This is a genomic window from Flavobacterium sp. 123 (assembly GCF_003634825.1).
Lineage (GTDB): Bacteria > Bacteroidota > Bacteroidia > Flavobacteriales > Flavobacteriaceae > Flavobacterium.
The window spans coordinates 678,529-793,871 of the sequence record NZ_RBXD01000001.1; the positions used below are offsets into that span (position 1 = coordinate 678,529).

General features: G+C 33.0%; 115 protein-coding genes, 3 tRNA genes and 1 pseudogene (2 of these 119 only partly in view). 51 read left to right on the forward strand and 68 right to left on the reverse strand.

The window, feature by feature from the left end; genetic code table 11:
- Both C8C88_RS03045 and C8C88_RS03050 read right to left on the reverse strand, forming a co-directional pair.
- Nucleotides 1-391: the beginning of an acyl-CoA dehydrogenase family protein gene (locus C8C88_RS03045; protein ID WP_121336714.1), read on the reverse strand. Its footprint begins 752 nt before the window's first position; the window shows 391 of its 1,143 coding nt (coding positions 1-391); the start codon lies at nucleotides 389-391; its stop codon lies off the left edge, out of view.
- A gap of 16 nt (nucleotides 392-407) precedes the next feature.
- Nucleotides 408-1,199, reverse strand: coding sequence for a ComEA family DNA-binding protein (locus C8C88_RS03050; protein WP_370453776.1), 792 nt, complete (start codon nucleotides 1,197-1,199; stop codon nucleotides 408-410).
- 353 nt (nucleotides 1,200-1,552) lie between these two features.
- Between C8C88_RS03050 and C8C88_RS03055 the strand changes: the two genes are divergently transcribed.
- Entirely contained in the window at nucleotides 1,553-3,031 is a 1,479-nt protein-coding gene (locus tag C8C88_RS03055) for an amino acid permease (protein WP_121336716.1), read from the forward strand.
- Nucleotides 3,032-3,110: 79 nt separating this feature from the next.
- Here the strand turns inward: C8C88_RS03055 and C8C88_RS03060 are convergent, their stop codons facing one another.
- The 4 genes from C8C88_RS03060 to C8C88_RS03075 form a co-directional block, all read right to left on the reverse strand.
- Nucleotides 3,111-3,338, reverse strand: coding sequence for a PspC domain-containing protein (locus tag C8C88_RS03060; RefSeq protein WP_121336717.1), 228 nt, complete (start codon nucleotides 3,336-3,338; stop codon nucleotides 3,111-3,113).
- An 82-nt stretch (nucleotides 3,339-3,420) separates the two neighbouring features.
- Entirely contained in the window at nucleotides 3,421-4,695 is a 1,275-nt protein-coding gene (locus tag C8C88_RS03065) for a DUF2851 family protein (protein ID WP_121336718.1), read from the reverse strand.
- Nucleotides 4,696-4,763: 68 nt separating this feature from the next.
- The gene (locus tag C8C88_RS03070) at nucleotides 4,764-5,246 is read right to left on the reverse strand and encodes a 3'-5' exonuclease (protein WP_121336719.1); all 483 of its coding nucleotides are present in this window, start codon (nucleotides 5,244-5,246) and stop codon (nucleotides 4,764-4,766) included.
- A 90-nt stretch (nucleotides 5,247-5,336) separates the two neighbouring features.
- A complete protein-coding gene (locus C8C88_RS03075; RefSeq protein ID WP_121336720.1) occupies nucleotides 5,337-7,298 on the reverse strand; it encodes a putative porin in 1,962 nt (653 codons plus the stop codon).
- 172 nt (nucleotides 7,299-7,470) lie between these two features.
- Between C8C88_RS03075 and C8C88_RS03080 the strand changes: the two genes are divergently transcribed.
- From C8C88_RS03080 to C8C88_RS03090, 3 genes are all read left to right on the forward strand, one after another.
- Nucleotides 7,471-8,070: a ribonuclease HII gene (locus tag C8C88_RS03080; protein ID WP_121336721.1), complete on the forward strand. Its 600-nt coding sequence runs from the start codon at nucleotides 7,471-7,473 to the stop codon at nucleotides 8,068-8,070.
- Between the two features lie 206 nt (nucleotides 8,071-8,276).
- Nucleotides 8,277-8,858 (forward strand): hypothetical protein, encoded by a 582-nt coding sequence (locus C8C88_RS03085; RefSeq protein ID WP_121336722.1) that lies wholly within the window; start codon nucleotides 8,277-8,279, stop codon nucleotides 8,856-8,858.
- 212 nt (nucleotides 8,859-9,070) lie between these two features.
- The gene (locus tag C8C88_RS03090) at nucleotides 9,071-9,574 is read left to right on the forward strand and encodes a hypothetical protein (RefSeq protein WP_147403438.1); all 504 of its coding nucleotides are present in this window, start codon (nucleotides 9,071-9,073) and stop codon (nucleotides 9,572-9,574) included.
- A 143-nt stretch (nucleotides 9,575-9,717) separates the two neighbouring features.
- Here the strand turns inward: C8C88_RS03090 and lipB are convergent, their stop codons facing one another.
- Complete coding sequence (lipB, locus tag C8C88_RS03095) at nucleotides 9,718-10,425, reverse strand: lipoyl(octanoyl) transferase LipB (protein WP_121338542.1); 708 nt, start codon at nucleotides 10,423-10,425, stop codon at nucleotides 9,718-9,720.
- A gap of 209 nt (nucleotides 10,426-10,634) precedes the next feature.
- Nucleotides 10,635-11,360, reverse strand: coding sequence for a hypothetical protein (locus C8C88_RS03100; protein ID WP_121336724.1), 726 nt, complete (start codon nucleotides 11,358-11,360; stop codon nucleotides 10,635-10,637).
- A gap of 270 nt (nucleotides 11,361-11,630) precedes the next feature.
- On the opposite strand from C8C88_RS03100, the gene lysS reads away from it, so the two are divergent.
- On the forward strand, nucleotides 11,631-13,340 hold the full coding sequence (gene lysS, locus C8C88_RS03105) for a lysine--tRNA ligase (RefSeq protein ID WP_121336725.1): 1,710 nt from the start codon (nucleotides 11,631-11,633) through the stop codon (nucleotides 13,338-13,340).
- Nucleotides 13,341-13,401: 61 nt separating this feature from the next.
- Here the strand turns inward: lysS and C8C88_RS03110 are convergent, their stop codons facing one another.
- From C8C88_RS03110 to C8C88_RS03160, 11 genes are all read right to left on the reverse strand, one after another.
- The gene (locus C8C88_RS03110) at nucleotides 13,402-15,399 is read right to left on the reverse strand and encodes a TonB-dependent receptor plug domain-containing protein (RefSeq protein ID WP_121336726.1); all 1,998 of its coding nucleotides are present in this window, start codon (nucleotides 15,397-15,399) and stop codon (nucleotides 13,402-13,404) included.
- A gap of 88 nt (nucleotides 15,400-15,487) precedes the next feature.
- A complete protein-coding gene (locus C8C88_RS03115; RefSeq protein WP_121336727.1) occupies nucleotides 15,488-16,336 on the reverse strand; it encodes a hypothetical protein in 849 nt (282 codons plus the stop codon).
- A gap of 136 nt (nucleotides 16,337-16,472) precedes the next feature.
- Complete coding sequence (locus C8C88_RS03120; protein ID WP_233549307.1) at nucleotides 16,473-16,724, reverse strand: hypothetical protein; 252 nt, start codon at nucleotides 16,722-16,724, stop codon at nucleotides 16,473-16,475.
- A gap of 207 nt (nucleotides 16,725-16,931) precedes the next feature.
- A complete protein-coding gene (moaA, locus tag C8C88_RS03125) occupies nucleotides 16,932-17,939 on the reverse strand; it encodes a GTP 3',8-cyclase MoaA (RefSeq protein WP_121338544.1) in 1,008 nt (335 codons plus the stop codon).
- Nucleotides 17,929-18,843: a bifunctional molybdenum cofactor biosynthesis protein MoaC/MoaB gene (gene moaCB / locus C8C88_RS03130; protein WP_121338545.1), complete on the reverse strand. Its 915-nt coding sequence runs from the start codon at nucleotides 18,841-18,843 to the stop codon at nucleotides 17,929-17,931. The genes moaA and moaCB overlap by 11 nt, the downstream gene beginning before the upstream one ends.
- Nucleotide 18,844: 1 nt before the next feature.
- A complete protein-coding gene (locus C8C88_RS03135; RefSeq protein WP_121336728.1) occupies nucleotides 18,845-19,291 on the reverse strand; it encodes a molybdenum cofactor biosynthesis protein MoaE in 447 nt (148 codons plus the stop codon).
- A gap of 86 nt (nucleotides 19,292-19,377) precedes the next feature.
- A complete protein-coding gene (locus C8C88_RS03140; protein ID WP_158588979.1) occupies nucleotides 19,378-20,436 on the reverse strand; it encodes a HesA/MoeB/ThiF family protein in 1,059 nt (352 codons plus the stop codon).
- Between the two features lie 12 nt (nucleotides 20,437-20,448).
- On the reverse strand, nucleotides 20,449-20,691 hold the full coding sequence (locus tag C8C88_RS03145) for a MoaD/ThiS family protein (protein ID WP_121336730.1): 243 nt from the start codon (nucleotides 20,689-20,691) through the stop codon (nucleotides 20,449-20,451).
- Nucleotides 20,692-20,696: 5 nt separating this feature from the next.
- On the reverse strand, nucleotides 20,697-21,260 hold the full coding sequence (locus C8C88_RS03150; protein WP_121336731.1) for a molybdenum cofactor guanylyltransferase: 564 nt from the start codon (nucleotides 21,258-21,260) through the stop codon (nucleotides 20,697-20,699).
- Nucleotides 21,260-22,009, reverse strand: coding sequence for a sulfite exporter TauE/SafE family protein (locus tag C8C88_RS03155; protein WP_121336732.1), 750 nt, complete (start codon nucleotides 22,007-22,009; stop codon nucleotides 21,260-21,262). The genes C8C88_RS03150 and C8C88_RS03155 overlap by 1 nt, the downstream gene beginning before the upstream one ends.
- Nucleotides 22,006-22,335 (reverse strand): winged helix-turn-helix domain-containing protein, encoded by a 330-nt coding sequence (locus C8C88_RS03160; protein WP_233549308.1) that lies wholly within the window; start codon nucleotides 22,333-22,335, stop codon nucleotides 22,006-22,008. The genes C8C88_RS03155 and C8C88_RS03160 overlap by 4 nt, the downstream gene beginning before the upstream one ends.
- A gap of 190 nt (nucleotides 22,336-22,525) precedes the next feature.
- Between C8C88_RS03160 and C8C88_RS03165 the strand changes: the two genes are divergently transcribed.
- The gene (locus C8C88_RS03165) at nucleotides 22,526-23,122 is read left to right on the forward strand and encodes a hypothetical protein (protein WP_121336734.1); all 597 of its coding nucleotides are present in this window, start codon (nucleotides 22,526-22,528) and stop codon (nucleotides 23,120-23,122) included.
- Nucleotides 23,123-23,181: 59 nt separating this feature from the next.
- On the opposite strand, the gene glp is transcribed toward C8C88_RS03165, so the two are convergent.
- The gene (glp, locus tag C8C88_RS03170) at nucleotides 23,182-24,351 is read right to left on the reverse strand and encodes a gephyrin-like molybdotransferase Glp (RefSeq protein ID WP_121336735.1); all 1,170 of its coding nucleotides are present in this window, start codon (nucleotides 24,349-24,351) and stop codon (nucleotides 23,182-23,184) included.
- Nucleotides 24,352-24,581: 230 nt separating this feature from the next.
- Here glp and C8C88_RS03175 point away from each other — a divergent pair, with 230 nt between their 5' ends.
- The gene (locus C8C88_RS03175) at nucleotides 24,582-25,202 is read left to right on the forward strand and encodes a murein L,D-transpeptidase catalytic domain-containing protein (RefSeq protein WP_121336736.1); all 621 of its coding nucleotides are present in this window, start codon (nucleotides 24,582-24,584) and stop codon (nucleotides 25,200-25,202) included.
- Nucleotides 25,203-25,306: 104 nt separating this feature from the next.
- Here C8C88_RS03175 and C8C88_RS03180 read toward each other — a convergent pair whose 3' ends face one another.
- The 4 genes and pseudogenes from C8C88_RS03180 to nirK form a co-directional block, all read right to left on the reverse strand.
- Nucleotides 25,307-25,948 (reverse strand): SCO family protein, encoded by a 642-nt coding sequence (locus C8C88_RS03180; RefSeq protein ID WP_370453777.1) that lies wholly within the window; start codon nucleotides 25,946-25,948, stop codon nucleotides 25,307-25,309.
- A 7-nt stretch (nucleotides 25,949-25,955) separates the two neighbouring features.
- Complete coding sequence (locus C8C88_RS03185) at nucleotides 25,956-26,678, reverse strand: formylglycine-generating enzyme family protein (protein ID WP_370453805.1); 723 nt, start codon at nucleotides 26,676-26,678, stop codon at nucleotides 25,956-25,958.
- A gap of 99 nt (nucleotides 26,679-26,777) precedes the next feature.
- Nucleotides 26,778-27,104: pseudogene (locus C8C88_RS03190) on the reverse strand (cytochrome c); the annotation flags it as partial.
- Between the two features lie 81 nt (nucleotides 27,105-27,185).
- A complete protein-coding gene (gene nirK / locus C8C88_RS03195; RefSeq protein WP_121336739.1) occupies nucleotides 27,186-28,643 on the reverse strand; it encodes a copper-containing nitrite reductase in 1,458 nt (485 codons plus the stop codon).
- 509 nt (nucleotides 28,644-29,152) lie between these two features.
- Between nirK and ric the strand changes: the two genes are divergently transcribed.
- The 8 genes from ric (at nucleotide 29,153) to C8C88_RS03235 (ending at nucleotide 36,823) form a co-directional block, all read left to right on the forward strand.
- Nucleotides 29,153-29,884: an iron-sulfur cluster repair di-iron protein gene (ric, locus tag C8C88_RS03200; RefSeq protein WP_121336740.1), complete on the forward strand. Its 732-nt coding sequence runs from the start codon at nucleotides 29,153-29,155 to the stop codon at nucleotides 29,882-29,884.
- Nucleotides 29,885-29,913: 29 nt separating this feature from the next.
- A complete protein-coding gene (locus C8C88_RS03205) occupies nucleotides 29,914-32,025 on the forward strand; it encodes a ribonucleoside triphosphate reductase (protein ID WP_121336741.1) in 2,112 nt (703 codons plus the stop codon).
- A gap of 25 nt (nucleotides 32,026-32,050) precedes the next feature.
- On the forward strand, nucleotides 32,051-32,215 hold the full coding sequence (gene nrdD, locus C8C88_RS13000; RefSeq protein ID WP_121336742.1) for an anaerobic ribonucleoside-triphosphate reductase: 165 nt from the start codon (nucleotides 32,051-32,053) through the stop codon (nucleotides 32,213-32,215).
- Nucleotides 32,199-32,888, forward strand: coding sequence for an anaerobic ribonucleoside-triphosphate reductase activating protein (locus tag C8C88_RS03215; RefSeq protein ID WP_121336743.1), 690 nt, complete (start codon nucleotides 32,199-32,201; stop codon nucleotides 32,886-32,888). Before nrdD ends, C8C88_RS03215 begins: the two co-directional genes overlap by 17 nt.
- 191 nt (nucleotides 32,889-33,079) lie before the next feature.
- On the forward strand, nucleotides 33,080-33,514 hold the full coding sequence (locus tag C8C88_RS03220; RefSeq protein ID WP_121336744.1) for an Rrf2 family transcriptional regulator: 435 nt from the start codon (nucleotides 33,080-33,082) through the stop codon (nucleotides 33,512-33,514).
- A 331-nt stretch (nucleotides 33,515-33,845) separates the two neighbouring features.
- Nucleotides 33,846-34,775: a quinolinate synthase NadA gene (gene nadA / locus C8C88_RS03225; RefSeq protein WP_121338547.1), complete on the forward strand. Its 930-nt coding sequence runs from the start codon at nucleotides 33,846-33,848 to the stop codon at nucleotides 34,773-34,775.
- Complete coding sequence (gene nadB / locus C8C88_RS03230) at nucleotides 34,775-36,307, forward strand: L-aspartate oxidase (RefSeq protein WP_121336745.1); 1,533 nt, start codon at nucleotides 34,775-34,777, stop codon at nucleotides 36,305-36,307. Before nadA ends, nadB begins: the two co-directional genes overlap by 1 nt.
- A gap of 72 nt (nucleotides 36,308-36,379) precedes the next feature.
- Nucleotides 36,380-36,823 (forward strand): hypothetical protein, encoded by a 444-nt coding sequence (locus C8C88_RS03235; RefSeq protein ID WP_199711388.1) that lies wholly within the window; start codon nucleotides 36,380-36,382, stop codon nucleotides 36,821-36,823.
- 43 nt (nucleotides 36,824-36,866) lie between these two features.
- Here the strand turns inward: C8C88_RS03235 and hemL are convergent, their stop codons facing one another.
- Genes hemL through C8C88_RS03255 form a run of 4 tightly spaced genes read right to left on the reverse strand, consistent with a single transcriptional unit; the run spans nucleotide 36,867 to nucleotide 40,200 of the window.
- Nucleotides 36,867-38,153, reverse strand: a complete 1,287-nt coding sequence (gene hemL / locus C8C88_RS03240) for a glutamate-1-semialdehyde 2,1-aminomutase (protein WP_121336746.1) — start codon at nucleotides 38,151-38,153, stop codon at nucleotides 36,867-36,869.
- Between the two features lie 10 nt (nucleotides 38,154-38,163).
- Complete coding sequence (locus C8C88_RS03245) at nucleotides 38,164-38,967, reverse strand: glucosaminidase domain-containing protein (protein WP_121336747.1); 804 nt, start codon at nucleotides 38,965-38,967, stop codon at nucleotides 38,164-38,166.
- On the reverse strand, nucleotides 38,960-39,856 hold the full coding sequence (locus C8C88_RS03250) for a 1-aminocyclopropane-1-carboxylate deaminase/D-cysteine desulfhydrase (RefSeq protein ID WP_121336748.1): 897 nt from the start codon (nucleotides 39,854-39,856) through the stop codon (nucleotides 38,960-38,962). Before C8C88_RS03250 ends, C8C88_RS03245 begins: the two co-directional genes overlap by 8 nt.
- Nucleotides 39,857-39,861: 5 nt before the next feature.
- Nucleotides 39,862-40,200, reverse strand: a complete 339-nt coding sequence (locus C8C88_RS03255; RefSeq protein ID WP_121336749.1) for a hypothetical protein — start codon at nucleotides 40,198-40,200, stop codon at nucleotides 39,862-39,864.
- 122 nt (nucleotides 40,201-40,322) lie between these two features.
- Here C8C88_RS03255 and C8C88_RS12865 point away from each other — a divergent pair, with 122 nt between their 5' ends.
- From C8C88_RS12865 to C8C88_RS03270, 4 genes are all read left to right on the forward strand, one after another.
- Nucleotides 40,323-40,499, forward strand: a complete 177-nt coding sequence (locus C8C88_RS12865) for a DUF5522 domain-containing protein (protein ID WP_158588980.1) — start codon at nucleotides 40,323-40,325, stop codon at nucleotides 40,497-40,499.
- 165 nt (nucleotides 40,500-40,664) lie between these two features.
- Complete coding sequence (locus C8C88_RS03260; protein WP_121336750.1) at nucleotides 40,665-42,641, forward strand: urocanate hydratase; 1,977 nt, start codon at nucleotides 40,665-40,667, stop codon at nucleotides 42,639-42,641.
- A 40-nt stretch (nucleotides 42,642-42,681) separates the two neighbouring features.
- Nucleotides 42,682-43,218 (forward strand): DUF4136 domain-containing protein, encoded by a 537-nt coding sequence (locus tag C8C88_RS03265; protein WP_121336751.1) that lies wholly within the window; start codon nucleotides 42,682-42,684, stop codon nucleotides 43,216-43,218.
- 53 nt (nucleotides 43,219-43,271) lie between these two features.
- A complete protein-coding gene (locus C8C88_RS03270) occupies nucleotides 43,272-43,661 on the forward strand; it encodes a group III truncated hemoglobin (protein WP_121336752.1) in 390 nt (129 codons plus the stop codon).
- A gap of 19 nt (nucleotides 43,662-43,680) precedes the next feature.
- On the opposite strand, the gene C8C88_RS03275 is transcribed toward C8C88_RS03270, so the two are convergent.
- The 4 genes from C8C88_RS03275 to alaS all read right to left on the reverse strand — a co-directional run bounded on the left by C8C88_RS03275 (nucleotide 43,681) and on the right by alaS (nucleotide 48,928).
- Entirely contained in the window at nucleotides 43,681-44,301 is a 621-nt protein-coding gene (locus C8C88_RS03275; protein WP_121336753.1) for a DUF4230 domain-containing protein, read from the reverse strand.
- Between the two features lie 2 nt (nucleotides 44,302-44,303).
- On the reverse strand, nucleotides 44,304-45,245 hold the full coding sequence (locus C8C88_RS03280; RefSeq protein WP_121336754.1) for a GSCFA domain-containing protein: 942 nt from the start codon (nucleotides 45,243-45,245) through the stop codon (nucleotides 44,304-44,306).
- Between the two features lie 28 nt (nucleotides 45,246-45,273).
- The gene (locus C8C88_RS03285) at nucleotides 45,274-46,056 is read right to left on the reverse strand and encodes a hypothetical protein (RefSeq protein ID WP_121336755.1); all 783 of its coding nucleotides are present in this window, start codon (nucleotides 46,054-46,056) and stop codon (nucleotides 45,274-45,276) included.
- 235 nt (nucleotides 46,057-46,291) lie between these two features.
- Entirely contained in the window at nucleotides 46,292-48,928 is a 2,637-nt protein-coding gene (gene alaS, locus C8C88_RS03290) for an alanine--tRNA ligase (RefSeq protein ID WP_121336756.1), read from the reverse strand.
- Nucleotides 48,929-49,112: 184 nt separating this feature from the next.
- Between alaS and C8C88_RS03295 the strand changes: the two genes are divergently transcribed.
- The 12 genes from C8C88_RS03295 to pstB all read left to right on the forward strand — a co-directional run bounded on the left by C8C88_RS03295 (nucleotide 49,113) and on the right by pstB (nucleotide 58,593).
- On the forward strand, nucleotides 49,113-50,090 hold the full coding sequence (locus tag C8C88_RS03295) for a M23 family metallopeptidase (RefSeq protein WP_121336757.1): 978 nt from the start codon (nucleotides 49,113-49,115) through the stop codon (nucleotides 50,088-50,090).
- Nucleotides 50,090-50,422 carry a MerR family transcriptional regulator gene (locus C8C88_RS03300; RefSeq protein ID WP_121336758.1) on the forward strand — a complete coding sequence of 111 codons (333 nt, stop codon included), beginning with the start codon at nucleotides 50,090-50,092 and terminating at the stop codon, nucleotides 50,420-50,422. The genes C8C88_RS03295 and C8C88_RS03300 overlap by 1 nt, the downstream gene beginning before the upstream one ends.
- A gap of 12 nt (nucleotides 50,423-50,434) precedes the next feature.
- The gene (locus C8C88_RS03305) at nucleotides 50,435-51,022 is read left to right on the forward strand and encodes a LemA family protein (RefSeq protein WP_121336759.1); all 588 of its coding nucleotides are present in this window, start codon (nucleotides 50,435-50,437) and stop codon (nucleotides 51,020-51,022) included.
- Between the two features lie 10 nt (nucleotides 51,023-51,032).
- Nucleotides 51,033-51,470, forward strand: a complete 438-nt coding sequence (locus C8C88_RS03310) for a TPM domain-containing protein (protein ID WP_121336760.1) — start codon at nucleotides 51,033-51,035, stop codon at nucleotides 51,468-51,470.
- On the forward strand, nucleotides 51,470-52,270 hold the full coding sequence (locus C8C88_RS03315) for a YgcG family protein (protein ID WP_121336761.1): 801 nt from the start codon (nucleotides 51,470-51,472) through the stop codon (nucleotides 52,268-52,270). The genes C8C88_RS03310 and C8C88_RS03315 overlap by 1 nt, the downstream gene beginning before the upstream one ends.
- Nucleotides 52,271-52,326: 56 nt before the next feature.
- Entirely contained in the window at nucleotides 52,327-53,103 is a 777-nt protein-coding gene (locus C8C88_RS03320; protein ID WP_121336762.1) for a tetratricopeptide repeat protein, read from the forward strand.
- Nucleotides 53,104-53,106: 3 nt separating this feature from the next.
- Nucleotides 53,107-53,520 (forward strand): Rrf2 family transcriptional regulator, encoded by a 414-nt coding sequence (locus C8C88_RS03325; RefSeq protein WP_121336763.1) that lies wholly within the window; start codon nucleotides 53,107-53,109, stop codon nucleotides 53,518-53,520.
- 392 nt (nucleotides 53,521-53,912) lie between these two features.
- Nucleotides 53,913-55,061 carry a porin gene (locus tag C8C88_RS03330; RefSeq protein ID WP_121336764.1) on the forward strand — a complete coding sequence of 383 codons (1,149 nt, stop codon included), beginning with the start codon at nucleotides 53,913-53,915 and terminating at the stop codon, nucleotides 55,059-55,061.
- Between the two features lie 13 nt (nucleotides 55,062-55,074).
- Complete coding sequence (locus tag C8C88_RS03335; protein ID WP_121336765.1) at nucleotides 55,075-56,022, forward strand: PstS family phosphate ABC transporter substrate-binding protein; 948 nt, start codon at nucleotides 55,075-55,077, stop codon at nucleotides 56,020-56,022.
- A 68-nt stretch (nucleotides 56,023-56,090) separates the two neighbouring features.
- Nucleotides 56,091-56,984: a phosphate ABC transporter permease subunit PstC gene (gene pstC / locus C8C88_RS03340; RefSeq protein ID WP_121336766.1), complete on the forward strand. Its 894-nt coding sequence runs from the start codon at nucleotides 56,091-56,093 to the stop codon at nucleotides 56,982-56,984.
- A gap of 11 nt (nucleotides 56,985-56,995) precedes the next feature.
- Nucleotides 56,996-57,835 carry a phosphate ABC transporter permease PstA gene (gene pstA, locus C8C88_RS03345; protein ID WP_121336767.1) on the forward strand — a complete coding sequence of 280 codons (840 nt, stop codon included), beginning with the start codon at nucleotides 56,996-56,998 and terminating at the stop codon, nucleotides 57,833-57,835.
- Nucleotides 57,832-58,593, forward strand: a complete 762-nt coding sequence (gene pstB, locus C8C88_RS03350) for a phosphate ABC transporter ATP-binding protein PstB (RefSeq protein WP_121336768.1) — start codon at nucleotides 57,832-57,834, stop codon at nucleotides 58,591-58,593. The genes pstA and pstB overlap by 4 nt, the downstream gene beginning before the upstream one ends.
- 42 nt (nucleotides 58,594-58,635) lie before the next feature.
- Here the strand turns inward: pstB and der are convergent, their stop codons facing one another.
- Entirely contained in the window at nucleotides 58,636-59,946 is a 1,311-nt protein-coding gene (der, locus tag C8C88_RS03355; RefSeq protein ID WP_121336769.1) for a ribosome biogenesis GTPase Der, read from the reverse strand.
- A gap of 139 nt (nucleotides 59,947-60,085) precedes the next feature.
- On the opposite strand from der, the gene C8C88_RS03360 reads away from it, so the two are divergent.
- Complete coding sequence (locus C8C88_RS03360) at nucleotides 60,086-60,583, forward strand: hypothetical protein (protein ID WP_121336770.1); 498 nt, start codon at nucleotides 60,086-60,088, stop codon at nucleotides 60,581-60,583.
- Between the two features lie 253 nt (nucleotides 60,584-60,836).
- Here C8C88_RS03360 and era read toward each other — a convergent pair whose 3' ends face one another.
- The gene (gene era / locus C8C88_RS03365; protein WP_121336771.1) at nucleotides 60,837-61,718 is read right to left on the reverse strand and encodes a GTPase Era; all 882 of its coding nucleotides are present in this window, start codon (nucleotides 61,716-61,718) and stop codon (nucleotides 60,837-60,839) included.
- 117 nt (nucleotides 61,719-61,835) lie between these two features.
- Here era and C8C88_RS03370 point away from each other — a divergent pair.
- Together C8C88_RS03370 and C8C88_RS03375 are read left to right on the forward strand one after the other, a co-directional pair.
- A tRNA-Met gene (locus tag C8C88_RS03370) sits at nucleotides 61,836-61,908 on the forward strand.
- Between the two features lie 32 nt (nucleotides 61,909-61,940).
- A tRNA-Met gene (locus tag C8C88_RS03375) sits at nucleotides 61,941-62,013 on the forward strand.
- 226 nt (nucleotides 62,014-62,239) lie between these two features.
- On the opposite strand, the gene C8C88_RS03380 is transcribed toward C8C88_RS03375, so the two are convergent.
- Nucleotides 62,240-63,091, reverse strand: a complete 852-nt coding sequence (locus C8C88_RS03380; protein WP_121336772.1) for a leucine-rich repeat domain-containing protein — start codon at nucleotides 63,089-63,091, stop codon at nucleotides 62,240-62,242.
- A gap of 177 nt (nucleotides 63,092-63,268) precedes the next feature.
- Here C8C88_RS03380 and C8C88_RS03385 point away from each other — a divergent pair, with 177 nt between their 5' ends.
- Entirely contained in the window at nucleotides 63,269-63,751 is a 483-nt protein-coding gene (locus C8C88_RS03385; protein WP_121336773.1) for a DUF1761 domain-containing protein, read from the forward strand.
- A 43-nt stretch (nucleotides 63,752-63,794) separates the two neighbouring features.
- Here the strand turns inward: C8C88_RS03385 and C8C88_RS03390 are convergent, their stop codons facing one another.
- Entirely contained in the window at nucleotides 63,795-64,073 is a 279-nt protein-coding gene (locus C8C88_RS03390; protein ID WP_121336774.1) for a 4a-hydroxytetrahydrobiopterin dehydratase, read from the reverse strand.
- Nucleotides 64,074-64,171: 98 nt separating this feature from the next.
- On the opposite strand from C8C88_RS03390, the gene C8C88_RS03395 reads away from it, so the two are divergent.
- Complete coding sequence (locus C8C88_RS03395) at nucleotides 64,172-65,320, forward strand: 8-amino-7-oxononanoate synthase (protein WP_121336775.1); 1,149 nt, start codon at nucleotides 64,172-64,174, stop codon at nucleotides 65,318-65,320.
- Nucleotides 65,321-65,332: 12 nt separating this feature from the next.
- Here C8C88_RS03395 and C8C88_RS03400 read toward each other — a convergent pair whose 3' ends face one another.
- Nucleotides 65,333-66,202 (reverse strand): diacylglycerol kinase family protein, encoded by an 870-nt coding sequence (locus C8C88_RS03400; protein WP_121338548.1) that lies wholly within the window; start codon nucleotides 66,200-66,202, stop codon nucleotides 65,333-65,335.
- Nucleotides 66,203-66,267: 65 nt separating this feature from the next.
- Between C8C88_RS03400 and C8C88_RS03405 the strand changes: the two genes are divergently transcribed.
- Nucleotides 66,268-67,233: an App1 family protein gene (locus C8C88_RS03405; RefSeq protein ID WP_121336776.1), complete on the forward strand. Its 966-nt coding sequence runs from the start codon at nucleotides 66,268-66,270 to the stop codon at nucleotides 67,231-67,233.
- 29 nt (nucleotides 67,234-67,262) lie between these two features.
- On the opposite strand, the gene C8C88_RS03410 is transcribed toward C8C88_RS03405, so the two are convergent.
- The gene (locus C8C88_RS03410) at nucleotides 67,263-69,170 is read right to left on the reverse strand and encodes an ABC-F family ATP-binding cassette domain-containing protein (protein WP_121336777.1); all 1,908 of its coding nucleotides are present in this window, start codon (nucleotides 69,168-69,170) and stop codon (nucleotides 67,263-67,265) included.
- A gap of 64 nt (nucleotides 69,171-69,234) precedes the next feature.
- Between C8C88_RS03410 and C8C88_RS03415 the strand changes: the two genes are divergently transcribed.
- On the forward strand, nucleotides 69,235-69,624 hold the full coding sequence (locus C8C88_RS03415; RefSeq protein ID WP_121336778.1) for a DUF983 domain-containing protein: 390 nt from the start codon (nucleotides 69,235-69,237) through the stop codon (nucleotides 69,622-69,624).
- A gap of 2 nt (nucleotides 69,625-69,626) precedes the next feature.
- Here the strand turns inward: C8C88_RS03415 and C8C88_RS03420 are convergent, their stop codons facing one another.
- The 7 genes from C8C88_RS03420 to topA form a co-directional block, all read right to left on the reverse strand.
- The gene (locus C8C88_RS03420) at nucleotides 69,627-70,679 is read right to left on the reverse strand and encodes an FAD-binding oxidoreductase (protein WP_121336779.1); all 1,053 of its coding nucleotides are present in this window, start codon (nucleotides 70,677-70,679) and stop codon (nucleotides 69,627-69,629) included.
- A 90-nt stretch (nucleotides 70,680-70,769) separates the two neighbouring features.
- Complete coding sequence (gldN, locus tag C8C88_RS03425; RefSeq protein ID WP_121338549.1) at nucleotides 70,770-71,660, reverse strand: gliding motility protein GldN; 891 nt, start codon at nucleotides 71,658-71,660, stop codon at nucleotides 70,770-70,772.
- Nucleotides 71,661-71,709: 49 nt separating this feature from the next.
- Nucleotides 71,710-73,257 carry a gliding motility protein GldM gene (gldM, locus tag C8C88_RS03430; RefSeq protein WP_121336780.1) on the reverse strand — a complete coding sequence of 516 codons (1,548 nt, stop codon included), beginning with the start codon at nucleotides 73,255-73,257 and terminating at the stop codon, nucleotides 71,710-71,712.
- A 50-nt stretch (nucleotides 73,258-73,307) separates the two neighbouring features.
- The gene (gene gldL / locus C8C88_RS03435; RefSeq protein WP_121336781.1) at nucleotides 73,308-73,955 is read right to left on the reverse strand and encodes a gliding motility protein GldL; all 648 of its coding nucleotides are present in this window, start codon (nucleotides 73,953-73,955) and stop codon (nucleotides 73,308-73,310) included.
- Nucleotides 73,956-73,994: 39 nt separating this feature from the next.
- Nucleotides 73,995-75,413 carry a gliding motility lipoprotein GldK gene (gene gldK / locus C8C88_RS03440; protein ID WP_121336782.1) on the reverse strand — a complete coding sequence of 473 codons (1,419 nt, stop codon included), beginning with the start codon at nucleotides 75,411-75,413 and terminating at the stop codon, nucleotides 73,995-73,997.
- Nucleotides 75,414-75,674: 261 nt separating this feature from the next.
- Nucleotides 75,675-76,826 (reverse strand): formimidoylglutamase, encoded by a 1,152-nt coding sequence (locus tag C8C88_RS03445; RefSeq protein WP_121336783.1) that lies wholly within the window; start codon nucleotides 76,824-76,826, stop codon nucleotides 75,675-75,677.
- A gap of 69 nt (nucleotides 76,827-76,895) precedes the next feature.
- On the reverse strand, nucleotides 76,896-79,415 hold the full coding sequence (gene topA / locus C8C88_RS03450) for a type I DNA topoisomerase (RefSeq protein ID WP_121336784.1): 2,520 nt from the start codon (nucleotides 79,413-79,415) through the stop codon (nucleotides 76,896-76,898).
- 316 nt (nucleotides 79,416-79,731) lie between these two features.
- Between topA and miaB the strand changes: the two genes are divergently transcribed.
- The 8 genes from miaB (at nucleotide 79,732) to groL (ending at nucleotide 86,555) form a co-directional block, all read left to right on the forward strand.
- Nucleotides 79,732-81,177: a tRNA (N6-isopentenyl adenosine(37)-C2)-methylthiotransferase MiaB gene (gene miaB, locus C8C88_RS03455; protein WP_121336785.1), complete on the forward strand. Its 1,446-nt coding sequence runs from the start codon at nucleotides 79,732-79,734 to the stop codon at nucleotides 81,175-81,177.
- A 12-nt stretch (nucleotides 81,178-81,189) separates the two neighbouring features.
- Nucleotides 81,190-81,336: a hypothetical protein gene (locus C8C88_RS12870; protein ID WP_158588981.1), complete on the forward strand. Its 147-nt coding sequence runs from the start codon at nucleotides 81,190-81,192 to the stop codon at nucleotides 81,334-81,336.
- 33 nt (nucleotides 81,337-81,369) lie between these two features.
- Nucleotides 81,370-82,629 (forward strand): sigma-54-dependent Fis family transcriptional regulator, encoded by a 1,260-nt coding sequence (locus tag C8C88_RS03460; protein WP_121336786.1) that lies wholly within the window; start codon nucleotides 81,370-81,372, stop codon nucleotides 82,627-82,629.
- A gap of 45 nt (nucleotides 82,630-82,674) precedes the next feature.
- Nucleotides 82,675-83,178, forward strand: coding sequence for an LptE family protein (locus tag C8C88_RS03465; RefSeq protein WP_121336787.1), 504 nt, complete (start codon nucleotides 82,675-82,677; stop codon nucleotides 83,176-83,178).
- 13 nt (nucleotides 83,179-83,191) lie between these two features.
- Nucleotides 83,192-84,043 carry a tetratricopeptide repeat protein gene (locus C8C88_RS03470; protein WP_121336788.1) on the forward strand — a complete coding sequence of 284 codons (852 nt, stop codon included), beginning with the start codon at nucleotides 83,192-83,194 and terminating at the stop codon, nucleotides 84,041-84,043.
- Between the two features lie 3 nt (nucleotides 84,044-84,046).
- Nucleotides 84,047-84,391: a preprotein translocase subunit SecG gene (gene secG / locus C8C88_RS03475; protein WP_121336789.1), complete on the forward strand. Its 345-nt coding sequence runs from the start codon at nucleotides 84,047-84,049 to the stop codon at nucleotides 84,389-84,391.
- Between the two features lie 136 nt (nucleotides 84,392-84,527).
- Entirely contained in the window at nucleotides 84,528-84,803 is a 276-nt protein-coding gene (gene groES / locus C8C88_RS03480; RefSeq protein ID WP_121336790.1) for a co-chaperone GroES, read from the forward strand.
- Between the two features lie 123 nt (nucleotides 84,804-84,926).
- The gene (groL, locus tag C8C88_RS03485; RefSeq protein WP_121336791.1) at nucleotides 84,927-86,555 is read left to right on the forward strand and encodes a chaperonin GroEL; all 1,629 of its coding nucleotides are present in this window, start codon (nucleotides 84,927-84,929) and stop codon (nucleotides 86,553-86,555) included.
- An 82-nt stretch (nucleotides 86,556-86,637) separates the two neighbouring features.
- Here the strand turns inward: groL and C8C88_RS03490 are convergent, their stop codons facing one another.
- From C8C88_RS03490 to xrtF, 8 genes are all read right to left on the reverse strand, one after another.
- Nucleotides 86,638-87,315, reverse strand: coding sequence for a DedA family protein (locus tag C8C88_RS03490; RefSeq protein ID WP_121336792.1), 678 nt, complete (start codon nucleotides 87,313-87,315; stop codon nucleotides 86,638-86,640).
- A 158-nt stretch (nucleotides 87,316-87,473) separates the two neighbouring features.
- A complete protein-coding gene (locus C8C88_RS03495; RefSeq protein ID WP_315186063.1) occupies nucleotides 87,474-87,848 on the reverse strand; it encodes a heavy-metal-associated domain-containing protein in 375 nt (124 codons plus the stop codon).
- A 25-nt stretch (nucleotides 87,849-87,873) separates the two neighbouring features.
- A complete protein-coding gene (locus tag C8C88_RS03500; RefSeq protein WP_121336793.1) occupies nucleotides 87,874-89,898 on the reverse strand; it encodes a TonB-dependent siderophore receptor in 2,025 nt (674 codons plus the stop codon).
- A gap of 72 nt (nucleotides 89,899-89,970) precedes the next feature.
- A complete protein-coding gene (locus C8C88_RS03505) occupies nucleotides 89,971-90,375 on the reverse strand; it encodes a hypothetical protein (protein WP_121336794.1) in 405 nt (134 codons plus the stop codon).
- A 52-nt stretch (nucleotides 90,376-90,427) separates the two neighbouring features.
- Nucleotides 90,428-91,783, reverse strand: a complete 1,356-nt coding sequence (locus C8C88_RS03510; RefSeq protein WP_121336795.1) for an MBL fold metallo-hydrolase — start codon at nucleotides 91,781-91,783, stop codon at nucleotides 90,428-90,430.
- 41 nt (nucleotides 91,784-91,824) lie between these two features.
- On the reverse strand, nucleotides 91,825-92,655 hold the full coding sequence (locus tag C8C88_RS03515; RefSeq protein WP_121336796.1) for an ATP cone domain-containing protein: 831 nt from the start codon (nucleotides 92,653-92,655) through the stop codon (nucleotides 91,825-91,827).
- A gap of 60 nt (nucleotides 92,656-92,715) precedes the next feature.
- On the reverse strand, nucleotides 92,716-93,159 hold the full coding sequence (locus C8C88_RS03520) for an exosortase F system-associated protein (RefSeq protein ID WP_121336797.1): 444 nt from the start codon (nucleotides 93,157-93,159) through the stop codon (nucleotides 92,716-92,718).
- Nucleotides 93,149-93,685, reverse strand: coding sequence for an exosortase family protein XrtF (xrtF, locus tag C8C88_RS03525; protein ID WP_121336798.1), 537 nt, complete (start codon nucleotides 93,683-93,685; stop codon nucleotides 93,149-93,151). Before xrtF ends, C8C88_RS03520 begins: the two co-directional genes overlap by 11 nt.
- A 68-nt stretch (nucleotides 93,686-93,753) precedes the next feature.
- On the opposite strand from xrtF, the gene C8C88_RS03530 reads away from it, so the two are divergent.
- The 5 genes from C8C88_RS03530 (at nucleotide 93,754) to rpe (ending at nucleotide 99,107) form a co-directional block, all read left to right on the forward strand.
- Nucleotides 93,754-94,209 (forward strand): GAF domain-containing protein, encoded by a 456-nt coding sequence (locus tag C8C88_RS03530; RefSeq protein WP_121336799.1) that lies wholly within the window; start codon nucleotides 93,754-93,756, stop codon nucleotides 94,207-94,209.
- 165 nt (nucleotides 94,210-94,374) lie between these two features.
- Nucleotides 94,375-94,644 (forward strand): 30S ribosomal protein S15, encoded by a 270-nt coding sequence (rpsO, locus tag C8C88_RS03535; protein WP_121336800.1) that lies wholly within the window; start codon nucleotides 94,375-94,377, stop codon nucleotides 94,642-94,644.
- 151 nt (nucleotides 94,645-94,795) lie between these two features.
- The gene (locus tag C8C88_RS03540; RefSeq protein WP_121336801.1) at nucleotides 94,796-96,931 is read left to right on the forward strand and encodes a polyribonucleotide nucleotidyltransferase; all 2,136 of its coding nucleotides are present in this window, start codon (nucleotides 94,796-94,798) and stop codon (nucleotides 96,929-96,931) included.
- 164 nt (nucleotides 96,932-97,095) lie between these two features.
- Nucleotides 97,096-97,959, forward strand: coding sequence for an RNA polymerase sigma factor RpoD/SigA (locus C8C88_RS03545; RefSeq protein WP_026707723.1), 864 nt, complete (start codon nucleotides 97,096-97,098; stop codon nucleotides 97,957-97,959).
- 485 nt (nucleotides 97,960-98,444) lie between these two features.
- On the forward strand, nucleotides 98,445-99,107 hold the full coding sequence (gene rpe, locus C8C88_RS03550; RefSeq protein WP_121336802.1) for a ribulose-phosphate 3-epimerase: 663 nt from the start codon (nucleotides 98,445-98,447) through the stop codon (nucleotides 99,105-99,107).
- A gap of 35 nt (nucleotides 99,108-99,142) precedes the next feature.
- On the opposite strand, the gene C8C88_RS03555 is transcribed toward rpe, so the two are convergent.
- The 15 genes from C8C88_RS03555 to rsmH form a co-directional block, all read right to left on the reverse strand.
- A complete protein-coding gene (locus C8C88_RS03555; RefSeq protein WP_121336803.1) occupies nucleotides 99,143-99,568 on the reverse strand; it encodes a CBS domain-containing protein in 426 nt (141 codons plus the stop codon).
- Nucleotides 99,569-99,734: 166 nt separating this feature from the next.
- Nucleotides 99,735-99,808 (reverse strand) — tRNA-Arg (locus C8C88_RS03560).
- Between the two features lie 43 nt (nucleotides 99,809-99,851).
- Entirely contained in the window at nucleotides 99,852-100,301 is a 450-nt protein-coding gene (locus C8C88_RS03565; RefSeq protein ID WP_121336804.1) for a GatB/YqeY domain-containing protein, read from the reverse strand.
- A gap of 271 nt (nucleotides 100,302-100,572) precedes the next feature.
- Nucleotides 100,573-102,567 carry a cell division protein FtsZ gene (gene ftsZ, locus C8C88_RS03570; RefSeq protein ID WP_121336805.1) on the reverse strand — a complete coding sequence of 665 codons (1,995 nt, stop codon included), beginning with the start codon at nucleotides 102,565-102,567 and terminating at the stop codon, nucleotides 100,573-100,575.
- A 52-nt stretch (nucleotides 102,568-102,619) separates the two neighbouring features.
- Nucleotides 102,620-104,005: a cell division protein FtsA gene (gene ftsA, locus C8C88_RS03575; RefSeq protein ID WP_121336806.1), complete on the reverse strand. Its 1,386-nt coding sequence runs from the start codon at nucleotides 104,003-104,005 to the stop codon at nucleotides 102,620-102,622.
- A 6-nt stretch (nucleotides 104,006-104,011) separates the two neighbouring features.
- A complete protein-coding gene (locus C8C88_RS03580; RefSeq protein ID WP_121336807.1) occupies nucleotides 104,012-104,734 on the reverse strand; it encodes a cell division protein FtsQ/DivIB in 723 nt (240 codons plus the stop codon).
- Complete coding sequence (murC, locus tag C8C88_RS03585) at nucleotides 104,721-106,070, reverse strand: UDP-N-acetylmuramate--L-alanine ligase (protein WP_121336808.1); 1,350 nt, start codon at nucleotides 106,068-106,070, stop codon at nucleotides 104,721-104,723. The genes C8C88_RS03580 and murC overlap by 14 nt, the downstream gene beginning before the upstream one ends.
- A gap of 111 nt (nucleotides 106,071-106,181) precedes the next feature.
- Nucleotides 106,182-107,270 (reverse strand): undecaprenyldiphospho-muramoylpentapeptide beta-N-acetylglucosaminyltransferase, encoded by a 1,089-nt coding sequence (murG, locus tag C8C88_RS03590; RefSeq protein WP_121336809.1) that lies wholly within the window; start codon nucleotides 107,268-107,270, stop codon nucleotides 106,182-106,184.
- A 46-nt stretch (nucleotides 107,271-107,316) separates the two neighbouring features.
- Nucleotides 107,317-108,603, reverse strand: a complete 1,287-nt coding sequence (locus C8C88_RS03595; RefSeq protein ID WP_121336810.1) for an FtsW/RodA/SpoVE family cell cycle protein — start codon at nucleotides 108,601-108,603, stop codon at nucleotides 107,317-107,319.
- Nucleotides 108,604-108,649: 46 nt separating this feature from the next.
- Nucleotides 108,650-109,981, reverse strand: a complete 1,332-nt coding sequence (murD, locus tag C8C88_RS03600; protein ID WP_121336811.1) for a UDP-N-acetylmuramoyl-L-alanine--D-glutamate ligase — start codon at nucleotides 109,979-109,981, stop codon at nucleotides 108,650-108,652.
- 1 nt (nucleotide 109,982) lies between these two features.
- Entirely contained in the window at nucleotides 109,983-111,212 is a 1,230-nt protein-coding gene (mraY, locus tag C8C88_RS03605) for a phospho-N-acetylmuramoyl-pentapeptide-transferase (RefSeq protein ID WP_121336812.1), read from the reverse strand.
- Nucleotides 111,213-111,218: 6 nt separating this feature from the next.
- Nucleotides 111,219-112,682, reverse strand: coding sequence for a UDP-N-acetylmuramoyl-L-alanyl-D-glutamate--2,6-diaminopimelate ligase (locus C8C88_RS03610; protein WP_121336813.1), 1,464 nt, complete (start codon nucleotides 112,680-112,682; stop codon nucleotides 111,219-111,221).
- On the reverse strand, nucleotides 112,679-114,682 hold the full coding sequence (locus C8C88_RS03615) for a penicillin-binding protein (protein WP_121336814.1): 2,004 nt from the start codon (nucleotides 114,680-114,682) through the stop codon (nucleotides 112,679-112,681). The genes C8C88_RS03610 and C8C88_RS03615 overlap by 4 nt, the downstream gene beginning before the upstream one ends.
- Nucleotides 114,673-115,020: an FtsL-like putative cell division protein gene (locus tag C8C88_RS03620; RefSeq protein WP_121336815.1), complete on the reverse strand. Its 348-nt coding sequence runs from the start codon at nucleotides 115,018-115,020 to the stop codon at nucleotides 114,673-114,675. Before C8C88_RS03620 ends, C8C88_RS03615 begins: the two co-directional genes overlap by 10 nt.
- Nucleotides 115,021-115,032: 12 nt before the next feature.
- Nucleotides 115,033-115,343: the end of a 16S rRNA (cytosine(1402)-N(4))-methyltransferase RsmH gene (gene rsmH / locus C8C88_RS03625; RefSeq protein ID WP_199711389.1), read on the reverse strand. 598 nt of this gene lie beyond the right edge of the window; only the last 311 of its 909 coding nucleotides appear in the window; the start codon falls outside the window, past its right edge — the gene reads right to left on this strand; its stop codon occupies nucleotides 115,033-115,035.

A 115,343-nucleotide genomic window follows, 5' to 3' on the forward strand; every position in this document is an offset into this window, starting at 1 on the left:
CAGTTCCATGTTCTGTCAATCCCCAAGCTCCAATGTGTTCTCCCGTTGCTAATTTAGGAATCCATTTTTTCTTTTGTTCTTCATTACCAAATGTCAAAATATGATTGGTGCATAATGAATTATGAGCTGCTACTGATAATCCAATGGATGGATCAACTTTCGAAATTTCTTCAATTATAGTTACATATTCATGATATCCTAATCCTGAACCTCCAAGTTCTTGAGGCACCAAAATTCCCATAAACCCCATTTCACCTAATTTTTTGAATAAAGAAACAGGAAAAACCTGCGCCTCATCCCATTCCATTATATGCGGTCTGATGTTTTGTTCTGCGAAATCACGTATTGATTGTGCAATCATAGATTGCGTTTCGTTATAATCAAAGTTCATTGTATTCAGCTTTATTTTAAAAGCTCAAATATAAGCCAATTATTTTTGCTTTATCAACAGGAAAACCCTTAATTTTTATCAAATCCTCAATATTCTTAATATCTCCATTCATGCTTCTAAAAGTTACAATTTGTTTTGCAAGTGGATATTTAAAATACGGAAACTGAGCAAGTTCTTTCATTGACGCATCATTTATAGCTATCTTTTTAAAATCAGGAAGTACTGTAACTCTAAAACTTATATTCAATTTTTCAATTACTTCTGGCGAAAGTCCCCAAACATCATTCATCTGATCCATTGATACAAATCCACCCAAACTTTCTTTTTGTTTTAAAATCCGAAGAGAAATAGCTTCTCCTATTCCGTAAATTTTCATCAGCTCTTCCTGAGTTGCTTTATTTATATCAATTGGAATAATTTTTTCTTTTTTGGCGAAAGCCTTATCTGTATATTTAGGGAAAGATTTGAATTTAGTTTTGTTAGTAACCCAATCTGGAAATTTAAAATACGGCGCAATAGCATTTAATAACGAATCCGAAACTTTTGTAATGTTTTGAAATTCTTCTGCGGAATTCACATATTTATCTTTTTTTCTAAAAGCAAGCAACCGATCTATTTCTTGAACTGACATTCCTAATTTATACCCTTTGTAATCAGAAATAAAATTAGGATTGAAAGGATATACTTTTGGCAAGTATGCTTTTCTTTCTCGTTTTGCAACATCTATTTCAGACTGCAACGAAAGCCACTTTTGTTTTTCGGGATAAACTTTTACAAGGGTACTAAAATCGAAGTAGAAATAAATCATCTGCAAAAAAAGTATAACTGCAAATAATAAAAATAATCCTGTTCGTTGTTCCCGCGAAAAATTAAAATATGTTTTTATCGTTTTAAAAGTCATTTCTGAAAAGGGAATTATTTTTTGTTTTCTAAAATTATAAATAATTTACTACAAAATAGCTTGCCGAACTAAAATTTTAGCTAAAAAAAATAATTCTAAAAAAACAGATACTAATAAAGCATAATAAATTCAACATCAAGAACAGCTCAACCATTAAACACAACGATTAATTAATTTTTATAACTTAAAACTCGAATTTTGTTTTTATTTTTTACAAAAAACAATACATTTGGAACTTAATAACAATAAAAACAATATTTATGTCAATTTGGAAAAGAAAACCATTAGCCCAGCTTTTAGCAGAGGCCGCTGATTCCGAAAAAGGATTAAAAAGAACACTAACCGCTTGGTCATTAATTGCGTTAGGAATTGGCGCTATTATTGGTGCAGGATTGTTTGTAAGAACTGCAATGGCAGCATCACAAAACGCCGGACCATCTGTAACAATAGCTTTTATTGTTGCTGCTATCGGTTGTGCTTTAGCAGGATTATGCTATGCAGAACTTTCTTCTTCAATTCCAATTTCAGGAAGCGCCTATACGTATACATACGCAACTATGGGTGAATTTTTAGCTTGGATTATCGGTTGGGATTTAATACTTGAATACGCCGTAGGTGCAGCGACAGTAGGAATTGCATGGAGCGAGTACCTTAACAATTTACTAATTAATGTGCTTCACGTAAGCCCTATTCCATATTCATTATCCCATTCCCCTTTTCAATCCAATTTGGAAACTGGCGAGCAAGGATTGATAAATTTACCGGCTTTGTTTATTGTAGGTGTGATAAGTTTATTATTGATTAAAGGTATTCAAGAATCTGCTTTTGTAAACGGAATTATTGTTGTTGTAAAAGTTGTTATTGTTGTTTTAATAATTATTGTAGGATGGAATTTCATTAATCCTGCTAACCATACGCCTTATATCCCGCCAAGTTCAATTTTTACTGACGAACATGGAATTGACCATCACTTTGGAGGTTTTTGGGGTATAATAGGAGCTGCTGGAACCGTTTTCTTCGCTTTTATTGGTTTTGATGCCGTAAGTACTGCTGCACAAGAAACTAAAAACCCTAAACGTAATATGCCAATAGGTATATTAGGATCATTAGCTGTTTGTACTTTATTGTACATCCTTTTTGCGCATGTATTGACAGGTGTTGCAACTATTGAAGATTTTAGAACTGGTGGAAAAGAAGCTTCTGTAGCATTTGCAATAAATAAATACATGATAGGTTATGCTTGGTTAGGTCAACTAGTAACTATAGCTATATTAGCAGGATTCTCTTCTGTAATCTTAGTAATGTTATTAGGACAATCAAGAGTGTTTTATGCAATGGGTAAAGATGGTTTATTACCAAAATCATTCAGTGATTTGCACTCAAAATATCAAACTCCTTACAAAGCTAATATTGTTATTTTAATAATTGTAGGTGCATTTGCTGCTTTTATTCCTGGAGATATTGTAGGTGACATGACTAGTATTGGAACCTTATTTGCGTTCTCACTTGTGTGCGTTTCAGTTATCATTCTTAGAAAAAAAGAACCTAATATGGTACGTGAATTCAAGACTCCTTTTGTTCCATTAATTCCTATTTTAGGGGTTATTACATGTGTCTTAATGATGGCAGGTTTAGGTTGGACAAACTGGTTAAGACTTTTTGCTTGGATGGCAATTGGAGTAATTATTTATTTTGCTTACAGCAAAAAAAATAGTGTTCTAAACAACCCTAAGGAATAAATCCTAACTCACAAAACATAAAAAAAGTCCAATAAAGTATAAATACTTTATTGGACTTTTTTTTTGATAAAAATATAATTTACAAATCAAAAACAGAAGTTCTTTTCGCTCGTATCAAATCTTTCAAACGAATCCAAAAAGCTAAAGTCAAATAAACTCCAAACCATAATCCAGCTGTAACAAAGGATATATAAATAAAAAACAAACGTACGCTAGTTACTCGCATTCCTAATTTATCAGCCAAACGGGAAGATACATGGAAACCATGTTTTTCAAAAAAAAATTTAAGCCTAATTACTGCGGACATCTTTTGGGAGTTTATTTATAATTCATTCGGAAGCAAATTTACAACATTATACTATTTCCTTGTAAATAAATCCGAGATTAACTTACGCTTCTTTTTTCAGCAATTCCATTCCAATTCCACATTTCAAACAGTTGCTTTTATTACAATACTCATTTTTTAGTTGCAACAAAGACTGTGTCTCAAATGCATTTGTTGATTTTATTCCAAAAGAATTAAATTTATCTATAATTGCATTTTTCTCTGGAGCAACCTCATGAAGCAATTGCATTAGTTCTTCCAAAACATCTTTCCCTTGGCTTTTGGCATATGCGAACTGTAATGGAATAATTGTATTTATAATAATCAAATCAACGAAAGATTTTGACAGCCCTTTCTTTTTCTTTGGACTTTCTCTATCAAATTGATAATGATTTTGCCAATATAAAGAAGCCGATACCACAAGTATATGATAGATGTTTGCAACCGAATTAAAACCAATAATTTTCGAAAATAAATTGTGCTGACTATGATACAATCCTGCTAATTGAGAAAGACGAATAGTAGGAAAGTTATCTGGACGATGTTTAAAAAAATGAACGGGTTCTATTATTGGTTTTTCTATTTGGTACTTATGCAACAAATAAAAATACCTGAATTGTAAGTCTTTGAAATAAGCATCTTCTTTTTCTGAAGCCAATAATCCCGCTGTACCAAAGATTAAAGCTTCTAAGTTCTGCAATTCAAAATTCTCTTTTCTAATTATTGAAAAAGGAATTGATTTAGCGATTTTAAGAAAAATTTCACCATTGGTATTTAAACCGAAATTTTTGGCTAAAAGCCAAAACAAAACAGCTTCCCAATCCTGATTTGTTTCTTCCAATAAATCATAAATGGGTTGTGATTTTCTCTCTAAACGTTCTAAAAACAAACGTTCTTGCCAATTTTTAAAAACAAAGGAGTCTATTTTACTTAATTCTTTTTCACAAAAAATCCATGATTTTGGAGCAATCAATGCTTGATAATTTGTAATCGTTACGGCATCAACGTATTTTTTGAGTTCTAAAACGGGAATTTCAGAATTGTCACTCCTAAAAATCGTTGTATCGTTTTCCCAAACTACATGTAAAATCACGTTTTCATAAGCAGCATCTCTTTCATGATGATGGACATACCAATCCGAAGATTTAATATGGATTTCAACATTTCCTGCCCATTTTTGATTTCCAATTGTTATTTGAGCATTAAAAAAATCTGGTCCTGCCAATTCTAAATATTGACCAACATGAATGATAGTAATTTCCTCTCCTGTGAAAGTTCTGAGATTTAGCAAGTCAAATTTTTTGAACTTCCAGAGGTAATGAAGAAAATCTTCTTTCATGTTTCAGTCTTTAAATTAAAATAGATTAAAGACTAAAGTAACCAAAAAAACATAAAAATGAAAGAAATTTACCTCAATAAATACAATTTAGCACAAGCGCGCGCATCTGATAACGCTTCATGATGCTGGAGTTGAATATTCATTTCTCGACAACAATCACTCAGTTTTGTAGGTTTTAATCCTTTAGCCTTATAAATTTTTACCGTGCATTCCCATCGTGAAGCTATGTTTAACTCAGCATAATCTAAATTACAACTTGCCATCGATTTGGCTAAAACATTTCGATCAAAACTCTCATTATGAGCTACAACTACTTTATTTTGAAGTCGTTTTTTTATTTCAGGGTAAACTTGTGCGAATGATTTTGCATTCACCGTATCCTTTGGATAAATACCGTGAACTTGAATCGTAAAGGGTGAATACAAATTATTCGGTGGCTTAATTAAACTGACGAATTCATCTACAATTATTCCGTTTTCTACGGTTACAATTCCTACAGAGCAAGGATGGAATGCTGTAGCAGTTTCAAAATCTATTGCGGTAAAAGTCATTTATTTGTATTTATAAAAACTAAAAACCACAAATCTAACGAATTTAATTCGGTAAACTTATGGCTCAAAATTTAATGTTTTAATAGAATTCTATTCAAAAAAATTCCAAACCAATCCAAAACGGATTGTAAAATCACGATACGGATTATTAGGGGATGCGTAAAAATTATTGCCTGTCAAAGAAGAATTAAAATGCTCTGCTTTAAAATAAATTCTAGTTCTTTGAATTCTAGCATTAACGAAAAAATCAAGATTTGGGAAATTTCCAATTTCTTTTTCTTTTTGAACAAAGAACTCTCCAATTACAGGATTATAATCATTCGCATAGTATTTTGTAAAATAATTAAATACTATACCTGTTTGCAAATACAAGGCTTTCTTGAAAAAATAATTAGTGAAATAAATCGTATTCCTAGTTACAATTTCAGGCACATTCAGAATGGATTCTTGCTGAGATGTTTTTTGATATAAAAGGGTGTTGTCTAAAGCGAACTTCCCAAATTTGAATTCTTTGCCCACTTTGACCGAAAGGTAATTTATAGTTCCATCATATTGTGCAGGCGCAACAATTTGCGTCATACTCAACGCTTGAGTTGGGGTGGAAACATCTGCAAAATACAAATGATCATTCAAAACCGAAAACTGAAATGAAGCATTAATCCAAGGCGTAGTTGCATTAGCAATTAAGGAATTAATTTTTTCGTTCTTAAAATCATTCGACCAATTGTATGCTACGTAACTACTTTGGTACAAATTATAATTGTTATTCGGCAATTTATTAATGTTTTGATACTGAAAAGTAAGTTGATTATCCTCGTTAATATCATATTGCAGTTTAGCATCTAAATTAGATAACGACTGATTTGTAATAGATCGAGAGTACAAAAAGGTACCATTCCATTTGTTTTTTCGATATTGATATTGCCCACCGACATTATTTATATTTTGGCTTAAAGAACTTGGAACTATTTTCGTGTCGAAAATCAAAATTTGATTGTAATAATAGTTCGATCTAAAGTCATCAACAAAAAATTGAAACTTTCCTAAAGTAGTGTTCTCGTATGCAAGCCCTACTCTATTATACATTTTATTATAATGCGTCTGGTCATTTATACCACTGCTTTTATAAGAATCTCCAAATCTATATACCGTTCTTCCATTAGCGGATGATGTAACAGTAGCTTGATTGAATTCGAAAAACTTATTTTCGTAATTAAATTGATGCGCGATGTATAAATTATTAGCTCCTTTGGTTGGATTTATTCTAAAAGAATGGTCTAAAAATAGTCTTTTCCCTTTCAAAAAAGATTTGGCATCCGTCAAATAAACTTCTAATCGTTGGCGGTTTTTATAATCTATATTTTCACTTTCAAAATCTTCAACAGTTGTAATTCCGCCGTTTTCCTCGTTTAAAATATCTTGGTAGGTATAATGTGTGTTTGCAAAATAACGCTTGTTTTTAGAATTATAACTTAACGTAAATCTGAAATTCCCAGTACTTGACATTTGGTTAATATACTTCCCTTCTGAACGCAAACCTCTGTAAGCCAATGAAAAATTAAGGTTTTCAGATGTATTTAAAGTAACAAAAGAATCAACGGATTGTCCTTTCATTTGTGTAGTTTTAAAATACAATTCCGTTACTGGCGTAGCAACTGAAGCATATCTAATTTGATTTGCTTCCAAGAAATTAAAATGTTTCGCTTTGAATCCAAATTCAGGATACGGAGAAAAATTAGTCAAACTATATTGCAATGTATTGTAAGTCTGACCGTCATTTGCGAAAGGCAAAAGCCCAAAATTATCCTTACGCAAATAATTATGGCTATACTCTTTTTGGATGGTTAGCGAGGTGTCAATATAAGTTGTATCGCGTTCCAATGTAATTATTCGATACATATCTAAAGTCGCTACTTTTTTCGGAATTACATTTTTGGTTGAATCCGTAACACTGGTATATTTACTATTAAAATCTAACTCTTTACCACTCTTTATTTGAGAAAACAGTAACGTAGGTAATGCTAAAAAAATTAAAGAAGTAAGAATTCTCATTTGGAAAAAGATATAATTAGGCAATCGTTTTTTACAATTTTTATTCCCGCAAAGGTAAATGATAAAAACATATAAATAAAAAAACCATTTAATTTATGATTTGCTATAGTAAATGGTGTTAGAACGAAATTTTATAAAGAAAATTTTATAATATTTGTCTTCAAAAAAAATTATGCTGCAACTTAATTATTCTGAATTCATTCTAGAAACGGGCACTGACGAGGCTGGTCGTGGCTGCCTTGCCGGCCCTGTTACTGCTGCAGCTGTTATTCTTCCAGCTAATTTTGAGAATAAAATTTTAAATGACAGCAAGCAATTATCCGAAAAAGTACGCGAGCAATTAAAACCTATCATTGAACAACAAGCGCTTTGTTTTGCAGTAACGCATTTAGAACCATTGGTTATAGACGAAATAAATATTCTAAATGCTTCTATAAAAGCCATGCAAGAAAGTATTTTGAAACTTAACCCAAAACCCGAATATATTATTGTAGACGGAAACCGTTTCAAACCTGTTCTTGATATTCCGCATACTTGTATTGTAAAAGGCGACGCTAAGTTTATGAGTATTGCTGCGGCTTCAGTACTGGCAAAAACGTATCGTGACGAATACATGAATCGAATTCACGAAGAATTTCCTATGTACAATTGGAAACAAAATAAAGGGTATCCAACCAAAGAACACCGGGAAGCAATTCGAAAATATGGCACAACTAAATACCACCGAATGAGTTTTAGACTCTTACCCGAACAATTGAAATTAAATATCTAGATTGTTAGATATCTCGAAAGTTCATTAGATAATTTGTAAAGAATTATTTATATATTTGAGAAACAAATAAGTCTGCTATTTGTCAGACAAATCCACCCGATTTAGGGGTGATAAGTCTGATTCTGTCAGACCTATATACAAGTTGGCGGTCAGTTTAGCCGAACGAAACGAAAAACCGAAAATAGAAAAACAAATCCACGAAAATAATGAGTTTAGATTTAAATGTTTACGTTGAAAAATTATCAGACGAATTAATTCCTAAAATTGTTAAAAGACTAAATGATTTTGATATGAATGTAGAAATTCATCCAGATTTTTCATTTGAAACTCAAGAAGGTTTTTTACCGTTTAAGTTTATTTTAAAAAATCCACACTTAGAAATTTTAACAGAAAAGAAACTTATAAGTGGCTTTGAAATTTATATTGACAATTATGATTTTAATGCAGAAAAGGAAAGTCTAAAACCAAAATTAAACTTCTTTGAAAAAATACTTGGAAAAAAGCAAGTTAGTGTTGAAATCGCAGAACCCGAAATAGAAAATCGTTTACAGAAGTGCAAGAAAGTTGTTAATTTTGTCTGGCATTCAGGCGATAGCTTTGAATTAAGATTTGCGAGTTTAACTAGTGCCATTTTAACCGAACTAACTAATGGAGTTTGTTGTTATCCAGCAGATGATATTTGGTACGAAAATAAAAATATTGTAGAAGAAGCATATAAAGAAATTAAAGAATTCGAATCAACAATAAAAGAAAAAAATCTTCAATATCACGAATTTACAGAATGGTAAAAAAACCGAACCGCCAACACACGCTACAAGCAATTTGGGTTTTAGGCTTAATTTAAAATTGGTTTTGTATTTGGAAGATTTGGCAAATCCGAAGAATGGGCTTAATTTAGTCCCAAACTGCTTGTAGCGCGAGAACGTTATGGGTTACTTGTGCAGAAATGACGCTGAAGAAAACAATCAATAAGTTGTGTTCACTTTAAAAAACTATCTAAATGAAGAATTACGTTTGTCTATTGTTATTCATATTTCCATTAATAATGAATGGACAGGATTTGTCAAATAAAATTGAAAACTCTACTTTAAAATTTAGAGAATTGTTTTTAGAAAAAAATTTCGAAACGCTTTCAGATTTCGCAACACCAAAACTAATCGAATATTTGAAAACAAAACAGGATTTAGTTTTCTTATTAACGGAAATGAGTAAAAACGCTGAATCAAAAGGAGCTAAAGTAACAAACATTACATTCGGGAAGAACTCTGAAATAATTAGCTATAAAAACCAACTACAATGTAGTATTCCTTTCAGCTTGGAAATGGAAGACGCTAAAAAGAAAGTAAAATTCACATCTGGTTTAGCATTGATTTCGTTCGACAAAGGAGAAACTTGGTTTTATACTTTTAAAGTCGAAAAAGAACCAAAAACAAATAATGAAATTCTAGATTTAGATGCCCGAATAGTTATTGCCGAAAGAAATCAAATCGTCGTTAACAAATAAAAAAGGTTGGATATGGAAGAATCTAAATACAATTTCGACTAAAACAAACAACCCATAACAAACGCTACAAGCAATTTGGTCAATTAACTTAATGAAAAGTTGGTTTTGTATTTGGAATGATTTGATTCGCTGAAATTAAATATCTAGATTTTTGAAACAATCGAACAGCCAAACAATGCGGTAAAATATTTTAGGATTTTTGCTTTAACTTCTTCTTCATCAACTCTTTCAACTCCAAGTTCTACATTCAAAGAGGTTACTGCTTTACCACGAATACCACACGGTATAATATTATCAAAATAACCCAAATCTGCATTTACGTTTAAAGCAAATCCGTGCATGGTTACCCAGCGGGAAGCACGAACACCCATAGCACAAATTTTACGGGCAAATGGTGTTCCTACACCTAACCAAACGCCTGTTTCGCCTTCGCTTCTGCCGCAAGTTAATCCGTAATCCTGAAGCGTTAGAATAATAGCTTCTTCTAGAAAACGCAAGTATTTATGTATGTCCGTGAAAAAATTTTCCAAATCAATAATTGGGTAACCTACTATTTGGCCAGGTCCGTGATAGGTAATATCTCCGCCTCGATTGATTTTGTAAAACCTTGCTCCTTTGGCCTCCAATTGCTTTTCGGATAAAAGTAAATTACTCAAATCACCGCTTTTCCCTAAGGTGTAAACATGAGGATGTTCTACAAAAAGAAAATAATTAGCTGTCGGAATGTTCGTTTCTTCTCTTCTGTTCTTGATTTTCAAATCAACAATTCCTTTGAACAATTCTTCTTGGTATTCCCAAGTTGCTTTGTAATCTTTATTTCCTAAATCTTGAAGTTGGATTGTTTTGTTCATAGTCATTGCGATGAGTTACGAGGTACGAAGCAAAGCCATCTTACTTCATTCTTTTATTTGTGAATTGCAAAGGTACAAAGTTTGAATGACGAATAATAAAGTTGTTCATTATTCATTATGTTGTCAAGTCGAGCGCAGTCGAGACTCAACTTAAGTCTCGACTGCGCTCGACTTGACAACGAAAGAGCTGATATAAACTGTTCCTAAACCTAATCCAAAATCACCTCAAGGTTTGTGCTTTCTGGATTTTGCAAACAATCAGAGAGGAGAAATTCTAGTGTCAAGGACTTTTTGTCTTCACTGATTTTTGCATTAGTGTTTGAAACTGACTTTATTTTTTGAGGAAAATGATATTTTAAAACATACGGCTGATTGATTTTAAAATGAGCCGCTCGGTTTTTTAATCCTGAGATTTTGTCTTGCTGTTTTTTTAATTCTAATGAATCTGTAATTTTTACAATTCTTTTGAAAATGTTTTTTTCAAAAGTATAACTTACATTATAGTAATGCTCTTCGGCACTCAAGGCATAATTGTGTTTCAAATCATCCTCATATTCTTGGGTTTTATATAGATCAGGAACTGCTGAAATTGTATTGAAATTTTGAGTGATTGTGGTTCGGAATTCTTTCTCATAAGAACTTTTTTTAATATGAACATTCACATTTTCAAACTTTTGAAAAATAGCTTGTTCTGATGCTGGAAGTCGCAAGAATGTCTCCGAATATTTTGTGATAATATCTTTGAACACATAGGTTGTATCTTGAAAAATATCTTCTTTTGAATAATTTTCTGCTGCTAATTGCATATATGTTTGCTCATCCCGATGCAATTCGGTTTGTATTTTTCCGCTTCCATCTTCGTTTAAGTAAATGGTTTCCGTTATTTGGCAACTTGAGGCAAAAATCGATAGTAGCAAGAAGATGTATTTTCTCATCAAGTAATTTAAATTAAAAAATTAGTCTCAAATATACACTTTTTGTGTTATTTTTCTCTCTATTTTGAAAAACAAAAAGCTGTAGAATAGCCCCGATAGCAGCGGCATCCTTTTTATCTTGTTTTTTTTTGAACAAGATAAAAAGATAGAGCGGATAGCGGGACTGGTGGTCTTAAAAAAACAAAATCTTCTGCTTCAAAAAACCTTAAACTTTAAACTTTAAACTTTAAAACTTATATAGTATCTTTGCGCTCTTAAAATCAGAATATAATGGCATTATCCGAACAAGAAATATTACGTAGAGAAGCTCTAACTGAATTGCGCAATTTAGGTATCGAACCTTATCCTGCTGCCGAATTTATCACAACTGCTTATTCAAGCGAAATCCTTGCTGATTTCGAGAAATTTGAAGGTAAAGAAGTGGTTCTTGCTGGTCGTTTGATGGGAAAACGTATCATGGGGAAAGCATCCTTTGCAGAATTGAAAGATGCTGAAGGACGCATTCAAGTGTATGTTTCAAGAGATGATATTTCGGATGATGAGGAGAAAACAATGTACAATGTAGTTTTCAAAAAACTATTGGATATTGGGGATTTTATTGGAATTCGTGGAACAGTTTTCAAAACGCAAGTTGGCGAAATCTCGGTTCATGTATACGGGTTGACCGTTTTGGCGAAATCTCTGAAACCGCTTCCTGTGGTTAAAACTGATGCTGACGGAAAAACACACGATGCATTTGCAGATCCAGAACAAAGATACCGTCGCCGTTATGTGGATTTAACCGTGAATGACCACGTAAAAGATACGTTTATCAAGAGAACAAAATTGTTTAATTCGATGCGTTCTTTCTTTAATGACAAAGGATATCTTGAGGTTGAAACTCCAGTTTTACAACCCATTCCTGGTGGTGCTGCTGCAAGACCTTTTATCACGCACCACAACTCGCTTGACATTCCGTTGTACATGCGTATTGCAAACGAATTGTATTTAAAAAGATTAATTGTTGGTGGATTTGATGGCGTGTATGAGTTTTCAAAAAACTTCCGTAACGAAGGTATGGACCGTACACACAACCCAGAATTTACTGCAATGGAAATATATGTAGCCTACAAAGACTACAACTGGATGATGAAATTCACCGAAAACTTATTGGAACATTGCGCTATTGGCGTAAACGGAACCAGTGAAGCTACTTTTGGTGAACATACCGTGAACTTTAAAGCTCCTTATGCTCGCGTTACAATGACGGATTCTATCAAACATTTTACTGGTTTTGATATTTCTGGAAAAAATGAAGCGGAATTATTCGAGGCTGCTAAAGGAATGGGAATTGAGGTAGATGCTACCATGGGGAAAGGTAAATTGATTGATGAGATTTTTGGCGCAAAATGCGAAGGAAATTATATTCAACCAACATTCATTACGGATTATCCAAAAGAAATGTCGCCTTTGTGCAAACAACACCGCGACAATCCAGAATTGACGGAGCGTTTTGAATTAATGGTTTGTGGTAAAGAAGTAGCCAATGCTTATTCGGAACTAAACGACCCAATTGACCAAAGAGAGCGTTTTGAAGACCAAATGCGTTTGGCTGAAAAAGGTGATGACGAAGCTAACGGAACGATTGACGAAGATTTCTTGAGAGCTTTAGAGTATGGAATGCCTCCTACTTCTGGATTAGGAATTGGAATGGACCGTTTGATGATGTTCTTAACAAACAACGCTTCTATTCAAGAAGTATTATTGTTTCCACAAATGCGCCCTGAGAAAAAACAAGTTCAAGTTGAATTAACGGAAGAAGAAAAATTAATCCTTGATTTATTGAAAACCAATGAAAACCAAATGGATTTGGGATTATTAAAAATCAAATCTGATTTGAGTGGAAAAAAATGGGATGCTGCAACCAAAGGTTTAGCAAAACACAACTTGATTAAAGTGAGTCTTGTTGGCGAAAGCAAAATAGTAGAATTAGTAGGTTAAACTAATTTCTTTGTAATAAAAAAAGGAGCTTCAACTGAGGCTCCTTTTTTGTTTTTATGAATTAAAATCCAACGGTAACGTTCAAAAAGAAATTCCTTCCTTTTCGGGGAATGTTGTTCCAATCTGAAAAGGTGGAATAATTTGTATCTAGAATATTCTCAATACCGGAACGCAAACTCCATTTTGTTTTTTCAAAAGCAAAAGAATAGCCTGAACTCATATTCAAAATCGCATAATCAGGCGTTCGATCTTCACCGTAAAATGGACTGTATTGTGTTTGAACTGCATTTCCTTGAACTGCTAGCTCCAACGAGATTTTATTTTTTTTGTAATGCAACATAGCTGAATAACGCAACGGACTTATAAATGGCAGATTCTCTTTTGTATTGTCTTTCCCGTAGCTGTACACTAATTGCCCAGACCACTTGAAACTGTCACTAAACTGATATGCTACATTCAAATCTGTGTTAAAAATAGTGGCAAAATCTAGTGCTGTATATACTTTTATTCCGCTGGCGCCAATAGTCATCGGAATCAAAGTGGCATCTGGTTTACCAACAATATAATCTGAAATATGAAAATATGACGCAGCAATCTTGGCGCTCATTTTATTGTTTTTATATCCAAAAAAAGCATTTCCCTCTGCTGATTTTTCATTCTTCAATTCTGGGTTCCCAATATAATCATACCGATCAAAACTATTGAACAAATAGAATCCATATCCTTCAGAAACCGATGGTGCTCGCTCTCCATATCCAAGACCAAAACCGTACTCAAACCCATTTAATTCATAGGAGTAATTTGATGAAAAACTCTTTAGAATTCGACTTTTGGTATCACTCATATTCGGATAAAAAATCTGTAAACTTTCTAATCCAAATTGGTCTGAAACTGTATTAACATGATTTGCAATACTTGCAGAAAACCTCAAACTCGAATGATAATTCAAAGCAACGGCATCTTCTAAAAACAAAGAACTATAAAACGTTCGCACATCTGGCCAAGTAAACATAAACATCAAACTTTCGTTTGGATCAGTAGGATACATGGTCATTTCAGCTTTGGAACGGTTGTAAAAAGAATTCAAATCAACTGTGAAATGATGTTTATTAACCAATCCTTTAAGTTTTGAATAAAAGCCATACGTATCACTCCAACCTGGCATATCCATATGAATGGGCACTGATGGTCGCTTGGTATCATCCATCCTATGCGTGATAGTATTGTAATACATTTTAGTCTCCCAATTCTCCACTATTGAAGATTCAGGAACATATTTATATTGGACAGAAGTGATTAATGCTTCCGCCAATGAAACATCCATTGGTAAAGCAGGATAGCCCACATTAGTTGCTTTATCGTAAATTAATGAAGCTTCAATTACTTTATTTTCATCGAAAGAAAAACCAGAAGTAGTTGAAAAATTAAACTTTCTAAACTGAGAAAACAAAACCTCTTGATTGTTTCCCGCAGAATAATTTCCCGCATCACGATACATAAAATCCGTGTCCACGTAAAACAGATTATCTGAAAAATTAACTGCAGCGCCTATGATTTTTTGCATACTATTAGTTTCAAAACCCGTATTTAAAGAAGCATCCCAACCGGTATTAGCAAATCCGCTTCGGTTTCTTTTTAAATCAATTCCTCCGCCAATAGTTGCGCCGTGACAACTAGCTTGCTGCCCTGATTTTACAGTTGCTTCTGATAGATTAGAAACCTCAACATAAGACGTTATAGGATCCATTTTATCGGTACAAGCGCCAAAAATCCGCATTCCGTCGATAGTGATTAATGTTCTTTCGGTTGCCATTCCGTTGATGATTGGTTCCCAGGCGTAACCTCCTCTTTTAATCATTCCTACCTTGCCTGACTGTTGCAAATAATCATCAACTGTTGCCAAAGGCTTGGTTTGCTTTTCATACAATTCCTTTTTTTGGCCAATGACTATGACTTCTTGAAGTTTTTTTGGTGCAATCGTATCTGTTGCTTTCTCTTGTGCAAAAAGCGACAATGAACTTACAATCAGCAATAAAAACAAATAGTATTTCTTTTTCATACTAGAAAAATTCAAAAAAGGCTGAAAGTTTATTCTGAAATTCCTCCTAATAACTTCAGCCTTTTTTAGTTAAGAAAATGAAATCCGATTAAAACTCAATTTCAAAGTAGATGCTACTCGCTGGAACAGCATCCGTAACGGTTTCTCCTTTTAAAACAACATCCGATGCGTTTAAAAGTTGCAAGTTGATTTTCCATAAACCTGTCATGGTCAATGATAATTTTCCGTGATATAATTGATCCACAACCGATTGGGTTAAGTCAACATTGTTTGGAGATCCATGATTTCCCATACTTGGCATTCTTGGATCAATTTTGACTTTATAATTATCAACAATAGGAAATGACATCATAGATTCCATTTTATAAACTGCCACTGTAATGTCGTTTAATGCCACTTTTGGATGGTGTGGTTCAACATAAGCCAGAATATATTTTACATCATCTGAACCTGTAAAAGTTGTCACTCGCTGCTTAGCCGAAGCGGGAACATCTATCACAGATGTTGCAGTATAATTTGTACCATTAATTGTATAATCTATTTTCAAATCCCAATATTCGGTAGCATTTTGTGCCATTTGAAAAACAATATTCCCTTCATAAAGTGTCCCTGCAGTAGTCACTTTTTCTACTTCTGATTTAGGACAAGAATGTGTCATCATCGTCATGTGCATTAATGGCAACCAACTAACAGAAGCATTTTTAACATATTCTCCCGTCGTATTATCTTTTATTCTCAAACTGATTTCATTAAATCCTTGTTCCAGATATCCCATATGCGCATACAATTCGATCGTATGTGTTGCATTTACAATTTCTTTGAATTTTGTAATACCGTCTAATTCATTAACAGTAGTTGTGTCTTCAGTGTTAGAACACGAGGCAAATGCAAAAGTTATAGCCAAAATGGCTATTGTATTTTTTAGTTGAAATTTCATTTCTTAATGTATTAATTTGGAATATAATTATGATTTTGTATGCCATTTTCAGAAAAAAATTATTCTAAAAAACAGCATACAGCGATTTATCCGTAGAAAGAAACGGACAAAAAAAAAGCACGATAGCGCTTAAAATTTAAGAGATGAAAGTAGGTGGATGAAAAACAGAATCTCTATTCAAATAAAAATACAGATTAGAATAGAATTGGTTTATTTTTTCTTTGGCACCAAAACAAATTGGAGTGATGGTAAAAGATTTTATTTTTTCAAAAAACAAAACTTCAAATACTTGAGAAGTCGATTTTTTATCCGAAGAAATTGGTTTTTCGGCTTCAGAAGCCTTAGCCAATTCTTTCATTAAATGACATTTCCCGTTACAATGCATCATCGGTTTTGCTTTGTTAACACAAAGTACCTTTGAAATGTATTCATAATTAAGTACGTAATCTATAACCGGGAAAACTGGTTTTAGGAACAGCGCAAGTATTATTATGAATAGGATGTTTTTCACAGGGCAAAAATACACAATATACTTTTTGTATTCAAATGATTTAAGTCATGCTTTCAAAAATAATAACTTTTTTTATGGATTCATTTACCCACCAATCTTAATCATACTTCTGTTTTGAGAAAACAGTTCTGGATTTTGAAATTTAGCATCATCATCCATTCCGCCTCGCATGGCGTGCTTGGATTTTATATTTTGGAATATAAGCGGTTCAATTGCTTCACCAGCTCTCAATGTGTCTAATAAAGAGGTTTCAGAATTTGAAAAAAGACAGTTTTTTAATTTACCGTCTGCGGTTAGTCTGATGCGATTGCACGTACTACAAAACGGGTTTGTTACGGAACTAATAACCGAAAAACTTCCTGTGTAAGTTCCTATTTTATGATTTTTGGCTGTATCATTAGGTTTGTCCTCAATACGATTTACATTTTCTGGTAAATAAAAAGCATTCACTTGCGACATAATTTCGGCATAGGAAACTAATTTTTCTTTATTCCATTGATTGCCATCAAAAGGCATAAACTCAATAAACCGAATCTGAATGTTTCGATCTTTGGTCATTTCAATAAAATCGATAATTTCATTCTCATTAAAGCCTTTTATTACCACAACATTCAGCTTCACCTGAAACCCATTGGCGTCAAGCAAATCAAGATTTTCCCATAGTTTTTCAAAATAATTTCTACGGGTAATTGTATTAAATTTTTCTTTTTGCAAACTATCAATACTCACATTCAAAGCTTTAATTCCAGCTTCTTTGAAGGTATCTATAAATTCATGAGCCAGAATTCCGTTAGTAGTTAGCGTCAATTCAACTCCTAGTTTCCCTAATCGCTGAATAATATCTTTGGCATCTTTACGGACTAAAGGCTCCCCTCCTGTCAATCTGATTTTAGTAACCCCAAGATTAACAAAAGTCTGGGCAATCGTCACAATTTCATCTGCAGTCATCAGATGCGCTCTTGGTGTGAGCGCAATTCCTTCGGCTGGCATACAATACGTACATCTCAAATTACAGTGTTCCGTAATTGAAATGCGCAAATAATTGTGCCCTCTGCCGTGTGTATCCTGCATTGAAATGGTGTTATTTTCCATGGTTAAACCCATTTAAAATTTTGAATAAATGCAATACCGATGGAAAAACAGCATCCATCGATTCACTTGCTCCTGCAGTTGAACCTGGCAAGGCCATAATCAAAGTATTCCCTTTGAATCCAACCACACTTCTGGACAACATAGCATAAGGCGTTCTGTCCTGACCATAGGAACGGATTGCTTCTTCAATTCCAGGAATTCGGCGGTCTAACATAGGAATTACAGCTTCAGGAGTAACATCTCTGTTGGATAATCCCGTGCCTCCTGTAATGACTACCAAATCCATTTTTTTATCACAAAAGTTAGTTATACTCGCTTGAATATCTAAAATCTCATCTGGAATAACTGAATAATTTGAAACACGTAATCCTAAGTTTTGGATTTTCTCCGAAATTACTTTACCCGCTTTATCTTCTTTCGTTCCGCTTGAAACGCTATCAGAACAAACCATAACAGCTACCGAAAGATTAAGAGCTTCTTTTACTCCATAATCTGATTTTCCGCCTTTTTTATGTAATAATTTAATGGTTGAAATCTCTACTTTTTTATCAATTGGTTTCAACATATCATACATGGTCAAAGCCACAATTGATGCGCCGTGCATGGCTTCAACCTCAACTCCTGTTTTATAAATTGTTTTTACAGTTACTTCAATTAAAACAGAATCTTCTAAACATTCAAATGTTATTCCGGTATATTCAATCGGCATTGGATGACAATCCGGAATAGAACTTGAAGTATTTTTTACAGCAAATAAACCCGCCGTTCTTGACACTTCCAAAACATCTCCTTTAGGCACCGTTTTGTTCAAAATAGCCTGCATCGTTTCTGGTGAGCCAACTTTGACAATCGCTTGGGCAGTTGCTGTTCTTTTTGTTACTATTTTATGCGTAATATCTACCATTTTATGTGTTTTTTTTCCAAGTATAGGATTCATCATCCATTATTTCTTTCCCGAAAACGGGTGCTTTTTCTTTTATTTCTTCTACCAAAAATTCTAATGCTTCATAAACCACTTTTCGTCTAGGCGCCGATACAAAAACAAACAAACAAATTTCTCCTGTTTTTACAATTCCTAAACTGTGATAAATATGCAAACAAGACAATTCATATTTGGCGAAAGCCGCTTCTCTTATTTCATAAAAACGTTGCTCAGCCATTTCTTCATAAGCCGTATATTCAATTGCAGCTACGGTTTTTCCATCAATAACATCAGCACGAACCTGACCTAAAAAAATATTATGGGCACCAATGGTCGTTTTACTTTGATGTTTTGCAATTGAATTTCCTATGAAATCTGATGTTATCTGTCCTTGAATGAAGGAACTTTTCTTTGGTTTATCTGTTGACATAGTTACTATATTTATTCACATTCCTACCTACTTCAAAGGATTGGGAACCGAGTCTTGAAAATTTCAAGTTAATTATTATTCTTTTTTTATTGTAATTGGTTTTTCAAAGATTCAACACCTTTTCCCAAATGAAAAACCCCTACAAATCCTGATTTTTTGAGGTAATTCAAAGCGACTTGACTGCGCTGACCTGTTTGACAAAACAAAACAATCTCTTGATTTTTATCTAATTTTTTACTGTATTCTTCTAATTCACTCAACGGAATCTGAACTACATTTTCACCTTTAAATTCTGGAATTTCATTCAATTCCCGAACATCGATAACAACTATTCCCAACTGATTGCATTTTTCTAAAAACGCTTCGGGAGTTAGACTTTCGTTTGTTTTTTTTTTATTCAAAAGTTGGCTTCCGTTTATGAATCCTTTTTCAACCGCTTTTGCATTTTTGGAAAAATCAATGATTTGTGTTTGAAAATGCAATCCATCATATACCAATAACTTTCCAGACAACACTGTTCCTATTTCCAAAATAATTTTGAGTACTTCAGTAGCTTGAAGGGCTCCGAGCGTATTCGGCAAAACACCTAAAACACCTGACACCGCACAATTTGGAATCGCATTCAAATTCTCTGTTTCGGGAAATAAGCAGCGGTATGTAGGTCCATTTTTATAATTAAATACAGAAACCTGTCCTTCAAACTTATGAATCGAGGCGTAAACTACTGGTATTCTTTTGGCGACTGCCACATCATTAATTAAATATCGTGCTGCAATCGTATCGGTACAATCTACTATGATTTGGTAATCCTGAACTATTTCTAAAGCATTTTCTTGCTCAAAAAACTCCGAGAAAAAAGCCACTTTTACTTCTGGATTCTGTTTAGAAATCGCTTGAGCAGCAGTAGCCGCTTTCTCCTTTCCGCAATCTTGCAAAGTGTATAACAATTGACGATGCAAATTCGTTTCATCTACCAAATCGCCATCAACAATCCCGATAGAACCAACTCCAGCAGCAGCCAAGTTTTGTAAAACTGGACAGCCCAAACCGCCTGCGCCAATTACCAAAACACGAGCATTCTGCAATTTTTGCTGGCCTAATATACCTATTTCGGCAAGAGCTATTTGTCTCGAATAACGATTCATCTTCATTTAATTTTATCCGCCCGCAAAAGGAGGAAGAAAAGCAATTACATCTTGATCTTTAATTGTATAATCCAAGCTACACATGGATTGATTTACCGCAATGTTATAATTCGCATTTTTTAATTCCTCGTAAGCAGCTTCCATTTTTGATTTCAAAAAAGTAAGGGAAATTTTACTCTCTTCTAGCAGAAAGAATTCCTCTTTTTTTTGAGTAATATCAACTAGAGAACCAAAATATTTAAGGGTTACAGTCATTATTATTATCGTATTTTTTTATAATCTTCTTCTGTGTTGATGTTTTGTACTTGTTTGCTCCATTTACTTGGAACTTCTAATGTTTGATGATTCACTTCAGCAATTACATCGCGTAATTTTAATTGATTTCCAGCCAAATGTTCTCCCAAAAGAATTCGTATCGAACGATCATACACTGCAATCAAAGGACTTGCTTTGTCCTGAACTTGAACCTGTGTCACCATAAAAGAATCCTCATGTTTAGCAACCAACCATTGCAATAATTCAGTTGAAACCAAAGGCACATCCACACTCAACACCAAATTAAACTTAGTTTTTGACTGTTTCAAAGCCGTATACAAACCTCCAACAGGACCTTTGTCAGCAATCATATCTTCTATGCGATTGTATCCTAATGCATCATAATCTGCATTGGATGAAACCAGAACAATATTATCTCCAACAATTGGTTTTAAAGCCTCATAAATATGAGTTACAAAAGGCTTCCCTTTTAAGAGCAACAAACCTTTATCGGTTCCCATGCGTTGGCTTTTTCCGCCTGCTAAAATGATTCCTGTCAAATTTTCCATTATGCCGTAGTATATAATTTAAGAATAGCTATTCCAATGACTCCCGACAAAACATAACGCAAAGCCTTCGAATTAAATTTTGTACTTCCGTAATAAGCCCCAAACAATCCACCGATAAAAACAACACCTACTAAAAGCCATGATGATTCAGGCAAAGTACCACCTTGAGAAACAAAACCAAAAAGTCCCGATATGGAGTTCACTAAAATAAACAAAGCGGAAACTGCCGCAGTTTGTTTCATTGTAGCCCAACCGAACAACAGTAAAACAGGGCTTAAAATAATACCTCCACCAATGCCCAACAAACCCGATAAAAATCCTATCAAAGCTCCAAATCCTAATGCTAATGGTAAGTTAATGGCTTTAATTGTATTTTTTTCTTTACCAAAAATGCCTAACAACCGCATCACTGCAAAAACTAAAACTGTAGCTAAAATAATTTTATAATAGAAAGCATCAATTTTTAGATAACCCCCTAAAAATGAAAACGGAATTGAACTTAACGCAAAAGGATAAAACAAATTCCACTTGAAGTTTTTCTCTCTATAATAAAAATAAAAAGAAACAGCCGAAACTAAAATATTAAGTACCAAAGCCGTAGGTTTCATAAACGTCATCGGAAACGAAAAAGCACTCATTAAGGCTAAATATCCACTTGCTCCACCATGCCCAACACTAGCGTACAAAAACGCAACTATGGGTAACAATAATAATAACAAAGGGGTATTTAATAAATCAGCTATAGTCATAGTTTGTGTTTTTTTAATTCAATATCTAAAAACTCCCAACAAGCAACATTAATTGCCTCAAAAGATGCAATGAGCTGTTTTCCGTAAGGAGTTAAAACTGTTCCTCCGCCTTTATTTCCGCCCACTTGGGTTTCAATCAACGGCATTTCAGAAGCTTTATTAGAAGCATCTACTAGCTTCCAGGCTTTCTGATAGGATATATTCATTGCCTTGGCCGCCTTATTGAGCGAACCCATTTCGGCAATCAATTTCAACAATTGAATACGGCCTTCACTAATTAGGATGCCTTCCTCAGTTTCAATCCAGATTTTGCTTTTGATTTTCAATAAAAAAATGTTTCGTTATACTTTTACAAATATAACGAAAATGATTTTGACGTAAAAGAGAAAAAAATATTTTTTGCGGTATCGATTTCGTGAAACTAATCAATCTAAATACTTGAAGAATTTAACAAATAAATAATGTAAGATATATTTTATATATTTGAAAGAAAACTAGTAATCAATTGCTTAACTAATGAAGAATCTATTTTTATTATTATTTTTTATTTTGGTACAAAATATTTATTCACAGAATATAATTTTAAAACAATCATATGAAGTCTCTTTTTGCGGAAGACCTCAAACCGTAAAATTAATTGAATATCAAAATGGGAAAGTGGAGGGATTTTTAAAAACAGAACTTACAAAAGAGAAATCAATTGGGAAAGAAAAACAAATATTTAAAAAATTGAGTATTAGTGATACACTTGCAAAAAAAATAATTGAAAGTTTAAAAAATGCAGGAATTGAATCCCTAAAAGAATGCAATGAAGATATTGAATGCAAAGAACAAGGTTTTCTTGACGGAGACATTATAGCTTTTAAAATCCAAACTAATGAAAATATCAAAATTTTTAATTTTTCAGAAATATATCCTGAATCACAGACTAATGGAAAACTGGAAGCAATTAAAGTAAGAAGAAAAGCTCAAATTTTAGCTACAATTATTGATAAAGAAATCGATTTGAAAAAACAATTTTCATCATTAATTAAGAGCCTAAGATCTGGGACATATTGTTATTGGTCAGGTATTACAAAAGTTTGCATCAAACACAAATTACAATTAGAATAAAATATCTAAAAGTGATTTTTATAAATAACCAACTTTAAAAAGTTTGAATTTGGCTTCAATTACAACAAATACACATCGACTGAATCGCCTTGCTTCAATTCATAACTTCCGTTAGGAACAAAAACCAAACCATTAGCTACCGAGAAAGAATTCAACATTGATGAAGCCTGATGCGATAAGATGATTGCTTCACCGTTTATAATATGTGATTTCAAAAATTGAGAACGTGTATTATGCACTTTATAATCATGCGCTATTGCAATTGATTTTGCTTGATTATAATTAGTCGCTTTTCCGGAAAGTATGGAAAGCGTAGGCAAAACATATACATAAAAACAAGTCAACGCAGCTGCCGGATTACCTGGTAATGCAAAAACCATTTTGTCTTTTAATTTACCTGCAAAAAGTGGTTTTCCAGGTTTTTGATTCACTTTATAAAAAAGCGTTTCAACTTCCAGTTCCTTTAAGGCTGCAGCAACAAAATCATAATCACCTACCGAAATTCCTCCCGAAACCAAAACTACATCATTTTCCAAGAAAGCTTCTTGGAGTTTATTTCTTGTGTTTTCATAATTATCATTAACTTCATACAAATTAACAGCCTCAAAATAAGCTTCATTCAAAGCAGATTCTAACATAATCCCATTACTTTCATAAACTTTTCCGTACTCCAAAGGGGAACCTGGTTTAACGAGTTCATTTCCTGTTACAAGAATCCCAACACGCGGTTTTTGAAAGACTTTTACCGAAGTAAAACCAAGGCCTGCCAAGAACCCAATAGCAGCAGCATTAAGCAAAGTTCCTTTTTCGAGAGCCAATTCAGCTGTTGCAATTTGTTCTCCAATTGGTCTTACATTAGTTCCGGCTTGAACTGCTTCTTCTAGTACTAATTGATTTTCATTTACACTCACTTTTTCAATCTGAATCACGGCTTGTGCGGTATCTGGAACAGCAGCTCCAGTGAAAATTTTAATAGCTTGACCCGGTAATAAAACTACTTGATGCGTATCACCCGCTTTGATTTCTCCAATAATCTCATAGACTAATGCATCATGCAAACACAAAGCAAAACCATCCATTGCGGATTGACGAAACGGCGGCATATTTATAGGCGACAAAAGGGTTTGTGCCAAAACATGTTTCCGTGCTTGGAGTAGTGAATACTCAATTTCTTGCGGAGCTGGCAAATTATTTTTTAGTATCGAAAAGGCGTCTTGAACGGAAACCATATGCTGTGTTTTTTAGTAGATTTCAAAAATACGACTCCCATTTGATTAATTCCTTTTTCTTCCAAAAAAATATTATTCACCATTCTTAAATAAAATTATCATGCTATTTAACAGGAAATATTTTCTGCTAATCGATTCCAAATGTTAATTAAAATAAAAGTTGTTTTTTGCATACAATAAAATACTAATTTTACGTTACAAAATAATATAAAACATTAAAATTCAAGCATATGAAAAAAAATATTTTCGTTGCTCTTTCCATTGGACTGTTCCTATTTTCTCTTAAAATTTCTTCAAAAAGTATAAAAAAAGAACCTTCTGCATTTACTGTTTTAACGGATTCAATTGAACAAAAACTCTTGAATAGGGTGAGTATTATTAAGCAATTAGTAAGTACAAACTCCAAATACAATAAGGAAATTGTTTTTTTGATTGACATGAAAATTATGTCTGGGAAAAATAGATTTTTTGTTTATGATTTAAAAAACAACAAAGTTATTGATCAAGGATTAGTGGCACATGGAGTTGGATCTGGCATGAGCATTGGTAATCTAAAATTCAGTAATCTACCCAATTCTTATTGTACATCTTTAGGTAAATACTCCATTGGTTCCAGTTATAATGGACAATATGGCAAATCATACAAGTTATTCGGATTGGATAAAACGAACAATAATGCCATATCTAGAAATATAGTTCTTCATAAATATGATAAAATTCCATATGACGAACAAAACATACCAATATGCAATAGTTTAGGTTGCCCAATGATAAATGAAACCTATTATAAACGAATAGAAAAAATTATAGATAGCTCTAAAAGCCCTATTATTTTAGGCATATACTATTAAAATCAAGTAATCATTTATTTTAATTCCCCCAAAAACAAAAGAATGCTATTAAACCAAAAAACCTCGCTTATGACAAGCGAGGTTTTTTATTTTAAAATATATTCCTAATTTATCTTTAAAGCTTCATCTGTGATTTTTTTAACGGTTTCATCTGAATTTACTCCTAATCCTTCTTGCTGATAAGCTAATTCCCCCTCTGCATTAAAAACACTAATAATATTAGAATGTGAAAATTCTAAAGGAGCAATTTTTTTGTAATTCACCGCTAATACGGCAGCAAATTCACGTGTATTTTCTTCGGTAGAACGTAAAAACAACCATTGATAACCTTCCATTTTATTTTCGACCGCAAATGCTTTTAATCGTTTTGGAGTATCAACGGCAGGATCAATACTTACTAAAACTAGCTTAACATTCTCTTTAATATTTTCAGGCAAACGTTTTTCAATGTTTCGCATATCAGCAACAAGTCGTGGACAGGCTGATTTACAAGAAGTATAAATCATTACCATAACCAATACTTCTCCTTTTAAATCTTTCATTTCTAGGTTTTCTCCATTTTGATTGGTCCATTTTGAAGGAAGATTATAAATGGATAAATCCGAAAAAGGTTTTTCTGCAATAACATCAGCTTTTTTTACACACGATTGTAAGGATAAAAATAGCATCATACATCCTAGAATCACCTTTTTACTTATGTTCATCACAATCGCTTTTTTTTGGTATTCGTAAATTTTTGATTTCATTTTAATTCTAGTTTTTAGTTGATTTCAACTGTATTCCATTATCCGTTGCACATCGGAATCCAAGGTTTTTTGAAGTATAATTTGCCTTTAGACTCGCTCTGAACGCATACCGCATAAAGGCAGCATAATTCATTAGATCCGTTGCATTGACAGAGCCACTTCCGCAAAATAAATTTTTATCGGTATCGGTATCTTTCCGAGATTCACCGGAAAGAAATATGCTATTGAAATCAGAAGTCCATTCCCAAACCAATCCATGCATATCATAAACACCCCAAAAGTTTTTAAAAGTATGCCCTACTGGATTAGAATAGGTTTTTGGTTTTTCGTACCAAGACAAAATGTATTTATTAAATTCTTCTTTTGTACGCGCATCAATTCGTTTTTCATCAGCCATAGCCACATATTCCCATTCATCCATAGAAGGCAATCGTTTTCCTTGACATTCGCAGTATTTTTTTGCTGTAAACCAAGAAACATTGGTTACAGGAGCATTACTCAAATTATTTTTGCCATAATTAAAATCACTTTCCCATTGTGACAAATAGCTTTTATCAGCAAAAAGTCCTTTAATTCTAGAGCGGCTATTCTCTGGATATTTTTTTAGAAAAGCTAAAAATTGTGCATTTGTTACTGGATATACATCGATGTTAAAAGCATCAACCTTCACTGGTTTCTTACTTGTGGCTCCATAAAGGGGGACAAAATTCCCCCCTTTTATAGCAACCATTTTGTTGTTTTGTGCTCTTAGTGATGTTGCTGTTAGCAATAGAAATGAGAACACGACTATTATCTTTTTTAACATGACTAATCGCTTTTAAACGTATATTTATTTTCTTTGAGCTTTTACCATCGCTGGTGTAACTACTGTTTTATTATTTCCCCAACTAGCGTAAACATAAGTAAATGCATCTGCTATTTGTTGATCCGTCAATGTTGTTTGCGCAGGCATAGCACTATTGAATTTTTTACCATTTACAGTAATTGGACCTGTCAAACCTTTCACTACACCTTTAATGGCACGATTGACATCTTTATTCAAATAATCAGATTTGGCCAATGGTGGAAAAGCTCCCGGAATACCTAGACCCGTAGCTTGATGACAGGCAATACATACCTTATCATAAACAACTTTCCCTTTAGCCGCTTGTTGACTGTACCCTTGTAAAGTCAATCCCATCATTGCAATTACAAAAACATATTTTTTCATGATTTTAAAATTAAATTATTGTTTGTATTATTTTCTTTGAGCTTTTACCATTGCTGGAGATATTACTGTTTTATTATTTCCCCAACTGCTATAAACGTATGTTAATACATCTGCGATTTCATCATCGGTTAAGTTTTGACTAGGCATCACACTATTTATTTTTTTACCATTTACGGTAATTTCACCGCTTAACCCTTTTATAACTGTATGTATTGCTCTTTTAGGATCTGCATTTAAGAAATCTGATTTTGCCAATGGAGGAAATGCATTAGGCACCCCTTGTCCTTCGGATTGATGACAGGCATAACAAGTAGTTTCAAAAACAGCTTTACCAGCTTTAATTTGTTCAGGTACTGTTTTTACAACAGTTGATTTGGCCACTTTTGCTCCTTCTGGCATATTTTGAATAGTTCCTCCCTCTGGCAAATAAATTCCTTCCTGAGTAGTTCCTGAATAAATTTCTTTATTTTCATCACCAGTAACTTTAAGCATTCCCAAAGCTCCTTTGTTGAAAGCTCTAAAAATAGAGTGATCTACTAATATAAATGTCCCCGGAACATCTACTTTGAACTCAACAATAGCTGCACCACCTGCAGGTATTAATGTTGTTTGAACATTTTTATTAATCATATCTCCACCTTCAATATGTACCTTATCAAAAATTTCGCCAATTACATGAAAAGAGGAAACTAAATTTGGACCACCATTACCCATATAAATACGAACGGTTTCCCCAACTTTTGCAGTTAATGCGTTATCTCCTGCAATTGCACCAACTTTACCATTAAAAACAACATAATCAGGTTCTTCTTTTATGGCTTTGTTCATGTCAAAAGGTTGTAACCCTTGTTCTCCATAACTTCCTTTAGTGTAAAAATCCCCTTGCATCACGTAATATTCTTTGTCAACAGAAGGCAATCCTCCTTCTGGCTCAACTAATATTAATCCGTACATTCCGTTGGCAATGTGCATTCCTACTGGAGCTGTAGCACAGTGATATACATATAAACCTGGATTTAATGTTTTGAAATTAAACACTTTTTCATGACCTGGTGCAACTACAGATGAGGCAGCTCCACCACCTTGTCCCGTTACAGCATGTAAATCGATATTATGAGGTAATTTATTATCTGGATGATTTTTTAAGTGAAATTCTACTTCATCACCAACTCTGGTTCTTATAAAACTCCCTGGAACAGAACCACCAAAGGTCCAATAGATATATTTTGTTCCATCTACCATTTGACCTTCTTCTTCTTTGATTTCCATATTTACCACCAATTTCATTGCTGGTCGATCTCCTACGGGTTTTGGAACTAAAGGTGGTGCAGTAAGTTCCGCTTCTTTTTGACCTTCTACCTTAATGTCTTGGTAGTATTTTGCGTCTTTATCTTCTTTTTTGGAACAAGAAAATAAACCAAAAATCATAAACAAAGTAATCGCAACTACTTTACTTTGTCTGCTTAAATTAATTGTAATTTTCATAATTATCAGGTGTTAAATTTATCTTGATTTCATATTGTAAATATAAAAGACAAAAATGTCTTTTATTATGATATTTATCATATTTAAATATTTTTATTAAGAACCTAGTCATGAAAGAACTTTAAACATAAAATTGAAATCAAGGTTATTCTACAAAAAGAAATATACTTTAACAATTCCATAAATTTAAAAGAAACCAAATAAAATTTCAATACCGAAAACTTTATAATCAAAACTGCTTTTTATAAATCTTAAGATAACTTGATTAGAAAATTATCTTTTTAATTTAAATCAAAAAAAGGTTAAAATATGATAAAAATCATTTTCTGCATTTTTTTTTATTTGTAAAATTATAGTCAAATAAATATACGCTAAAATTTACACACCATACTGATTTTTAATAATTTAAAATAAAAATAAAATTATAAATTTAATTAAGGACAAATTTGTCTTTTATTGAAAATAATGATTATTTTTGTATTCATAAATTTTAATTATAATCAATCATTATGGAAACTTTAGACAAAATAACAATAGGTGAATATGTAGCAAAAGACTTCAGAACAGCAGCAATTTTTTCAAAATATGGAATTGATTTTTGCTGTCGAGGAAATCGAACAATTGAAGAAGCAACTAAAAAAAAAGACACCGATACCAAAGCAATAATGGAGCAAATCAATGCCGTATTAGCGACAAACAATAACAATACCATCGATTTCAATTCTTGGCCTCTAGACTTATTAGTAGACTACATCGAAAAAACACATCACCGCTATGTGGAAGAAAAAACGCAGGTTTTACTTCCCTTTTTAAATAAGTTATGCAAAGTACACGGAGCAAACCATCCCGAGCTGTTTGAAATCAACGAATTATTTATAGGTTGTTCCGGTGAATTAGCACAGCACATGAAAAAAGAAGAACTTATTTTATTCCCTTTTATAAAAAAAATGGTAAAAGCAAGTCTTTCAGATGAACTCATTACTCAACCTCATTTTGGAACTGTTGAAAACCCAATTGCCATGATGATGCACGAACATGATGCTGAAGGCGAACGTTTCCGTAAGATTGCCCAGTTGACTAATAACTATACACCTGGTCCAGATGCCTGTAATACCTATCGAGTAACCTACGCAATGTTAGAAGAATTTGAACAGGATTTACATAAACACATTCATTTAGAAAATAATATTTTGTTTCCCAAAGCAGCAAAATTAGAAAGACTATTCCTACCAAAACAATAAAATAATGTAACCTTAAATCATCAAATGCTATGGAAAAATATGTGATAAAGAGAAACGGCGAATACAAACCTTTTGAAAGTTTCAAAATAAAAGACGCCATTGAAAAAAGTTTCAATAGCGTCAGCCAAGCATTTGATGAAAGTTTATTTGATACAATTGTAGATGGCTTACAATCCAAAGAAACATGGGCAGTTGAAGAAATTCAGGATTTGATTGAAAAAGTGCTCTTTGAAAAACAGTATTTTGAAGTCATGCGTTCGTTTATGTTGTTCAGACACACCCGTAAACTACAACGCGAGCACATTGAGGGTTTAAATGAAGACAGCACTTATGTGGACAGCACACAAACCATTGAAGAATATATTGAACAAACAGATTGGCGCATCAATGCCAATGCGAATACCTCCTACTCTAATGCTGGCTTAGTCAATAATGTGGCTGGAAAAATCATTGCTAACTATTGGTTGGATAAAGTATATACCAAGCAAGAAGGATATGCGCACCGCAATGGCGATATTCACATTCATGATTTAGATTGTTTGACTGGCTATTGTGCTGGTTGGAGTTTGCGAGTTTTACTTAACGAAGGTTTCAACGGAATTCGCGGTCGTGTCGAGAGTAAAGCACCTTCTCATTTTAGAGAAGCTTTGGGACAAATGGCAAATTTTCTAGGAATTCTTCAAAGCGAATGGGCAGGAGCGCAAGCCTTTAGCTCTTTCGACACCTATTTAGCTCCTTATGTTTTTAAAGATAACTTATCTTTTGACGATGTTCTGAAAGCCGTTCGAAGTTTTGTTTACAATTTGAATGTTCCAGCTCGTTGGGGCCAATCTCCTTTTACGAATATCACCTTAGACTGGGTTGTTCCCGAAGATTTGAAAGTACAGATTCCAACGAAAAATGATTTGCATTTTTTTGAAAATACCAACAACGAAACTGTTTTGGCTAGAGCCAAAGAACGAGGTGTTAACAAACTAACCGATTTACGTTACGAACATTTTCAACAGGAAATGAACCTCATCAACAAAGCTTATTATACGGTAATGACAGAAGGCGATGCAAATGGTCAACCTTTTACTTTTCCAATTCCAACAGTAAATATTACCGAAGAATTTGACTGGGATGGAGAAAATACCAACTTGCTTTTTGAAAATACAGCAAAAATTGGTTCTTCTTATTTCCAAAATTTCATTGGTAGCCAATACGTTTTAGATGAAAATGGAAACAAAGAAGAAAATCCAAATGCTTATAAACCAAATGCCGTGCGTAGCATGTGCTGCCGTTTACAACTTGATTTACGCGAATTATTAAAACGTGGTAATGGACTTTTTGGTAGTGCTGAAATGACAGGAAGTATTGGTGTGGTTACCATTAATATGGCGCGTTTGGGTTATTTATTCAAAGGCAATAAAACCGAATTATACAATCAATTAGACAAATTATTATACCTTTCTAAATCAACTTTAGAGAAAAAACGGGTGTTCATTCAAGAAATGTATGACCGCGGTTTATATCCTTATACCAAAAGATATTTAAAGCATTTCAGAAACCATTTTTCAACCATTGGGGTAAACGGAATGAACGAAATGATTGTCAATTTCACCGAAAATAGAGATGTCATAACTTCTCCATCAGGAATTGAATTTGCTGCCGAAGTTTTAGATCATATTCGCAACCGAATGAAAGAATTTCAAGAAGCTACTGGAAACTTATACAATCTGGAAGCAACTCCTGCCGAAGGAACTACGTATCGCTTTGCCAAAGAAGACAAAAAACGTTTTGCTGATATTTACCAAGCGGGACATGAAAACAATATTTATTACACCAATAGTTCTCAAATTCCAGTAGACCATACCGAAGATCCTTTTGAAGCCTTGTATTTACAAGATGAATTGCAATGTAAATATACCGGAGGAACTGTTTTACACTTGTACATGAGCGAAAAAATAAGCGCTCCAGAAGCTTGTAAACAATTTGTGAAGAAAGTAATCTCAAATTTCAAATTGCCTTACATCACTGTCACACCAGTATTTAGCGTATGCCCCGTTCACGGTTATCTAAATGGAGAACACGAATACTGTCCAAAATGTGATGATGCCATTATTGAAGAAAATCAAAAAAATTTAAAGTTGAGCAACTAGACTATAAATCTTAAACCAGAAAAATATGAAAACAACCACAAATCCGATTTTAGAGCAAAAACAACATTTAAGAACCAAATGTCTTGTTTACACCCGTGTAATGGGATATCACAGACCCGTAGAAAGTTTCAATATTGGAAAAAAAGGAGAACACAGACAACGTACCCACTTCAATGAAGGAAAATGTTAGCACTCCTATTTACAGCATAACTCCTTTTACTTTATTAGATTATGCACATAAATCAGCTTGCATTCTTTGGTTTGCAGGCTGTAATATGCGGTGTTTGTATTGTTATAATCCCGAAATTGTGAGGGGAAAAGGAAGTATTTCTTTCGAAAAAGCAATTGCTTTTCTTCAAACCCGAAAAAATTTACTCGATGCTGTCGTTTTTAGCGGAGGCGAATGTTTGTTGCATAAAAACATTCTGGAGCTAATTGTCGAAGTCAAAAAAATGGGTTTTTTAGTCAAAATTGACACGAACGGTTCCAAACCAACTATTTTGAAAGAACTTATTGAAAAACAGCTCCTTGATTATGTAGCATTAGATTTCAAAGCATTACCATATCATTTTGAAAAAATCACACAATCGGAACTTTTTGAACCCTTTGAGAAATCATTACATTTACTCCTTAAAAGCCAAGTGAAATTTGAAGTACGAACTACCGTTCATTCTGATTTAATCGATGAAAAAGTGGCTAGAATGATGGTTTGCTATTTAGAAAAAAACAATTACACTGGAAATTATTACATTCAATATTTTAAAAATGATGTTGAAACCTTAGGTGATTTAGGATATTCTTCCCGAAATTTAAATCCGGAAACACTTTCAACAACTACAATTAAAGTCCACTTTAGAGGGTAATAACGACCATTACCTATGTATCATGAAATTATTTTATAGCAAGCATTGGTTTACCCGCAGGGATTTTGATGTTACTTATCGGAAAAATCATTTATAAATCTAAATTTGCAGAAAACCAGGAGCTCGTTTAAAGAATGATAATAATCATAATAGAATAGAACTTATTTCAATAAATTTGAAAAAAAATAACTATGTTTTCTAAAACTTGTGAATACGGAATCCGCGCCACTATTTTTATTGCTTCTCAGTCGTATCAAAACAACAGGGTAGGTCTTAGAGATATTGCAAAAAAAATAGATTCTCCTGAGGCATTTACAGCCAAAATTTTACAGATATTATCTAAAAATAATATCATCCATTCTATTAAAGGTGTGGGTGGCGGTTTTGAAATTCCAAAAGATACGATGAACCAAATCAAACTTTCACAGATAGTTACTGCGCTTGAGGGCGACACTGTTTTTACGGGTTGCGGCTTAGGATTACATCATTGTTCCGAAGAACATCCATGTCCGGTGCATGATAAATTCAAATCCATCCGAAGTGAATTAGCACACATGCTTGAAACTACTAATCTTGAAGAACTTGCCTTAGGCATTAAATCTGGAGATACTTTTTTGAGATATTAATGCCACTTTAAAACTTAGGTTTTGAGAATCAATTAACAAAAAAAACTTGGGGCAAAGAACATTCTTTTATACTACAGGAACCGAAATTCTGAATTTACAAAAATATGATTTAAGGACTTTTATGTTATTTTTTTGCCTTTTCGAATAAATTCAGCATTTATCTTCAAATAAGTGCGCTATAAATCGTTTAAAAAATCATAAATTTTATACATAGTATCGCTGAATAAAATACCTTTGCATCCTTAAAATGAAACCTATTTTAGAGTGGAACAAAATCCGAATTTTTACAACGGAGTCACTTACCATAAATAGTAAAATAAAACACAAGGGAATGAAAAGTCTTAAAGAGCGTATATTAGAATTGAAAAAAGAGAAAAATGCAGTTATTTTGGCGCATTATTATCAAGAAGCAGCAATTCAGGACATAGCGGATTATGTAGGCGATAGCTTAGGTTTATCTCAAGAAGCTATGAATGTAGATGCTGATATTATTCTTTTTGCTGGTGTACATTTTATGGCAGAAACGGCAAAGATCTTGAATCCAACCAAAAAAGTAATTTTACCTGACGTAAACGCAGGTTGTTCTTTAGCGGAATCTTGCCCTCCAGATTTATTCAAAAAATTCATTGATGAACATCCGGGCCACATCGTAATTACATATGTCAACTGCTCTGCTGAAATTAAAGCTTTAAGCGATATTGTTTGTACTTCTTCAAATGCATTAAAAATAGTTGAATCCATACCTAAAGAAACACCTATTATTTTTGCCCCAGATAAGAATTTAGGAAAATATATTATCAGCAAAACCGGAAGAGATATGCTGCTTTGGGATGGTTCATGCGTGGTTCATGAGGCTTTCTCTTTAGATAAGTTAATTGCTTTACATAAAGAACATCCAGACGCTAAAATCATAGCGCATCCTGAATCAGAAACACATATTCTAGAAACAGCCAATTACATTGGTTCAACTGCTGGAATGATTAATTTTGTTAAAACAGATCCGAACACTAAATTTATAGTTGCTACCGAAGCTGGTATTTTACATAAAATGCAGCAGGTTGTACCTAATAAAATTTTAATTCCTGCACCTTCAAAAGAGGACAATACTTGTGCTTGTAGCGAGTGTGGTTATATGAAAGTAAACACTATGCAAAAAGTATATGATTGTTTGCTTAATGAAAGTCCAGAAATCATTGTTCCTGAAAACATCCGAAAAAGAGCTTTAGTTCCTATTGAGCGAATGCTTGAATTATCTAAATAATGATAACTACAAATTACTTAATTATAGGTTCTGGAGTGGCTGGACTAACTTTTGCAATCAAAATTGCAGACCGATTTCCAGACAAAAAAATCACAATTGCAACCAAAGCAAATGCGGACGAATCGAACACTAAATATGCACAAGGCGGTATTGCTATTGTGACTGATAAAGATGAAGATTCCTATCAAAAGCATATTCAAGACACTTTAATTTGCGGTGATGGTTTGTGCGATGAAGAAGTTGTCAAAATGGTCGTGACCGAAGGTCCAAAACGATTAAAAGAACTGATTTCATGGGGCGCACAATTTGATAAAAATTCGGAAGGAAATTTAGACTTAGGGAAAGAAGGAGGACATTCAGAAAACAGAGTTGTTCATCATAAAGACCAAACAGGTTCAGAAATTGAACGTGCCATTTTGATGCAAGTCTATCAAAAAGAAAATATAACGGTTTTAGACCATCATTTTGCGATTGATTTAATTACCGAAAACAATCGTTGTTTAGGCGCTTCCATATTGAACCAAAAGACCAACGAAATAACAAATTATCAATCTGAAATAACCATATTAGCAACTGGCGGAATCGGACATCTTTATGGCCATACCACTAATCCTATTATTGCGACCGGAGATGGAATAGCAATGGCTTCAAGAGCACATGCAACGATTACCGAAATGGAATTTATCCAGTTCCATCCTACCGCATTATACGACACTTCTACTGGATCAAAATTTTTAATTTCAGAAGCTGTTAGAGGTTTTGGAGCCTACTTACGTACCAAAAACGGACATCGCTTTATGAAAGATTATGATAGCCGCGAAGAACTAGCTTCAAGAGATATTGTTTCACAGAGCATTGATTTAGAACTTAAAAAATCAGGGGATGATTGTGTCTATTTAGATTGTACTCATTTAGATTTAGCCGCTTTTATAAAACATTTTCCAATGATTTATAAGCATTGTAAAAATATTGGGATAGATATTTCTAAAGATTGGATTCCAGTAGTTCCCGCACAACATTACCTATGTGGCGGAATTACCGTTGATAAAAACGGAAAAACATCTATCGAAAATTTATTTGCTTGTGGCGAATGTTCTCGAACAGGTTTACATGGCGCTAATCGATTAGCCTCAAACTCACTCTTAGAAGCCCTAGTCTATTCTGATAAAATTTACAGCTATTTAGCAAATACTACTATTTCAAGCTCCACATCAAAAACCATCATTTCAGATTGGAAATCAGAAACCAAACCTGAAATCGACTCCAATTATCTAGCAACGCTGAAAGCTAAACTCCAATTGCTTATGCGTCAAAATGCGGGTATTGTTCGTTATGATTCTGACCTACTAAAAGCAAAAAAACAGCTTTTATTATGGCAAGATGAAATGAAAAAAATCGCAGAAACTCATCAGATAAGTGCAGCCTATTACGAATTACTGAATATGATAGCAGTCGCTACTTTGATTGTAGAGCAATCCATTGTAAGAAAAGAAAATCGTGGCGGTTTTATAAAATTTAATTCTAGCAAATAATAAATTTTTGTTAACGCTTAAACCTTAGATAAATATACCGGTCTTATTCCTATAACTTAAAAACATATAGAAATGAAAAATTTATTTATTGCTGCGTTATTACTTGTAGGGCTAAGCAGTTTTGCTCAAGACAGAAAAGAAAGACCATCAAGAGAGCAAATGGAAAAATTCACACCTGAGCAAAGAAATCAGTTGATGGTAAAAAAGATGACTTTAGATCTTGATTTGAATTCGAAACAACAAGAACAAGTAGCTCAAATTATTAAGGAGCAAAGCGCTAAAAGAGAAGCAATGAAAGCGAATCAAGAAAAACCAAGTAGCGACGAGCATTTTGCTATGAAAAATAAAATGCTTGATGAACAAATAGCTATGAAAGCTAAAATGAAAAGTGTCCTATCAGCAGAACAATTCGCAAAATGGGAAACTATGAAGGAAAAACACGAAGGACGAAGAGGCGAAATAAGAGAGCATCGAAGAGGTGGAGAAAAAGGAGAACCTAAAGACGACAGAAAATAACAATTAAAAAAAAACTTCCGGTTTGAGCCGGAAGTTTTTTTATTTAAAATGTTTTAGAAACTTTATCAATAGCTTGTATTGTAAAATCTAAATCCTCGTAAGTCAAAGCATCCGTTATAAACCAAGTTTCATAAGCCGATGGAGCAATATAAACTCCTTCATTTAACAATCCGTGAAAGAATTTTTTGAAAGTCTCATTATCCCCTTTTGCAGCACTTTGAAAATCTACTACAGCTTCCGCAGCAAAATGTACCGAAACCATAGAACCAATTCGGTTAATGGTGAATGTAATATTGTTAGCTTTCAAAACCGTATCAATTCCCGCAGCCAAATAAGCTGTTTTTTCTTCCAATCTTTTAAAAATAGCGCGATCAGAATCTAATGCTTGTAACATTGCTAATCCAGCTGCCATAGCTAATGGATTTCCAGATAGCGTTCCCGCTTGGTAAACAGGCCCTAATGGAGCCAGATAATTCATTATTTCGTTGCTCGCTGCAAAAGCTCCTACAGGCAAACCACCTCCAATTACTTTTCCGAAACAAACAATATCCGCTTTAATATTAAATAATTCCTGAACGCCTCCTCTGGCTAATCTAAATCCAGTCATTACTTCGTCAAAAATCAATAAGATTCCGTTGTCTGAGCACAATTGGCGTAAACCTTCTAGGAATCCTTTGTTTGGAGGTACACAACCCATATTTCCTGCAACTGGCTCAACAATTATAGCTGCAATTTCATTCTCATTAGCAGCAATTAAGGAGGCCACATTATCTAAATCATTGTATTTTGCTAACAAGGTATCTTTAGCAGTTCCTTCTGTAACACCTGGGCTATTTGGAGTTCCAAAAGTAATTGCACCACTACCCGCTTGAATCAAAAAGGAATCAGAATGCCCATGATAGCATCCAGCAAATTTGATTATTTTATCTTTTTTGGTAAAACCACGAGCTAATCTAACAGCGCTCATACAAGCTTCTGTTCCTGAATTCACAAATCGTATTTTGTCAATATTTGGAACCATTGAAACAGCCAAAGCTGCAATTTGAGTTTCTAATTCTGTTGGCATCCCAAAAGAAGTTCCTAGTTTAGCTTTTTCAATTACCGCTTCAACTACAGGCGAAAAGGCGTGACCCAAAATCATCGGTCCCCACGAATTAATGTAATCAATCAAACGGTTTCCATCCTCATCATACAAATAAGCTCCTTTTGCACTTTTAACAAAAATTGGAGTTCCTCCAACTGCTTTAAATGCTCTAACAGGTGAATTTACTCCTCCTGGAATTACTTTTTCCGCTTCAGCAAAAAGCTGACTGCTTCTTTGATATATCATTTTACTATTTTTAGATTCTAACTTCTGTTTTATTTACTTTTAATTTTTGTCCAACTGAAATGGAATTATCCATCAAGCTGTTTATTTGCCTTAAATCTTCTATAGCTACATTGAACTTTTTTGAAATGGAATACAAGGTATCACCTTTTTGAACTTCATAAAAAAAACTTTCTTGCACTCTAGCATTAGCCGTATTTTTCAATTCTTTTTCGACATAATTTCTACCCAATACCTGTTTGTCGAATTGCTGCAAGTTATAGCGTTCTATGTAACTGATTAATTTTTCAGGATACCTAGGGTCAGTAGCATAACCCGCAGCTCGAAGTCCTCTAGCCCAGGCTTCGTAATCTCCTTTTGGCAAGTCAAACAAACTAGCATATCTATTTCTTCCAGATAAAAAAACCGCATGGTCTTTGAACGATTCTGCTGGATCACTGTATTTTCTGAAACATTCCTGCTCCGTATCATCGTCTTGGCGAACACTTTCGCCGGTCCAATCATTATGACATTTTATTCCAAAATGATTATTCGCATTAATTGCTAAACTTCCTCTTCCCGCTCCTGATTCTAAAATTCCTTGTGCTAAAATAATACTCGCTGGTATCCCATAACGCTTCATATTATTCATAGCGACTTCTTTGTATTGAGAAATATATCCACTTACTACATCATTAGTAGAAACAGCCTTTGGGTTTGTCGCAGTTGATTGTGAAGCCTGATTATTTCTGCCTTTTTTAGTTACAATAACAGGTTTCGATGCGTTACAGCCAACTAAAATTAGCACGATAAGTAGCAATAGAATTCTTTTAATCATAAATATCGATTGTGGGTAATTGTTTGCTTTTTAATTTCAAATTCATTCCTTGAACACCTTGTAATCCACCAGTATGAATAAGTAAAATCTTTGAGTTTTCAGGAAAATAATTTCTTTCTATTAAATCTATAACGCCAAAAACCATTTTTCCAGTATAAATTGGATCCAAAGGGATTTTTGTTTGACTATAAAACTGATTAATGAAAGCTACTAATTCCGAATTTACTTTTCCGTAACCTCCAAAATGATATGCATTAATTAACTCCCAATTCTCATTTTGTGCAAAATTACGAATTTCCTCATTCAAAAAATCGCCTTTTAATGCTGGAAATCCTAAAACTTTTTGATGTGGCAAAATACTATTTATAATTCCCGAAATTGTCCCGCCAGTTCCTACCGCACAACATACATAATCAAAAACCCCATCTTCATTAGTTAGAATTTCTTGACAACCCTTAACAGCCAAATCATTTGTTCCGCCTTCTGGAACCAAATAAAAAGAACCATACTTTTGATTCCATTTTTCTATAAATAAGCTTTCCGATTTCAATCGATAGGATTCTCTAGTGACAAATTCGAATTGCATGCCACAATTTTGAGCAAAAGCTAAAGTTGGATTTTCCTGAATTTTACCTCTCAATTCATCACCACGAATAACACCAATAGTTTGAAAACCCTGCTCCATTCCAGCATATGCAACTGCTGCAATATGATTAGAATAGGCACCTCCAAAAGTAAGTAACGTCTTCTGATTTTCTGATTTTGCTTGAAGCAAATTATACTTTAATTTTCTAAATTTATTTCCGGAAACAAAAGGATGTATCAAGTCCTCACGCTTAATGGATACGGAAATTGAATGCGGAAAATTTATAGTAACTAACTGGTTCAAAGCGGCTATTTTTTAAGGATTATATAATTTAAAAAACGTAAAAAAGATCTATTTCTAATATATCTTAAATCCGCTTCATTAGCATATGCTTCCCTTTCAAAACTAATGTTTCTGTAGGCTAAATCTACATTTTTATACTGAATTAATCGCAGCATAAATTCGACAAAATACCATATAAAAAATGGAATTATCAAAAATTCAAGTTGTTGTCTAAGATGAATTTTTTCGTGATTTAAAAAAACCGCATTTTCCTTATCAGAAAAATATTTCACAAATACGAATGGGAATGCTGCAAATCCACGATATCCTTTCGGAATTAAATATTTAGCAACAATAAGAAACATTCGCTATAAAATTTATAAGTTTGTAAGGATAAAAATGCTTTATTTAATTAAATACACAATCACAAAAGTGACAAGAAATTAATTAAAGTAATCAAAAAAATATGTTAGACCTATTTTTAAGAATGACAGAGCAAAGTAATGAAAATAAATTAATAGAAGGCGAAGATTTCTATTATACACCTGAAGGATATAAATGCTTCACTGAAAAACACCATTTAAAACGAGGATATTGTTGCAAAAGTGGCTGTCGTCATTGCCCGTATGGATATGACAAAAAAACTGGCGAAATAAAAAAGTAAACGCAGTTTAAAAAACATTTAAAATGGATATTCATTTACAAAAATACAGAATCAAAATTCATAAATCCTACCACAGGTCAGATATCAGGTATCCATAGCTCGTTTATATAAATTAAGGAAATCAATTGATTTCAAACACATAAAAAATAAACGAATCCCTATAAAATGACTTTCCAAGAACAAATTAAACAAGGAATTCCTGCTGAATTACCAAAGCCAAAACCATTTGATTCAGACATTAATCACGCTCCTAAACGAAAAGAAATTCTTACTGGTGAAGAAAAAAAATTGGCTTTACGCAATGCTTTGCGCTATTTTGAACCGAAGCATCATGCGGTATTAATTGACGAATTCTCCGAAGAACTCGAAACATTCGGTCGTATTTATATGTATCGCTTTCGCCCTGATTACAAAATGTATGCGAGACCAATTGAGGAATATCCTGGAAAATCCAACCAAGCCAAAGCTATCATGTTAATGATTCAGAACAATCTGGATTATGCTGTGGCGCAACATCCGCACGAATTAATTACTTATGGCGGAAATGGTGCTGTTTTTCAAAACTGGGCACAATATTTATTGACCATGCAATACTTGTCAGAAATGACAGATGAGCAAACACTAACGATGTATTCAGGCCACCCGATGGGATTATTCCCTTCACATCCAGAAGCTCCTCGCGTAGTTGTTACTAACGGAATGGTAATTCCTAACTATTCAAAACCAGACGATTGGGAAAAAATGAATGCGTTAGGTGTTTCTCAATACGGACAAATGACCGCAGGAAGTTATATGTATATTGGTCCGCAAGGAATTGTTCATGGAACCACAATTACTGTTTTGAATGGTTTTCGTAAAATAAAACGCAGCCCAAAAGGAGGTTTATTTGTAACTTCTGGATTGGGAGGCATGAGTGGTGCACAACCAAAAGCCGGAAATATAGCTGGATGCATCACTGTTTGCGCCGAAGTTAATCCAAAAATCACCCATATTCGTCATAATCAAGGCTGGATAAATGAAGTGATTCAAGATATTGATGAATTGGTGCAACGAGTTGCTTTGGCCAAAGCCAATCAAGAAGTTGTTTCTATAGGATATCTCGGAAATGTTGTTGATGTTTGGGAACGATTTCAGGAAGAAAATATTCATATTGATTTAGGTTCAGACCAGACTTCGCTGCATAATCCTTGGGCTGGTGGTTATTATCCTGTTGGTATTTCATTTGAAGAAGCAAATGAAATGATGGCTGAAAATCCTGAATTATTCAAAATAAAAGTTCAAGAAACACTACGCCGACACACGATTGCAATAAACAAACATACTGCTAAAGGAACTTATTTCTTTGACTATGGCAATGCTTTCCTATTAGAAGCTTCGCGCGCGGGTGCGGATGTTATGGCAGAAAACCAAATTGATTTTAGATATCCGAGTTATGTCCAAGATATTATGGGGCCAATGTGCTTTGATTATGGATTTGGCCCTTTCAGATGGGTTTGCGCTTCTGGAAAACCAGAAGATTTAGCAAAAACAGACACTATTGCATGTAATGTATTAGAAGAAATAGCGAAGAACGCACCAGTTGAAATTCAGCAACAAATGCAGGATAATATTCAGTGGATAAAAGGTGCTCAAGAAAATAAATTAGTTGTTGGTTCACAAGCCCGAATTCTTTATGCTGATGCTGAAGGGCGAGTAAAAATTGCCGAAGCTTTTAATCAAGCTATTGCCAAAGGCCAAATTGGAACTGTAGTTTTGGGTCGTGATCATCATGATGTTTCTGGTACAGATTCGCCTTATAGAGAAACTTCAAATATATATGATGGTTCCCGTTTTACTGCCGATATGGCGATACATAATGTTATAGGAGATAGCTTTCGTGGTGCTACTTGGGTGTCCATCCATAATGGTGGAGGTGTAGGCTGGGGAGAGGTAATTAATGGTGGTTTTGGTATGGTTCTTGATGGTTCAAAAGAAGCGTCAAAACGTTTGGCATCAATGCTTTTTTGGGATGTAAACAACGGTATTTCCAGAAGAAGTTGGGCTAGAAATGAAGGAGCTATTTTTGCTATAAAAAGAGCAATGGAATCGCAACCTTTATTGAAAGTCACTATCCCAAATATTGTTGACGAACATTTATTTTAGTTAATTGAATCTTACATCTTAACTTTTAAAAAGATAAAATATGAAAACAATTAAATTATTGCCACTGCTTTTACTTTTTATAGTAGCTTCTTGCAGTTCCGTTAGTGTGAATTCTGATTACGACAAAAACGTAGATTTTTCAGCGTATAAAACGTATGCCTATCACAAAGCCGGAATAGACAAAGTAGAGATTTCTGATTTAGACAAAAGAAGAATTCTTCATGCAATCGATGACCAAATGGCTGCAAAAGGATTTACAAAAAGTGAAAATCCTGATCTATTAATAAATATTTTCACCAAATCCCGTGAGCAAGTAAACGTAAACCAATTCAATGCAGGATGGGGTTACGGTTGGGGATGGGGATGGAATCCTTATATGATGATGGGAAGACAAACTTCTGTTTCAACATCAACAGAAGGAACTTTATACATTGATTTAATCGATGCTAAAAAGAAAGAAATGATATGGCAAGGTGAAGGTTCAGGAATATTAACGAAAAATAACGCTAAAAAAGAAGAACGAATTGCTGATTTTGTAAGCAAAATTTTAGCGCAATATCCTCCAGTTAAAAAATAATTTAAGTAAATTACAATAGCCTACCTTTGTGTGGGCTATTTTTACATCACACAATGACACCAGTTAAAGACATATCAAACTTAGAAGACATCAAAACTTTGGTAAATACTTTCTATTCAAAAGTACAACAAGACCCATTTATTGGCCCCATTTTTAATGAAAAAATAGGGAATCGATGGCCAGAACATTTAGAAAAGATGTATCGATTTTGGGAAACAATTTTACTAGAAGTTCATAGTTATTCTGGCAGCCCATTTCCACCTCACAAACAACTTCCTGTTGCAATTGAGCATTTTGCACAATGGATGGCCATTTTTACAGAAACAGTAGATGATTTATTTGTTGGTCCTCTTGCTGAAGAAGCAAAATTGCGCGCCAAAAATATGGCTGAAATGTTCAACTATAAAATTGAATATTTTAGAAACATGGAAAAAAGCCAATAACTTAATTCTTCTTGAGCTTTTATAATTTTATAGTTTGACTTAAATCTTTTTCGTTTTCAATTGTTTTGCCTTCGTATTTAAGCTTCCAATTCATGGTATTCGTTAGAATCAACATTTTTGACAGTTCGCTTATTAAACGATTTTTAGCATTGGCTTTAAGCGATGATTTCTCTATTTTCTTGGCCAAATTAGCTTTAACTAATTTGTTTATTTTATTGTAATCGTCTCCGGTGAAAGGATTTAACTTACTTTGCTCAACATCATAAAATTGAAGATCTGGGCTTATTTTTATTTCTTCTTTTGGAATACTTAAAATTGTAATTGTTTTATTTTTTTCATCAATATCATATTTCATTTGATGCAAATCATACGCTACAGTGACATCTGCATTGACAATAATAAGTGCTTTTTTTTCGAAAGAAAGCATATCCATTAAATATTTTTCTTGATTCTTATAGGTTATCACTTCAGCAAAATGCCCTTCGGTAACTACTAATTTTCCAACATTTACAATTTGTTGTTGAATTAGATTTGTATTATAATCTAAGTCCTCACTATCTCCTTTTTTGAATTCACAAAACTTGAATAGCAAAATAGTACTGATGAGGATTCCTATACCAATAAAAACTCTTTTTTGCATATCTAAAATTTTATAAATGGATACTTTGACACCAATTTAGTTATTTTTTCTTTCCGTTTAAGTTCAAACTTTAAGTGACTTTCAGCTTTTGGATTAAAGGGTTTATGCGATAAACTTTTTTGAATACTTTCAACTTCATCCATAATAGGAAAGGCAGTTTTAGAAATTGAAGTTTCCTTGAAACGCTCCCAAATATAATCTATTGCAACTTGATTAGGATGCAACATATCTTCTGCATAAAAACGATAATCACGAAGTTCGTCCATCATAATTTCATAGCTTGGAAAATACGTTTCTGACTGACTTAAAACTTGATGAATGCCAGAAATTAAATTGGCTTTACTCCATTGATTTTCTACAAAACCATCTTTGATATGTCGTACTGGTGAAATGGTGAAAATAATATTGGAATCTGGATTTAAAGAATGAATGAATTGAATGGTTTGCTTAATACTTTCTTTTATAGTTTCAATGGATAACAATTCTTTTTTAAATTCTTTTTGAGGAACTTTATGGCAATTAGCAACAATTTCATTGTTTTCAATATTTCTATACACCCATGAAGTTCCATAAGTAATTATAACTTGTGAGGCTGCTTGTAATTGTTTTTTGGTTTGTTTTAGAATTGAATTTAATGAAGTCAATAGCTCTTCTTTGCTTTCATTACTCAAATCAGAATGTACATCGAATGAATGCCAACATTCATTATAAAAGAAAATATCTGCTTCCGTAAAAACAGTAGCAGTTACAACTTTACTGATCATTTTTTCGATAGAAACTGGATTGAAAATTATTCCAAAAGGATTTACAGTATTCTGAAACTTATAATATTCAAATTTATCTCCAATGTTTTCTGCAAAACAAGAGCCTAGCAATATTATTTTACAATTATAATCAATTGGTTTTGTTGCTGTAGAAATTGGTACTTGAGTTCTGAAATTCATAAAGATCTGTTTCTACAAACGTAATAATTTATTGGTAAAAATAGTCTGTTTTTAAATAACCAATTGTTCCATTATCTAAAATAGCAGTTTCTGAAACTTCCTCAATTGGATAATCATCAACATCATATTTAAAAGCTGTTTTATAAAATTTAGCTGAAGATGTTACTTGATCGCCTTGAGTAGTGGTTGAAATTAGTACACTTGTCAAACTATTGTTCAATGAAATTTTTTGATTTTGATCCAATAGCTTTCTATATCCCAACACATTACGCATAGGATTATTTTTAGAATCATATTCAAAACTTACGTTAGATGTCGAAATAGTTCCTTCAGGAGTATCATCAGCGATAGTTTCGGTTTTTATTAAATTTTCATTTTGAAAATACAAAGTTCCATGAGAAACTTTAACTTCAGGATTGTCTGAATCTAAAATAAATTTTTCAAATGAAATGGTTCCATTTAGATTATAAACATAACTTATTCTGTAATTATTTAATGACTTTACTTGTACTAATTGCCCTCCAACATAGCTATATTCAATGGTTTCACTAAGTTGATTCTGTTTGTCAAAAACTACTATTTTAGTAATTAAGTCATTGTCATACGTGAAATCCGTATGTTTTAAAACCCCATCAATACTAACAATTTTGCTTCCAATATAAGTATACATTGTCGAAGTAGAAGCTCCATCTGAAGAAGTAGCAACAACTCTTTTTAACAATTTTATCGTATCAACACTTTCTGTTGAACAAGCGTAAAAAGCGAATAAAAGAACGGATAAAATCCAGTATATATATTTTATTTTTTTCATAACACATTTGCCTTTGTTAGCCCTTTCGAAACTAGACAAACCAAACGTATAGAAATTAATTAAAACCCACAAAATTCATCGTTACAAACCCAATATTTCGGTTAAAATACTATTTTCAAACCGTATTTCATCATTATTTTAAATCCTTATAATTAAGAACATTAAACAAAAAAAGAACCCTTTTAGAACCTAAATTCCAAAAGGGCTTTGATATCCTATTACGACTAAATTTGCCTTAGTTCACAAATTCAATCGCTTTGTTTAAAGCTTCTTTGATTCCGCTTGCATTTTTACCTTTTCCAGATGCAAAGAAGGGTTGTCCTCCACCGTTTCCATCAATATATTTACCTAATTCTCTAATTACATTTCCAGCATTTAATAATTTCTCTGCTACTAATTCTTTTGAAATATAACAATGAATGTTTGGCGCATTATCTTCAATTGAAGCTAAAAATACAAATGAATTTGGCTTAGAACTTCCTAATGCTTGTGCCAAATCTTTGGTTGAACTCATGCTTAAATCAACTTGTTTCGCCAAAAAGTTAAGTCCGTTTATTTCTTGGAAATCAGCAATTAAAGTATTTTTGAGCCCTTCGATTTTCTCTTTCAATAATTGCTCAATTTGTTTTTTCAATTTAGCATTGTCATCTTGTAATGATGCAACCGATTTTAAAACATCTTGAGGGTTTTTCAAAGTCTCTTTTATTTCTGCCAAAGTATGCTCTTGATTCGCATAGAAATTTTTCACAGCATCACCTGTAATTGCTTCAATACGACGAATACCAGCTGCAACAGCTCCTTCTGAAATGATTTTGAAATGCCAAATTTCAGCAGTATTTTTCACGTGAATTCCACCACACAATTCCATACTTTGCCCAAATTTTATCGCACGAACATTATCACCGTATTTTTCACCAAATAATGCCATTGCTCCTTCGTCTAAGGCTTGTTGAATCGGAATGTTTCTTCTTTCAATCAATGGTAATTGCTCTTGAATTCTTGCATTTACAAAGTCTTCTACTTGTTTGATTTCTTCATCAGTAACTTTACTGAAATGTGAAAAGTCAAAACGTAAATTATTTGAATTTACTAAAGATCCTTTTTGCTCCACATGAGTTCCTAAAATACTTCTCAAAGCCTGATGCATCAAGTGTGTTGCCGAGTGATTTTTAGCAGTCGCTAATCTTAAATCGGTATTAACTTTAGCCACAAAACTTGCATTAACATTCTCTGGAAGTTGTTTTGTAAAATGTAGAATTAAGTTATTTTCTTTTTTAGTATCAATAATAGCAATCGTTTCGTTAGCTGAAACTAACGTTCCTTTATCACCAACTTGCCCTCCTCCTTCTGGATAGAATGGCGTATTATCTAAAACGATTTGGTATAAAATCCCATCTTTTTTAGAATCTACTTTACGAATACGTGTAATTTTCACTTCGTTTTCTACTTGATCATAACCAACGAATGTTTCTACATTACCCGAAATCAAAACAGACCAATCCTCTGTTGAAACTTCTGAAGCAGCACGCGAACGATTTTTTTGCTCTTGCATTGCTGCATTAAATCCAGCTTCGTCTAAATCAAATCCTTTTTCTCTTAAAATTAAAGCCGTTAAATCAATTGGAAATCCAAAAGTATCATACAGCTCAAATGCTTTAGCGCCTGAAACTTCTTTTCCTTTAGTTTCGGCAACCACGTTTTCTAACAGTTGTAATCCTTGGTCCAATGTTCTCAAGAAAGAAGCTTCTTCTTCACGAATTACATTCGTCACAAATTGCTGTTGCGATTTGATTTCCGGGAAAAATTCGCCCATTTGATTGGCTAAAACTTCAACTAATTTATTGATAAAAGGTTCTTTAGTATTCAAAAATGTAAATCCGTAACGAATCGCACGACGTAAAATTCTACGAATTACGTAACCAGCACCTGTATTTGATGGCAATTGTCCGTCAGCAATAGCAAAAGCCACTGCACGAACGTGGTCCACAACCACACGAATCGCAATATTAGTTTTGTTTTGTTCTTCTGATATGTTTTTAACTTCGTTTGAAGTGTATTTCAATCCTGTTATTTGTTCTACTTTTTCAATAAGCGGTGTAAAAACATCCGTGTCATAATTAGATGTTTTTCCTTGCAATGCCATACACAAACGTTCAAATCCCATTCCAGTATCCACGTGTTGTGCAGGTAATTTTTCTAAAGAACCATCCGCTTTACGATTGAATTCCATGAAAACGTTGTTCCAAATTTCAACTACTTGTGGATGGTCATTATTCACTAAACTTTTTCCTGAAACAAGCAATTTTTCTGCTTCTGGACGCAAATCAACATGAATTTCAGAACATGGCCCACAAGGTCCTTGGTCACCCATTTCCCAGAAATTGTCTTTTTTGTTACCAAGAATAATTCGGTCTTCATCAATTAAAGTTTTCCAAATATCCCAAGCTTCTTGATCAAACGGCACATTATCTTCTTTACTTCCTTCAAAAACAGAAACATAAAGATTTTCTTTTGGAATTTTATACACTTCGGTTAACAATTCCCAAGCCCAGTTGATAGCTTCTTTTTTGAAATAATCTCCAAAAGACCAATTTCCAAGCATTTCAAACATGGTGTGATGGTAGGTGTCAAAACCTACGTCTTCCAAATCATTATGTTTTCCTGAAACACGAAGACATTTTTGCGTATCGGCTATTCTAGGACTTTTTGGAGTTCCATTCCCTAAAAAGTATTCTTTGAATTGTGCCATTCCTGAATTATTAAACATCAGTGTTGGATCATCCTTAAGAACGATTGGTGCTGATGGAACGATTAAATGTTCTTTACTTTTAAAAAACTCTAGAAATTGTTTACGTACGTCTTGTGATTTCATTTTTTAATTTCTTTAGCCCAGATAATACTATAAAACAGCTCTAAATATTAGAACTTGCAATTATTAACTAGAATAGGCTCATTAATTTATTTATTATTAAAAAAAGGAGGGAACAAATGAAACATTTATTAAATTTGTTCGTCTAACCTTTTTTACAAGGTGCAAAAATAGGGTATTTTAAAATATGTCGAAAGTAAAATATTATTACGATTCCGAAAATCTGGCGTATCGAAAAATAAAAACACGAAAAGCTAAAAAAATTGGCGTGGTTGCCTTGTTTTTATTGGCTTCAGCCTTATTTGGTTTTTTAAGTTTCTTTGTTTTGTTGAATACTCCTTATTTTGAGACCCCAAAAGACCGGTTGCAAGCACGTGAAATTGACAATTTGAAATTAAATTATGCCATTTTAAACAAAAAAATGGACCAGCTCAATACTGTTGTAGATGCCATTGAAGATCGAGATAATAATATATATAGAGTATATTTCAATAAATCAGCGATTCCAGATGAGGAACGAAAATCAGGTTTTTCAGGAGCTAATCGCTATGCGGTATTAGAAGGTTATAACAATTCCGAACTGGTAATTAACACCACCAAACGAGTTGACATTTTGAGTAAAGAACTAGACGTTCAGTCCAAATCATTAGATGAAATTTTTAAACTTGCCAAAGCAAAAAACAACTTATTGTCAGCTATTCCTGCCATTCAGCCAGTTAGGAATGAAAATTTAAAACAAATGGCTTCTGGTTTTGGATACCGATCAGATCCATTTACCAAAGTTAAAAAAATGCACGAAGGAATGGACTTTACAGCTAAAACTGGAACTCCTATTTATGCAACTGGTGATGGATTAGTAGCAAAATCTGACAATACAGCCTCTGGTTTTGGTAATCATATCGTAATTCGGCACGGATTTGGATACGAAACTTTGTATGCGCATTTAAGTAAATATAAAGTTCGAGCTGGGCAACGTGTAAAACGAGGAGATGTTATAGGATATGTAGGAAGTACAGGAAGGTCAGAAGGGCCACATTTACATTATGAAGTGCATAAAGACGGTAAGGTGGTAAATCCACTAAACTTTTATTACGGAAATATTTCGGCTGTGGAGTATGTAGCCATCGCCCAATTAGCAAATCAAGAAAACCAATCATTAGACTAATGCATATAGAATTATCAGCAGACAAAAGATATTACAGCATAGGCGAAGTTGCCAAAGCTTTTGAAGTAAACGCCTCGCTTATCCGTTTTTGGGACAACGAATTTGATATTCTGAAACCGAAAAAAAATGCCAAAGGAAATCGAATGTTTACTCCTGAAGATGTAAAAAATTTACAATTAATCTTTCATTTAGTCAAAGAAAGAGGCTTTACACTCGAAGGCGCAAAAACCCATCTAAAAGAAGGACAAAAGAAAACTTTGGACAAATTTGAGATTATTAGCAAACTAGAAACCATTAGAACACAATTAACAAATATTAAAAATCAACTTTAAAACTAAAAAAACATGAAAAGATTTTTGCCTTGGATTATTGGAGCAGTACTTATTTTAGGAATTTACAGCTGGGTTAAAGGAATTAACAATACAGCCGTAACTTACGAACAAGATATTAATGAAGCTTGGGGTAATGTTCAAACTTCTTACCAAAGAAGAAATGACCTAATTGGTAATTTAGTAAACACTGTAAAAGGAGCTGCTGACTTTGAAAAAAGTACATTAACAGCTGTTATTGAGGCTCGCGCCAAAGCAACATCCGTAAAAATTGACCCAACTAATATCACTCCAGAACAGTTAACTCAGTTTAATCAAGCTCAAAGTGGTGTTAGCAGTTCATTATCAAGATTATTAGTAACTGTAGAAAAATATCCTGACTTGAAAGCCAATGAAAACTTCTTGAAATTACAAGATGAATTGGCTAGTACAGAAAACCAAATTTTAACTGCAAGAACTCGTTTCAACGAAGCCGTTAAACCTTACAACACGCATATTAGAACGTTCCCAAACTCTATATTTGCAGGAATGTTTGGCTTTAAGGAAAAACCTTATTTTGAAGCTGCTGTTGGTGCGGACAAACCCGTTGAAGTAAAATTCTAATATCTAAATAATGTCAAAAGTAGAAGATTTTTTAACCAAGGAAGAAGAACAAGAAATTGTTGAAGCTATTCGTGTGGCTGAAAAAAACACTTCTGGCGAAATTAGAATACACATAGAAAAAACAACTTCCAAAGCAGCTTTTGATAGGGCTTTGGAAGTTTTTCATGAATTAAAAATGAATGAAACCCAACTTCAAAATGGTGTTTTAATTTATTTAGCTGTTACCGATAAAAAGTTTGTAATTTGTGGAGACAAAGGAATAAATGATGTTGTTTCCGAAGATTTTTGGGACACTACAAAAGAAGTCATGGCAGCTCAATTCAAAACAGGAAATTTCAAGCAAGGTTTGATTGACGGCATAACTAAAGCGGGACATCAACTAAGTACTAATTTTCCTTGGAAAGAAAATGATACCAATGAATTATCAAATGAAATATCAAAAGGGTAATGACTTTATATAAAAAAAACACTTCAATATTAGTGAAACTTTTGGTTTGTTTCCTTTTTACACAAATCAGTTTTGCCCAATTTACAATTCCAGAAAAACCAGATTTTCAGACTTCTGTATATGATTATGCCAACCTTTTGAGTGCAACTGAAAAATCACAACTGGAGGAAAAACTAATCAAATATTCTGACTCAACAACAACCCAAATTGTGGTGATTACCATTGAAAGCTTAAAAGGCGAAGATGTAAGTCAATTAGCTACAAAATGGGCCCATACATGGGGTTTTGGTCAAGCCAAAGAAGACAATGGAGTAATTATTTTAGTTGCAAAAGACGAAAGGAAAATAGCAATTAATCCTGGTTATGGACTTGAAGACCGATTGACAGCTGGAATTGGTGGAGAAATAATTCGAAATATAATCATTCCTGAATTTAAAGCAGGAAGCTATTATAGCGGCTTAGACAAAGGTGCCGATGCTTTATTAGATGTTTTTAAAGGAAAATATAAAGGCGAGCGAAAACAGACTAAAGAAAAAGATTTTCCTATTTTTCCATTAATAGTTATTGTAGTCATATTATTTGTTTTAATCTCAAGAAATAAAAATAGCGGAGGAAATTCTGGAAATTCTAATGGCGGAGGACCAAGTTTGCTTGATGTGATCATCTTAAGTAGCCTTGGTAGAAATAGCGGAGGTGGCGGTTTTGGAGGTTCTTCAGGTGGCGGTTTCGGTGGCGGAGGTTTTGGTGGTGGATTTGGCGGAGGTGGTTTCTCTGGCGGTGGTTCTAGCGGAAGCTGGTAATTTTTAGCGGAGCACTTTAAAAATATCATTTATTTTTTTAACCAAATTATAATCCCATGCGATATTCATTATTCTTTATTATGCTTTATAGTATTGTAGTGTCTGCACAAGGAGTAAATGATAGCATCAAAACTGGGAATTTAAATGAAATCAAAGAGCTGAATGAATTAATTGAAAAATGGCCAACCGCAGATAATTTCTATTACAGAGGATATTCTTATTTTGCTATTAAAGATTATCAAAATGCACTTTCAGACTATAACAAAGCAATCGCCATTGATTCAACTGATTTTAAATACTTTTTTAGTAGAGGAAAACTAAAAGATGAAATCAAAGATTATAGAGGAGCTGTTTCAGATTACACAACATGTATTGCTCTAAACAAAATTTCGTATAAAGCATATTACAGTCGTGCTTTTTCAAAATCAAATTATGTAGATTTGTATGGTGCTATAGAAGACTATTCAAAATGTATTGAGATTAATCCTGATTGTGGTCCAGCCTATCTAAATAGAGGAATAATAAAAGCTCAAAAACAGCTGCATGAAGAGGCTATAAAAGATTTTGACAAAGCGTTATCACTCAATGTGAGTTTTATTGAAACCATGAAGAATAGAGCAATTTCAAAAGCATTACTGAATCGCAAAGATGCCATAGATGATTTTAATGCTGTCGTTCAATCGGATCAAAAAAATGGGGAAGGATATTATAATAGGGCTTTGCACATTATAAATTTTAAATTAAAACAAGATTATTGTTCTGATTTAAAAAAAGCCAATCAATTAGGATTTATTCCTGCTAAAAAGTTACTAAATCAATACTGTAAATTATAAAAAATGCTTTCACACAAGACTAAATACGCACTCAAAGCACTTCTGTTTTTAGCCAAACAAGACGAAGGATATATAGCAAGAACAAGTGAAATTGCAGAAGGTGCTAGTATTCCTAAAAAGTTTTTGGAACAAATATTATTGGATCTAAAAAGAGGACATTTTGTAGGTAGCAAACAAGGAAAATTTGGAGGCTACTATCTTTTAAAATCAAAAAGCACAATAACTTTAGCAGATATTCATCGATTATTTGACGGTGCAATTGCATTATTACCTTGTGCCTCTCTAAATTTTTACGAGCCTTGCTTAGATTGTAAAACCGAGTCAGAATGCGCCCTTAGACACGGATTAATTGCTATTAGAGAAAAGACTTTGGCTGCAATGGAAAGCATAACTATTGACTCATTAGTAAAAAAATAAAAAAATATTTTTTAAACCCTACTACTTTAATAGAATTTATATATATTTGCATCGAATTACAAAAGCAACTTCTTTTTTTAAACAAAAAAATAATACATATTAGAAGTAATTTTTAAAAAGAGTAGTAATTAAACAATAATGTTATAAGTGATTTTAAACTATACTAATTACATATAATATATATATTTTAAATATGAAAAATAGAGAACCGAAAAAAAATTTATTAAACCTAGACTCTAAAGTAAAGAGAATTTTTAATTTCAAAAAAGTGTGTAGATTCAACATTATGTGCCCTCGGGCATAGTAAATGAATATGGGATTTGAGTTTTAGAAACACAACCCCAATAGAATAAAAGGAATAAACACAAAATTAAAAAATTAAAAAATCAATTATGAACACAAAAAAAATACTATTAATACTTATTGCATTCTTCACAATAGGAATTGCAAATGCACAATCATCAGATGACGTTCTTAACTTACTTATTCAAAAAGGGCTAGTAAAACAAAATGATGCAGACTCCATTAGAGCAGATTACGCATTGAAACAACAAGACATCAAAGAAAAACAGAAATTATTTAATGTTCTTTCTAGCCGAAATATAAACATTGGAGGATATACTCAAGTACGCTATCAATCATTACAAGAACCAGGAAAACCAGATGGTTTTGACATCAGAAGAGCAAGATTTGATATTAAAGGAAACTTTTCGCCTGAATGGGAATATAGATTACAGACAGATTTTGCTGTAAGTCCGAAAATTATTGACGCCTATTTTACATACAAACCTTATGATTATTTAAAAATAACTGGGGGACAATTTTTAATCCCAAACTCTTTAGAAAGCACAACATCTGACAACACACTAGAAACAATTGATAGAGCACAAATAAGCGGATTAGTAGGAAGAAACAAAGACGCTATTGGGGATCAAAATGGTCGTGACATAGGATTGCAAGTAAGCGGAAGTTTATTTAAAACAGAATCAAATCGTTTTCTTTTAGACTATTACATAGCTTATTTTAATGGACAAGGAATTAACATTGCCGCTGACAAAAACGAATCTAAAGATATTGCAGCCCGAGTTGTTGCGCATCCATATGAGTTTTTAGACTTTGGTATCTCCTATTCTAATGGTTTTGACTCGTGGGGAACACCTGCAAAAAACCAAGTCCAAAATAGAATTGGAGCTGATGTATCTGTAAACTATAATGATTTTTCTTTTAGAGCAGAATATTTGCAAGCACAACAAGGCTCTTATTTAGTGAGTGGCGTTACGAAAGATCTAGTAAAAGATGGATGGTATGCACAAGTTGGCTATTTTATATTGCCGAAGAAATTTCAATTTGTGGCTAAATACGACACTTTCGATCCAACAAAAAACAACCCTAAGAATGATATTACAACATTCTACACTCTTGGAACAAATTATCACATAAACAGTTTTGTGAAGTTTCAAGTGAATTACAAACATAAAAATGAGCAAAGAGGCACCATCAATAAAGATGAAATTGTTGCACAATTACAACTAAAATTTTAAATACTAAATAAACATGAAAACATATAAACTATCAACACTAGCAGTAATTATTCTATTGCTTACAAATGGGAACTTCACTAAAGTATCCGCACAAGATTTATCAGGAAACATCAGTATCTCTGGAGCATTTGCTTTATACCCAATTACTGTGAAATGGGCAGAGGAATTTAAAAAAACACATCCAAAAGTCAAAATAGACATTCAAGCTGGTGGTGCTGGAAAAGGAATTACAGATGTATTATCTAAAGTAACGGATATTGGATTAGTATCGAGAGACCTTAACGCTGCTGAATATAAAAAAGGAGCTTATGCCGTTGCTGTCACTAAAGACGCAGTAATTCCAACCATAAGCACAACAAGCCCATACACAAAAGTATTATATGAAAAAGGGGTTAAAAAAGAAGCGTTTAACAACATATTTATCACCGGTAAATATAAAACTTGGAACACATTAGGTTTCAAAAGCACAGCACCAATTCATGTATATACAAGATCTGATGCTGCAGGAGCAGCAGAAACTTGGGCAAAATATTTTGGTAAAAAACAAGAAGATTTACAAGGAGTAGCCGTTTTTGGTGACCCAGGATTAGCACAAGCTGTAAAAAGAGATCCTTCAGGTTTAGGGTTTAATAACATTGTTTACATCTACGATACGAAAAGTAACAAACCAATTAATGGAATTGTACCTGTACCAATTGACCTTAATAATAATGGAAAATTAGATCCTGACGAAGATTTCTATAATGATATTAATCAATTAATTGCTGCTATTGTAGCTGGTAAATATCCTTCGCCTCCTGCCAGAGATTTATATTATGTAACTGTTGGAAAACCAAAAAATCCAATTGTAAAAGAATTCATAAAATACATCCTTACTGACGGACAAAAATATGTTACGGAAGCAGGTTACATAAAATTTTCTAAAGAAAAATTAAACAAAGAGTTAGAAAAAGTTAAGTAACAAAATCATAGAAATTAATTAATACCCCATCCGAAATATCTTTTAAAGATGGGGTTAAATTTGAATAAATGAAAAATATAAGACTATTAAAAGATAGTTTCTTTAGCAAAATTTTCTTTGTGCTTACCATTCTATCTATATCTACGGTTTTATTATTAGGATTTGGTTTGTACTATAAGTCAATCCCTGTATTAAGTACCAACTCATTATCTAACTTACTTTTTTCCTCTGAATGGAAGCCTTTCAAAGAATCTTTTGGTTTTTATTCCTATATCATGGGAACACTTTGGGTAACCGGAATCTCCATTTTAATTGCATTACCGTTATCAATATTAACAGCCATTTATCTTTCGGAGTATGCTCCTATTCGAGTAAAAAAAATTGTTTTGCCTTTAATAGAACTATTATCTGGAATTCCACCAGTACTTTTTGGTGTATGGGGAGGCTTAGTAATCGTTCCTTTAATACAAGAAAAAATAGCCCCTCATTTTGTTGAATTCAACACAGGATATTCTGTTTTAGCAGGTGGAATTGTACTGGCTATTATGATTTTCCCACTCATTATAAGCATCTTAATTGAAGTATTTGATAATGTACCTCAAGAATTGCGTGATGCTTCTTTATCATTAGGTGCAACCAAATGGCAAACCGTAAAAAAAGTATTATTACGACGTTCAACAGAAGGAATAATTGCAGCGACTGTTTTGGCTATTTCAAGAGCATTTGGAGAAACAATTGCTGTATTAATGGTCTGTGGAAATTTAGCACAAATCCCCACAAGCGTTTTCGATTCGGGATATCCGTTGCCTGCACTTATAGCTAATAACTATGGCGAAATGATGTCTATTCCAATGTATGATTCTGCGTTAATGTTTGCCGCTTTATTATTATTTGTCATTATCTTTTTATTTAATGCTATTTCGAGAATTATATTATTTCGAATCGAAAAAAGAACGAATTAAATCATATCAAAATGAGAAAAATAGAAGAAAACATATTTAAAGTTTTGATGATTGCAAGTACCATCATCATTTCAAGCACCTTATTTTTGATACTATACACCATTTTTTCAAAAGGTGTGGGCTCATTAAGTTGGGACATGATTTCAAAAATACCTGAAGGAGGATTTTACATTGGTAAAGGAGGAGGAATTCTAAATGCAATTATTGGTTCGATTTACATTACCATAGGATCTACCGTATTAGGACTAATAATAAGTTTACCTATTGTAATTTATATCAATACCTATGCAAAGAAAAATTCACTACTAGCGAACATAACCCGATTGAGTTATGATATCTTATTTGGAATTCCATCTATTGTTTATGGTGCTTTTGGGTTTGTAATTATGGTTTACTTTGGGTTAAAAACATCATTATTAGCAGGAATAATAACGGTAACTTTATTAATAATTCCCATTTTAGTACGAGCAATTGATGAAGTAGTTCGGGTTGTACCAGAGGATATGAGTAACGCTGTTTATTCGCTTGGTGCCACACGTTATGAAACTGCAAAAATCCTGTTAAGGCAATCTACTTCTGGAATCATTACGGCTGTTTTATTATCATTTGGTAGGGCTATTGGTGACGCTGCCTGTGTGTTATTTACTGCCGGTTTTACGGATAGCATTCCTACCTCACTAGATCAACCTGCAGCAACATTACCACTATCAATATTTTTTCAATTGAGTAGCCCAATTCCTGAAGTTCAAAACCGAGCCTATGCCGCTGCCGTTATTCTAACCATAATTGTTTTAATAATTAGTATTACCGCAAAAATAGCAAGCAAAAACCTTTCAAAAAATAAAATATGATTATTCAGCCACATATCAGCATTCAAAATCTTAACGTACATATAGGAGACAATCACATCCTAAAAAACATCAATTTAGATATTCCAGACAAAAAAGTTACTTCTTTAATTGGCCCATCAGGTTGTGGAAAAACTACATTGTTAAAAACCATGAACCGATTACTTGACAGACAAACTGATGTTCATGTAGAAGGAAAAGTCCTTGTAGATGGTGAAAATATCTACGATCCAAAAGTAGAGGTAACTCATATACGAAAAAAAATGGGGCTATTATCCCAAAGACCTTTCCCATTGCCAATGAATATTTATGACAATATTGCTTACGGACAACGAATTCATGGAAATAATAACAAGAAAGAGTTAGACGAAATTGTTGAAAAATACCTTCGCGCTGTAAATCTTTGGGATGAAGTAAAAGACCGATTAAAAGCTCCTGCTACAAGATTATCTATAGGACAACAACAACGTTTATGCCTTGCTAGAGGACTGGCCATTGAACCTGAAATTATCTTGGGTGATGAACCAACCTCAGCCCTTGATCCTATTTCTACTCAAGCTATTGAGGAATTATTTTTGCAACTAAAAGACCAATATACTATTGTATTAGTAACACATATTTTGCGCCAAGCAAGAAGAGTTTCTGATTATGTAGGATTCGTATATATGGGAGAAATAATTGAATTTGGCCCTACTGAAGAAGTACTGCTTAACCCGAAAGAAAAACTAACAAAAGATTATGTTAAAGGTTTCTTGAGTTAAAAATCCTGCATAAAAAAAGTCCCAATTACTTGGGACTTTTTTTTATTTCTCTCTAATATAAATATCTATTGGCACTCCTGAGAAGTCCCAATTTTCTCTAATTTTATTTTCAAGGTAACGTTTGTACGGTTCCTTAACATATTGTGGCATATTGGCAAAAAACACAAACTGAGGAGTTGGTGTTGGCAACTGCATACAATATTTAATTTTCACATATTTACCTTTGGTTGCTGGTGGTGGGTACGCTTCAATTACTTTCAACATAAATTCGTTGAATTTTGAAGTCGCAATACGTTGTTGTCTATTTTCATAAACCTGAACTGTAGCTTCTAATGCTTTCAACAAACGTTGTTTAGTCAAAGCCGAAACAAAAAGAATAGGCACATCCGTAAATGGCATTAATTCTTTTCTAATTTTCTCTTCGTAATCACGGGTTGACATAGTATCCTTCTCTACTAAATCCCATTTGTTTACTAAAATCACTACTCCTTTTCTGTTTTTTTCAGCCAACCAAAAAATACTTTGATCCTGTCCTTCAAATCCACGAGTAGCATCAATAATCAAAATACAAATATCCGCATGTTCAATAGCACGAACAGAACGCATAACCGAATAAAACTCTAAATCTTCCTTAACTTTTGCTTTACGACGAATTCCGGCAGTATCTACCAAGTTAAATTCGAAGCCAAAACGGTCAAATTTAGTGTCAATTGCATCACGAGTTGTTCCTGCAATATCCGTAACTATATATCTATCTTTACCAATCAAAGCATTAATAAAGCTTGATTTTCCTGCATTAGGTCGTCCTACAACTGCAAAACGAGGTAAAACTACTTCTTCTGTAACTGGTTCTGGTTTTTCTGGAAACGCATCAATCAATGCATCTAACAAATCGCCTGTTCCACTTCCTGAAATACTGGCAAACGTGTAATACTCTCCTAAACCAAGGTTGTAAAACTCTATTGCATCTTTCTCACGCATAGCATTATCCACCTTGTTTACAGCAAGTAAAACGGGTTTAGTTACTTTACGCAACAATCTTGCAACCGCATCATCCATAGGAGTAATTCCCTCCTCAACATCAACCACAAAAATAATAACATCAGCTTCATCAATCGCTAATTCCACTTGTTTGCGGATTTCGCCTTCAAAAACGTCATCTGATCCACGGACATATCCACCTGTATCAATTACAGAAAACTCTTTTCCGTTCCACTCGCTTTTACCATAGTTTCTATCTCGGGTCACCCCTGATACTGAATCTACAATAGCTTCTCTTCTTTGTATCAGCCTATTAAAGAGGGTTGATTTCCCCACATTAGGTCTTCCTACTATCGCAACAATGTTATTCATAATATAAATTCAAATATTTATTTTTCTCGAATACTGCGGTGCAGTTTCGGGTTGCAAAGGTAGTGTTTAAAAGCATGATTATCAATTTTTTTGGTATATTAGCAAAATTGTGCCGATTTATTACCAAAAATTTACTTTTATGGATACTGATAATGAAATAAGACTTCGTTTACGATTTTACAAAGATGTCTCTGAAAACATTGATGCTTTGCGTGCTAAATTTGCAAAATACACTGAAATAAAATCCAATGATTACTTTGTAAAAATTAGAGGATACCATATTTGGCTCAACATAAAAGGTGCTCAAAAAACCTATTATTCCCCTCATTTGCATATTGAATTAGAGAAAAAAACCGAAACCGAAACTCATATCCGTGGCTTGTTTGGTCCTGACCCTACGCTATGGACATTCTTCATGTTTCTACACTTTATGGTAGCTGGAATTTTTTTGATTTTTTCAGGAATCGCTTATTCTAATTATGTGCTTAAAAATCCCATAACTATGGATTTAGTAGTGATGGCACTAATGGTTTGTGTTTGGTTTTTATTGTATTTCATCGCCAAACAAATTCGGAAAAGTGGTCATAAACAAATGGACTATTTAGACGATTTATTCAACGAAATGATTGCTTCCTAAATATATTCTGGGAGCTTAATCCCGCTATCCACTTTATCTTTTCTTGCTCAAAAAAAGCAAGAAAAGGATGCCTCCCGAAGCTTCGGGACTATCGGGGCTAAAAAAAATCGTAAAAGCATTAAATATGCTTTTACGATTTTTTTGTGTTCTGTTGATGCGTGAAGGATAGTAGTGGAAATCCTTTACTTTTTTTTCTTTAAAAAAGTAAAGATTGCAACGAATAGCCTGACCCTTTTTGGGTCACGCCCAAAACTTATTGATTGTAACCGAAACGTTTTAGCATATTCGCATTACTTCGCCAGTTTTTGTTGACTTTTACATACAATTCGATATGGATTTGTTTGCCAAAGAATTTTTCTAAATCGGCACGAGCATCCATTCCTACTTTCTTCAAAGCAGCGCCTTTATGCCCTATAATGATTCCTTTTTGGGTATCGCGCTCCACCATAATCAAGGAACGAATACGGATGATGTTATCGTCCTCAAAGAATTCTTCGGTCACGATTTCAACCGCATATGGAATTTCTTTGCTGTAGTTCAATAATATTTTTTCACGAATGGTTTCATTAACGAAGAAACGTTCTGGTTTATCCGTCAATTGATCTTTCGGGTAATAAGCAGGCGATTCTGGCAAGAGCGAAATGATTCTTTCAAAAACTTCTGGCACATTGAAATTCTGCAAAGCTGATATTGGGAAGATTTCTGCATTTGGCACTTTAGCCGTCCAGAATGCTACTTGTTCTTCTAATTGTTCTTGGTTTGAATTATCAATTTTGTTTAACAATAACAAAACTGGAATTTTAGCATGGATGATTTTATTGAAGAAAGCTTCGTCTTTCAACTCCTGCTCTCCTATCTCGACCATGTAAACTAAAATATCAGCATCCTCAAAAGCGGACTTCACAAAATTCATCATCGATTCCTGCATTTCATATGCTGGTTTGATGATACCTGGAGTATCTGATAAGATTAATTGAAAATCTTCTCCGTTTACAATTCCCAGAATTCTATGACGTGTTGTTTGTGCTTTTGATGTGATTATGGACAATCTTTCTCCAACAAAGGCATTCATTAGAGTTGATTTTCCAACGTTTGGATTTCCTATGATGTTTACAAAACCTGCTTTATGTGACATTTCTATACTAATTTATCCTGCAAAGGTAGACATATCAAGTCAATAGACGAAATAAAACATTTTTTAAAATTTTCATTGAAAATGTGAATTTTCGTTGTACATTTGCACCCGAAACAACGCGGGATAGAGCAGTAGGCAGCTCGTCGGGCTCATAACCCGAAGGTCACAGGTTCGAGTCCTGTTCCCGCTACTAAGAATTTTATTGAAATTACAAACGCACATCGCGGGATAGAGCAGTAGGCAGCTCGTCGGGCTCATAACCCGAAGGTCACAGGTTCGAGTCCTGTTCCCGCTACTAGAAAGCTTCAGAGAAATCTGGAGCTTTTTTTATGGAGTAAACTCAAATTAGGAATTCCGTACAACACTATTGATTTGCATCACAAAACTAATTCACATAAAAAAACCCGTGATGGTTTGTCACGGGTTCATTCCATAAATTAATAAACTATTCAATTTTGAACGAATAAAACACAATCTTATTATTACTATAATTTAATTAATTCTATTTTTAAAATATCAGACTAGTCTTCAGAGGCTATTGCTGTATTGTCTTTAGCAACTTCTAGAACAACAGCAACACCTTTATCATTAAGCATGGTCATATTTAATGTGTCTAATGATGCTAAGTTTTTTGATACTAATCCGCTGAACATATTATATGAAATGTTCATTTCTTTTAAATTTCTCAATTTTTCAATCTCTAAAGGAACTTGACCTTCTAAATTATTATCAAACAAACTAAGGTTTTCTAATGATTTAAAATTAACAACTCCGTGTGCTAACTTTCCAGAAAGTTTATTACTGCTTAATAATAATGTTTTTAGTGTATCAATTTCATATAATGAACTTGGTATTTGTCCCACTAATTCATTGTTATATAATGACAATGTTTGTAATTGTTTTAAATTTCCAATAGAAGATGGTAACTCCCCAGAAATCATATTCATATACAATTCTAAACTTTCTAATTTTACCATTTCACAAATAGAAGCTGGAATTGAACCTGATATTTGATTAAATGAAATATCTAATTTTTTTAGTTCTTTTAAATCCCCAATAGCTTCCGGAATTATTCCTGTTATATGGTTTTTGTGTAAATTTAATTCTTGTAAATTAACTAGATTACAAATTTCCTTTGGCAATGCTCCTATTAAATTATTATCCGCTAAATTTAGAGCAACTACTTTATCATTTTGTAATACAACACCAGGCCAAGTAGCAACAGGAGATGCCAAATCCCATTTTACTTTCCATTGGTTTCCGTTTGTAGCTTTATATAATTTTACAAGAGCGGTCTTTTCGACTTGAGATACTTCTGCCAACATTGAAACTGAAAATAAAACTGTAAAAAATATGGGGGATAGCTTTTTCATAATACAAATTATTAAATTCAACGGAACTAAATTAGTTATTTTATCGTTAATCAGCAAATAACATCGATAAAATACCTAAAATTGTTATTTTTTGAAATTTTAATCTTACAAAATTTAATAATTTTAATAAAAAATAATTTCATAAATTTGAATTACAAACCTTTAAACACTAATTTTATGGAAATCAACTTTTTAGCTCTATTTGCAGCGGCTTTGTCCACATTAATCGTGGGATTCATCTGGTACAACCCAAAAGTCTTTGGAACCATTTGGATGAAAGAATCTGGAACGACCGAAGAAAAAATGAAAGGATCAAATATGGCATTGATATTTGCAACCTCATTTATTTATGCTTTCTTCATCAGTTTTGTACTTCGATTTCTAACCATACACCAAACTGGTGCTTTAGGAATGGTTGGTGGTGACGCATCAAAAGCTTTACCTTCTTACGCAGCATTCCTCGCAGATTATGGAACTGCTTATAGAACCTTCAAACATGGTGCGCTACATGGTTTTCTGACTGGATTATTCTTAGTCCTACCTATATTAGGAACCAATGCCATGTATGAAAAAAGGAGTTTTAAATACACTTTAGTAACAAGTGGCTTCTGGATTGTCAGCTTAATGGTTATGGGAGGTATTATTTGTGCTTGGGAATAAATACATTAAACTAAATCTCGCCATAAACCTAGCGAGATTTAGTTTAAATTTTATCAATGTTTTTAGCTAAGCTAATATCTTTATCCGTAACCGAATTTTGCGCATCATGTGTATTTAACCTAATCCTAAGCTTATTATACACATTAACAAATTCTGGATGATGGTTTGCTTTTTCTGCTAACAAACCAACTTGAACCATAAATCCTAAAGCTTGAGAAAAATTTGCAAACAGAAAGTTTTTCTCAATTGCATTATCAATATAGTGCCAATCTTTAAGATCTTCTAATTGACTTTGTATCGTCTTGTTGTCATATCTTTCCATAATCTATATTTTTAATTTCGTTAAAGTTAGTCAATTTCAATTCAAACAAGAAAATTTTAAATTTATTAGCTATTTTTGGCAAAATATCCAACTCTGATTTGAGCAATTCCTATTCTTATTCCATCTTTACTAGCACAAAAAGACTTCCTGAGAATTGGAATGATTTGGCTATTTCAAATATATTCTTATCCAAAGAATACCTTCAAATCATAGAAAAATCAGCACCTGAAAATATGATTTGTCATTTTATTGGGATTTTCCATGATACGGAATTAATTGGCATTGCTTTATGTCAATTTTTAGATTTGAATAAATTACAATCTTTTGGAGAACGGGATAAATGCATAAAAACGATGGTTAGAAATTTTATTTTCAGAAATTTTTCTTCCCATATTTTGATTCTTGGAAATAATATGCTGACGGGACAAAATGCTTTTGCTATTTCTGAAAAAGCAGAACCAACTAAAATTATACAGGCTTTAAACAAAGCTACTGAAGAATTAAAGAATCATTTTAAATCTATTGGTAAAAAAATCCATCTTACCACAATCAAAGATTTTTCGACTGAAGAAATTGTTATTTTTGATATTCCAGAATTTAAAGATTATTTAAAATTTTCGACCCAACCCAATATGACTTTTTCCATACGAGAAAACTGGAAAAGAGAACAGGATTACATTGATGCCTTGTCAAAAAAATATCGAGATCAATACAAACGCACCCGAAAAAAAGCATTCGGTATTGAAAAAAGAAAAATGCATCTTGATGAAATTATAGCTAACGAAGCTTTAATTTATGATTTATATTTTCATGTGGCCGAAAATGCTTCATTCAACACATTCTTTTTAGCTAAGAATCACTTTAGGATTTTTAAAGAAAAACTAAAAGATAAATTTCTTTTTTATGGTTATTTCCTGGACGAAAAACTAATAGGATTCAATACATTAATAAAAAACGGAACTGTTTTAGACACTTACTTTTTAGGATATGATGACAGTGTACAACGAGAGAAAATGTTGTACTTAAACATGCTTTATGACATGGTCGCGTACTCCATCAATAAAGGATTCAAAGAAATTGTTTTGGCACGAACTGCTCTTGAAATAAAAAGTTCTGTTGGAGCTGAGCCAATAAAAATGTATGGTTTAATGCAGCACAGTAACTTTTTTATCAATAAAAAACTTGGTTATTTTTTTAAATATTTAGAGCCAGAAACCATTTGGAAAGAAAGAAATCCTTTTAAGTAAAATTAGTTTCCTTTAAGGAACTGCTATTTTCATTTGCTTAGGAAAAATTTCAATTTCTAGTTTGGTTTGTTCTCCGCAATATTCGCCATCAATTTGAAAACTCACAGGGAAATTTGTAGTAATAGTAGCTTTATCTGTCGAAATGATTTCAATATCTTCTTTGTTAATGGGGATATTCCCGGTAATTATTTTTATAAAAACTACTAAATCTAAATTTTTCAAAATCACCAATTCAAACTTTCCATCATTATTGATTCCTTCAGGATTAATAACTACTCCTGTTCCATATTTTTTAGAATTCGCAATAACTATCATTCTAGCAATACAAACCCATTCTTTACCATTTGCATTTATGGTTGCCACAAAAGGCCCTTCAAAATCTATTAATGTATGGATCGTTTGTAATGCGTATCCCCACATCCCACGCACATCACTGCTTTCGTAATTTTTGATGAGGGCAGCATTTAAACCTAAATCGCTTAAATGCATGCTTTTCTTTCCATTAATAGCAACCAAATCCATTTCAACCCCATCGTTATGAAATGCAATATCGAGATTTTCCTCTACCGTTTTTATTAAATCCAACTCTTTTGCCAAACCATTTGCAGAGCCTGCTGGCAAAATACCTAGAACAACATCTTGATTTTCGATTGCTTCGGATACTATTTTTATTGTCCCATCACCTCCTACTATTATAATTCGGTCTGGTTTATAAATCTCATAGTGGTTTTTTATTTGAATTACATCATCAATTCCTGAAGTTGTATAGCGTATCAAATTGAGATTTTCTTTTGCTGCATAACGATTTGCCGCATCAATAAACTTTGTTTTATCAATGGCACCAGAAACTGGATTAACAATCATTAATACGTTCTTTTTCAAAGTTTTACTTCTTTTATTGATTAAAAACAATTAACTTAGAACTCCTATCAAAAGTACTACAAAAAATGAAGCCTATTTTAAAATTATACCGCGGATATGCAAATGAGCAGGAATTAATAGTGATGGGCCATGTTTTTAAACCTACAAAAAAGAAAGACTATGACTTTCAAGAAAAAAATTTAAAAAATGCCCGTTCTGTTATCAATATGTTCCGAATCAAAACACAGACTAATGCGGATGTATATTTAAAACATGGCGAAATCAAAATTCATACTAAAACATTAAAAGATGGGTATTTTAAATTTTGCGTTCCTTTAGATCAAAATGAAATATATGGTTGGATTCCGTATGAAGTCAGCATTGTTTACAAAGGAGAAACAATTAGTGCAAAAGAAAACTACATTCGTCCTCATAAAGGAAACCTTGGTGTTATATCAGATATTGATGATACGTTCATGATTTCATATACGCTAAATCCATTTAAAAAATTCTATAATATTCTGTTTCGTAGTGTGGCTTCTCGAAAAGTATTCAAAGATGTAGTGCCACATTATCAAGCTTTGAGTTTAGCAGGAAGAGAAAATAAAGAGGAATTTAATGCTTTTTTTTACGTTTCAAGTAGCGAGTGGAATTTATATCGTTTGATGGAGAAATTCACAGAAATTCATAAATTACCCAAAGCCGTTTTTTTATTAAAAGACATCAAAATTAGTCTGACGGATTTTTTTACTAAAAGAAGTAGCCACAACCATAAGTTTGAAAAAATCAAACATATTTTAGAATTTTATCCAAATTTACAATATGTATTATTGGGTGACGATTCCCAACACGACCCGTATCTCTATGAAGCTATTTGCAAAATTTTTCCCGTTACCGTAAAAGCTGTTTATATCAGACAATCGAACAAATATGAAAAAAAACAAGTTACAGCTATTATGAAAAATCTTCAAAGTTTGGGAGTCTCAACATGTTATTTTAGACACAGTAGTGAAGCTATAAAACATTCAAAAAAGATTGGAATAATTTCATAAAAAAAGAGCTCCAAATTGGAGCTCTTTTTTTATAAATTATCTATTTCTTCTTGAACAATTTCCCAATCTAATAAGAGTTTATCCAATTCTGCTTTCTTTTTATTGTAAGCCATAAAAAAAGATGCATCTTCAATATGTTTATCATAATTAGACGCTAGCATTTTATCATCATGCTGAATATCTTTTTCTAATTGCTTAATCTGGCTCTCCACTTTACTTAATCTGTTTTGTAGCGCTTTCCCTTTCTTCTGGTCTTCGTAGGAAGCTTTATTACTTTCTTTTGGAGCAGCTGCTTTAGAAGCATCTTTTTTCTCCACTTCACGCATATTTTCAAGATTGCGTTGTTCTAAGAAATAATTGATATCCCCTAAATATTCTTTTATCTTTTGGTCTTTAAACTCATAAACTAAATTAGACATCCCTTGCAAGAAATCTCTATCGTGAGAAACTAACAATAATGTCCCACTAAATTTTTGCAAAGCAGCTTTCAAAACATTTTTAGATTTAATATCCAAGTGATTGGTCGGTTCATCCATCAACAAGACATTGATAGGCTGCAATAACAATTTACATAATGCCAATCTGTTTCTTTCTCCTCCCGAAAGTACTTTCACCTTTTTTTCAACATCATCACCACGAAATAAGAAAGAACCCAACATATCACGAACTTTCATTCGGTTCGTATCCGCTGCTGCATCCTCCATAGTTTGAAGCAAGGTAATTTCTCCATCAAGGTATTCTGCTTGATTTTGTGCAAAATAACCCAATTGTACATTATGACCTAATTTTATATTTCCTTGGTATTCAAATTCATCAACTATTGCTTTGATAAAAGTAGATTTACCTTGTCCGTTTTGTCCTACAAAAGCAATTTTACTTCCTCTTTCTACCAAAAGATTAATATCCTTCAAAATGGTTTTATCACCATAACTTTTGGTTACATTTTCAGCCTCAATTACTACCCTACCAGGCTCTTTAGAAACTGGAAAAGATATATTCATCACTGAATTATCATCTTCATCTACCTCAATACGTTCTACTTTATCTAATTTCTTGATTAAAGATTGAGCCATAGAAGCTTTTGATGCTTTTGCTCGGAACTTTTCAATCAACTTCTCTGTTTCTTCTATTTTTTTAGCTTGATTTTTTTGAGTAGCCAATTGCTTTTCACGAATTTCATGACGCAATTCTAAATATTGAGAATATGGTTTATTAAAATCATACGCTTTCCCTAAAGAAATCTCAATAGTTCGGTTGGTCACATTATCCAAAAACATTTTATCGTGCGAAACAATCACCACAACACCTGGGAAATTACGTAAAAAACTCTCTAACCAAATGATACTCTCAATGTCCAAGTGATTCGTAGGCTCATCCAGTAACAAAATATCATTGGATTGTAATAACAACTTAGCTAATTCAATACGCATTCTCCAACCTCCAGAAAATGTTTCTGTTTGATTATCAAAAACCTCTCTTTTAAAACCTAAACCAAGAAGAATTTTTTCGGTATCACCAACATAATTGTATCCTCCCAAAAGTTCAAATCGATGGGTATAATCCGACAAATCTTCTATAATCTGGCTATATTCCTCACTTTCATAATCCGTTCTGGTAACTAATTGATGATTGATTTCTTCAAGCTTTTTTTCTACAATTTTAATTTCTGTAAAAGCTTCGTAGGCTTCCTCAAGAACGGTACGCCCTTGTTCAAAATCAATATCTTGTCGTAGAAACCCCATTCGGATTTCTTTTTCTTGAGCGATACTGCCTGAGTCTGGAGCAAAATCTTTTGCTAAAATTTTAAGCATGGTGGATTTTCCTGCGCCATTTTTACCTACAAGACCAACACGGTCTCCTGCACCTAAACGAAAAGTAACTTCTTCAAATAAATAAGAGCCTCCGAACGAAACGGATAAATTGTGTATATTAAGCATAGTTTGTGACTAATGTTACATTGGTACTGTTCAAAAATTGTACCTTTGTTAAAAATTTTTGCAAATGTTAAAAAAAGGATCCAAACTAAATAGTATTTTAACAGGAAGTTGTCCTAAATGTCAGAATGAGAGTATGTATTTGGACAAAAACCCACTACATCTATCTAAAGTTTTAAAAATGAATGACAATTGTAGTCATTGTGGTTTAAAATATCAAATCGAACCATCATTCTTTTATGGTGCTATGTATGTCAGTTATGGACTAAATGTGGCAGTAGGAATTGCGGCATTTATAATTTCATATGTGATTTTTAAATCAAATTTAAAAGTTGCTTTTGCTGCAATTATTGGAGCATTAATTATTTTATTCCCTTTGGTTTTAAGGCTTTCTAGAAATATATATATAAATATGTTTGTTTCTTATGACCCTGAAGCAGCAAATAACAAAAAATAGTTTTACTTCTTTCCTTTAGACAAAAATCTGTCAATGTTGATATCTTTGTCTAAAGGAATTTGATGTTCTATCGAATCATACAAAACTTTAGCCATTGCAGGCCCGAGCATAACCCCACGTGTCCCTAATCCGTTAAGAATGTGTACTGATGGATGTTTTGGATGCGTTCCTATTAAAGGTCTCCTGTCTTTTACAGTAGGTCTAACTCCTGCAAAATGAGAGATAATTTCAAAATCACAACTTAAAATTTCTTTGATACGCGCTACTAATTCGGCTTTACCTTCCTCAGTAGGTAAATCTGTTTTATCTTTCCAATTATAGGTAGCACCCACTTTATACAAATCGTTTCCAATAGGCAAAATAAACACACTTGTATTTACAATTACATCTAAATCTAAATCTGGTGCTTTTATAATAAAAAGCTCTCCTTTTGTCCCATCTAAAGGCAAAGTATTAAAATACGGATTTGAATGCACTCCAAATCCTTCTGCAAATAGGATGTGTTTAGCTTCAATATCCTTATAAATAATGGTATCTTTTTGTAATCTTAATTCATCATAATCGAAGGATTCTTCTCGAAATAAATTATTGTTGATCAGAAAATCTTTATATGTTTTCAATAACAAAGCGGTGTCTACATAACCCGTTTGAAGTACTTCACCATAGCCAAAAGGAGCGTCAATCCCCTCATACTTTTTATAAATTAAATCCGTAGATAAAAAAGGACTTAAAGCGGCTTTATCAGAAGCAGCAAACCAATTATTCTGTTCTTCAATTGAAAAAAACTTTCTAAGAATTGGTTTCTTAAAATCAAAATCAACCTTAATTTTTTGTTTTAAGCTATCATAAAATTCATTCATTAAAACCAATTGTGCTTGTGCTTGCCAAACTTCGCTGAATCGTTTTAAAATAACAGGATTATACAAACCTCCCGCTATCTTAGAGGAGTTTTGAGAATCATTATCTAATACAAAAATAGTTTTATTGTTTTTCAAAGCTACTTCAGAAAATGAAATACCTGCTAATCCCGCACCTACAATTAAGTAATCAATCATTTATATATACATTTTAATACTGCAAAGTTCGTACATAAAACAAAAAAACTCTTACCTTTTGAGTAAGAGTTTTTAATTTTTGGGAATAAATTAATAATTCCACATATCTTGTTCGAAGTTGCGAATTTTTTCTTTCACTCTTTCTGATTCTAACAATTGATTTTGAGCATTGTCTTTCATGTATTCATCAATAGCCCTATCACCATATACATTTTCTTCTTTGTAAATAACACTATTAAATCGTCGCGAATTTAATATTTGGTCAAAAGAAATTGGCATAGCTGAATTTTTATCATTGAATGCTTTTGCCTCATGTAAAACGTCTCTAGCAGCAGGGAAGAAAACCCAGAATAATTCGATATAATCTTTCTCATCACTATTCATAGTGTATACATCAGGAGTTACTGGACAAATTCCAAGCAAACGATATTTCAATTCGCTTTGACGTTTGTCAAAATACCAATACCCTTTAATTTTATATTGAGATACATCTTCTGCTGTCAAATCTTGTTGTACAATATACTCAGGTGAAATACTGCTTCCAGCATTAATTTGCTCCCTTCCTGCATCTGTAGTATCAATTCGAGTTAAAGATGCTTGAATATCTTTCAATGATTTTTTAGTATTAAAATAACTATCTGTATATACTTCCGTTAGTTTGCCGTTTTTCATTGCTTTTGTCAAAACATCGTATAATGAGCGTCTGTCTGAACCAATATTAGCGGTATCAATAGGAAAATACAAAGCGAAATTAATTTTTTCATTTAAATCAATAATTTCCCAAGTAGTTTTACCCATCAAAATATCTCTATCATCAACATAACCATAAGCCAATGGCTTATCATTATCAGATACAAGTTGTGCTGCAGATTTAAGTCCTATTTGGCTCGGAGTCTTAGCATTTAGCAAATTAGATTGTGCAAAAGATGCAAAACTCACACTTACAGTGACAATGGCTATTAAAAAATTTCTTGCGTTCATCATGGTATCATTATAAGATATTGAGTACGTTTTTATTTAAACTTACTAATTATTGTATTTCATAAATTACTGGAGCCGTTCTTGGTAGTAAATAACTACCCGCACCAACAAGTTTTGTTTTAATTTCAGAAATAGTAACTTGATCACCTCTCCCAGCTTTTGAAAGGGCTGATTTACATTGTGCATTTAATTTATTTCCAGAAACTACAACTGTAGGTTGTCCTGTAACTTTAAGATTAAACCCAACAACATCCAAACCAACTTCAAAATCAAAATCAACTAATTTTGCACCAATTGTAGAAATCTCTAAACTTGATTTTGGTCCTTTTACAACACCCATTTCTCCTCTAATTGTTCCTGTTGGACCTGGAATACCTTTGATTCTAAAAGTCTTTTTGTCTGAAACTTTAGATCCATCTGAAAGTGTTCCTGTTACGTTGATAACTGCTTCAGTACCTGCTCCGGGTCTCATCGTGTATTTATCGCCACCTGCAGGACTTAATCCTGGTCCTGATGCAGAAACTTTATCCGCTGATATCCCTGCGAATGAAATTGTCATTGGGTTTACAACCCCTCTATAAACAACATTCATTTTATCTGCTGAAATTGTAGCCGACTTAGGTCGTGCAACAACAACATATTTATCTTTAATTGGTAAGCTTACTACTTTACCATTTTCATCAAAATTGAAAGAACCTCCTATAGCGTGTTCTCCAATATTACCCGCTCCAAAAGAGAATTTAGCTTGACCTGCTTGTGCTTGCACACTAGATCCATTAACTACAACAGATTTTGCTTTTAATGAAGGGTCAAATTTACCTAATATGATTTTTCCTGTTACTGCTTCTCCTTGAAAGAAAACAGATTTATCAAGAACAACAATTGGTTGATACGCTGTCAAAGAAGCTGCAGCAATCAAATCAGATTGAAACATTCCTGCCATTACATCACTCTCTGTTGTTTTAATATCAGCCTGTAATTGTGTTAACTTTGTAACGGTTGCAATTAACGGGAATCCTTTATAATTATAGTCAATCCAAGATAATGTTGCGCCAGCTTTCTCAGAAAATACTGGAGCTGTTGCAAATCTATTTTCGATTTTTTTCAATTCAGATTCTGCAATTGAACTACCTCCAATTTGTTTAATTAAAGCTGGGTAATTTTTGATTTTATCCAAAAATTCTTGTCCTTGTTTAGAAACTCTATCTCCTGTAAAAAACATTCTGTCTACCAAGTCACCTTTGTCCATTTGCTCATAAAGGTAATTTCCTTGAGCATCTTTATCAGTTTTCTTAGTAAATTCAGTTTTTAAATTTTCTAAATAGTCGCTAAATTCTTTAGAAACCGCTCTAATTTTCTCAACTTTTATTTTTTTGTCACCATATTGTCCCGGTTGATCTTGCGCTTTTTGAGCTAATTGTTGAAATGAAGCATCATTTCTAGTATCAGTCAAGATATTTGACTCAACAATTTTATTATTTAAAATTCCAAAAGCAGACAATACTTCTTTGGACATATTTAATGCTAACATCGCAATGAAAACCAGATACATTAGGTTAATCATCTTCTGTCTAGGGGTTAATTTTCCTCCTGCCATAGTTTCTAATAATTAGTTTTCGTTATTAATATATAGTTTAAAACTAAAAATTATCCTTTGTTACCCATCGCAGAAAGCATACCTCCGTAAACATTGTTTAACGAAGCAATATTTGCTGTCATAGATTGCATTTGTTCTTTTAATTTACTTGCATTTTCAGCAATTTCTTTATTTGCTTCAGCATTTCTTGAAGCGCTTTCTAATTGTACTTTGTACAAACTGTTCAATGATTCCATTTGCGCAGCAGCCAAAGACAACTCTTCGCTATATCTTTTAGTAGAAGCTAATGAATCAACCGTAGGAGCAATTCCTTTAGCAGCAGATTCGAAATTTTTGATACTATTTCCTAAGCTAGCCATTAATTCTCCATCAATTTTTGCGTCTTTCAACATTGCATCTAATTTTTGAGAAAGCAATCCTTGAGCATCCGAAGGAGTTTCTGTTTTTTTAGTTTTGGCTTTAGCCTCACCATTAGCAAGTTCTGGATAAACTAATGTCCAGTCTAAATCATTCTCTACTGGTTCAAAAGCAGAAAGAGCAAAAATACCTGCCTCAACAACAAGACCTATAGTTAACATTAAATTACCTGTTATGAATCCGAATTCAAGATGCGTAATCTTAAATAATGCACCAATAATAACTACTGCCGCTCCCATACCGTAGGCGAAATTCATTGCTTTTTTACTTAATACTGCCATAATATTTTTTTTTATGTTTATTTAATTGATTTGGTTCGTTTATTTTCTCTTTTTAGAAGTAGAAGATGATTTCCCTGTTGTTTTAGTTCCCATATAATCTTGTACTGTTCTAAAACCAATATAACTTCTCGCAGAATCTGCATATTCGTGATCACGAGTTGAAACTTGTAACATGTAAGCCACATCTTTCCAGGAACCGCCACGAACAACTTTTCGTTTATTATTGTAATCCTGAACATTTGGATTCATAGTTGAAACGTATTCATATGAATTTGGGTCATAAGATGAATCCGTCCATTCTGAAACATTTCCTGCCATGTTATAAAGATTATATCCGTTTGGTTCATATGATTTTGCTTCAACAGTATATAATGCATCATCAGCAGCATAATCTCCTCTATTAGGTTTGAAATTAGCTAAGAAACATCCTCTATCACTTTTTGTGTAAGGACCTCCCCAAGGATAAGTTGCTGATTCAAGACCTCCTCTAGCAGAATATTCCCACTCTGCTTCAGTTGGTAATCTGAAAGCGTTAACTAAATCACGACCTTTCTTTTTAGATTTGATATACGTATTTTTATTCAATGTTCTCCATGCACAAAAAGCTTTGGCTTGAGTCCATTTCACACCAACCACTGGATAATCTCCATATGCTTTGTGCCAGAAATAATCGTTATGCATTGGTTCATTATAGGAATACGCATAATCTTTAATCCAAACTGTTGTATCAGGATAAACATTAACTTCTTCTGTACGGATGAAATCTTTTCTTTTTCCAACTTTTGCTTTAGCCGCTGCTTGAATATCCATCCAAGAGTAACGGAATTTCAATTTATTTACATCTATAGTTCTAAGACCATTGTATGATTCTTCAATAGGCAAATACATAGAATCCATAACCTCTGCATAATATGCATCTGGATAAAGTTTAGTATCCTTGATTAATTTTACCTTTCTATTTAACTTTCTTCCAGCATAAGGATCATCATCAGTTCCTATACTGTAATAGTTATCATACATGTATTTATCATAAGCAGTCATTTTTTCAGGATCTGAATCATTAAAAGCAAAGTCACCAATACTTCCTGTATTTTTTCCTTTACCATTAGTTGCTCCAGGTTTTTGACCACTTTCTTCAGCTAGTATTGCTAAACGAACTCTCATCGTAGAATCTTTTACCCATTCTACAAAAGAACGATACTCACTATTCGTGATTTCTGTCTCATCCATATAAAAAGAACGAACCGTAACCGTCTTAGTTGGCGCATCTTCAATATCTGCTAAATCATCATCTGGCTTACCCATGATAAAAGAACCTCCTGGAACTAAAGTCATTCCATAAGGTTTTTCAGGATGCCATTTTCCTCCTTTAACACCTACTAACTCTCCCTTATCGCTTGATTTACCACAGCTACTTAATAGTGTTAAAATTGCCGTAAATGCAATGAACTTCTTCATAAAAAATTGGGTTATGTATTCATTATTCTTAAAGTCTGTAAACCTATTTATTATTTATTAATAAAACAATATTATTATTACGAAATAATCCACATCTCAAAAATAAGACTAAATAGTGTATAAAAAAAACATATTATCGACTAAATACTAAAAAAACCGATAAAATACACTTTTTAACAAATTTTGTAATATTAAACGTATAAAATCATGATGTTCTGTAAAAAACCGTGATTTAGAACTTATTATTCAACACAAAGATAATTATAAAACATTCTTTCGCAACGCTTTCCACCATCTTTCAGGTAATTCTTGATTACATGCCGATAAATATTCTTCATAGGAACATGGTAATAACGTATTTCTTTTTAGTTTATTATTTCCATTTGAAATAAATGGTATTTCTATCCACCAGCGATCTGTTTTATCACTTTTATAAAATATTAATTCTTCTTCGTCTAGTGGAACGATGTATTTCAAATAGTTTTCTTTACTACCAAAAGGATACTCATTTGAACGGTAATGAAACCCTTCGATAAAATACCAAATTATCTGTACAATAAGAACCGCCTCTTGGGCTGAATTATTATGATTAAAAATACCTAATGAAGATACTTTATCGCTAATTCCTGCATATCGTGACAAAGAACATATTTCTTTTCCATTAAAACCATTTGGGGTAAAAGGCATTAAATTACCAGAATCTGATGATTTAACTGCATTCAAATCAATACTTACTAAATCGGCATCTCTGAAAACAGGCTCTGAAATTGATATATTATTCGAAATTTCACCTAATCTATAGCCATCAAAAAACAATTTTTCAATCAAATCAATTTCTTCCTGAGAATTGAAATACGTTTGATATCCAATGTTGCAATAATTAAACAGATTATTAGGTTCATCAATAATGATTTTGGTCAAATACGACGAAGCAGAAACCGCATCACTTTCTTTCCCAAAATCAAATTTACTATCTATAGAAACTAAATTTACCATTTGCTCTAACTCATCATACGCTCTATAAAGAGCATAAGTAAGATCTTGAGAACCGCCAATAACAATAGGAATTATTTTTTTCTTAATTAAACTAGCTATTACTTTTTTAAGAGCGAAATAGGTGTCTTCAGTTGAATTTCCTGCTAAAATATCTCCTAAATCCGCAATAGATGCATCCCAATTCCCAGGAAACAATCCATATAATTCTTTTCTAATAAGAGTTAAATCAACATCTGAAATGGCATATTTATCACCTCGATTTTCCAAAACACCAATTATAGCGATGTTAATTTTATTCAGATCCGGAAATTGTTCTTCGGTATGCAAAACAATTTTACTCCCCAATTGCTGAGAAGACAATCCATTTATAAAACTCAAGACCTCATGGTCTATGGGAGCCAGAAAATCGAATTCCATTTTTTATTTCTTTTTTCCTCTCCCCGACCCTCTTCAATGAGAGGGAGGTACGAATGGAATTGTTTATACTTATTTTTTCTTAACAGCTGCTTTTTTAGCTGCTGGTTTTTTTGTTGCTGTTGCTTTCTTTGCTGCTGCCTTTTTTGCTGGTGTTTTCTTAGCAATCATTTCTTGAACTTCTTCCAACGTCAATTTTGTAGCATCAACATCTTTACTCAATTCAATTTTAATTTTACCTTTGGTAATCACAGAACGTCCCCAACGTGCTTTTTCAACTAAAATCCCTTCAGATTCCCAATTATGTAAAACCTTATCAATATTTTTTTGCAATTTATCTTCAATCAAATCTTGAACATCTTGTTGAGATAAATTATCAAAATTATATTTTTTAGAAACATTTATAAATATACCATTCCATTTGATAAATGGACCAAAACGACCTGTTCCTTTTTGAACACCTTCTCCTTTATATATTGCTATAGGAGCATCTGCAAGTGCTTTTTCATCAATTAGTTCTTTTGCTCTTTCCATAGAAACATCCAAGGGATCTTCTCCTCTTGGCAATGAAATAAAAACAGCTCCATGACGAACGTAAGGACCATATCGACCATTACTAACCTCAACTTCTTCTCCTTTATATTCACCAAGATTTTTCGGCAATAAAAACAAATTCAAAGCTTCTTCCAATGTTATATTTCCAATGTTTTGTTCGTTTCTTAAACTAGCAAACTTTTTCTCTTCATCATCTGGTTCTCCAATTTGCGCCATAGGGCCAAACTTCCCTAAACGAACAGAAACGGGCTTACCTGTAGCTGGATCAGTTCCTAAAATTCGTTCTCCACTTTCTCTATCAGCATTTGCTTCAACATCTTTTACATTTGGATGAAATTTATCATAGAATTCCTGCATCATTTTTGCCCATTCGATATTCCCTTCGGCAATTTCATCAAAATCTTGTTCCACTTTAGCAGTGAAATTATAATCTAAAATGTTACCAAAATTCTTCACTAAGAAATCCGTTACAATAGTTCCAATATCCGTTGGTACTAATTTTCCTTTATCAGATCCTGTATTTTCTTTCAGCAATTTTTCACCTACTTTACCAGATTGCAAAGTCAATTGAGTGTAATTACGCTCTTGTCCGTCAAGATTTCCTTTCTCAACATAATTTCTATTGATAATTGTAGAAATCGTTGGCGCATAAGTTGATGGACGACCAATTCCTAATTCTTCTAGTTTTTTCACCAAAGAAGCCTCGGTGTATCGAGCAGCTGGTCTAGAATATCTTTCAGTAGCAGTAATATAATTGTTTTGCAATTTTTCGTTGACTTTCATAGCAGGCAACATTCCTTCTTGTTCTTCTTCGTCGTCATCATGTCCTTCAAGATAAACTTTTAGAAAGCCCTCAAAAAGTAATACTTCACCTGAAGCAGTAAAAATTTCTTTATGATTATTCGCTTCAATTTTTACGTTAGTACGTTCTAATTGTGCGTCACTCATCTGAGAAGCCAAGGTTCTTTTCCAGATCAAATCATACAAACGTGCTTGATCTCTATCAATATTCACCGTATGACGTGACATATCTGTAGGACGAATTGCCTCGTGTGCTTCCTGCGCTCCTTTGCTTTTATTAGTAAACGTTCTAGGTTTAGAAAATTCCTTTCCGTATGATTTAATAATTTCAGCTTCAGCGGCTTCCATCGCTTCTTTAGAAAGATTCACACTATCTGTTCTCATATAAGTAATAAGTCCAGCTTCGTACAAACGTTGTGCTAATTGCATGGTAATACCAACTGGCAAATACAATTTTCTAGCTGCTTCTTGCTGCAAAGTTGAAGTTGTAAAAGGTCCGGTTGGAGATTTTTTGGTAGGTTTAGTTTCTAAATCTGCTACCTTATATGTAGAACCAATATTTTTATTTAAAAAATCTTCGGCTTCTTTTTTAGTATTGAAATTTTTAGGCAATTTAGCCTTGAATGTTTTTCCAGCTTCGTTAGTAAATTCTGCCACAACAGAATAACTAGCAATTGCATTGAAATTTTGAATTTCACGTTCACGTTCTACAATCAAACGAACAGAAACCGATTGCACACGACCAGCAGAAAGTCCTCCTTTAATTTTTCTCCAAAGCACAGGCGACAATTCATATCCTACAAGTCTATCTAAAACACGACGCGCTTGTTGTGCATTAACTAAATTATAATCTATTTCACGAGGATTATCAATAGCTTTAAGAATGGCTGTTTTCGTAATTTCATGAAAAACAATTCGCTTGGTTTTCTTTTTATCCAATTTCAATTCTTCGGCTAAGTGCCAAGAAATAGCTTCTCCCTCACGATCCTCATCACTTGCTAACCAGACTGTTTCGGCATTTTTAGCTAAAGTCTTTAGTTTTGACACCAATGCTTTCTTGTCGGCTGAAACTTCGTATTTAGGTTTAAACCCGTTTTCTACATCTACACCAATTTCTTTGGAAGGCAAATCTGCAATATGCCCGTAACTTGACTCCACTTGGTAATCACTTCCTAGAAATTTTTCGATTGTTTTCGCCTTTGCAGGTGACTCCACTATAACTAAATTCTTTGCCATTGCTCTATTTTTCTGGGACAAAAGTATCTATTTTTTTTAAATATATAGGATTCTGAAATTATTTTAAAACTAATTTAATTCGGTAAACAAAGAAAAATTAGTCAAAAACAAGTCTTTTTCAATCCAAAAAGCATCAGAATTTATCTCCTTTGAATCACAGTATTTATAAATTATTAGAATCCCAAAGCTAAAAAACTACTCCTTATCAACTACATTCAAAAAAGAAAAAGAAAAACATAAAACAATGTTAATTCTTAGTCTGACATCTTGTCATATTTATTGTATTTACTTTATCTTTGCGCTTTGAAAACATAGGATGGAAAAGATTATTGAAGAAAGTAAACAAGGTGAAAGTCTTGTTTTAGAAAACAAACCGGAGAATACAAAGAAACTCTTTATAGAAAGCTATGGCTGTGCGATGAACTTTTCGGACAGCGAAATAGTAGCTTCCATTTTGTCTGAAAACGGATTTAACACAACTCAGAAATTAGAAGAAGCAGATTTAGTTTTGGTCAACACATGCTCTATTCGAGACAAAGCAGAACAAACGATTCGCAAGCGTTTAGAGAAATACAATGCTGTAAAACGCATTAATCCAAAAATGAAAGTCGGCGTTTTAGGCTGTATGGCGGAACGTTTAAAAAGTCAATTCTTAGAAGAAGAAAAAATAGTAGATCTAGTTGTAGGTCCAGATGCTTATAAAGATTTGCCCAATTTACTTAGCGAAGTTGAAGAAGGACGGGATGCTATTAATGTGATTTTGTCAAAAGATGAAACCTATGGAGACATCTCACCAGTTCGATTAATGAGCAACGGAATTACCGCTTTAGTTTCTATCACACGTGGTTGTGATAATATGTGCACGTTTTGCGTAGTTCCTTTTACCCGAGGTCGTGAACGCAGTCGTGAGCCACAAAGTATTAGGAACGAAATTCAAGATTTATGGAATAAAGGTTTTAAAGAAATTACACTTTTAGGACAAAATGTTGACAGTTATTTATGGTATGGTGGCGGATTGAAAAAAGATTTTGAGAACGCAACTGAAATGCAAAAAGCAACCGCAGTCGATTTTGATCAATTATTAGAAATGGTAGCCGTTGGTTTTCCTAAAATGCGTATTCGCTTTTCGACTTCAAATCCACAAGATATGCATGAAAGTGTTTTGCATGTTATTGCTAAACATCCAAATATTTGCAAACACATTCATTTACCTGTTCAATCCGGAAGTGATAGAATATTGAAAGAAATGAATCGTTTGCATACGCGCAAAGAATACATGACTTTGATTGATAAAATTAGAACTATTATCCCAAACAGCTCTATTTCGCAAGATATGATTTCAGGTTTTCCAACAGAAACAGAAGAAGATCATCAAGATACTTTGAGTTTAATGGAGTATGTAAAATATAATTTTGGGTATATGTATTCTTATTCTGAACGTCCAGGAACATTGGCTGGAAGAAAAATGGAAGATGATGTTCCTGAAGAAACAAAAGCCAGAAGATTACAAGAAATTGTAGACTTGCAACAAAAACATGCTTGGTTGCGTTCAGAAGAATTCATTGGTCAAACCGTAGAAGTTTTAGTAGAGAAAGTTTCGAAAAAATCAAAAGAAGAATTTTCAGGAAGAAATTCACAAAGTATTACGGTAGTTTTTCCAAAAGAGAATTATAAAATAGGAGATTTTGTAAATGTAAAAATAGAAAGCTGTACCAGCGGAACCTTGAAAGGAAAAGCAGTTGGATTAAGTGAAATGAATTAAATAAAATCAACAATGTCAAAAAAACACATACTAATTGGATTAATTGCTTTTATAGTGGGATTTGGCGTCACCTTTTATATTATCAGAACTTATTTTCCCAAACATAAAATTGAAAAAACCACTACTTTAAAAGGAACAGAAACAAAACCGCAAGAGTAGTTTTAAAATAAGAGACGTTTAAGCCTAGAAATTATGGATACAGTTCAATCAATAAAACAACGATTTGAGATTATTGGAAATGACCCAAAACTCAATCGCGCAATAGAGAAAGCCATTCAGGTTGCACCTACTGATATTTCTGTTTTAGTCATTGGAGAAAGTGGGGTTGGAAAAGAAAGTATTCCGAAAATAATCCATTCTCTTTCGCATAGAAAACATGGAAAATACATTGCCGTGAACTGCGGAGCTATTCCTGAAGGAACAATTGACAGTGAACTTTTTGGACACGAAAAAGGTGCTTTTACAGGCGCGACAAGTACTCGTGAAGGATATTTTGAAGTAGCAGATGGTGGTACTATTTTTTTAGACGAAGTGGGTGAATTACCCCTAACTACTCAAGTAAGATTGCTTCGTGTACTTGAAAACGGAGAATTTATAAAAGTAGGTTCTTCTCAAGTACAAAAAACAAATGTTAGAATTGTAGCAGCAACCAATGTGAACTTGTTTAATGCTATCGAAAAAGGGAAATTTAGGGAAGATTTATATTATCGTTTGAGTACCGTGGACATTGCCTTACCTCCATTACGCGAACGCAAAGATGATATTCATTTATTATTTAGAAAATTCGCCTCTGATTTTGCTCATAAATATAAAATGCCTCCATTAAAACTAGATGAGAGTGCCGTACAATTGCTACAAAAATTCAGATGGAGCGGTAATATTCGTCAGTTAAGAAACGTAGCTGAGCAGCTTTCTGTTTTAGAAACCAATCGTGATATTACAGCAGCAACTTTACAATCGTATCTACCAACAGAGGGAACTAATTTACCTTCGGTGATTAAAGATAAAAAAAGCGATAGTGATTTCAATACCGAAAGAGAAATTCTGTACAAAGTGCTTTTTGATATGAAAAGTGACCTACACGATTTGAAAAAGCTAACTTTAGAATTGATGCAAAATGGAAGTTCAAAAGTACAGGAGACAAATCAAAACTTGATTAAAAAAATATACGGTTCTAAAGAAAGTGATAGCGAAATTGATTTTGAAGAAGAACCAAGAGCTACTTTAATTACCTCACAAAACAATCAAGATCACTATCAGGAACAAGAGGACAATTTTCTAGTTGCCGAAACGGTAGAAGAGGAAGAAGAAACCTTGCGCTTAGAACAAAAAGAAATAGAAATGATCAAAAAATCATTGGAAAAAAATAAAGGAAAACGAAAAGCAGCGGCTGATGAATTGGGAATTTCTGAAAGAACTTTATATCGAAAAATAAAACAATTTGATCTTTAAATAATTCTCGATTAATTTTGAATATCTTTGAAATTTAAATTTATAATGAAAAACATAAAGTATATTTTTATTTTGTTAATCTTCGTGACTTTCAATAGTTGCTCGGTTTACAACTTTACAGGAACAGGAAAAATTGACGCCAAAACTTTTCAGGTTAATTTTTTTCAAAATAATGCCGAGCTAATTGAGCCAGGAATTGACAGGACATTTACTTTAAAACTTCAAGATTTAATTCAAAATCAAACTAATTTAAATTTAGTAAAAAACGGTGGAGACTTAACTTATGAAGGGGAAATCGTAGATTACCGTATAAGTCCAATGACTGCTACAGCAGATCAACAAGCATCACAAAACCGTTTAAAAATAAGAGTAAATGTTCGCTTTACCAATAAGAATAAAGAAACAGATAATTTTGAGAAAACATTTGAGTTTTATGATGATTATCCTGCAAATCAACAATTAGTAGGCTCGCAACTTAGTAAATCACTTGACATCATTTTTGAACGTATTACGCAAGACATCTTCAATGAATCTCTTGCTAAATGGTAAATGAACAACCTTTATGAATGTAACAGATTATACTTATTTAATTAACAAACCAGATGCTATTAATGAAAAGCAAACGGAAGCTTTAGGAAATGTATTGGCCGAGTACCCTTATTTTCAAAGTGCCCGTGCTTTGCGTTTAAAAGGGCTGTACAACCAAAATAGTTTTAAGTACAATTATGCATTAAAAGTTACCGCAGCCCATACAACCGATAGAACTGTATTATTTGATTTTATTACTTCAGATACTTTTACAGCAATTCAAAAAGGATATTACGACAAAAAAGTACTTGAACTTCTTGACATTAAAGTAATTGACAGTGAACTAATTGTCTCTGAAGAAAAAACAGAACCTAAAGGCGCTCTTGAAACATCTATTCTGACTTCCATCAAAGAAGCTTCGGTATCTGAAATCTCAGATAACACTAAATTAGCAGAAGAAAAATTAGACATTGGAAAACCTTTGGATTTTTCTAAAAACGAAAAACACTCGTTTCAGGAATGGTTACAATTATCTCGAACACAACCTATTGTAAGAGAGTCCGATCAAAAACCTCCTGTAGAGTTAGTTCCAATAGACGAAAACAAAAAGAAAAAATCGGAATTGATTGATAAGTTTATTGAGACAAATCCGAAAATTTCACCAATTAAGCACAATACAACATCTCATGCTACTTTTGACCTGAATAAAGACGATAATTCATCGTTAATGACAGAAACATTAGCCAGAGTGTATTTAGAGCAAAAAAAATATCAAAAAGCAATTCAAGCTTATGAAATATTAATTTTGAAATATCCAGAAAAAAGTAGTTTCTTTGCAGACCATATTTCAGATATTAAAATTTTACAACAAAATCATAATAATTAAACAATGAGCACATTTTCAATTTTTTTAGTTTTAATCACAATAGTTTGTTTTCTATTGGTAGTAGTAATAATGGTTCAAAACCCTAAAGGTGGTGGATTATCTTCATCTATTGGAGGTTCTCAAATGCTAGGTGGAGTTCAAAAAACTACTGACTTTTTAGATAAAAGTACTTGGACATTAGCAACTATACTTATTGCTCTTATATTACTTTCTAGTTTAAGTTTCACAGGTTCATTAAGCGATACTGATTCAAAAATTATTGAAAAAACAGAAAGCGCAGCTCCTAGCACAACTGCTCCAGTAGCTCCTGCTCAAAACACACCTGCCGCAACTACTCCAGCAAAATAATTTATCCTTATATAGAATGATGCCAGCCTGTCAAAGCTGGCATTTTTTTTAAGAAAAATTGTCAGTTCAAGTAGGCTGGCATAATTTCTGAAATTGCATTTGCAATCATTTAAAAATATTAAAAAAATATAAAATCATGGCTTTAAACATTAAACCTCTTTCAGATCGCGTTCTTATAGAACCAGTAGCTGCTGAAACAAAAACTGCTTCAGGAATTTTTATTCCAGATACAGCAAAAGAAAAACCACAAAAAGGAACTGTTGTCGCTGTTGGAAATGGCACAAAAGACCACACAATGACTGTAAAAATTGGAGATACTGTTCTTTACGGAAAATATGCTGGTACAGAATTAAAACTAGAAGGAAAAGATTATTTGATTATGAGAGAAGACGATATTTTAGCAATCATCTAAAATCCCCTCACAACCTCCCCGAAGGGAAGTAGATTAGATTAACAAACAAAATATTTAATAATATTTCATCTTGGCTCCCTCTCCTTTGGAGAGGGCCGGGGTGAGGAAAACAAAAACAAAGAAATGGCAAAAGATATAAAATTTGATATTGAAGCACGTGACGGATTAAAACGTGGTGTTGATGCATTAGCAAATGCTGTAAAAGTAACTTTAGGACCAAAAGGTCGTAATGTAATTATTGGAAAAGCTTTTGGTGGACCAAACGTTACTAAAGATGGTGTTACTGTAGCAAAAGAAATCGAATTGAAAGACCCATTAGAAAACATGGGAGCTCAAATGGTTAAAGAAGTAGCTTCAAAAACGAATGATTTAGCTGGAGACGGAACAACTACTGCTACGGTTTTAGCGCAAGCAATCGTAAAAGAAGGTTTGAAAAACGTAGCTGCTGGAGCAAATCCTATGGATCTAAAAAGAGGAATAGACAAAGCTGTTGAGGCTATTGTTGCTGACCTTACTAAGCAAGCTAAAGTTGTAGGAAGTGATTCTGAAAAAATAAAACAAATCGCTTCTATTTCAGCTAATAATGACGAAGTAATTGGTGAACTTATCGCTGCTGCTTTCGCAAAAGTTGGAAAAGAAGGTGTTATCACTGTTGAAGAAGCTAAAGGAACAGAGACTTATGTAGATGTTGTTGAAGGTATGCAATTTGACAGAGGATATCTTTCTCCATATTTTGTTACTAATCCAGAAAAAATGGAAGCAGAATTAGAGAATCCTTACATCCTTTTATACGACAAAAAAGTTTCTTCTTTAAAAGAATTATTACCTGTTTTAGAGCCAGTTGCTCAATCAGGAAAACCTTTATTGATTATTGCTGAAGATGTTGATGGAGAAGCATTATCTACTTTGGTAGTTAACAAATTACGTGGTGCATTAAAAATTGCTGCTGTAAAAGCACCTGGTTTTGGTGACAGAAGAAAAGCAATGTTAGAAGATATCGCAATCTTAACAGGCGGAACTGTTATCTCTGAAGAAAGAGGATACACACTTGAAAACACAACTATCGAAATGTTGGGTACTGCAAAAAGAGTAACTATCGATAAAGATAATACTACTATCGTTAGCGGTGCTGGTGATGCAGATACAATCAAAAATCGTGTGAACCAAATCAAAGGTCAAATGGAAACTACAACCTCTGATTATGACAAAGAAAAATTACAAGAACGTTTGGCTAAATTAGCTGGAGGTGTTGCGGTTTTATATGTTGGTGCTGCTTCTGAAGTAGAAATGAAAGAGAAAAAAGACCGTGTAGATGATGCACTTCACGCAACACGCGCAGCAGTTGAAGAAGGAATTGTAGCTGGTGGTGGTGTAGCACTTTTAAGAGCTAAAAATGCGCTAAGCACTATAACTGCAGACAATGCTGATGAAGCTACAGGAATACAAATTGTATCTCGCGCAGTTGAATCTCCTTTGAGAACAATTGTTGAAAATGCAGGTCTTGAAGGTTCAGTAGTTGTTGCTAAAGTAGCAGAAGGTTCTGGTGACTTTGGATACAATGCTAAAACTGATGAATATGTTGATATGTTGAAAGCTGGTATTATCGATCCTAAAAAAGTAACTCGTGTAGCATTAGAGAACGCAGCATCTGTTGCAGGAATGATATTAACTACTGAATGTGCTTTAATTGATATTAAAGAAGATGTTGCTGGTGGAAGCCCAATGGGTGGTGGTATGCCGGGAATGATGTAATTTATTTACAAATTCAATTTTTATTATAACAAAAAAATCCGTTCGGTTATCGAACGGATTTTTTTATTTATGTAGAATAAATTTATTTTAAATGTACATTCTTTTTCAAAAGCTTGAATAAAACGGGAATAGTAGATATCAATACAATAATGATAACAATATACTCAATATGCTCTTTTAAATCAATTCCGTATTCTAGAAAAACGCCATACAAATAATGGCCTGAAAAGATCAAAATAAAGGACCATAAAAAAGAACTTAAAATATTAAAGAACATAAATTTCTTTTTATCCATAGATACAATTCCTGCAACAATAGGAGCAAATGTTCTAAAAATAGGCAGAAAACGGGCAAAGATTATAGCTTTCCCACCATACTTCTCAAAGAAATCTTTCGACTGTAGTAAGTATTTTTTCTTGAACCAAAAAGTATCTTCTTTTTTAAATAAATAATACCCACTTTTAGCTCCAAACCAGTACCCTACCATATTCCCAACAACACCTGAAATTGCAATAAGAACAGCTAACAAAACTACATTTACAAAATCACTTTCTATTATGATTAAATTTTGAACTAAATCACGACTGTAAATTCCTGCAAGAAAAAGCAAACTGTCTCCAGGAAGAAAAAATCCTGCAAAAAGACCTGTTTCAGCAAAAACAATAAAAATAACGATATATAAACCTATTTGAATCCCCCCAATATTTAAGGTAATATAAAATTCCGGATTAAGTAATTGAGTCCAATCAAAATTATTCATAAAAAGAGTTGTATTTTAATAGTTTGTGAAAGTAAGAATAATTTACCTTAACCACAATTTATTGCTATTTTTTAAAGTTTTATTAACGCTTAATCACAACATATTCTCCTTCATAAAAGAATAAGAAAAAGCCCAAATATTTATTTTGGGCTTTCATTTTATTTTCTTTCATACTGACAACATGTGGGTAAACTTTCATAATCCTTATCCTCTGATTTCACTTCATCGGTATCATGCCCCACTTTAGCCACCGCTTTTTTAACATCTAAAAGAGAACTTTTTTCCTCATTCAAAATTAAACTCAATTGATGTGTTTCAATATCCCATGATGCTGATTTCACCCCGTCAACTGTATAAGCTGCTTTCTGAATTCGTTTTTGACACTGTTCACAATCCCCATTCACTTCAGTGACATACTTGGCATTTTTACTCTTTTTTTGCTTTGCCAGATCGCTGTTACTCGTGTCTTGAGCTTGAACTGAAAATCCAACTAAGGTTACTACTAGTGCTATAATTATATTTTTGATTTTCATACTATTTGATTTTTAATATTTATTCTTATTTTATTTTAAAACGTAAGCCTGCATAATACATCTGCCCAAAAACTGGCGCATATACAATTGATGCATCAAAATTGGGACCAAAAGGATTTTCAGACCCCAGGATGGCTTTTTCTTGTTTGTAATTTCCAATGTTTTCCCCTCCAATATAAACCTCAAATGTCGGCGAAAATATTTTGGTGATTTGCATATTCATTAAAGAATAAGCGGAAGAAAACTCAGGTAACTTATCCCCAATAGGATTGGTTGAAGTATTAGGCAATTGCTGTTGTCCAATCCAATTAAAAGTATAATCAAATTTCCACTGTTGTCCTTTTTCACCAATAGGAGTTTCATATTCTAAATTTCCAAAAAAACGATGTTTCGCTTGTAATGCTTTTTGAAATTTTCCTGACAAATAATCCGTCTGAATATCATAAAACTTATAGGCTGAGCGTAAATTCAAATGATTTATAATTTCATAATTGAATTCAACCTGTAAACTATTCGCATTTGATTTTCCATTCAAATTATAAAACAGAACTTCTTGTGGACTTTGCATCACATCAACTATCGCTTGGTTTTGAAAATCGGTTCGGTATAAATCAAAACCAACATCGGCACTTTTGCCAAAAAGCATGAATTTTTGTGAAAAACTCAGCCCATAATTCCAAGCAATTTCAGGATTTAAACCATAGATTTTTCCATTAGAATTTACTATTTCTAAAGTTCTTGAACTAGCAAAAAGAGGCTGATTTTCTGCAAAAATATTGGCACTTCGTTTTCCTCTACCGGCTGAAAATCTTAAGACTGCATTTTTCCAAGGATTATATCTCAGGTGTAATCTTGGCGTAAAAAACGTTCCTAAACGATTGTGATTATCAACTCTTCCACCAAGTATGACGCTAAAATTATCATTATTATCATAGGTATATTCAAAAAAAGCACCAACCGAATTATCAATTCGGCTATAGTCATTTACGTTTACAAATTCTTGGTATTTATCATATGTGAAATTCAAACCTGTAGCAAATTTGTTCATCGTATTATCAATAATCGAATTAAAAATCAAATTTGAATAATAGCTACTTTGCTTGATATTGTATTGATTTAAACCAAAATAAGATTGTTGATTATGGCTATTAAAAGCATTCTGAAAACCAACACTTTGATAGGGCATATCTTTAAAAACATATCCAACTTTTGTGGAAATATCCAATCGTTCTGTATTGATTTCTGAACCCCAATGATTTGTAGTGCCTTTATCTCTTTTAGGATCAAAGGCTAATTCTCCCATTTGTTTTTCATCATTCATATATCTAAAATTGATGAAACTCACCCAGCCTTTTTCAGCGTTATAATATTGATATCTATTAAGAATATTAATTTGCTTCGCCAAAGGATTATCTAAGAAACCATCGTCATTCATATCTGTTTTTGCAACTCGTGTATTACCGTGCAAAAACAAACTACCACTCCATTTATCTGAGATTTTAGTATTGAAATGCGTATTTAATTCGAAGCGAGAATCGGTTGAACCGTATGCGTTCAAGAAAAATGGAATATCATTAATTGGCTTAATCAGTTCCGTATTAATCTGACCAGAAATGCTTTCGTAGCCATTAACTACACTTCCCGCACCTTTGGTAATTTGAATACTTTCAACCCAAGTTCCGGGTGTAAATGACAATCCATATGCTTGTGAAGCACCTCGAACAGAAGGAATATTCTCTTCGGTAATCATCAAATAAGGGCTTGTTAACCCTAACATTTTGATTTGTTTGGTCCCTGTTAAAGCATCTGAAAAATTGACATCGATTGACGGATTGGTTTCAAAACTCTCCGCCAGATTGCAACAAGCTGCTTTAAGTAATTCTTTACTTGTTACTATTGTGGTATTACCGGTTAACGTAAAGGATTTTTGAATCCCTTTTCGCTTTTTGATGACTTTGACTTCTTTTAGTTTTTCTTCATTCAACTTTTCTTGAGAAAAAACAGCTTCTGAAACCAAAACAAAAACAAAAAGCATGATAAGTTTTTGCATGATAAAAAATTTTAATGTTTATAAAAAAGTGACTTCAAACCAAAAAATGATTTGACTTTTAAAACATTAAAATCAGGCGTAGAAAATATATTGGCTATACAACTTAAAAAGCGGAGGCGCATTTGCATCGCAATAATAGGTAGTTGTTTGAGTTCCTTTAAAATTTGAAATTAAAGAAAAAACTACAGGTTGCCATTCTTGAATTAAAAAAGGAACATTAAGTTCAAATAAGAAAGCTTTGACTATAGCATTATCTGATTTTTTTTGAAAATGAAAAACTTTGTCTTTACAACAACTGTCTTTTTTAGAAACAATTTTTGCGCAACATTCTTTTTCTGATTTCAAAATTTTCTGCTCTGAACTAAAGGAAACCGAAGCTATTGTACCGCCACAATAATGCACATTAAAAGCCATTCCTACATTGGAAACCAATAGTAGAAAAGCCAAAAATAAACTTATGCATCTTTTAATATTCATACTACAAAATTACTCATTTTTTCAGTTGGTAAAACTAAATTGCTGTTAAAAATTACAGCTCGAATTCCTGTCCCATCATAGCAACACTGCAATCAAAACCGTATTTTTCAATTATTTTGATCCGAAGCTCATCCGCTGGCTCATTTTCTCCATGAACCAAAAACACTTTTTTAGGTTTGTTTTCTAATGCGGAAAGCCAATTCAACAAATCTTTTTGATCTCCATGTGCTGAAAGTCCTTTAATTTCAAGAATATTTGCAAGAACAGGATAATATTTTCCATGAATTTTAATATCAGTTGCTCCTTCTAATAATTTTCGCCCTCGAGTTCCTTCGGCTTGATACCCAACTATAATAACCGTAGTTTCTGGCAAACCTATATAATGCTCTAAATAACTCAAAACTCTACCTCCAGTTACCATTCCGCTAGCTGCTATAACCACTTTTGGTTGTTTATCAAACATCACATCTAGAGATTCTTGATAATCTGAAACTAAGGTAAACATTTCACTCATTGCATGACATTCTTCAAGAGATAATTTATGCCACTGTTTATTATTTGAAAAAATATCCAATGCATTAATTCCCATTGGCGTATCAATTATATAGGGAATATTAGGAATTTTTCCTTCTTGTTTTAGTTGCCAAAGCAAATACATAATAGTTTGAGCCCGTTCTACAGCAAAACTCGGGACAATAACTGTTCCGTCTTTATCAACAGCATTATTAATATAGGTTTCTAATTCTAGCTTCGTATCTGTTTCTGGATGGAGACGATTCCCATAGGTACTTTCTAAAAACAAATAATCTGCTTTTTTTGGTTTAGTTGGAGGATACATTAAAACATCATTATCACGTCCTATATCTCCAGAAAAAACAAGAATCTTATTTTCAAGATGCAATTCAATACTACAAGCTCCTAAAATATGTCCTGCATTAACAAAAACAGCTGAAATTTCGGCATCCAAAGGAACCGATTCGTTTGTCTTTACAACTCTAAAAAGAGGAAAAACCTGTTTTGCTTGTTCCACTGTATAAAGTGGCTCCGCTATTTCATGTTTAGAAAACTTTTTTTCGTTTGCTAGACGAGCATCTTCTTCTTGTATTTTAGCACTATCTAAGAGTATCAGCTTTGTAATTTCTTTAGTTGGGCCTGAGCAATATATCTTTCCTTTGAAACCCTGATTAACTAATCGAGGTAGCCAACCACAATGATCTAAATGACCATGAGTAAGCAATACAAAATCAATTGTTGAAGGCAAAACGGGCAATGGTTCCCAATTGAGTTCTCTCAAGGATTTAATCCCTTGAAATTGACCGCAGTCTATCAAAATACGAAGTCCATTACTTTCAACTAATGTTTTAGAACCTGTAACAGTTCCAGCACCGCCTATAAATTTAACTTTCATTTTGTTGGATTTAAAATTAAACAAGCTATAAACTATTGTTTTTAAATATACCTACACAAATCCGAGGCTTCTTTCAAGACATTTTTTACTCGGTTTGTACTCAATCCAATTTTTATTAAAGAATCTGAATTATTAATCAATTCCTTAACCAAAATAACATCTAAAATCAATAGTTTATCTTTTTCAGAAAGAGACAAAGTCGTCAAACAAGTCACCGGATATAAATAACTATTATCAATTTTTGTCTTTAGATTATTCGGGCTTGGATAATCCCAACTCAACAAATTCAAACCAGAACATTTTGCAAAAGTAACTGCATCAGCCGTGAACCTATTGTTTGTTATAATCCAACACTTAGATATCTTGTTTTTCCCATCAAAAATAGCATGTTGTCTTTCTTGTAAATCATTAAAACGGGACAAAATGTACATGGGAACTTTTACATCCGAAGCAGCATCTCTACCTACATGATACTTGCATTCCACCATAGCAATCTGATTATTTTTTCTTGTCAAAACATCAATTTCGTGCGTTACACATTTGCCTTGAAGTGTCAAATTTGTCATTGTTTCATAATGCTCTGAATCAAAAAGCCGAGCGATATATTTTTCGAAGAAAAAACCAGCAGGTCCTAACAACCGAATTGCTTCTCTTAGATTATAACGTGCTGCATGAAAATTAGCTTTCTTTTTTAATAGTGCAAAAGCCATTTTATAGATTTGCTTAGTACTTATGCCTTCATAAATCTGAGTTTTAATAGCCTGCAAGATGTCCTCAACAACATTTTTATCCGCACCTGATTTTAAAAGTGAATTTTTGAGTTTTTCAGGATTAAAATCAACAATAGCTCCAGAATGCTTTACTATCTTCATGATTTACAAAGTTTGATAATTTAGATACTCAAATTGTACTTTAAAGATACGAAAAAGACATCACTTTATTTGTTTTTGATAATAAAATGCTGGAATAAAAAGAATTACAAAAATAGGTTGAATCAAAAATCGGCGAACATAAAACAAGATCAAATTATTATGTTCTTCATAAAAATAAAGCATAGAGAAAAATAATCCAATTAAAATCAAGAAGAAAAACACATACAAAACAGAAACAAATTGAATCATCGCAATGTCTTTAAAAAAAACATAAAGCAATCCTAATGATAAAATTGTATTTAAACCATACCGAAAAAGCAATCCAAAAAACAAGGAAACCGAATCATAATTTGGCAATGGTAATGTATTAAAATCATTTTTAAAATAATCTAAAAAAGGGTCGTAAAACAATTGGTCTTCAAAAGCACGAACCAAAATCAAAAGAAAAACAAACACTATTAAAAGTGCCGTTTTGTAAAAAGTATTGAAAATTTTATTTTGCATATTTTGAAAATCTATTAACCCAAACAATCCATAAAATAAAGACCGTTCCATAAATTAGCAAAGGAAATAATACTCCGTGCATAAAATGCTCCTGTTCTGGAAAACGATTTAACAAAACACATAAAAAAGCAATTCTGAAAACATTCAAAATATAAATAAAAATACTTCCGCCTAAAACAAAAAATAAAGTTGGTTTTAAAGTTGACGAAAAAGAAACCACAAAAGAAATAAACAAAATAATAACGCTTATTGCATTGCATCCCTCAATAATTCTAACCGCATATTTTTGTTGCAAACCGAATTTAAGAACCAAATTCCCATTCTCCCAAATGAGTTTTGCTTTAGCATCAAATAATTGTAAAACTTGTTCTGCATTATGAGCGACTAATACTGTAATCGAATCAAATTTATTTTCGCCAAAACTACTAAGATAGCCCTGATACAAAAACATAAGGACTGCATACACAAGAAAGAAAGTGCCTAAAAATAACAGAAAGGGTTTGTAGGCAATAAAATATCTTTTCAAAATCTATTTTTTAACAAATTTATGTAATTTTTAAAACCGACTTTAAATACTTTTGCATAAAAAAAATGATGACATTTAAAGAATTACAACCAAAAATAATAGAAATAACATCAAATACAACACTTTCCAGAGATGAAAAATTGCTGAATGTTTGTAAACTATTAAATGAGAATATTGAATATTACAATTGGGTTGGATTCTATTTTGCAAATCATGAAACTAAAACACTGCATTTAGGACCTTATGTTGGAGCCGAAACAGACCACACAATTATCCCGTTTGGAAAAGGAATATGCGGTCAGGTTGCCGTATCAAATAAAAATTTTGTAGTTCCAGATGTAGCCGCTCAAGACAACTATATTGCTTGCAGTTTCACCGTTAAATCTGAAATTGTTGTTCCACTTTTTGTTAAGGGAGAAAATATTGGCCAAATAGACATTGACAGCCATGTGCTAAATCCATTTACTGAAGCGGATGAAAACTTTTTAGAATTTGTAAATCAGGAAATTGCAAAATTATTTTAAAAAAATTGAGTGCATTAATAATTTTTTAGTGCTTAGTTTTCGGATTTTTCAAATCTTTTTATTTTTAAATCTTTTTGTTTCAAATTCCAAAAAATAAATAGTACTTTTGCACCCGTTATATAATAGCTATATAACATACATAAAAATCATTAAAAAAATATTGGAATGTATTTAACTAAGGAAATTAAAGAAGAAATCTTCGCTAAACACGGAGGAAAAGCAGAAAACACTGGTTCTGCAGAAGCTCAAATTGCACTATTCACATACAGAATTAGTCACTTAACAGAGCACTTGAAAAAAAATCGTCACGATTACAACACAGAGCGTTCATTAGTATTGCTTGTTGGTAAAAGAAGATCATTGTTAGATTACTTGAAGAAAAAAGAAATCAACAGATATCGTGAGATTATCAAAGTATTGGGTATTAGAAAATAATCAATATAATAAAGAGGTGCGAAAGTGCCTCTTTTTGTTTTTAAATACAACAAAAAAAGTTTGGTTTTTCATTGGGTTTTAGGCATTAAATACGCAACAACTACAACTAACAACACAACTAAAACCCATTGTATAATCAATATCAAAATTTATGATTCCAAAAGTTTCAAGAGAAATTATCGATTTAGGAGATGGCAGAAGCATCTCAATCGAGACAGGAAAATTAGCAAAACAAGCTGATGGTTCTGTAGTAGTACAAATGGGAGATTCTATGTTGCTTGCAACAGTAGTATCTGCCAGAAAAGCAAGTCCTGGAGTGGACTTTTTACCATTAACGGTAGATTACCGTGAAAAATTTGCTGCAGCAGGTCGTTTTCCTGGTGGATTTTTCAAAAGAGAAGCAAGACCAAGCGATAGCGAAGTTTTGACAATGAGATTAGTTGACCGTGTTTTACGTCCACTTTTCCCAGATGATTATCACGCAGAAACACAAGTTATGATTCAATTAATGTCTCATGATGATAACGTGATGCCAGATGCATTAGCTGGTTTAGCTGCATCAGCGGCTTTAGCAGTTTCTGACTTACCTTTTTCAACTTTAATTTCAGAAGTTCGTGTTGCACGAATTGATGGAAAATTCATCATCAATCCAAGTCGTACTCAATTAGAATTATCAGATATTGATATGATGATTGGTGCTTCAAAAGATTCTATCGCAATGGTAGAAGGTGAGATGAAAGAAATTTCAGAGAAAGAAATGGTAGAAGCAATTAAATTTGCTCACGAAGCTATTAAAGTTCAAATTGCTGCTCAAGAACGTTTACAAGTTGCTTTTGGTAAAAAAGAAATGAGAACGTACGAAGAAGAGAAACAAGATGAAGCTATTTATACTAAAGTAAAAACTGCTGCTTACGATTTATGTTACGCTATTGCAAAAGAAGGAACAGCGAAACACGAAAGAACAGCGCAATTTTCTGATGTAAAAGAAGTAGTAAAATCTTTATTTACAGAAGAAGAATTAGCAGAAAATGGTGATTTAGTAGGTAAATATTTCTACAAAACACAAAAAGAAGCAGTTCGTAATGTAATCTTAGATTTAGGTTTACGTCTAGACGGAAGAAAAACTACTGAAATCAGACCAATCTGGGCTGAAGTAGATTATTTACCATCTGTTCATGGATCTTCAATCTTTACAAGAGGAGAAACTCAAGCATTGGCTACAGCAACTTTAGGAACTTCTAGAGAAGCAAACCAAATTGACTCTCCATCTGAACAAGGAGAAGAAAAATTCTATTTACACTATAACTTCCCTCCATTCTCAACTGGTGAAGCTAAACCTCTAAGAGGAACTTCAAGAAGAGAGGTTGGACACGGAAACTTAGCACAACGTGCTTTGAAAAACATGATTCCTGCTGATTGCCCTTACACAATTCGTATTGTATCTGAAGTATTAGAATCTAATGGTTCTTCTTCAATGGCTACAGTATGTGCTGGAACATTAGCCCTTATGGATGCTGGTATACAAATGATTAAACCAGTTTCTGGAATTGCAATGGGATTGATTACTGACGGAGATCGTTTTGCTGTATTGTCAGACATCTTAGGTGATGAAGATCATTTAGGAGATATGGACTTTAAAGTAACTGGAACTGCTGACGGTATCACTGCTTGTCAAATGGACATCAAAATCGAAGGATTAAAATACAACATCATGGAAGAAGCATTAGCTCAAGCTCGTGATGGACGTTTGCATATCCTTGGAAAAATAACAGATACTTTAGCTGCTCCAAAAGCAGATGTTAAAGCATATGCTCCAAAAATTATTACAAGAACAATTCCTGGTAATTTTATTGGTGCTTTGATTGGACCTGGTGGAAAAGTAATTCAAGAATTACAAAAAGCAACTGGAACAACTATCGTAATCAACGAAGTAGATGAACAAGGAGTTATTGAAATTCTTGGTACAGATCCTGCTGGAATTGAAGCAGTATTGGCTAAAATACAGTCAATTACTTTCAAACCACAATTAGGAGAAGCTTACGAAGTTAAAGTAATCAAGATGCTAGATTTTGGTGCTGTTGTAGAATATACAGCGGCTCCTGGAAACGAAGTTTTACTTCATGTATCTGAATTGGCATGGGAACGTACAGAAAATGTTTCTGACGTTGTAAAAATGGGAGATATATTCCAAGTAAAATATCTTGGTGTTGACCCTAAAACCAGAAAAGAAAAAGTGTCAAGAAAAGCACTTTTGCCAAGACCTCCACGTGAGGACAAAAAAGAGTAATCAGATCTTAGTTTACTAAAGGTTTATTTATAGAAAATCCCGTTTCATGTATTTGAAACGGGATTTTTGGTTAAATAAAAAAATAAATACTAAACTATTGTAACTTTTTAGTAACCCCATACGTATAATCACTTGTACACTTAAAAAATTGAGGAGACAAAAACATGAGACAACTTAAAATCACCAAGCAGGTTACCAATCGTGAAACCGCTTCATTAGACAAATATTTACAAGAAATTGGAAAAGTTGACCTTATTACCGCTGACGAAGAGGTAGAATTAGCTCAGAAAATTAAAGCCGGGGATCAAAGAGCCTTGGAGAAATTAACAAAAGCAAATTTACGTTTCGTAGTTTCGGTAGCTAAACAATACCAAAATCAAGGTTTGACACTTCCCGATTTGATTAATGAAGGAAATTTAGGATTGATAAAAGCAGCACAACGTTTTGATGAAACTCGTGGTTTCAAATTCATTTCGTATGCCGTTTGGTGGATTCGTCAATCTATTTTACAAGCATTGGCAGAACAATCTCGTATCGTTCGTTTGCCTTTGAACAAAATTGGTTCTATCAATAAAATCAACAAAATGTACGCTTTATTAGAGCAATCTAACGAACGTCCACCATCTGCTGAGGAAATTGCAAAAGAACTTGATATGACCGTAAATGATGTAAAAGAGTCTATGAAAAACTCTGGTCGTCACCTATCCATGGATGCACCTCTTGTAGAAGGAGAAGATTCTAACCTTTACGACGTATTGCGTTCTGGTGAATCACCAAATCCAGACAGAGAATTAATTCACGAATCATTACGTACCGAAATTGAACGTTCACTAGAAACATTAACTCCTAGAGAAGCTGATGTAGTTCGTTTGTACTTTGGTCTTGGAGATCAACACCCAATGACACTAGAAGAAATTGGAGAAACTTTTGATCTAACTCGTGAGCGTGTGCGTCAAATCAAAGAAAAAGCAATCCGCAGATTGAAACACACTTCAAGAAGTAAAATACTAAAAACCTATTTAGGTTAATTTATAAAACTCCCACAATTAAAATTTTTAAATCTCTTTTAAATCTTTTAATTCACCATAAACAACAGTCTGATTAACTGTTCGTTTTTTGATTGATGATTGAAACTCCGGCTGATTACCGGAGTTTTATTTTTTGTCATCAATCAAAAAACCACTTTTTTGATTGCTTCGCCAGTTCGGTGCTATCGCTCCTCGTGTGATGATTGAAACCCCGCTGATTACTGGAATTTTATTTTTTAATCTAAATTCTTCTCACTTTTCACTATTCACTATTCACTATTCACTATTCACTATTATGGCGTATCCCTCCGTAAAAACTCTGGGTCGGGCTTTACGTTACAATCTTTTTATAAAAAAATAAAAAGGATTTCCACTTCAATCCCTTACGCAATCGCTGACAACGAACCTATTATTTTCCCCATAAAAAAACTTTTGCAATCGCGTGGAAATAAACTAATTTTGCAAAAAAACAACACAACCTCACAATGAAAAATACACTTATTGCACCCTCAGTTCTTGCTGCCGATTTTGCAAACCTACAACGCGACATCGAAATGATTAACAACAGCCAAGCTGATTGGTTTCATATTGATATTATGGACGGTGTTTTTGTACCTAACATCTCTTTTGGAATGCCAGTCTTAGAAGCAATCAAAAGGCATGCAAAAAAAACAATCGATGTGCACTTAATGATAGTGGATCCAGATCGTTACATCAAGACATTCGCCGAATTAGGTGCTAATGTTCTAACAGTACATTACGAAGCTTGTCCACACTTACACAGAACCCTTCAAGCTATCAAAGCAGAAGGAATGCAAGCTGGAGTAGCCATCAATCCTCATACAAATATTGAGTTATTAGAAGACGTAATCAATGATATTGATTTAGTTTGCATTATGAGTGTTAACCCAGGATTTGGAGGCCAATCTTTTATTGAAAATACATATTCAAAAATCGAAAAACTAAAAGCATTAATTACGCGTAAAGGTGCTTCAACTATCATAGAAATTGATGGTGGTGTAACTAACAAAAACGCCGTACAACTTGTTAAAGCAGGCGCAGATGTTCTTGTAGCGGGAAGCTTTGTATTCAAAGCAGAAGATCCCACAGCAACTGTAGCAGACTTGAAAAAAATCACTTCTTTCTAAAACAAAAAAGTCCCAAATTTGGGACTTTTTTTATATTAGTTTTTATACTGATCTATTAAATATTTTATCAAATCAGTTGTTGTGACGATTCCTACTAATAAATCTCCCATACAAACTGGTAAAGCATGAAATTCTTTTTTAGATAAAATTTCAGCCGTTTCTTTAATAGTTGTTTCAGGAGAAATAGTGACTAATTTTTTCGCCATAACCTGCTCTACCGTAAACATATTATAAACAGTAGTGTCAACAATTTCAGCATCGTCATCAACTGCATCCACAAAGGAGATTCTCAACAAATCAGTATAACTCAACATCCCAATTATTTTATTACCATCTACTACTGGTATGTGCCTAATTTTATATTGCTTAAAAAGTTGTTCCGCTTTAGTCAAATCATCTGCAAGATTTAATTTTATGACATTTTTGGTCATTATTACGGAGACTGGGACTCTATTTTTCATAACTTCTAACTTTAATTATTTTCAAAGTTATTGGATAAAAAAATCAAAAAACATGATGTTTATCAGTTGGTTTTCGTGATTATTTTGATATGTTAGTAGAACGAATTCTCAAGTACTAAAAGTTGATTGAAACAAAAAAGCAAGCTAAATAGCTTGCTTTTTTATGTGACCACGGCAGGGTTCGAACCTGCAACCCTCAGAGTCGAAATCTGATATTCTATCCAGTTGAACTACGCAGTCATTGATTTAAGATTTTAGAAAAATCTGCTTATCCTTAATCTTTTTATGTCAATAGTTTTTTTACTATTGTTGAAATAGTTTTTCCTTCGGCAGTTCCACCTAATTGTGCAGCTGCTAGTCCCATTACTTTACCCATAGAAGCAATTCCTGATGCTCCGGTTTCGGCAATGATTTTTGCAACAACTGCTTCAACTTCAGCTTCACTTAATTGTGCTGGTAAAAATTTTTCTATTACAGCAATTTGAGCTAATTCTGGTTCAGCCAAATCCAAACGGTTTTGTTCTGTGAAAATTCTAGCACTTTCTTTACGTGTTTTTACTAATCTTTGAAGCAATTTAATTTCATCGTCAGCACTAATTTCTTCTTTTGAACCTGAAGCAGTTTGCGCTAATAATAATTCCGATTTAATAGCTCTTAAAGCTTCTAAAGCAACAGTGTCTTTGGCTCTCATGGCTACTTTGATTTCGTCCATGATTTGTATTGATAAACTCATTATTTTATAGTTATTCGTTAATGTCTTGATGTATTTACCTCAGATGATAGTGAATATAGCCTTTTTGGGAGAAAATGTATTCTTAGAAACTATTTTTTAGGACTTAGAAAAAAGCATTTCCGATAAAAAGCTTGAGACGACAGCTGAATGAAGGCTCGCAAATTTAGAAAATTTTACTGTAATTAACAAAAGATACTTCTTTGGTTGCCACAAAAAAATAACCCGAAAATAAAATTATATTTTCGGGCTATCTTGGTTTGGTTTTGGTTAGTTAATCTACATTGTCATGCAAATACGAGTTGTTAGAACGCAACTGTAGATCATTGTTGCTATCTGTCCCTACAGAAATTCTCGAGTTTGTGTTATTCGGTTGATTGTTCGAAATATCAATTCCTAGTCTTTTGTAAGCTGGCTCTCTTTCATATTCATCAATTTTAGAAACATTATTATGGAATTTGTAATTGAATTCTTTTAGTTTCTTTCTTCTTTCATCTGCTCTCAGTCTCAATGTTTCTTCAATTGTCATTTCCATTGGAGAAATAGCTTCGAAATTAGATGTTGAATGAATCGACTCCTCTACTCTTTTCATTGTAATATTCAATTCAGCTGGAACTACTTCTACTGGTTTTTCAACCACTTTTGCAGTACTGAAATCATTTTCTATTTCCATATATTCTTCTAGAGAATATTTAATGATTCCTTTATCCGTTAATTCTGTTACAGGAACAAACTGAACCGCTTCGTTAACTTTGATATCACGTGTTTCATTTGTTAATTCAAATAAAACTTTCTTTTCTTCAACTACTTCTTGTTTTGCTACTGGTTCTGATTTAAAAAGAGGCAAATCAAATGAAAAAGAAGTTTGTTCTTGTTTTTCAACTGCTTTTGGTTGAGCTGCTTTTACTTGCTGAATTTCGTGTTGTTCTGGTGTTGTAAAAGTAAAATCAATATCATTTATTGGTGATACAATTTCAAAGGTTACATCTAAATTTTTAATAAACTCAGACATTACCATCAACTCTTCTTTATTAATTACAGGAGGAGCTACAGCTACAACTGGCTCAGGAACTACAACTACTTCTGGAACAATAACAGCTTCTGGAACTACTGTATCTTCTAATAATTCAAAAACAATACGCTCCGATGAATTTGAAACTGGAGTTTCATTATTCAAATCAAATGCTGCAACTGGTTTATTTGATAGATTATGAACACTTTTTTGCTCATCTTCTAAAGTGTGAATTATTTTTTTAGGCTCTGTATTTACTATTTCGTTTTGTTGTTCAATATCAAAACCTGTAGCGATAATAGTAACTGCAATAGCTTCACCAAGTGTTTCGTCTTCACCAACACCCATGATAATATTAGCATTATACCCTGCTTCAGACTGAATATGGTCATTGATTTCACCTATTTCGTCCAAAGTAATTTCATTAGAACCCGAAACGATAAGCAACAATACGTTTTTGGCACCTGTAATTTTATTGTCATTCAATAACGGAGAATCTAAAGCAGCAATAATAGCTTCTTTTGCTCTGTTTTCTCCTTCAGCAACTGCAGAACCCATTATTGCGGTTCCACTATTAGATAAAACAGTTTTAGCGTCTCTTAAATCGATATTTTGAGTATAGTGATGTGTAATTACTTCCGCTATTCCTCTTGAGGCTGTAGCTAATACTTCATCCGCTTTTGAAAACCCAGCTTTAAAACCTAAATTTCCATATACTTCTCTAAGTTTGTTATTATTAATAACAATCAAAGAATCTACTTGTTTGCGTAATTTTTCAATTCCTAATAAAGCTTGTTCTTGACGCACTTTACCTTCAAATAGAAAAGGAATTGTAACAATACCAACCGTAAGAATTTCTCTTTCTTTAGCTAATTGAGCAATTACTGGAGCAGCACCTGTACCAGTTCCTCCACCCATACCAGCAGTAATAAATACCATCTTAGTGTTACGATCTAACATTTTTTCAATGTCTGCAATACTTTCAATAGCTGATTGTTGTCCTACATCTGGATTTGCACCTGCTCCAAGACCTTCGGTTAAGTTTACACCTAACTGAATTTTATTTGGCACAGCACTGTTTTGCAAAGCCTGAGAGTCTGTATTACAAACAATAAAATCTACCCCTTTGATTCCTTGTTTAAACATGTGGTTTATAGCATTGCTTCCGCCTCCACCTACACCAATAACTTTTATTACATTTGATTGATTCTTTGGTAAATCAAATGAAATACTTCCAAATTCTGAGTTGCTCATCATTTTATTTGGTTTTTGATATTTATTATTAATTCTTATATTTTATTGGCAAACCTTATTCTGCATTGTCTAAAAAATCTTTGATTTTATCGACATATCTGTCAAAAAAAGATCTCCTAATTTTATTTTCTGTTGACTCTTCTTTTTTAGCAAAGTCTCTAACTTCTTGTTCAACTATAGTATCCACTTCTTCGCTTTCAGGTTGAACAGCTACAACGGGCTGTCTGTAAACTGGCGCTTTTGGAGCTTCAATCACATCCATTCGAACAGCACTTTGCGTTTGATTTTCGATACTATTCATTACCAAACCTACTGCTGTTGCATATAAAGGACTTGATATTTCCTCATCAGAATTCCCAGCCAAATGCTCGTTTGGATATCCTATTCTAGTATCCATTCCAGTGATGTACTCCACTAGTTGTTTGATATGTTGCAGTTGTGCACCACCACCTGTAAGAACGATTCCTGCAATTAATTTTTTTCTTGGGTCTTCGTGACCGTATGCTTTTATTTCTGTAAAAACTTGTTCAATAATTTCAACAACACGTGCATGAATTATTTTAGACAAATTTTTCAAAGAAATTTCTTTTGGTTCTCTTCCTCTAAGACCTGGTATAGAAACAATTTCATTGTCTTTATTTTCACCTGGCCAAGCAGAACCAAATTTTACTTTCAATAACTCCGCTTGTTTTTCAATAATAGAGCAACCTTCTTTAATATCATCTGTAATAACGTTTCCTCCAAAAGGGATAACGGCTGTGTGACGAATTATTCCATCTTTAAAAATCGCTAAATCAGTTGTTCCTCCTCCTATATCTATAAGCGCAACACCTGCTTCTTTTTCTTCCTGACTCAATACAGCATCAGATGATGCTAAAGGCTCCAATGTTAATCCAGACAATTCTATACCTGAACTTTGAATACATCTTCCTACATTTCTAATAGAAGAAGCTTGACCTACAACTACATGAAAGCTAGACTCTAATCTACCACCATACATTCCTATTGGTTCTTTAATTTCCGTTTGACCGTCAATTTTAAATTCTTGTGGCAAAACGTGAATTATTTCTTCCCCTGGCAACATGGCCAATTTATTAACTTGATCAATCAAAAGCTGAATATCATTCCCTCCAATCACCTCTTCTGGATTGCTTCTGCTAATGTAATCTGTATGTTGAATACTACGAATATGCTGACCAGCTATACCCACAACAACATCTTTTATTTTATAACCTGAATTATTTTCAGCTTCTTGTATTGCTTGTTGAATCGATTGAATAGTTTGAGTAATGTTATTTACCACACCTCTAGCCACACCTAAGCTTTTGGATTTTCCGACACCCAAAATCTCTAGTTTCCCATACTCATTTTTTTTGCCTATCATGGCAACTATTTTGGTTGTCCCAATATCTAGACCTACTGCAATATTCTCTTTTTCCATTATCTATTATTTAGTGCAAACTACTTGTTCCGTAAAACGGAGATCAATTTTATTGTATTTATATAACGAACTATCTAAAACTGCTTTTTGAAAAAAAGCTTTATAATTTTTAAATTTTCGTTTCACATTTATCATTCTACCGAAATCAATTCGAAAATCAAAATTCCTATTCATCATTAATAAGCTCCCATTAGGCATAATTTGAACTCCAATGATGTTTTTTTTCAAAAACGCATCGTTATGAATTTCACGAAATAATTCGGATAAATCCTTGCTGTTTTTTTTATTTATAATCCCCGAAACAAGTGGAACTCGAGCTGCAAAATTTGCTGACAACGGCATTCTATTTCCTTTGTAATCAATATAGAAAGAACGCTCACCATCAAAAACTCTTGCTATAGGAGTTTTTTGTTTTACAACTGCTTTTAGAACACCATCAATACTCACAAAAACTTCTGACTTTTCAATCATCTGATGTGCATTAACAGCTTTTTCTAATTTATTCAAATCTAATTTATCTTTTTCAATGCCTGATGCATCCTTTTTATTTTCTATTAACAATTTATTAACCGTTTCCTGTTTAACAAAAGGAGCGTTATCTCCAACAAAAATAACCTCAGACTTGGCTAATTTCCGTGCTGCATTTCGTTTTGAAGTAAACGAAAACAGAAAAGCAACCACTACAAGCATGATTACTAACCGAATATTTGTTAGGTTAAATAGTTTCATTTAATGCTTTTTTAATTGACGGTACCATTTCTCCTAAATCCCCAGCTCCAACTGTTACAATTATTCGTGCATCGCTAGCTAAAATTGTAGGAATCAAATCTTCTTTAGTTACTAATTTTTTAGCATCATTAGTCATTTTACCCATTAACCATTGCGACGTAATTCCTTCCATAGGCAATTCACGAGCTGGATAAATATCTAATAGAATAACCTCATCAAAAGCGGATAAACTTTTAGCAAAATCATCTGCAAAATCTTTTGTTCTACTAAATAAGTGTGGCTGAAAAATTGTCAAAACTTTTTGGTTTGGATACAATTCTCTAACCGCTTGGTGCACTGCATTTATTTCCGTTGGATGATGCGCATAATCATCGATATAAACCAAATTATCTGTTTTGATTTGATACGAAAATCTTCTTCTTATTCCTTGGAATGAAGCAATGGCTTTTGCAATAGCCTCGGTCGGGGTGCCGTAAGTTTTCGCCATTGCAATAGCCATTAATGCATTCATTAAATTATGTTTTCCTGGCAATCCAAATTGTAAATCTTTTATAATTTCTGTTGGCGTTTGCACATCAAAGACATAACTGCCATTTCCTACTCTTACATTAAATGCTTTATATACAGCTTCTTCGTTTACCGCACAAGTAACTCCTTCAAGTGGCAATTCTTTAGTTATAAAAAGCTTTGATTTATCCTCAACTTTATTTGCAAATTCAACAAAAGAAGCTTCAATAGCTTCGCTAGTTCCGTATATATCTAAATGGTCTGCATCCATAGAAGTTACACAAGCAATATCTGGATGCAAATGCAAGAACGAACGATCAAATTCATCAGCTTCAACTACGGTAACCGTTTTTCCGTTTCCTATTAAATTCGAATTATAATTTTCAACTATACCACCAACAAAAGCAGTAACATCAGCACCACTTTCATGTAAAACATGTCCTAATATACTTGAAGTTGTAGTTTTACCATGCGTTCCAGCTACCGCAAAACAAAAAGTATCTTGCGTAATTATTCCTAGAACTTCTGCTCGTTTTTTAACTTGATAATCACGTTCCAAAAAGTAATTCCACTCTGAATGTGTAATAGGCACTGCAGGAGTAATAATTACCAATGTATTTTCGACATAATAATCTTTAGGAATCAAACTTATTTTATCTTCAAAATGAATTGAAATACCACTTTCGATCAACTCATTAGTTAACATTGAAGGCGTCTTGTCATAACCAGAAACTTGCTTCCCTAAGGTTTTAAAATAGCGAGCCAAAGAACTCATTCCTATCCCTCCAATTCCTATGAAATAGACGTTATGTATTTGATTTAAATTCATTTTTAATTTTAATTTTAATAGCAATTTCAATTTTCAGAATCGAGATTACCATTGTATTAATTACTTTCTTTTCAACTGCTCACTTTGTCATTGACATTGTGATTGCTATTGTTATTGAATTAGTTTCTCTATTTCGTCAACAATTTGTTTTGTTGCTTTTGGCATAGCCAATTGTTTTATATTTTCACTTAATTGATTTTGCTTTCCTTGGTCTTTAACCAATGCTTCAAAAACAAGCGAAAATTGTGTATCAAGCTCTGATTCTTTAAGTAAAATAGCTCCTTTTTTATCAACTATTGCTTGTGCATTTTTAGTTTGATGATCTTCAGAAACATTCGGTGACGGAATGAAAATTACTGGTTTCCCAACAATACATAATTCCGAAACAGAAGAAGCACCAGCTCTAGAAACAACAATATCAGCAGCAGCATAAACTAAATCCATTCTTTCGATAAATGCCATTACCTGAACATTTCCTGAATTGTATTTTTTATAATCTTCAATATAAAATTTTCCGCATTGCCAGATTACCTGAATGTCTAATGAAATTATTTTTTCAAGTTCTTTTTCAATCAATTGATTGATACGTCTAGCGCCAAGGCTACCTCCAAGAACTAAAAGTGTTTTTTTATTTGGATCTAAATTAAAATGAGAAATGGCTTCAGCTCTTTTGCTGTCAATATCTATTAAATCTTGACGTACTGGATTTCCAGTTAAAACAATTTTCTCTTTTGGAAAAAATCGCTCTAAACTTTCATAAGCCACACAAATAACATTTGCTTTTTTACTCAATAATTTATTGGTTATTCCAGGATATGAATTTTGTTCCTGAATTAATGTTGGAACATTCATAGCATTTGCCATCTGAAGTAATGGGCCACTAGCAAAACCACCCGTACCAATAACAGCATTGGGCTTGAACTGTTTTATAATTTTTCTAGATTCCCACAAACTCGAAATTAGTTTTACTGGAAACAGAGCGTTATCAAAAGTTAATCTTCTTTGCAAACCTGCAATCCAAAGTCCTTTTATTGGGTAACCTGCTTGAGGAACTTTTTGCATTTCCATTTTGTCTTTGGCACCAACAAAAAGAAATTCGGCATCAGGGAAACGAGACTTTAATTCATTAGCAATAGCAATTGCAGGATAAATATGTCCACCTGTTCCACCACCACTTAATATGAATTTATATTTTGCCATTTTTATAAAATTACGGAGTGTTACTTTACTCTTAAATTTATGAAACTTATTTATTTAAAACCGCATTCATTGGGTTATGAGTCGCATCTTGAATAGAATAATCCTCATCAGAAACTGTATCTTCTTCTAATTGCTTGTCTATTAATTTTTGAAGTGCTTCTTCTCTCAAAGCAGCTTCTTTTTGTTCTTGTGCAATTTCTTCTTCTTTCTTGGTCACACTAATAATGATTCCAAGTGCAAAACAAGTCATCCAAATGGAACTTCCTCCACTACTTATCAAGGGCAAAGTTTGTCCTGTTACAGGTAATAATTCTACAGCAACAGCCATGTTAATCATTGCTTGAAAAATCATTGGAAATCCTAATCCAATGACCACTAGTTTTCCAAATAAAGTATTTGCTTTGTGTGAGGCTACTACAAATCGAAACAACAACAATAAATACAAGCTCAGTACTCCTAGACCTCCTATCAATCCATATTCTTCAACAATAATTGCATAAATAAAATCTGAAGAAGATTGTGGCAAGAAATTTTTCTGAACACTTTTTCCCGGTCCTAAACCGTATAAATTTCCAGAAGCAATCGCAATTTTAGCTTTTTCTATTTGATAATCATCCTCGTCAGGTTTATCGGTAGAGAAGTTTTCTATACGACTTTCCCATGTTTTAACCCTATTGAAAAACTTAGCATCTGGAAAAGCTTTTGATAACAAAATAAAAAACAATAGCGCACCTATTCCAAACCCAATAATAACTGCTAAATATTTAACGGGATATTTACCAATGAAAGTCAACATTAAAATCATAGAAAAAATCAATGCTGTAGTTGAAAAATTGGCTGGTAAAATAAACATTAATGTAATAAATACTGGAAGCCACAATTCTAACAAAGAGGATTTAAAAGTAATAGGTTCTTGTCTGGTTTTTGATAAATAGCGCGCAACATAAATAAATAGCACAATAGATGCTAAAGTTGATGTTTGAAATGACATACCAAAAGGCAATTCTAACCAACGGCTAGCATTTGCTCCGGCAATAACTTTTCCTTTAAGAAGTGTGTAGGCTAATAATATCCACACAAAAGGCAACGCAAAAATGGAAATTCCTCTAAAATAATGATACGGGACTTTGTGAATAAAATAAATTATACAAAAACCCATACAAAGATGTATAAAATGTTTTACTAGATATCCCAACGTATTTCCGGTACCATGCCCTAAATACGCTAAATTACTACTCGCACTAAAAACAGGCATAAAGGAAAACAGCGCCAATAAGGCCACAAAAGACCAAATTACCTTATCTCCTTTTAGATTGTTTATTAGTTGTTTCATTTTTAATTTTGTTTAAAGTTCAATTGAGCACTATAACAATTGTTTTTTATAGGTTGTGAACTGCTTGTTTAAATTGTCTTCCTCTGTCTTCGTAGTTTTCAAATAAATCAAAACTAGCACAAGCAGGAGATAATAATACAGTATCTCCTTTTTCTGATAATCGTTGTGCCATACGAACGGCATCAGCCATATTAGTAACTTCAACCATAATATCGACTACGTTACCGAAAACATCAATGATTTTTCTGTTGTCAACACCAAGACAAATTATTGCTTTTACTTTTTCACGAACCATTGACATCAATTCATTGTAATCATTTCCTTTATCAACCCCACCAACAATCCAAACTGTAGGTGTGTTCATACTATCTAAAGCAAAAAAAGTAGCATTAACATTTGTTGCTTTTGAATCATTGATATATTGTACATTTTGAATTTTCAATACCTTTTCCAAACGATGCTCAACACCTTGAAAATTTGATAAACTTTCACGTATTGTTGCATTTCTTATTTGCATCAATTTAGCTACAGATGTTGCTGCCATTGCATTTTTCATATTGTGTTTTCCTTCTAGTGCAATGTATTCTGTTTCCATCTTAAACTCTTCCTGATTGATATTTACTTCCATTGTGTTTTCTTTTATATAAGCTCCTTCGTTGAATGTTTTAGTCAATGAAAAAGGGATTAATTTTGCTTTTGTTTTATTGTTTTTTAACCATTCTGCTATAGCTTCATCATCTGCATCATAAATGAGGTAATCTTCCTCCGTTTGATTCATGGTAATTCTAAATTTTGAATCTATATAATTTTGATAATTATACTCGTATCGATCTAAATGATCTGGACTTATATTTGTGATAATCGCAATATGCGGTTTGTAATTTATAATCCCATCGAGTTGAAAACTACTTAGCTCTAATACATAAGAATCAAATTTATTTTCGGCCACTTGCCAGGCAAAACTCTTTCCGATATTCCCTCCTAATCCCACATTCAAACCAGCAGATTGTAATAAATGATAGGTCAACATTGTAGTAGTAGTTTTCCCGTTACTTCCTGTTATTCCTATCGTAATTGCTTCTGTAAATGGAGCAGCAAATTCAATTTCTGAAATCACTGGTATTCCTTTTTCAATAAGCTTTTTTACTATTGCTGCTTTTTCTGGAATTCCTGGGCTTTTCATCACTACATCAGCATTCAAAATCAAATCTTCTGTATGCTTTTCGTCTTCCCAAGCTATTTCATTATCAATAAGAACTTGCCTATAATTTTCTTTTATCTTTCCAAAATCAGATACAAAAACCTCGTATCCTTTTTCTTTTCCCAGAATAGCTGTTCCTACTCCACTTTCTCCTCCACCTAAAACTACCAATCTCATGTTATCTTAATTTTAAAGTAACAATTGACAATATGGCTAACATGATCGCAACAATCCAAAATCGGGTTACAATCTTACTTTCGTGATATCCTTTTTTCTGATAATGATGATGCAACGGCGACATCAAAAATATTCTTCGGCCTTCGCCAAAACGTTTCTTGGTATATTTAAAGTAAGTCACCTGCAAAACCACTGAGAAATTTTCGACAAGAAAAATTCCACATAATAACGGGATAAGTAATTCTTTTCGAACGGCAATTGCTAATACTGCAATAACTCCTCCTATCGTTAAACTTCCTGTATCACCCATAAATACAGAAGCTGGATACGAATTGTACCAAAGAAATCCAATCAATGAACCTACAAAAGCAGCAATAAAAACTGTCATTTCCCCCGAATTCGGGATATACATAATGTTCAAATAATTGGAGAAAATAATATTCCCAGAGAGAAACGTAAAAATACCCAATGCCAGAACCGAAACAGCTGAAGTTCCCGCTGCTAAGCCATCAATTCCATCCGTTAAATTTGCTCCGTTAGAAACTGCTGTAATAATAAAAATAACTACTGGAATAAAAATCAACCAAGCCCATTTTTCATATCCTTCGCCAGTCCAAGCTAATGCTTCAGCATAATCTAATTCGTTATTTTTAAAGAAAGGAATAGTAGTAGCGGTAGATTTTTCTTCTACTGGAGCCTGAGCGATAACACTCTCTGTTGGAGCTTTAAAAATGTCTGCCTTAGCAGTATCTTTTCTAACCGTTACAGCTGGACTAAAATAAAGTACAGAACCTACAATTAACCCTAAACCAACTTGTCCTATAACTTTAAAAATTCCTTTCAAGCCTTGTTTATCTTTTTTGAAAATTTTAATATAATCGTCAATAAAACCAATTACTCCCATCCAAAGCGTAGTAACAATTAACAAAACAATATAGATGTTATGCAATTTTGCAAAAAGTAAAACAGGTACTAATGTGGCAAATATGATTATTAAACCTCCCATGGTTGGCGTACCAGCTTTTTCATTTTGACCTGCTAAACCTAATTCGCGAACTGTTTCACCAACTTGCTGATTGCGTAAAAAACTAATAATTCTTTTTCCATAAATAGTTGACAATAGCAACGACAACATCAAAGCTAAAGCAGATCTAAAAGTGATGTACTGAAAAACTCCTGTTCCTGAAACATCTAATGTTTTGTTCAAATATTCGAATAAATAATATAGCATATTGTTCTATTTATGAAGTTGGTCTAATATTTCTTTTATAATTTTCATATCATCAAAATCATGACGAATCCCATTAATTTCTTGATATGTTTCGTGTCCTTTTCCGGCAATCAGGATGATATCATTAGGCTGAGCTAATTGACAAGCTGTTTTAATCGCTTGCTTTCTATCGGTAATTGACAAAATTCTTTTATAGTTTTGAGGAGCAACTCCTTGTTCCATTTCGTTGATAATTACGGCTGGATCCTCGTTTCTTGGATTATCCGAAGTAAATATTGCCGTATTACTTAAGTCAGAAGCAATTCCTCCCATAATTGGTCGTTTCGCTTTATCTCTATTTCCACCGCAACCTACAACAGTTATTAGCTGTTCATTTTTGGTGCGAATGTCATTAATGGTTTTCAAAACATTTTCCAAAGCATCTGGTGTATGAGCATAATCTACAATTGCAGTAATATTACTATCCGATACTATGAACTGAAAACGACCAGAAACACTTTCTAAATCAGACAACAAACGAAGCACTTCTAAACTTTCTATCCCTAATTCAATCGCAGTACCGTAAATTGCTAATAAATTATAGGCATTAAAAGTTCCAATTAATTTCACCCAAACTTCATTGCCGTTAATCTTCAATAACAAACCTGATAATTGGTTTTCTAAAATTTGAGCTTTATAATCCGCATACGATTTTAATGCATAAGTCAGTTTCTTAGCTACAGTATTCTGCAACATAACCTGTCCGTTTTTATCATCAATATTTGATAATGCAAAAGCAGATTTAGGCAAATTATCAAAAAACGACTTTTTAACATCTCTATATTCAGCAAACGTAGGATGATAATCTAAGTGATCATGTGACAAGTTTGTAAAAACACCTCCTGCAAACTGTAATGCTTCAGTACGTTTTTGATGAATTCCATGTGAACTTACCTCCATAAAACAATACACAACACCCGCCTCAATCATTTCTGCCAAATAATGATTAATCGTAATCGAATCTGGTGTGGTATGCGTAGCTTTATACTCTACGTCGTCAACCATAATTTTTACAGTTGATAATAAGCCAACTTTAAAACCGGCTTTTTTAAACAACTGATACAATAAAGAAGCAATTGTGGTTTTACCATTTGTGCCAGTTATACCAACTAATTTCAACTTATGTGAAGGGTTGTCAAAATAATTTGCGGCCATAAATGCCAATGCCTTATTCGTATCTTTCACCTGAATGTAAGTGATTCCTTTTACAATATTTTCAGGAAAAGTATCGCATACAATTGCAATTGCACCTAACTCGATTGCTTTTTCGATATAATCATGCCCGTCAGAAACGGATCCACGAATGGCTACAAAAACATCATTCGCTTCAATTTTTCTTGAATCAAAATCCATTTTTCCAATAGCAATTTCTGTCGAACCCTTAACTGCTTCGATAGCTACTTTATATAATATGTCTTTTAGAATACTCACGATAATTCCAATAATATAGTTGTGTTTTTGACTAAACTTTGTCCTGCTTGAAGCGATTGTTTCTTCACTTTTCCTACTCCTATCGCTTTTACTTTCATCCCTAAGTTTTCTAGTAATGCGATTGCATCCATACCAGACATTCCTTTTACATTAGGAATTGATTGGGTTTTCTTTTGAGACTTTACAAAATAGGAGTTATAATCCGTTTCTTGTTTTAGTATTTTTTTATCTAAATTTTTAATCTCATTTGTTGAAGGTGCATCCGTAAAAATCTTTTGAGCAATCCTTTTAAAAACTGGACCTGCAACATCTGCTCCATAGTAATTATTATTAACAGTACTTGGCTTATGTACTACTACAATACAAGAATATTTAGGATGATCTGCTGGAAAATAACCTACGAAAGAAGAAGCATAATATTTTTCAGAACCTCCATTCTTACTATAATTTACTTGAGCAGTTCCTGTTTTTCCTGCCATAGGAAAATCTTTAGAATATAATTTTGCACCTGTTCCTTTTTTAACAACATTTGCTAAAACTGCTTTCAGTTTTAAAATTGTTGCTTGAGAACAAACCTTTGGGTTTATAACTTGTGGCTCAAATTTCTTGATCGTTGTATTCCACTTTTTAATTTCTGAAACCAATTGTGGTTTTACCATCACTCCATTATTTGCTACTGAATTATAAAAAGTAAGTGTTTGCAAAGGCGTAACAGAAACTCCATATCCAAAAGCCATCCAAGGAAGTGAAATATTAGACCAGTGTGGATCACTCGGTTGTGGTATAAATGGTTTTCCTTCTCCTTTGAATTCCATTCCTAACTTTTTATTCAATCCATACGAATTAACATGATTGACAAATTTTGACGGATTGTTTTTGTAATTATTATAAACCGCCTGAACCATAACCGTATTAGATGAAACTTCAAAACCTCTTGCTAAGGAAATTTTCCCATACCCACCATCATGCGAATCCCTAACTGATTTTCCTGAATATTTAATTACTCCACCTTTACTATCATAAACTGTACTTGTGTCAGCCACTTTATCTTCAAGAATTGTCATCAAATCGACTAATTTGAATGTAGATCCCGGCTCATGAGATTCGGCATACGCATAGTTAGTCGTTTCGTAATAAGAACCATCTTTGGCTTTGCCTAAATTAGAAATTGCTTTTATTTGCCCTGTTTTAGTTTCCATAACTACAACACAACCATGATCTGCTTGATAATCTTCTAATTGTTTTAACAAAGCGTGATGTGCAATATCTTGAATAAAAACATCTATGGTAGATATTACATCATACCCATCTTGCGGGTCAATCTCATTAACATCACGAATAGGTTTCCATTGGCCTTTCGCAATTTTTTGCTTCATTATTTTACCGTCTTTACCATTTAGGTATTTACGATAAGCCCATTCAATCCCTTTTCCATCAGGTGTTCCATCAGGATTAACCCTTTCATAACCAATGGTTCTTTCTGCAATTTTTCCAATCGGATTTTCTCTAACTGTTTCTTGCTCTACAATAATTCCACCTTTATAAGCTCCCAAATTAAATAATGGAAAGCCTTTAATTTTCATATAATTAGTATAACTTAAATTTCTTGCTACTAAATAATATCTGTTTTTATTAGCTCTGGCTCTTCTGAGTTCCGTCTGAAAAAAACCAGATGGTTTTCCCAAAACATAAGCCAATGAATCCGATAATGATTTTACATTTTTTTGAAATACTTCAGATTTTGGCGCAACGGCATCAAAACGTATTTCGTAATTAGGAATTGATGTGGCTAAAAGACTTCCGTCAGCTGAATAAATATTGCCTTTATTAGCTGGAATTACAAAATTCTTAACCGTTCTTTCTTTGGCTAATTTTCTGTAATAATCCCCTTCAACCCATTGAATATTGGTCAACTTTACAGCAATTGCAATAGCCATCAAAAAGATAGCAAAAGCAACCAGATAAATTCGGTACGATATGTATTTATCTTCTACTGCCATATTTTCTTGAAAAAGCTTTTCTCTTCTTCTTTTTTTACTTTTATTTTTACTGGAGGAACTGTTGACGGAAAAATTTGTTTTTCAAGCATTTTATTAGCCACAGTTGACTCCATTTTAAGCTTCATTAATTCCGATCTTCTATCTACAAACTCAGAGCGTAATTCTTTAACTCTATTTGTCAATTCTGCTATTTTGAACACTTTTTGCTCAAATCGTTGCGTATTAGCAATCATAATAATTGCCAATACAATGACAAATACAATAAAACGCCAATTCTTAACTGCATCATCATCAATCAGAAACCTAGCTTTTAATAGACTATACACTCCGTTTTTCATTTTCCTAACTAATTATATCTTTTCAGCTATCCTTAATTTTGCACTTCGCGCTCTATTATTTAACTTAATTTCCTCATTATTAGGAACTATAAGTTTTCCTACTGTTTTAAACGGAACAGAAAAATTTCCGAAAAAATCTCGTTCAGGCTCTCCTTCAAACATGCCATTTTTGATAAATCTCTTTACCAATCTATCTTCTAATGAGTGATAAGAGATAACGCTCAATCTTCCTCCTGGATTCAATATTTCCAATGATTGTTCCAAAAACTCTTTCAAAACATCCATTTCTTGATTTACTTCAATTCGAATCGCCTGATAAATTT

Bases quoted from the DNA above. Each gene is read 5' to 3' on its own strand.
- C8C88_RS03530 (WP_121336799.1), top strand. From the start codon at position 93,754: ATGACATTTAAAGAATTACAACCAAAAATAATAGAAATAACATCAAAT.
- C8C88_RS03260 (WP_121336750.1), top strand. From the start codon at position 40,665: ATGACTTTCCAAGAACAAATTAAACAAGGAATTCCTGCTGAATTACCA.
- C8C88_RS03285 (WP_121336755.1), bottom strand. From the start codon at position 46,056: ATGAAAAAAATAAAATATATATACTGGATTTTATCCGTTCTTTTATTC.
- C8C88_RS03185 (WP_370453805.1), bottom strand. From the start codon at position 26,678: ATGGTTGCTATAAAAGGGGGGAATTTTGTCCCCCTTTATGGAGCCACA.
- C8C88_RS03075 (WP_121336720.1), bottom strand. From the start codon at position 7,298: ATGAGAATTCTTACTTCTTTAATTTTTTTAGCATTACCTACGTTACTG.
- topA (WP_121336784.1), bottom strand. From the start codon at position 79,415: ATGGCAAAGAATTTAGTTATAGTGGAGTCACCTGCAAAGGCGAAAACA.
- miaB (WP_121336785.1), top strand. From the start codon at position 79,732: ATGGAAAAGATTATTGAAGAAAGTAAACAAGGTGAAAGTCTTGTTTTA.
- C8C88_RS03090 (WP_147403438.1), top strand. From the start codon at position 9,071: ATGAAGAATTACGTTTGTCTATTGTTATTCATATTTCCATTAATAATG.
- C8C88_RS03335 (WP_121336765.1), top strand. From the start codon at position 55,075: ATGAAAACATATAAACTATCAACACTAGCAGTAATTATTCTATTGCTT.
- C8C88_RS03385 (WP_121336773.1), top strand. From the start codon at position 63,269: ATGGAAATCAACTTTTTAGCTCTATTTGCAGCGGCTTTGTCCACATTA.
- C8C88_RS03495 (WP_315186063.1), bottom strand. From the start codon at position 87,848: ATGAAAATCAAAAATATAATTATAGCACTAGTAGTAACCTTAGTTGGA.
- lysS (WP_121336725.1), top strand. From the start codon at position 11,631: ATGGCATTATCCGAACAAGAAATATTACGTAGAGAAGCTCTAACTGAA.
- C8C88_RS03470 (WP_121336788.1), top strand. From the start codon at position 83,192: ATGAATGTAACAGATTATACTTATTTAATTAACAAACCAGATGCTATT.
- C8C88_RS03305 (WP_121336759.1), top strand. From the start codon at position 50,435: ATGAAAAGATTTTTGCCTTGGATTATTGGAGCAGTACTTATTTTAGGA.
- mraY (WP_121336812.1), bottom strand. From the start codon at position 111,212: ATGCTATATTATTTATTCGAATATTTGAACAAAACATTAGATGTTTCA.
- C8C88_RS03120 (WP_233549307.1), bottom strand. From the start codon at position 16,724: ATGATGCATTGTAACGGGAAATGTCATTTAATGAAAGAATTGGCTAAG.
- der (WP_121336769.1), bottom strand. From the start codon at position 59,946: ATGAATAACATTGTTGCGATAGTAGGAAGACCTAATGTGGGGAAATCA.
- C8C88_RS03380 (WP_121336772.1), bottom strand. From the start codon at position 63,091: ATGAAAAAGCTATCCCCCATATTTTTTACAGTTTTATTTTCAGTTTCA.
- C8C88_RS03235 (WP_199711388.1), top strand. From the start codon at position 36,380: ATGAAAAATTTATTTATTGCTGCGTTATTACTTGTAGGGCTAAGCAGT.
- groL (WP_121336791.1), top strand. From the start codon at position 84,927: ATGGCAAAAGATATAAAATTTGATATTGAAGCACGTGACGGATTAAAA.
- C8C88_RS03490 (WP_121336792.1), bottom strand. From the start codon at position 87,315: ATGAATAATTTTGATTGGACTCAATTACTTAATCCGGAATTTTATATT.
- rpsO (WP_121336800.1), top strand. From the start codon at position 94,375: ATGTATTTAACTAAGGAAATTAAAGAAGAAATCTTCGCTAAACACGGA.
- C8C88_RS03080 (WP_121336721.1), top strand. From the start codon at position 7,471: ATGCTGCAACTTAATTATTCTGAATTCATTCTAGAAACGGGCACTGAC.
- nadB (WP_121336745.1), top strand. From the start codon at position 34,775: ATGATAACTACAAATTACTTAATTATAGGTTCTGGAGTGGCTGGACTA.
- C8C88_RS03620 (WP_121336815.1), bottom strand. From the start codon at position 115,020: ATGAAAAACGGAGTGTATAGTCTATTAAAAGCTAGGTTTCTGATTGAT.
- C8C88_RS03445 (WP_121336783.1), bottom strand. From the start codon at position 76,826: ATGGAATTCGATTTTCTGGCTCCCATAGACCATGAGGTCTTGAGTTTT.
- C8C88_RS03065 (WP_121336718.1), bottom strand. From the start codon at position 4,695: ATGAAAGAAGATTTTCTTCATTACCTCTGGAAGTTCAAAAAATTTGAC.
- lipB (WP_121338542.1), bottom strand. From the start codon at position 10,425: ATGAACAAAACAATCCAACTTCAAGATTTAGGAAATAAAGATTACAAA.
- gldM (WP_121336780.1), bottom strand. From the start codon at position 73,257: ATGGCAGGAGGAAAATTAACCCCTAGACAGAAGATGATTAACCTAATG.
- C8C88_RS03390 (WP_121336774.1), bottom strand. From the start codon at position 64,073: ATGGAAAGATATGACAACAAGACGATACAAAGTCAATTAGAAGATCTT.
- C8C88_RS03205 (WP_121336741.1), top strand. From the start codon at position 29,914: ATGGAAAAATATGTGATAAAGAGAAACGGCGAATACAAACCTTTTGAA.
- C8C88_RS03280 (WP_121336754.1), bottom strand. From the start codon at position 45,245: ATGAATTTCAGAACTCAAGTACCAATTTCTACAGCAACAAAACCAATT.
- C8C88_RS03580 (WP_121336807.1), bottom strand. From the start codon at position 104,734: ATGAAACTATTTAACCTAACAAATATTCGGTTAGTAATCATGCTTGTA.
- pstB (WP_121336768.1), top strand. From the start codon at position 57,832: ATGATTATTCAGCCACATATCAGCATTCAAAATCTTAACGTACATATA.
- C8C88_RS03155 (WP_121336732.1), bottom strand. From the start codon at position 22,009: ATGACTATAGCTGATTTATTAAATACCCCTTTGTTATTATTATTGTTA.
- C8C88_RS03595 (WP_121336810.1), bottom strand. From the start codon at position 108,603: ATGAAACAACTAATAAACAATCTAAAAGGAGATAAGGTAATTTGGTCT.
- C8C88_RS03265 (WP_121336751.1), top strand. From the start codon at position 42,682: ATGAAAACAATTAAATTATTGCCACTGCTTTTACTTTTTATAGTAGCT.
- C8C88_RS03175 (WP_121336736.1), top strand. From the start codon at position 24,582: ATGAAAAAAAATATTTTCGTTGCTCTTTCCATTGGACTGTTCCTATTT.
- C8C88_RS03545 (WP_026707723.1), top strand. From the start codon at position 97,096: ATGAGACAACTTAAAATCACCAAGCAGGTTACCAATCGTGAAACCGCT.
- rpe (WP_121336802.1), top strand. From the start codon at position 98,445: ATGAAAAATACACTTATTGCACCCTCAGTTCTTGCTGCCGATTTTGCA.
- moaA (WP_121338544.1), bottom strand. From the start codon at position 17,939: ATGGAAAATAACACCATTTCAATGCAGGATACACACGGCAGAGGGCAC.
- C8C88_RS03555 (WP_121336803.1), bottom strand. From the start codon at position 99,568: ATGAAAAATAGAGTCCCAGTCTCCGTAATAATGACCAAAAATGTCATA.
- glp (WP_121336735.1), bottom strand. From the start codon at position 24,351: ATGGTTTCCGTTCAAGACGCCTTTTCGATACTAAAAAATAATTTGCCA.
- C8C88_RS03145 (WP_121336730.1), bottom strand. From the start codon at position 20,691: ATGACTGTAACCCTTAAATATTTTGGTTCTCTAGTTGATATTACTCAA.
- C8C88_RS03300 (WP_121336758.1), top strand. From the start codon at position 50,090: ATGCATATAGAATTATCAGCAGACAAAAGATATTACAGCATAGGCGAA.
- C8C88_RS03315 (WP_121336761.1), top strand. From the start codon at position 51,470: ATGACTTTATATAAAAAAAACACTTCAATATTAGTGAAACTTTTGGTT.
- era (WP_121336771.1), bottom strand. From the start codon at position 61,718: ATGTCACATAAAGCAGGTTTTGTAAACATCATAGGAAATCCAAACGTT.
- ftsA (WP_121336806.1), bottom strand. From the start codon at position 104,005: ATGGAAAAAGAGAATATTGCAGTAGGTCTAGATATTGGGACAACCAAA.
- C8C88_RS03180 (WP_370453777.1), bottom strand. From the start codon at position 25,948: ATGAAATCAAAAATTTACGAATACCAAAAAAAAGCGATTGTGATGAAC.
- C8C88_RS03510 (WP_121336795.1), bottom strand. From the start codon at position 91,783: ATGAAAGTTAAATTTATAGGCGGTGCTGGAACTGTTACAGGTTCTAAA.
- murC (WP_121336808.1), bottom strand. From the start codon at position 106,070: ATGAATTTAAATCAAATACATAACGTCTATTTCATAGGAATTGGAGGG.
- murD (WP_121336811.1), bottom strand. From the start codon at position 109,981: ATGAGATTGGTAGTTTTAGGTGGAGGAGAAAGTGGAGTAGGAACAGCT.
- C8C88_RS03255 (WP_121336749.1), bottom strand. From the start codon at position 40,200: ATGTTTCTTATTGTTGCTAAATATTTAATTCCGAAAGGATATCGTGGA.
- gldK (WP_121336782.1), bottom strand. From the start codon at position 75,413: ATGAAGAAGTTCATTGCATTTACGGCAATTTTAACACTATTAAGTAGC.
- C8C88_RS03165 (WP_121336734.1), top strand. From the start codon at position 22,526: ATGAAGAATCTATTTTTATTATTATTTTTTATTTTGGTACAAAATATT.
- C8C88_RS03310 (WP_121336760.1), top strand. From the start codon at position 51,033: ATGTCAAAAGTAGAAGATTTTTTAACCAAGGAAGAAGAACAAGAAATT.
- C8C88_RS03070 (WP_121336719.1), bottom strand. From the start codon at position 5,246: ATGACTTTTACCGCAATAGATTTTGAAACTGCTACAGCATTCCATCCT.
- C8C88_RS03330 (WP_121336764.1), top strand. From the start codon at position 53,913: ATGAACACAAAAAAAATACTATTAATACTTATTGCATTCTTCACAATA.
- C8C88_RS03140 (WP_158588979.1), bottom strand. From the start codon at position 20,436: ATGAATCGTTATTCGAGACAAATAGCTCTTGCCGAAATAGGTATATTA.
- C8C88_RS03060 (WP_121336717.1), bottom strand. From the start codon at position 3,338: ATGTCCGCAGTAATTAGGCTTAAATTTTTTTTTGAAAAACATGGTTTC.
- nadA (WP_121338547.1), top strand. From the start codon at position 33,846: ATGAAAAGTCTTAAAGAGCGTATATTAGAATTGAAAAAAGAGAAAAAT.
- hemL (WP_121336746.1), bottom strand. From the start codon at position 38,153: ATGATATATCAAAGAAGCAGTCAGCTTTTTGCTGAAGCGGAAAAAGTA.
- C8C88_RS12865 (WP_158588980.1), top strand. From the start codon at position 40,323: ATGACAGAGCAAAGTAATGAAAATAAATTAATAGAAGGCGAAGATTTC.
- moaCB (WP_121338545.1), bottom strand. From the start codon at position 18,843: ATGGTAGATATTACGCATAAAATAGTAACAAAAAGAACAGCAACTGCC.
- secG (WP_121336789.1), top strand. From the start codon at position 84,047: ATGAGCACATTTTCAATTTTTTTAGTTTTAATCACAATAGTTTGTTTT.
- C8C88_RS03540 (WP_121336801.1), top strand. From the start codon at position 94,796: ATGATTCCAAAAGTTTCAAGAGAAATTATCGATTTAGGAGATGGCAGA.
- gldN (WP_121338549.1), bottom strand. From the start codon at position 71,660: ATGAACGCAAGAAATTTTTTAATAGCCATTGTCACTGTAAGTGTGAGT.
- pstA (WP_121336767.1), top strand. From the start codon at position 56,996: ATGAGAAAAATAGAAGAAAACATATTTAAAGTTTTGATGATTGCAAGT.
- C8C88_RS03405 (WP_121336776.1), top strand. From the start codon at position 66,268: ATGAAGCCTATTTTAAAATTATACCGCGGATATGCAAATGAGCAGGAA.
- C8C88_RS03275 (WP_121336753.1), bottom strand. From the start codon at position 44,301: ATGCAAAAAAGAGTTTTTATTGGTATAGGAATCCTCATCAGTACTATT.
- C8C88_RS03420 (WP_121336779.1), bottom strand. From the start codon at position 70,679: ATGATTGATTACTTAATTGTAGGTGCGGGATTAGCAGGTATTTCATTT.
- C8C88_RS03520 (WP_121336797.1), bottom strand. From the start codon at position 93,159: ATGCAAAATAAAATTTTCAATACTTTTTACAAAACGGCACTTTTAATA.
- C8C88_RS03415 (WP_121336778.1), top strand. From the start codon at position 69,235: ATGTTAAAAAAAGGATCCAAACTAAATAGTATTTTAACAGGAAGTTGT.
- ftsZ (WP_121336805.1), bottom strand. From the start codon at position 102,567: ATGATGAGCAACTCAGAATTTGGAAGTATTTCATTTGATTTACCAAAG.
- C8C88_RS03360 (WP_121336770.1), top strand. From the start codon at position 60,086: ATGGATACTGATAATGAAATAAGACTTCGTTTACGATTTTACAAAGAT.
- C8C88_RS03085 (WP_121336722.1), top strand. From the start codon at position 8,277: ATGAGTTTAGATTTAAATGTTTACGTTGAAAAATTATCAGACGAATTA.
- nirK (WP_121336739.1), bottom strand. From the start codon at position 28,643: ATGAAAATTACAATTAATTTAAGCAGACAAAGTAAAGTAGTTGCGATT.
- C8C88_RS03270 (WP_121336752.1), top strand. From the start codon at position 43,272: ATGACACCAGTTAAAGACATATCAAACTTAGAAGACATCAAAACTTTG.
- C8C88_RS03110 (WP_121336726.1), bottom strand. From the start codon at position 15,399: ATGAAAAAGAAATACTATTTGTTTTTATTGCTGATTGTAAGTTCATTG.
- murG (WP_121336809.1), bottom strand. From the start codon at position 107,270: ATGGCAAAATATAAATTCATATTAAGTGGTGGTGGAACAGGTGGACAT.
- C8C88_RS03410 (WP_121336777.1), bottom strand. From the start codon at position 69,170: ATGCTTAATATACACAATTTATCCGTTTCGTTCGGAGGCTCTTATTTA.
- C8C88_RS03055 (WP_121336716.1), top strand. From the start codon at position 1,553: ATGTCAATTTGGAAAAGAAAACCATTAGCCCAGCTTTTAGCAGAGGCC.
- pstC (WP_121336766.1), top strand. From the start codon at position 56,091: ATGAAAAATATAAGACTATTAAAAGATAGTTTCTTTAGCAAAATTTTC.
- gldL (WP_121336781.1), bottom strand. From the start codon at position 73,955: ATGGCAGTATTAAGTAAAAAAGCAATGAATTTCGCCTACGGTATGGGA.
- C8C88_RS03565 (WP_121336804.1), bottom strand. From the start codon at position 100,301: ATGAGTTTATCAATACAAATCATGGACGAAATCAAAGTAGCCATGAGA.
- C8C88_RS03320 (WP_121336762.1), top strand. From the start codon at position 52,327: ATGCGATATTCATTATTCTTTATTATGCTTTATAGTATTGTAGTGTCT.
- C8C88_RS03515 (WP_121336796.1), bottom strand. From the start codon at position 92,655: ATGAAGATAGTAAAGCATTCTGGAGCTATTGTTGATTTTAATCCTGAA.
- C8C88_RS12870 (WP_158588981.1), top strand. From the start codon at position 81,190: ATGTCAAAAAAACACATACTAATTGGATTAATTGCTTTTATAGTGGGA.
- C8C88_RS03460 (WP_121336786.1), top strand. From the start codon at position 81,370: ATGGATACAGTTCAATCAATAAAACAACGATTTGAGATTATTGGAAAT.
- C8C88_RS03325 (WP_121336763.1), top strand. From the start codon at position 53,107: ATGCTTTCACACAAGACTAAATACGCACTCAAAGCACTTCTGTTTTTA.
- C8C88_RS03245 (WP_121336747.1), bottom strand. From the start codon at position 38,967: ATGATTAAAAGAATTCTATTGCTACTTATCGTGCTAATTTTAGTTGGC.
- C8C88_RS03215 (WP_121336743.1), top strand. From the start codon at position 32,199: ATGAAGGAAAATGTTAGCACTCCTATTTACAGCATAACTCCTTTTACT.
- C8C88_RS03100 (WP_121336724.1), bottom strand. From the start codon at position 11,360: ATGAGAAAATACATCTTCTTGCTACTATCGATTTTTGCCTCAAGTTGC.
- C8C88_RS03295 (WP_121336757.1), top strand. From the start codon at position 49,113: ATGTCGAAAGTAAAATATTATTACGATTCCGAAAATCTGGCGTATCGA.
- ric (WP_121336740.1), top strand. From the start codon at position 29,153: ATGGAAACTTTAGACAAAATAACAATAGGTGAATATGTAGCAAAAGAC.
- C8C88_RS03050 (WP_370453776.1), bottom strand. From the start codon at position 1,199: ATGATTTATTTCTACTTCGATTTTAGTACCCTTGTAAAAGTTTATCCC.
- alaS (WP_121336756.1), bottom strand. From the start codon at position 48,928: ATGAAATCACAAGACGTACGTAAACAATTTCTAGAGTTTTTTAAAAGT.
- C8C88_RS03115 (WP_121336727.1), bottom strand. From the start codon at position 16,336: ATGAAATTTCAACTAAAAAATACAATAGCCATTTTGGCTATAACTTTT.
- C8C88_RS03615 (WP_121336814.1), bottom strand. From the start codon at position 114,682: ATGGCAGTAGAAGATAAATACATATCGTACCGAATTTATCTGGTTGCT.
- C8C88_RS03500 (WP_121336793.1), bottom strand. From the start codon at position 89,898: ATGCAAAAACTTATCATGCTTTTTGTTTTTGTTTTGGTTTCAGAAGCT.
- C8C88_RS03465 (WP_121336787.1), top strand. From the start codon at position 82,675: ATGAAAAACATAAAGTATATTTTTATTTTGTTAATCTTCGTGACTTTC.
- C8C88_RS03135 (WP_121336728.1), bottom strand. From the start codon at position 19,291: ATGTCAACAGATAAACCAAAGAAAAGTTCCTTCATTCAAGGACAGATA.
- nrdD (WP_121336742.1), top strand. From the start codon at position 32,051: ATGAAAACAACCACAAATCCGATTTTAGAGCAAAAACAACATTTAAGA.
- C8C88_RS03150 (WP_121336731.1), bottom strand. From the start codon at position 21,260: ATGGAAAATTTGACAGGAATCATTTTAGCAGGCGGAAAAAGCCAACGC.
- C8C88_RS03220 (WP_121336744.1), top strand. From the start codon at position 33,080: ATGTTTTCTAAAACTTGTGAATACGGAATCCGCGCCACTATTTTTATT.
- groES (WP_121336790.1), top strand. From the start codon at position 84,528: ATGGCTTTAAACATTAAACCTCTTTCAGATCGCGTTCTTATAGAACCA.
- C8C88_RS03505 (WP_121336794.1), bottom strand. From the start codon at position 90,375: ATGAATATTAAAAGATGCATAAGTTTATTTTTGGCTTTTCTACTATTG.